Annotated in this window: 102 protein-coding genes and 3 pseudogenes; 46 read left to right on the top strand and 59 right to left on the bottom strand. The window is 59.2% G+C overall.

Annotated features, from left to right (window positions below; genetic code table 11):
• Positions 1-177 precede the first annotated feature (177 nt).
• Positions 178-1,251: pseudogene (locus tag QZ869_RS13560) on the top strand (RHE_PE00001 family protein); the annotation flags it as partial.
• A gap of 33 nt (positions 1,252-1,284) precedes the next feature.
• Here QZ869_RS13560 and QZ869_RS13555 read toward each other — a convergent pair.
• From QZ869_RS13555 to QZ869_RS13520, 8 genes are all read right to left on the bottom strand, one after another.
• Positions 1,285-1,701 carry a hypothetical protein gene (locus QZ869_RS13555; RefSeq protein WP_206914762.1) on the bottom strand — a complete coding sequence of 139 codons (417 nt, stop codon included), beginning with the start codon at positions 1,699-1,701 and terminating at the stop codon, positions 1,285-1,287.
• Positions 1,698-2,255 carry a hypothetical protein gene (locus QZ869_RS13550; protein ID WP_206914761.1) on the bottom strand — a complete coding sequence of 186 codons (558 nt, stop codon included), beginning with the start codon at positions 2,253-2,255 and terminating at the stop codon, positions 1,698-1,700. Before QZ869_RS13550 ends, QZ869_RS13555 begins: the two co-directional genes overlap by 4 nt.
• Positions 2,256-2,258: 3 nt before the next feature.
• Complete coding sequence (locus QZ869_RS13545; protein WP_206914760.1) at positions 2,259-4,193, bottom strand: DUF3732 domain-containing protein; 1,935 nt, start codon at positions 4,191-4,193, stop codon at positions 2,259-2,261.
• Positions 4,190-4,699, bottom strand: a complete 510-nt coding sequence (locus QZ869_RS13540; RefSeq protein ID WP_296035814.1) for a three component ABC system middle component — start codon at positions 4,697-4,699, stop codon at positions 4,190-4,192. The genes QZ869_RS13545 and QZ869_RS13540 overlap by 4 nt, the downstream gene beginning before the upstream one ends.
• Complete coding sequence (locus QZ869_RS13535; protein WP_296035818.1) at positions 4,686-5,876, bottom strand: ABC-three component system protein; 1,191 nt, start codon at positions 5,874-5,876, stop codon at positions 4,686-4,688. Before QZ869_RS13535 ends, QZ869_RS13540 begins: the two co-directional genes overlap by 14 nt.
• Positions 5,877-6,121: 245 nt before the next feature.
• Positions 6,122-9,421: a DEAD/DEAH box helicase gene (locus QZ869_RS13530; protein ID WP_296035820.1), complete on the bottom strand. Its 3,300-nt coding sequence runs from the start codon at positions 9,419-9,421 to the stop codon at positions 6,122-6,124.
• Positions 9,414-10,214 carry a hypothetical protein gene (locus QZ869_RS13525; RefSeq protein ID WP_296035823.1) on the bottom strand — a complete coding sequence of 267 codons (801 nt, stop codon included), beginning with the start codon at positions 10,212-10,214 and terminating at the stop codon, positions 9,414-9,416. Before QZ869_RS13525 ends, QZ869_RS13530 begins: the two co-directional genes overlap by 8 nt.
• Positions 10,215-10,489: 275 nt before the next feature.
• The gene (locus QZ869_RS13520) at positions 10,490-11,362 is read right to left on the bottom strand and encodes a LysR substrate-binding domain-containing protein (protein WP_112454971.1); all 873 of its coding nucleotides are present in this window, start codon (positions 11,360-11,362) and stop codon (positions 10,490-10,492) included.
• A gap of 128 nt (positions 11,363-11,490) precedes the next feature.
• Between QZ869_RS13520 and QZ869_RS13515 the strand changes: the two genes are divergently transcribed.
• The 6 genes from QZ869_RS13515 (at position 11,491) to QZ869_RS13490 (ending at position 17,315) form a co-directional block, all read left to right on the top strand.
• Positions 11,491-12,609, top strand: a complete 1,119-nt coding sequence (locus QZ869_RS13515) for an ABC transporter ATP-binding protein (protein WP_296035830.1) — start codon at positions 11,491-11,493, stop codon at positions 12,607-12,609.
• Positions 12,606-13,487, top strand: coding sequence for a carbohydrate ABC transporter permease (locus QZ869_RS13510; protein ID WP_112454969.1), 882 nt, complete (start codon positions 12,606-12,608; stop codon positions 13,485-13,487). Before QZ869_RS13515 ends, QZ869_RS13510 begins: the two co-directional genes overlap by 4 nt.
• A complete protein-coding gene (locus tag QZ869_RS13505) occupies positions 13,484-14,314 on the top strand; it encodes a carbohydrate ABC transporter permease (RefSeq protein ID WP_296035837.1) in 831 nt (276 codons plus the stop codon). Before QZ869_RS13510 ends, QZ869_RS13505 begins: the two co-directional genes overlap by 4 nt.
• A gap of 37 nt (positions 14,315-14,351) precedes the next feature.
• Positions 14,352-15,602 carry an ABC transporter substrate-binding protein gene (locus tag QZ869_RS13500; protein WP_296035842.1) on the top strand — a complete coding sequence of 417 codons (1,251 nt, stop codon included), beginning with the start codon at positions 14,352-14,354 and terminating at the stop codon, positions 15,600-15,602.
• 69 nt (positions 15,603-15,671) lie between these two features.
• Positions 15,672-16,514, top strand: coding sequence for a phosphodiesterase (locus tag QZ869_RS13495; RefSeq protein WP_296035844.1), 843 nt, complete (start codon positions 15,672-15,674; stop codon positions 16,512-16,514).
• An 84-nt stretch (positions 16,515-16,598) separates the two neighbouring features.
• Positions 16,599-17,315 (top strand): HAD-IIA family hydrolase, encoded by a 717-nt coding sequence (locus QZ869_RS13490; protein WP_296105425.1) that lies wholly within the window; start codon positions 16,599-16,601, stop codon positions 17,313-17,315.
• 221 nt (positions 17,316-17,536) lie between these two features.
• Here the strand turns inward: QZ869_RS13490 and QZ869_RS13485 are convergent, their stop codons facing one another.
• The 4 genes from QZ869_RS13485 to QZ869_RS13470 form a co-directional block, all read right to left on the bottom strand.
• Entirely contained in the window at positions 17,537-17,746 is a 210-nt protein-coding gene (locus QZ869_RS13485) for a DUF2933 domain-containing protein (RefSeq protein WP_296035849.1), read from the bottom strand.
• A complete protein-coding gene (locus tag QZ869_RS13480; RefSeq protein WP_296035851.1) occupies positions 17,743-19,959 on the bottom strand; it encodes a copper-translocating P-type ATPase in 2,217 nt (738 codons plus the stop codon). Before QZ869_RS13480 ends, QZ869_RS13485 begins: the two co-directional genes overlap by 4 nt.
• Positions 19,960-19,972: 13 nt before the next feature.
• Positions 19,973-21,439 (bottom strand): multicopper oxidase family protein, encoded by a 1,467-nt coding sequence (locus tag QZ869_RS13475; RefSeq protein ID WP_296105421.1) that lies wholly within the window; start codon positions 21,437-21,439, stop codon positions 19,973-19,975.
• 551 nt (positions 21,440-21,990) lie between these two features.
• Positions 21,991-22,770: a glutaredoxin family protein gene (locus QZ869_RS13470; protein WP_153312724.1), complete on the bottom strand. Its 780-nt coding sequence runs from the start codon at positions 22,768-22,770 to the stop codon at positions 21,991-21,993.
• 53 nt (positions 22,771-22,823) lie between these two features.
• Here QZ869_RS13470 and QZ869_RS13465 point away from each other — a divergent pair, with 53 nt between their 5' ends.
• Positions 22,824-23,228: a MerR family transcriptional regulator gene (locus QZ869_RS13465; protein WP_174046950.1), complete on the top strand. Its 405-nt coding sequence runs from the start codon at positions 22,824-22,826 to the stop codon at positions 23,226-23,228.
• A 9-nt stretch (positions 23,229-23,237) separates the two neighbouring features.
• Here QZ869_RS13465 and QZ869_RS13460 read toward each other — a convergent pair whose 3' ends face one another.
• Positions 23,238-23,687 carry a DUF411 domain-containing protein gene (locus QZ869_RS13460; protein ID WP_153312726.1) on the bottom strand — a complete coding sequence of 150 codons (450 nt, stop codon included), beginning with the start codon at positions 23,685-23,687 and terminating at the stop codon, positions 23,238-23,240.
• Positions 23,688-23,800: 113 nt separating this feature from the next.
• Between QZ869_RS13460 and QZ869_RS13455 the strand changes: the two genes are divergently transcribed.
• The gene (locus QZ869_RS13455; RefSeq protein ID WP_296105419.1) at positions 23,801-24,166 is read left to right on the top strand and encodes a hypothetical protein; all 366 of its coding nucleotides are present in this window, start codon (positions 23,801-23,803) and stop codon (positions 24,164-24,166) included.
• A 45-nt stretch (positions 24,167-24,211) separates the two neighbouring features.
• On the opposite strand, the gene QZ869_RS13450 is transcribed toward QZ869_RS13455, so the two are convergent.
• The 8 genes from QZ869_RS13450 to QZ869_RS13415 all read right to left on the bottom strand — a co-directional run bounded on the left by QZ869_RS13450 (position 24,212) and on the right by QZ869_RS13415 (position 30,429).
• Positions 24,212-24,496, bottom strand: coding sequence for a copper-binding protein (locus QZ869_RS13450; protein WP_149737031.1), 285 nt, complete (start codon positions 24,494-24,496; stop codon positions 24,212-24,214).
• Between the two features lie 18 nt (positions 24,497-24,514).
• Positions 24,515-24,994 carry a plastocyanin/azurin family copper-binding protein gene (locus QZ869_RS13445; protein WP_153312728.1) on the bottom strand — a complete coding sequence of 160 codons (480 nt, stop codon included), beginning with the start codon at positions 24,992-24,994 and terminating at the stop codon, positions 24,515-24,517.
• Between the two features lie 34 nt (positions 24,995-25,028).
• Entirely contained in the window at positions 25,029-26,387 is a 1,359-nt protein-coding gene (locus QZ869_RS13440; RefSeq protein WP_072492794.1) for a copper oxidase, read from the bottom strand.
• Positions 26,388-26,401: 14 nt separating this feature from the next.
• Positions 26,402-27,862 carry a TolC family protein gene (locus QZ869_RS13435; protein ID WP_062428054.1) on the bottom strand — a complete coding sequence of 487 codons (1,461 nt, stop codon included), beginning with the start codon at positions 27,860-27,862 and terminating at the stop codon, positions 26,402-26,404.
• Between the two features lie 5 nt (positions 27,863-27,867).
• Positions 27,868-28,089, bottom strand: a complete 222-nt coding sequence (locus QZ869_RS13430) for a hypothetical protein (RefSeq protein ID WP_062428055.1) — start codon at positions 28,087-28,089, stop codon at positions 27,868-27,870.
• A gap of 88 nt (positions 28,090-28,177) precedes the next feature.
• Positions 28,178-28,564 carry a hypothetical protein gene (locus QZ869_RS13425; RefSeq protein ID WP_296105406.1) on the bottom strand — a complete coding sequence of 129 codons (387 nt, stop codon included), beginning with the start codon at positions 28,562-28,564 and terminating at the stop codon, positions 28,178-28,180.
• A gap of 132 nt (positions 28,565-28,696) precedes the next feature.
• Positions 28,697-28,966 (bottom strand): hypothetical protein, encoded by a 270-nt coding sequence (locus QZ869_RS13420; RefSeq protein WP_153312729.1) that lies wholly within the window; start codon positions 28,964-28,966, stop codon positions 28,697-28,699.
• A gap of 134 nt (positions 28,967-29,100) precedes the next feature.
• Positions 29,101-30,429: an adenylate/guanylate cyclase domain-containing protein gene (locus tag QZ869_RS13415; protein WP_296105403.1), complete on the bottom strand. Its 1,329-nt coding sequence runs from the start codon at positions 30,427-30,429 to the stop codon at positions 29,101-29,103.
• A 218-nt stretch (positions 30,430-30,647) separates the two neighbouring features.
• On the opposite strand from QZ869_RS13415, the gene QZ869_RS13410 reads away from it, so the two are divergent.
• From QZ869_RS13410 to QZ869_RS13370, 9 genes are all read left to right on the top strand, one after another.
• Positions 30,648-31,325, top strand: coding sequence for a winged helix-turn-helix domain-containing protein (locus QZ869_RS13410; RefSeq protein ID WP_062428059.1), 678 nt, complete (start codon positions 30,648-30,650; stop codon positions 31,323-31,325).
• On the top strand, positions 31,312-32,649 hold the full coding sequence (locus tag QZ869_RS13405) for an ATP-binding protein (RefSeq protein WP_062428060.1): 1,338 nt from the start codon (positions 31,312-31,314) through the stop codon (positions 32,647-32,649). Before QZ869_RS13410 ends, QZ869_RS13405 begins: the two co-directional genes overlap by 14 nt.
• A gap of 481 nt (positions 32,650-33,130) precedes the next feature.
• The gene (locus QZ869_RS13400; protein WP_062428062.1) at positions 33,131-33,559 is read left to right on the top strand and encodes a DUF305 domain-containing protein; all 429 of its coding nucleotides are present in this window, start codon (positions 33,131-33,133) and stop codon (positions 33,557-33,559) included.
• A complete protein-coding gene (locus QZ869_RS13395) occupies positions 33,559-33,891 on the top strand; it encodes a four-helix bundle copper-binding protein (RefSeq protein WP_062428063.1) in 333 nt (110 codons plus the stop codon). Before QZ869_RS13400 ends, QZ869_RS13395 begins: the two co-directional genes overlap by 1 nt.
• A gap of 16 nt (positions 33,892-33,907) precedes the next feature.
• Positions 33,908-34,438, top strand: coding sequence for a hypothetical protein (locus tag QZ869_RS13390; RefSeq protein WP_296105399.1), 531 nt, complete (start codon positions 33,908-33,910; stop codon positions 34,436-34,438).
• A 95-nt stretch (positions 34,439-34,533) separates the two neighbouring features.
• A complete protein-coding gene (locus QZ869_RS13385) occupies positions 34,534-34,938 on the top strand; it encodes a FixH family protein (protein ID WP_153312733.1) in 405 nt (134 codons plus the stop codon).
• The gene (locus tag QZ869_RS13380) at positions 34,935-36,410 is read left to right on the top strand and encodes an efflux RND transporter periplasmic adaptor subunit (protein ID WP_296105397.1); all 1,476 of its coding nucleotides are present in this window, start codon (positions 34,935-34,937) and stop codon (positions 36,408-36,410) included. Before QZ869_RS13385 ends, QZ869_RS13380 begins: the two co-directional genes overlap by 4 nt.
• Positions 36,407-39,568 carry a CusA/CzcA family heavy metal efflux RND transporter gene (locus QZ869_RS13375; RefSeq protein ID WP_296105396.1) on the top strand — a complete coding sequence of 1,054 codons (3,162 nt, stop codon included), beginning with the start codon at positions 36,407-36,409 and terminating at the stop codon, positions 39,566-39,568. The genes QZ869_RS13380 and QZ869_RS13375 overlap by 4 nt, the downstream gene beginning before the upstream one ends.
• Complete coding sequence (locus QZ869_RS13370; protein ID WP_236769785.1) at positions 39,552-40,079, top strand: cytochrome c; 528 nt, start codon at positions 39,552-39,554, stop codon at positions 40,077-40,079. The genes QZ869_RS13375 and QZ869_RS13370 overlap by 17 nt, the downstream gene beginning before the upstream one ends.
• A gap of 238 nt (positions 40,080-40,317) precedes the next feature.
• Here the strand turns inward: QZ869_RS13370 and QZ869_RS13365 are convergent, their stop codons facing one another.
• Positions 40,318-40,521 (bottom strand): heavy-metal-associated domain-containing protein, encoded by a 204-nt coding sequence (locus QZ869_RS13365; RefSeq protein ID WP_153312735.1) that lies wholly within the window; start codon positions 40,519-40,521, stop codon positions 40,318-40,320.
• A gap of 304 nt (positions 40,522-40,825) precedes the next feature.
• The gene (locus QZ869_RS13360) at positions 40,826-41,608 is read right to left on the bottom strand and encodes a DUF808 family protein (protein ID WP_296105392.1); all 783 of its coding nucleotides are present in this window, start codon (positions 41,606-41,608) and stop codon (positions 40,826-40,828) included.
• A gap of 19 nt (positions 41,609-41,627) precedes the next feature.
• Here QZ869_RS13360 and QZ869_RS13355 point away from each other — a divergent pair.
• Positions 41,628-41,891, top strand: a pseudogene (locus QZ869_RS13355) (helix-turn-helix domain-containing protein); the annotation flags it as partial.
• Positions 41,892-42,075: 184 nt separating this feature from the next.
• On the opposite strand, the gene QZ869_RS13350 reads toward QZ869_RS13355, so the two are convergent.
• The 9 genes from QZ869_RS13350 to QZ869_RS13310 form a co-directional block, all read right to left on the bottom strand.
• On the bottom strand, positions 42,076-42,825 hold the full coding sequence (locus QZ869_RS13350; protein ID WP_296105391.1) for a hypothetical protein: 750 nt from the start codon (positions 42,823-42,825) through the stop codon (positions 42,076-42,078).
• Between the two features lie 164 nt (positions 42,826-42,989).
• Complete coding sequence (locus tag QZ869_RS13345) at positions 42,990-44,732, bottom strand: ATP-dependent helicase (RefSeq protein ID WP_296105389.1); 1,743 nt, start codon at positions 44,730-44,732, stop codon at positions 42,990-42,992.
• Positions 44,729-46,813, bottom strand: coding sequence for an AAA family ATPase (locus tag QZ869_RS13340; RefSeq protein WP_296105387.1), 2,085 nt, complete (start codon positions 46,811-46,813; stop codon positions 44,729-44,731). The genes QZ869_RS13345 and QZ869_RS13340 overlap by 4 nt, the downstream gene beginning before the upstream one ends.
• A 254-nt stretch (positions 46,814-47,067) precedes the next feature.
• Complete coding sequence (locus tag QZ869_RS13335; protein WP_296105385.1) at positions 47,068-47,718, bottom strand: DNA-binding protein; 651 nt, start codon at positions 47,716-47,718, stop codon at positions 47,068-47,070.
• Positions 47,693-48,883: an XRE family transcriptional regulator gene (locus QZ869_RS13330; protein ID WP_296105384.1), complete on the bottom strand. Its 1,191-nt coding sequence runs from the start codon at positions 48,881-48,883 to the stop codon at positions 47,693-47,695. The genes QZ869_RS13335 and QZ869_RS13330 overlap by 26 nt, the downstream gene beginning before the upstream one ends.
• Positions 48,867-50,261: a 7-cyano-7-deazaguanine synthase gene (locus QZ869_RS13325; protein WP_296105382.1), complete on the bottom strand. Its 1,395-nt coding sequence runs from the start codon at positions 50,259-50,261 to the stop codon at positions 48,867-48,869. The genes QZ869_RS13330 and QZ869_RS13325 overlap by 17 nt, the downstream gene beginning before the upstream one ends.
• On the bottom strand, positions 50,242-50,886 hold the full coding sequence (locus QZ869_RS13320; RefSeq protein ID WP_296105380.1) for a hypothetical protein: 645 nt from the start codon (positions 50,884-50,886) through the stop codon (positions 50,242-50,244). The genes QZ869_RS13325 and QZ869_RS13320 overlap by 20 nt, the downstream gene beginning before the upstream one ends.
• Positions 50,887-51,029: 143 nt before the next feature.
• On the bottom strand, positions 51,030-52,133 hold the full coding sequence (locus tag QZ869_RS13315) for a nucleotidyl transferase AbiEii/AbiGii toxin family protein (protein WP_296105378.1): 1,104 nt from the start codon (positions 52,131-52,133) through the stop codon (positions 51,030-51,032).
• Positions 52,114-52,836 (bottom strand): DUF6088 family protein, encoded by a 723-nt coding sequence (locus QZ869_RS13310; RefSeq protein ID WP_296105376.1) that lies wholly within the window; start codon positions 52,834-52,836, stop codon positions 52,114-52,116. Before QZ869_RS13310 ends, QZ869_RS13315 begins: the two co-directional genes overlap by 20 nt.
• 371 nt (positions 52,837-53,207) lie before the next feature.
• On the opposite strand from QZ869_RS13310, the gene QZ869_RS13305 reads away from it, so the two are divergent.
• The 4 genes from QZ869_RS13305 to QZ869_RS13290 all read left to right on the top strand — a co-directional run bounded on the left by QZ869_RS13305 (position 53,208) and on the right by QZ869_RS13290 (position 60,489).
• A complete protein-coding gene (locus QZ869_RS13305) occupies positions 53,208-53,384 on the top strand; it encodes a hypothetical protein (protein ID WP_200951794.1) in 177 nt (58 codons plus the stop codon).
• A 204-nt stretch (positions 53,385-53,588) separates the two neighbouring features.
• Positions 53,589-54,626: a DUF3991 and toprim domain-containing protein gene (locus QZ869_RS13300; RefSeq protein ID WP_296105372.1), complete on the top strand. Its 1,038-nt coding sequence runs from the start codon at positions 53,589-53,591 to the stop codon at positions 54,624-54,626.
• A 65-nt stretch (positions 54,627-54,691) separates the two neighbouring features.
• On the top strand, positions 54,692-55,297 hold the full coding sequence (locus tag QZ869_RS13295) for a DUF1419 domain-containing protein (RefSeq protein WP_247262249.1): 606 nt from the start codon (positions 54,692-54,694) through the stop codon (positions 55,295-55,297).
• An 89-nt stretch (positions 55,298-55,386) separates the two neighbouring features.
• Entirely contained in the window at positions 55,387-60,489 is a 5,103-nt protein-coding gene (locus tag QZ869_RS13290) for a DEAD/DEAH box helicase family protein (protein ID WP_296105369.1), read from the top strand.
• 222 nt (positions 60,490-60,711) lie between these two features.
• On the opposite strand, the gene QZ869_RS13285 is transcribed toward QZ869_RS13290, so the two are convergent.
• Positions 60,712-61,305, bottom strand: a complete 594-nt coding sequence (locus QZ869_RS13285) for a hypothetical protein (RefSeq protein ID WP_296105367.1) — start codon at positions 61,303-61,305, stop codon at positions 60,712-60,714.
• Between the two features lie 334 nt (positions 61,306-61,639).
• Between QZ869_RS13285 and QZ869_RS13280 the strand changes: the two genes are divergently transcribed.
• The 12 genes from QZ869_RS13280 (at position 61,640) to QZ869_RS13225 (ending at position 76,194) form a co-directional block, all read left to right on the top strand.
• A complete protein-coding gene (locus tag QZ869_RS13280; RefSeq protein WP_296105365.1) occupies positions 61,640-63,394 on the top strand; it encodes a ParB N-terminal domain-containing protein in 1,755 nt (584 codons plus the stop codon).
• A complete protein-coding gene (locus QZ869_RS13275) occupies positions 63,391-64,281 on the top strand; it encodes a hypothetical protein (RefSeq protein ID WP_296105364.1) in 891 nt (296 codons plus the stop codon). Before QZ869_RS13280 ends, QZ869_RS13275 begins: the two co-directional genes overlap by 4 nt.
• The gene (locus QZ869_RS13270; RefSeq protein ID WP_296105362.1) at positions 64,278-64,577 is read left to right on the top strand and encodes a hypothetical protein; all 300 of its coding nucleotides are present in this window, start codon (positions 64,278-64,280) and stop codon (positions 64,575-64,577) included. The genes QZ869_RS13275 and QZ869_RS13270 overlap by 4 nt, the downstream gene beginning before the upstream one ends.
• Before the next feature lie 405 nt (positions 64,578-64,982).
• Positions 64,983-65,570, top strand: a complete 588-nt coding sequence (locus tag QZ869_RS13265) for a hypothetical protein (protein WP_296105360.1) — start codon at positions 64,983-64,985, stop codon at positions 65,568-65,570.
• Between the two features lie 277 nt (positions 65,571-65,847).
• Positions 65,848-66,771, top strand: a complete 924-nt coding sequence (locus tag QZ869_RS13260; RefSeq protein ID WP_296105358.1) for a zincin-like metallopeptidase domain-containing protein — start codon at positions 65,848-65,850, stop codon at positions 66,769-66,771.
• 636 nt (positions 66,772-67,407) lie between these two features.
• On the top strand, positions 67,408-67,716 hold the full coding sequence (locus tag QZ869_RS13255; protein ID WP_296105356.1) for a DUF736 domain-containing protein: 309 nt from the start codon (positions 67,408-67,410) through the stop codon (positions 67,714-67,716).
• Between the two features lie 555 nt (positions 67,717-68,271).
• The gene (locus QZ869_RS13250) at positions 68,272-69,732 is read left to right on the top strand and encodes a site-specific integrase (RefSeq protein ID WP_296105353.1); all 1,461 of its coding nucleotides are present in this window, start codon (positions 68,272-68,274) and stop codon (positions 69,730-69,732) included.
• 1,172 nt (positions 69,733-70,904) lie between these two features.
• The gene (locus QZ869_RS13245) at positions 70,905-71,468 is read left to right on the top strand and encodes a hypothetical protein (protein ID WP_296105351.1); all 564 of its coding nucleotides are present in this window, start codon (positions 70,905-70,907) and stop codon (positions 71,466-71,468) included.
• Positions 71,465-73,615, top strand: a complete 2,151-nt coding sequence (locus tag QZ869_RS13240; protein WP_296105350.1) for an integrase — start codon at positions 71,465-71,467, stop codon at positions 73,613-73,615. The genes QZ869_RS13245 and QZ869_RS13240 overlap by 4 nt, the downstream gene beginning before the upstream one ends.
• A gap of 247 nt (positions 73,616-73,862) precedes the next feature.
• Positions 73,863-74,036: a hypothetical protein gene (locus QZ869_RS13235; RefSeq protein ID WP_296105348.1), complete on the top strand. Its 174-nt coding sequence runs from the start codon at positions 73,863-73,865 to the stop codon at positions 74,034-74,036.
• 269 nt (positions 74,037-74,305) lie between these two features.
• Positions 74,306-75,520 (top strand): acyltransferase, encoded by a 1,215-nt coding sequence (locus tag QZ869_RS13230; protein ID WP_296105347.1) that lies wholly within the window; start codon positions 74,306-74,308, stop codon positions 75,518-75,520.
• Between the two features lie 500 nt (positions 75,521-76,020).
• Positions 76,021-76,194, top strand: a complete 174-nt coding sequence (locus QZ869_RS13225; RefSeq protein ID WP_296105346.1) for a hypothetical protein — start codon at positions 76,021-76,023, stop codon at positions 76,192-76,194.
• A 40-nt stretch (positions 76,195-76,234) separates the two neighbouring features.
• On the opposite strand, the pseudogene QZ869_RS13220 reads toward QZ869_RS13225, so the two are convergent.
• From QZ869_RS13220 to traC, 9 genes and pseudogenes are all read right to left on the bottom strand, one after another.
• A pseudogene (locus QZ869_RS13220) lies at positions 76,235-76,540 on the bottom strand (thermonuclease family protein); the annotation flags it as partial.
• A complete protein-coding gene (locus tag QZ869_RS13215; RefSeq protein WP_296105433.1) occupies positions 76,465-76,725 on the bottom strand; it encodes a hypothetical protein in 261 nt (86 codons plus the stop codon). The gene QZ869_RS13215 and the pseudogene QZ869_RS13220, both read right to left, overlap by 76 nt.
• A 28-nt stretch (positions 76,726-76,753) precedes the next feature.
• Positions 76,754-77,020: a WGR domain-containing protein gene (locus tag QZ869_RS13210; protein ID WP_296105344.1), complete on the bottom strand. Its 267-nt coding sequence runs from the start codon at positions 77,018-77,020 to the stop codon at positions 76,754-76,756.
• A 198-nt stretch (positions 77,021-77,218) separates the two neighbouring features.
• Complete coding sequence (locus tag QZ869_RS13205) at positions 77,219-77,956, bottom strand: DCL family protein (protein WP_296105342.1); 738 nt, start codon at positions 77,954-77,956, stop codon at positions 77,219-77,221.
• A complete protein-coding gene (locus QZ869_RS13200) occupies positions 77,957-80,563 on the bottom strand; it encodes a DEAD/DEAH box helicase (protein WP_296105340.1) in 2,607 nt (868 codons plus the stop codon).
• The gene (locus tag QZ869_RS13195) at positions 80,563-81,504 is read right to left on the bottom strand and encodes a DUF1837 domain-containing protein (protein ID WP_296105338.1); all 942 of its coding nucleotides are present in this window, start codon (positions 81,502-81,504) and stop codon (positions 80,563-80,565) included. The genes QZ869_RS13200 and QZ869_RS13195 overlap by 1 nt, the downstream gene beginning before the upstream one ends.
• Positions 81,505-81,588: 84 nt before the next feature.
• Positions 81,589-83,541, bottom strand: coding sequence for a Ti-type conjugative transfer system protein TraG (traG, locus tag QZ869_RS13190; protein ID WP_296105336.1), 1,953 nt, complete (start codon positions 83,539-83,541; stop codon positions 81,589-81,591).
• Positions 83,528-83,743 carry a type IV conjugative transfer system coupling protein TraD gene (traD, locus tag QZ869_RS13185; protein WP_296105335.1) on the bottom strand — a complete coding sequence of 72 codons (216 nt, stop codon included), beginning with the start codon at positions 83,741-83,743 and terminating at the stop codon, positions 83,528-83,530. The genes traG and traD overlap by 14 nt, the downstream gene beginning before the upstream one ends.
• 4 nt (positions 83,744-83,747) lie before the next feature.
• Positions 83,748-84,044 (bottom strand): conjugal transfer protein TraC, encoded by a 297-nt coding sequence (gene traC, locus QZ869_RS13180; RefSeq protein ID WP_296105333.1) that lies wholly within the window; start codon positions 84,042-84,044, stop codon positions 83,748-83,750.
• A gap of 254 nt (positions 84,045-84,298) precedes the next feature.
• Between traC and traA the strand changes: the two genes are divergently transcribed.
• From traA to QZ869_RS13160, 4 genes are read left to right on the top strand one after another with little or no spacing between them, the layout of a single operon-like run.
• On the top strand, positions 84,299-87,880 hold the full coding sequence (traA, locus tag QZ869_RS13175) for a Ti-type conjugative transfer relaxase TraA (RefSeq protein WP_296105330.1): 3,582 nt from the start codon (positions 84,299-84,301) through the stop codon (positions 87,878-87,880).
• Positions 87,881-87,912: 32 nt separating this feature from the next.
• A complete protein-coding gene (gene traF, locus QZ869_RS13170) occupies positions 87,913-88,443 on the top strand; it encodes a conjugative transfer signal peptidase TraF (protein WP_296105329.1) in 531 nt (176 codons plus the stop codon).
• Positions 88,433-89,593, top strand: coding sequence for a conjugal transfer protein TraB (locus QZ869_RS13165; protein ID WP_296105327.1), 1,161 nt, complete (start codon positions 88,433-88,435; stop codon positions 89,591-89,593). Before traF ends, QZ869_RS13165 begins: the two co-directional genes overlap by 11 nt.
• Positions 89,594-89,606: 13 nt before the next feature.
• A complete protein-coding gene (locus QZ869_RS13160; protein ID WP_296105325.1) occupies positions 89,607-90,215 on the top strand; it encodes a TraH family protein in 609 nt (202 codons plus the stop codon).
• A 54-nt stretch (positions 90,216-90,269) separates the two neighbouring features.
• Here QZ869_RS13160 and QZ869_RS13155 read toward each other — a convergent pair whose 3' ends face one another.
• The 3 genes from QZ869_RS13155 to QZ869_RS13145 all read right to left on the bottom strand — a co-directional run bounded on the left by QZ869_RS13155 (position 90,270) and on the right by QZ869_RS13145 (position 92,294).
• A complete protein-coding gene (locus tag QZ869_RS13155) occupies positions 90,270-91,106 on the bottom strand; it encodes a hypothetical protein (RefSeq protein ID WP_296105324.1) in 837 nt (278 codons plus the stop codon).
• A 228-nt stretch (positions 91,107-91,334) separates the two neighbouring features.
• On the bottom strand, positions 91,335-91,958 hold the full coding sequence (locus QZ869_RS13150) for a DUF433 domain-containing protein (RefSeq protein WP_296105322.1): 624 nt from the start codon (positions 91,956-91,958) through the stop codon (positions 91,335-91,337).
• 117 nt (positions 91,959-92,075) lie between these two features.
• Positions 92,076-92,294 (bottom strand): helix-turn-helix transcriptional regulator, encoded by a 219-nt coding sequence (locus QZ869_RS13145; protein ID WP_296105320.1) that lies wholly within the window; start codon positions 92,292-92,294, stop codon positions 92,076-92,078.
• A 140-nt stretch (positions 92,295-92,434) separates the two neighbouring features.
• Here QZ869_RS13145 and QZ869_RS13140 point away from each other — a divergent pair, with 140 nt between their 5' ends.
• Complete coding sequence (locus tag QZ869_RS13140; RefSeq protein ID WP_296105318.1) at positions 92,435-92,755, top strand: transcriptional repressor TraM; 321 nt, start codon at positions 92,435-92,437, stop codon at positions 92,753-92,755.
• Between the two features lies 1 nt (position 92,756).
• On the opposite strand, the gene QZ869_RS13135 is transcribed toward QZ869_RS13140, so the two are convergent.
• The 13 genes from QZ869_RS13135 to traI form a co-directional block, all read right to left on the bottom strand.
• Positions 92,757-93,437, bottom strand: coding sequence for an autoinducer binding domain-containing protein (locus QZ869_RS13135; RefSeq protein WP_296105316.1), 681 nt, complete (start codon positions 93,435-93,437; stop codon positions 92,757-92,759).
• Positions 93,438-93,682: 245 nt separating this feature from the next.
• Positions 93,683-94,978: an IncP-type conjugal transfer protein TrbI gene (gene trbI / locus QZ869_RS13130; protein WP_296105314.1), complete on the bottom strand. Its 1,296-nt coding sequence runs from the start codon at positions 94,976-94,978 to the stop codon at positions 93,683-93,685.
• 14 nt (positions 94,979-94,992) lie between these two features.
• Positions 94,993-95,430 (bottom strand): conjugal transfer protein TrbH, encoded by a 438-nt coding sequence (trbH, locus tag QZ869_RS13125; protein ID WP_296105312.1) that lies wholly within the window; start codon positions 95,428-95,430, stop codon positions 94,993-94,995.
• Between the two features lie 3 nt (positions 95,431-95,433).
• Positions 95,434-96,246 carry a P-type conjugative transfer protein TrbG gene (gene trbG / locus QZ869_RS13120; RefSeq protein WP_296105310.1) on the bottom strand — a complete coding sequence of 271 codons (813 nt, stop codon included), beginning with the start codon at positions 96,244-96,246 and terminating at the stop codon, positions 95,434-95,436.
• A 16-nt stretch (positions 96,247-96,262) separates the two neighbouring features.
• The gene (locus QZ869_RS13115; protein ID WP_062428114.1) at positions 96,263-96,925 is read right to left on the bottom strand and encodes a conjugal transfer protein TrbF; all 663 of its coding nucleotides are present in this window, start codon (positions 96,923-96,925) and stop codon (positions 96,263-96,265) included.
• Positions 96,926-96,946: 21 nt separating this feature from the next.
• On the bottom strand, positions 96,947-98,125 hold the full coding sequence (trbL, locus tag QZ869_RS13110; protein ID WP_296105308.1) for a P-type conjugative transfer protein TrbL: 1,179 nt from the start codon (positions 98,123-98,125) through the stop codon (positions 96,947-96,949).
• A gap of 4 nt (positions 98,126-98,129) precedes the next feature.
• Positions 98,130-98,306 (bottom strand): entry exclusion protein TrbK, encoded by a 177-nt coding sequence (gene trbK, locus QZ869_RS13105; RefSeq protein ID WP_296105306.1) that lies wholly within the window; start codon positions 98,304-98,306, stop codon positions 98,130-98,132.
• The gene (trbJ, locus tag QZ869_RS13100; protein WP_296105430.1) at positions 98,300-99,058 is read right to left on the bottom strand and encodes a P-type conjugative transfer protein TrbJ; all 759 of its coding nucleotides are present in this window, start codon (positions 99,056-99,058) and stop codon (positions 98,300-98,302) included. The genes trbK and trbJ overlap by 7 nt, the downstream gene beginning before the upstream one ends.
• A 16-nt stretch (positions 99,059-99,074) precedes the next feature.
• The gene (locus QZ869_RS13095) at positions 99,075-101,531 is read right to left on the bottom strand and encodes a conjugal transfer protein TrbE (protein ID WP_296105304.1); all 2,457 of its coding nucleotides are present in this window, start codon (positions 101,529-101,531) and stop codon (positions 99,075-99,077) included.
• A 10-nt stretch (positions 101,532-101,541) separates the two neighbouring features.
• Positions 101,542-101,826 carry a conjugal transfer protein TrbD gene (locus QZ869_RS13090; protein ID WP_296105302.1) on the bottom strand — a complete coding sequence of 95 codons (285 nt, stop codon included), beginning with the start codon at positions 101,824-101,826 and terminating at the stop codon, positions 101,542-101,544.
• Complete coding sequence (locus tag QZ869_RS13085; protein ID WP_296105300.1) at positions 101,823-102,203, bottom strand: TrbC/VirB2 family protein; 381 nt, start codon at positions 102,201-102,203, stop codon at positions 101,823-101,825. Before QZ869_RS13085 ends, QZ869_RS13090 begins: the two co-directional genes overlap by 4 nt.
• Complete coding sequence (gene trbB / locus QZ869_RS13080) at positions 102,193-103,164, bottom strand: P-type conjugative transfer ATPase TrbB (protein WP_296105298.1); 972 nt, start codon at positions 103,162-103,164, stop codon at positions 102,193-102,195. Before trbB ends, QZ869_RS13085 begins: the two co-directional genes overlap by 11 nt.
• A 2-nt stretch (positions 103,165-103,166) precedes the next feature.
• Positions 103,167-103,793, bottom strand: coding sequence for an acyl-homoserine-lactone synthase TraI (traI, locus tag QZ869_RS13075; protein WP_296105297.1), 627 nt, complete (start codon positions 103,791-103,793; stop codon positions 103,167-103,169).
• Positions 103,794-104,173: 380 nt separating this feature from the next.
• Between traI and repA the strand changes: the two genes are divergently transcribed.
• From repA to QZ869_RS13045, 6 genes are all read left to right on the top strand, one after another.
• Positions 104,174-105,373, top strand: coding sequence for a plasmid partitioning protein RepA (gene repA, locus QZ869_RS13070; RefSeq protein WP_296105429.1), 1,200 nt, complete (start codon positions 104,174-104,176; stop codon positions 105,371-105,373).
• A gap of 94 nt (positions 105,374-105,467) precedes the next feature.
• Positions 105,468-106,475 carry a plasmid partitioning protein RepB gene (gene repB, locus QZ869_RS13065; RefSeq protein WP_296105293.1) on the top strand — a complete coding sequence of 336 codons (1,008 nt, stop codon included), beginning with the start codon at positions 105,468-105,470 and terminating at the stop codon, positions 106,473-106,475.
• 168 nt (positions 106,476-106,643) lie between these two features.
• Positions 106,644-107,855: a plasmid replication protein RepC gene (gene repC, locus QZ869_RS13060; protein ID WP_296105291.1), complete on the top strand. Its 1,212-nt coding sequence runs from the start codon at positions 106,644-106,646 to the stop codon at positions 107,853-107,855.
• Positions 107,856-108,053: 198 nt separating this feature from the next.
• Positions 108,054-108,827, top strand: coding sequence for a hypothetical protein (locus QZ869_RS13055; protein WP_296105289.1), 774 nt, complete (start codon positions 108,054-108,056; stop codon positions 108,825-108,827).
• Positions 108,827-109,789 carry a DUF4238 domain-containing protein gene (locus tag QZ869_RS13050; protein ID WP_296105287.1) on the top strand — a complete coding sequence of 321 codons (963 nt, stop codon included), beginning with the start codon at positions 108,827-108,829 and terminating at the stop codon, positions 109,787-109,789. Before QZ869_RS13055 ends, QZ869_RS13050 begins: the two co-directional genes overlap by 1 nt.
• Before the next feature lies 1 nt (position 109,790).
• Positions 109,791-110,582 carry a hypothetical protein gene (locus tag QZ869_RS13045; protein ID WP_296105286.1) on the top strand — a complete coding sequence of 264 codons (792 nt, stop codon included), beginning with the start codon at positions 109,791-109,793 and terminating at the stop codon, positions 110,580-110,582.
• Positions 110,583-110,666: 84 nt separating this feature from the next.
• Here the strand turns inward: QZ869_RS13045 and QZ869_RS13040 are convergent, their stop codons facing one another.
• Positions 110,667-111,824 carry a site-specific integrase gene (locus tag QZ869_RS13040; protein WP_296105427.1) on the bottom strand — a complete coding sequence of 386 codons (1,158 nt, stop codon included), beginning with the start codon at positions 111,822-111,824 and terminating at the stop codon, positions 110,667-110,669.
• Between the last annotated feature and the right edge of the window lie 226 nt (positions 111,825-112,050).

Here is a 112,050-nt window from a genome sequence, read left to right as displayed (position 1 = left end):
GCAGCCGCCCAATCGGCTTCAGTAGATTCACGGGCAGGTGTCGATCGGCAATATTGAAATGGATTTGGCACATCTGGCCTCATCGAAATCGTTAGCGATAATCGTTCCTACCAATAACGCCTAACTCTAACAGCCTAATGACGATTTCCAGTTTGAAACCTCAAAGTAAAAGCCACAGCCGGTATCGCGCTCACCCGTCTCGACGAGCGCATTGCCCGCTCGCCGGTCGGCGCCGGCTTTCTCGAACGGCAAAATTTCGCGGATGCCTGCGCCTCCCTGTGGATCGACGGCGAGCTCGTCCATCTCGAAGACCTCGTCCTCCACGACGCCCTTCGCGATACCCGCACCCCCACCCACGAACTCACCATCGCCCGCGACGTGCTGCGCACCCGCCGGCGGATTTCTGGTCAGTTGCCGGACTGGGCGCTATCGCCGGAAGGCATTCGCACGCTCCGGCAGACATCGGAGATCGCACCGACCGGCACGGAGGTGATCAAACCGGCCGACGTCTCTCGGACCGCGGTCAGGATCGACGGGGAAGGGGAGGGGGACGATGTCGATGACGCCAAAGATCTGCCGGGCGTCGACTACGCCGCCATCGATGCGGTGCTGGCCCGCTCTGAGGCCGCGATCGAGCAAGCGAGGCGGCCAGGACGCGCCGACACCCGCGAACGAGACCCTCTCGTCTACGATCTCGACTGGGACGAGGATGCCCGGCTCGACGAATGGCGCGGTGTCTTGCGCCACGCCCAGGAGATGCCGGCTGTGCTGCAGGCGATCATTGCCCTCGATGCCTGGAACGAACTGTCGGTGCTGCAGCACGCGCCCTGGCTTGGCAGGCTGTTAGCTGCGTCGATCCTGCGGGAAGCCGGTATCACCACCGGTGGCCACCTCGCCGCCATCAATCTCGGCCTCAAAACCATCCCCGTCGATCGGCGCCGGCATCGCGATCGTGAAACCCGGCTGCTCGCCATCGCTCACGGGCTTTTGGCGGCCCCCGAGATCGGCATGAAAGAACACGACAGGCTTAGATTGGCGAAGACGATGTTTGAGCGAAAGCTTGAGGGGCGGCGGACGTCGTCAAAGCTGCCGGAACTAGTGGAACTGGTGATGGCAAAGCCATTGGTGTCGGCAAAAATGGTGGCGAAAACGCTCGAGGTGACGCCGCAGGCGGCGCGGCGGATCGTTTTGGAACTCGGCCTGCGCGAGATGACGGGGAGGGGGAGGTTTCGGGCATGGGGCTTGATCTGAGGGGCATCTCTGCCATGCCTATGCCGTTAGAGGCTATTTTCTTCGCTGCTTAGGAGTTACCTCACGACGTTTGGCGAACAGCCGAATGACCTGAGTCACCGAAACGATTGTAAGTAGAAGCATGAGTGCGAGAGTGAGAACGAACATCGCCTTAACATCATCGAATGACCATTCGGCGTGGTGGCGCCATATTTCAGCGATGATTGCGATGCCGCGTGGCGCAAGAATGGTCGTTGACGCAATCGTCGCAAAGGCGAGCGGCACGGCTTTGGTAGACAGCGCGTTCATGATTTGGGTTCTTTGAGGTCCACGATCGTCTACGTCGGTAGCGGGCTTGACGTTGAGCGCTGCTGTCACAGCTGGAAGCCAGAGGGTGTAAAAAGCCGCAAGGACAGCTAGCACGAGACTTGCTGCCGAAATCACGTCAGGTAAATGTTCTGACGGGTTCATGGGTAGAGGCTCTGGAGTTCGATAAAAGCCCCATTCGCGACCAGATATGTGTCGAACGTTCCTGGCTTGCGGCGAATTGGGCTACGAGGACTGCTTGCCGCAGACAGTTGCGCGTTGAGCATTTCGATCACGACTACGTTCGGGAATCGAGCATCGCGCTCGGCTCCGTCCTCGCCTTGACATGCGGCAATGAACCGTCGAGCCGCACCTTCCATTACTCCTTTGAGTCGAGCCCGATGTCGAGAGAGCGTGGCGCGCAACAGCGCGCGGCCCTGCGAGATGGTCAGATTGAACAAACGCGCGATCCGCTCGTCGGTCGGAAAATTTGCAGCTGGCAAAGCGAGAAGCATAGCGACAAGGCGGCGTTCGCGCATGTCCGAAACGTTGATCAATGCTTGTCCCGCAAACATATCGACATACTCATTCAGCGCTGCTTTGGCAAAAAGCTGAAGATTCTGGCCGACATCTTCCAGCGCGCAGCCAAACGTGTCCGCCAAAGCAGCAGCTTCGTCGTCAGACAGGTTGATACTATAGTTCAGAGGGATTTCCAGCATTGCTCATCGCTCCGGCCAGTTGTAGGGCACAAGCGCCTCCTCTCCACGCCATTCCCTGATGATAGCCTCCTCGAACCACTCATCAGCGAGGTGGGCATGATCGAGTACGATCAGCTGGAAGTCAGGTTTTATTTCCTGGCATGCATGCGCCATTAGTTTGAACAGCGACTTTACAGCGGCGCGGTCCGCATCCTTCTCGATTTGATCCAATCCACCTTCGGATATGTCCGGTGGATAATAGGCCTGTGTCGGCTGATCGAAAATAAGGAATGCAGGCACCGGACGGTCCCGCTCACGCAGCCACCAGTGAATGGCTAGGTGACTCAGAACGTGATATCCGACCCAGTTTTCACCACTCCCCATTCGATTGAGCGGGATCGGTCCATCGACGGTATTAGCCACCACGGTAAGCTTTTTTACGTCCAGGCGCAGCGAGCTACCGCTGTGTTCTAGGTCGAGTTGGCCAGAATAGTCCGTCATTTTCTGGCTGATGAAGCTCATTATTGTTTGCAGGCGCGATTCTATATCGTCACTGTTAATGCGTGAGCGAACAGCTGAGATCAGGCTCTTCACTTGCTCGATGTCTGAAGCGAGTTCGAGATCGTCTCGATCTGGCGTCATGGCTTCAAGAAATTCTGCAAGTCGTCCCAGAAACCGGCCGCGCGAGACGATCAGGTCCTGACGTGCTTTGGCGGCTTCATCATCGAGAATAGCGCGCTGAAGCTCTCTTTGAACCAGCCGTAAGCTGTCAGTAGCCTCGCCGATCTTTCCTTCGAGATCAGCGATGTGCCGTTGAATATGCGGATTGTCGCGATAGAGGCCTTCGAGCTGTGTGCCGACTCGTCGCAAAGACTCCCTGACTTGCGTAACGCGGGGAATAGGGGACTCCAAATGAGAGTCGCAGAAGGGGCATTGTTCCGGCGTTTCGATGTCGTTCTTAAACAGCTCGATGCTTTTTAAGCGGGATCTTTGTTCGGTCACCTCACGTGAATACTCGGTCTGGTCGGAGAAGAAGGCTCGCGCGGCGCGAATGTCTTGATTGAGATCGCCTAGTCGCTCCTGCAGCGTGCTTTGTTCACCGCGGAGGCGCGCGATAGTCTCGCCAAAATCGGAGGTAAGGTCGGGTTGATCAATAGCGCTTTCGCTCACCCTTGCGAGGAAGGCAAAAACACTGTCGTCCACGGGCTGATAGTCTTGGCGGATCAGTCCAACCTTCTTCCCTTCATTGAGGATTCTTGTCAAACGTGACCGGCTGACGTCTACGGCCTGTATATGCTTGGCTTGTTGCGCTTCGAGGAGCCGCAGCTTCTTCTGCAACTCGTCCAACTCCCCGAAGAGCCGGAAGTGGTCCTCATCAACGGCCCCTAAGAAGTACGGAAGGGTATCCTTCATGGCCTGGGGAAGGAACTGCTCATTCATTCGATGGAAGAGCTGATCTTGGCTGGCGATGGTGTTCTGTTTTTGAAAGCAGAGAAAAAGAGCGTGGCCGATATCAGCTTCCAATGGTGGGCGAGAGCCTGTGGTCGGCCGGTGCTCGTTCTCTTGAATACCTGCGAACCGTGTGACGAACTCCTTGAGACTTTCCTCAGTGGTGTTTTTCGAAATCTCATCGAGTGATGGATAAGTTAGGCTCCGGCCGCGCTGGAAGAAAACCTTAGACCCAGTGCTGGCCCCTGGACCCGGATTGTCGCGAGCGATGAACACTTCATCCTCACCCTTGGCTATGTGCAGGCCGAACCACGAGACTTTCTTCCGGATCGTCCCTTCGGCGACATTGTAGCTACCGCGGCCGAGACAATAATCGACGATGTCAATAATCGCCGATTTACCGGTCTTCGACTTGCCCGTGATAATGTTCAATCCAGATTCACGGAAAGTCACGATCTGCTGATCACCGGAATGGCTGTAAACGACGATTGCCTTAATGATGAAACTCATGGGCGAACTCCCAGCGCCGCGGCGACTGAGGTTTCAGATCCAGATTTTGCAAGCCATCTACCCATGAACTTCGATCTATCTATGATTTCTTTGGTTTCTGCGGTGGTGTCGTCCACGAATGATTTGGGAAATGTTGCTCGACGTTCCCCAGGGCGGAGATTTCCCATGTCATCGACACTGATCGTCTTTGTCGCGATTCCGAAGAGGATCGCTTCCTTGATATATGGCGTTAAGTTATTTGCTCTCGAGGCAAACCCGATGAGCAGATCCTCGTTTTCCTGCACCCAGGCATAAAGTGACGTCACCGTTGAATAGGGCAGCCGCTCCCGGCTGCTACGGTGCAGAGCAGTCGATAACGCAAGGATCAGCAAAAAGAGCGACGCGCCCTCGCGGCCATCTTTGGTCAAGTCGCGCAAAAATTCATGGGACAGCGCGCAGAGGAATGAAGGACCGAAGAGGTTTGCTTCTTCAGGCGGGCGCCTCATCCATGGGTCAAGCCGCGCCATCGTCAGCCCCAACCGTGAGATGGTCGAGGAAGTTGGGATGCCAGCCCACCTTCACCCGATCCGCCAAGCCATGGAACGATCCCGCAGTGATCCAAGTCTCGATCACGTTGCGAAATTCGATCTGCTGCTGGCTTGCCCAGTGGAAGACCTTGCGACCCATCGCGTTCTTAGAAGCATCGTCCGCTGTTTGAGCTTCACCGCACTCTTCTTCGAATTTGCGTTCCCAAGAATCCTGCAGCTTGCTCTCAAAGCGGGCAACATCACCGTCGAGCAGGAGGTTTTCTCGCGCCCACTTCGACCGTTGGGTATTCGACCGGTAGAAATCCTGGATACCGCGCTTTATCGCCCTGTCCGATAGCTGGATCAGACGCATTTGTTTGACGTAGGTCTCGCCCTCATCCTCGATTGAGTAGGGTCGCTCACCGAACTCGGTAGGATCGCTGACTGGCAGGCCGGCTGGCCCATAAAGTGCCGCGAATTCCTGTGCCTTTATTGCGATGTGCTGGACCGGGATATCCGAGGTCTCCACCCCTACGAGACGCTTCGCAACCACCCCCAGCCACCAACCTTCAAGCGATTGCGCGACCTTGTCAGCCGAGGTGGCCGACAGGATACGAAGCTCCCCTTCCACCTCATCGAAAACATTGTGCAGGTCCGGCGCGCCATCCAATACAACGATGGAGGCAAGCAGCACGTCCGCCTCTTCGTCGGTCAAGGACAGGAACTCGTGACGGCCCGGCTCCGATGTCTTGTTGGTCGATGCGCGGGCGGCAGCTGAGAGCCGCTCTCGTGCTACGTTGCGGTCATCAGGTCCGCTGCCATTTCGCAGCATTGCCAGCGCCCCCCCAGCAGGCGCCGTCGCAGTTGTGATCAGAAGCCGCCGAGTATCGGCATTTGAGAAGGAGCCTGCCTTCAGCTGCGAAATCCAGATCCGGAGGGTTTTCCAGATGTCGACGCTATTATCGGTAACATCCTTTGGACCGATATGGTGCTTAGCTTGAACGACACAGTGCGCCAGATCCTCTTCGTGAAACGCTATATCGTCAAACTTTTCGATCGAGACATGGCAATTCGGCTTGACCTTCATTTCGCGTATCGCAAGAAGTAATGCCAATCTGCACTGATAAAGATAACCGGCAAGAGAACCGGATGCATCGTACTGGTTGGCCAATTGCAAGCCTTTCTCCCCCGAATTTGTACTGCCAACCTAGTATTATTTATACAGTAATTTCCAGTGCAGAGAGTCGGATTTCCACGAGGTTAAGTTGAGGCGTTCCTGAGGCATCAAATATCGCAGGCGATTCGCATAAAAATTTCTACGGAATAGAAAAGCACCCGTGAAGGGACACAGGTCAGCTTCGAAGGTTGGAGTTAAACGCTCCGTCAACAAGAGTGAATCAGGTTCGACCCACGGCCGTCAAATCAGTCGCTTTCTTCTAAGAAGTTATACAATGCTTTTCCGCGCCTGACCCGGTCCCGCGTGTCGTCGAAATCTTCGAATGCGCCGCCATCTTCAATATACGGTCTACAGGCATGATAAAGTGCCATTGACCTTACCCGCGAAATGGTACGGCCCTCTTCCAGTCGACTTGCGAGGGAATCGGGACTGTCGCATCCCTCACGTACGATCGCAGCGAGTGTCGACAATACAGTTGGAATGGGAGTGGTCGGTTCTTCTGCGAGTTCACCAGCAACGTTTCGGGCGATCAGGATTCTGGCAGGAAGGCCCGCGATGAATGCCAAATCCTGGACAACCCTTAGCGCGAACTGCCGCGCAAACTTACAATTGCCGACGTCTTGGCTACCCGTGTAGTGCCGCTCGATTTCGCATAGAGGTCTCGCAGACATCCAGAGGGGCAAAATATTTAGAAGCGCAGATAGGCCTTGCTCCCCCCGCTCTTCGTCCGAGGGCAGTTTCTTGTAGGCCTCGCCAAAAAGCCCTTCGAGGTTTTCGGGCCTGACGAAGTCGAGCAGTCGATCCGGGATTTCCGCGATCCATTTGAGTAACTTCGTCATAATCTCGATCGCGCTTCCTTCGAGAATGCCGTTGTCGAGCAGTGTCTGGATCTCGCGCAGATTTTGCACAGAAACGCCGGTCGATCCAGAAACGAGGTCCATCCACCCTCGTACTGACGATTCGCCCATTAGAGCCTTGGCGTCTAGTGCTGCTTCGATACGGCTCTCGATCCATTGTTCGTTGCCGTCCCGGCGTGCCCTGTACGCCGCAAAAGAGCGAGAGAGCAATGTTCTCGCCCCCTCGAACTCGTCTTCACCAGAAGATAGAGGCAGCTTGCTCACTAGATAAGAAGCCATGCCACCTTCCACCGCACTGACATGAATTCGATCCAACAGCTCTGTTAGGGGGTCATTGATCTCGAGGCATTGATCCGACTGCTGGAAGATGTTTCGCAAAGTTTCCCAGTGATCGCCTATTTCGCCGGTCGCCTCGTCGAAGTCGATAACGCGACTAGGAACGACCAATACGAGCCCTTGAGAGCGCTCGCCGGCCCGTCCGGCCCGCCCAGCGGCGTTGAGCACCTCGTGCGCTTCCAAGACTTCCATCCTGTTAGCCGCCGGATCGAAGCGGCTATCGCCCGCGATTATCACGATTTCCGCAGGAAGATTCATACCCTGCGCAAGGGTCGAGGTAGCGAAAAGCACGCCGATGCCGTCTGGCCGTTTGAAGAGTGATTCATGCAGATGGCGTTCCTCCCTGAGAAGGAGGCCGTGATGGCTTGCCGCCCCGCCACTGAAGGTCCCGTCTTCGTCGAGACGCAGATAGCAGTATTCCGATCCGCCCATCTCCTCGACGGCAATAGTTCGCCATTTCCGCTCACTCTCAGTCAGCGTCACAGGCGGAGACTGATGGAGTTTGTGGAAATCGCGGCTTGCGGCATTCGCAAGTACAGTTGTCTGAACGAAAACCAAGGTCTTGATGCCGCTCGCCGAGGACGCCGCAGCGATGGTAGCACTCAGCTTATTGCCGTTGGGTGTGAGTCGCCATTGGCGTTGCCTGCCCACTGCCGTACTGAAATGCGGCGCATTGTCGATCAATTTCAATAAGGTGTAGTCTTCCGTATCCGTACTGGCCCAAGTCTGGTGCAAGGAGAAGAGGCCGACTGGCGGCGCGTTCAGCTGTCGCTCTATTTTTGCCGGCGCGCCGTTTTTTTTCTGCGGATAGTCCTGCCGCGCCTGGATCAAAATCGCCAATAGCTCGGATATGCGGTTCGCGGGATAAACGACGGTCCCTCGGATCTGGCGTGTCGGCTTCCACGTCAAATCCAGAGCAAGGCAATCGCGGCCGGTCAGTTTCTGCACCCACGACGCTATTTCGCCTGCGTTTTTCATCATCGCAGAGAGCAGCAGAACGTCGGCAGATGGTGCTGTCGCCGTTAGATTGAGGACGGTCAGCATCGCGTCTACAGCGCGTCGGCTTCTGTCGTCATCTCTTGGATGGAGCAAATGGCATTCGTCGAAAACAATGAGGCCGAGGTCTTCAAATGCCTCGGGCTGGACCGAATGGAGAAGGAGGCATCTTTCTGGCGTGGTGACTATCACGGAGGGTAGCACCACGACGTCAGCGAAAGTGACCTCGTCCTCAAGTTCGCTGACAACCTCGTAATCCTGGAATGTCTTTGCAAGCGCCGTTGCAGTCTGGTCGACCAGAGCGTTGGTAGGCGCGAGGAAGACCACCTGCTCGCCGCGTAAAAGAGCTGCCGCGATCTTCAATTCGGCCAGCGTGGACTTCCCGCCGCCTGTCGGGAAGCTGATCGCGGCCGAAACCCCCTGTTCGAGATAGCCCTTATCAATCGCATCCCGGTGGTTTCGCCAGAGATATGGGCGCTTCGCCGCCATTCTCTTAACTATTTTCCGCCAAGCCGGCTCTCCGACGCCGCCTGGGGTCGGAGTGCGGGCGATCGCTGTAACCATAAGATCCCGCTCAACGGCAAGGAGGAGGTTTGCAAGGTGAAGAGGGCCGGAGAAAAGACTATAGACCGCGTTGTCCGCAATTTCATCAACGCTTAAGGCTTTTACTTTTGCGAATGTCGCCTGAGCAGTTTCTCCCTCGGTTAAATCTTCATCATCGGTTCTCAAGAGGAGCTGCCTGGCTAGCTTCCTAACTCCAATGAACAGATGGAGAAGGAGTGCCTGTTGTGCCTGGTCATCGAGTGGCGCATCTTCGTCAAACGCTGGGTCGTCCATATCCAGAATATTGTTCAGCTCACCCTTAGCAAGGCAACGGATGGAGAGAAGCAGAGCATCCTCGATTTTGGTAGCTCTTATCTGATCAGGGAGGATCGCTTTGGAAGCCTCGGCCGCGTCCGCGAAAGAGTCAGCGATCATGAAGAGAAGCGTTGCGCAAACTTCGGGCGAAACAGAGGATCTGGTGATGAAGCTCTGCCGAGGTCGACTCTGCCGTAGTGCAATACCTTGGGCATAAACTTGGTGCGCCGTTCCCGAAATGAATGCCGCTGCGGCCCGATTTTCACGGTCCGGAAGTAACGCGACCAGGGCTTCATGTGTTGCTGAGAGACGTCTCATCCGGCGAAGCGTGGTTATTAATGCTGAAGGAAGATTCTCATCCTGATTGCCTCTAAAACGCAATCTCGCCGCGACTATCTCCGCATACGCCTTGGTAAATTCCTTAGGGAGCTCTTCAAGATTGACGCCCGCCAGTTCCGGGCCTGACGCGATTAGAGAGACAGTCGAGGCATCAAACATGGGGAGCGAGCTCGGATATGCGAGTTTCGACCTTGTCTGTGAAAGCCTCCATCCAACCCCTCATATTCGGGATAAAGATTGTTTCTGCACGACGACGGTTTACATTGCCGGTCACAAGATCATTGTAGCCCTTAAAAAGTCCCTTGCGGACGTTGTCATCGAGATGCTTGTCTTTGACGGTTATGCTTATCCGGTAGCGTCTTGCGTCTTTCCAGATTATCTTTTCGATGGCTTCCTCGATCGCGAAATCGGATGCGGATCCATGGAGGGCCTCAAGCATCGACGTCGCTTCATGCGTCAGTTCCGTGATCCGCTGTCCGATTTCGAGCTTTTGAACCTCAGGCCAGACCTTGTTGCGTACCGTGTCTCGAGGTGATGTCGTGGCCTTGTCCTCGAAAATCACGATCGCCGACACCGTGCTACCGTCTGGCGACATCTCCAGCTGCATGCCGTCGAAACCGTGGTCAGCCTTGCGAATATGGGGGGCTCGAATGAACGCGTTGCCGCGGTTAGCATTGGCAGCGATCCAAGAGATTACTTGGAAAATCCAACCATCGCGCTTCGATGACGAGCCATCTGCGTCCAGTGCGAGCTTGTCAAGCGCGTCCGCAACGTGCTCGGCGGTCGTCGTTGGCGGCCTTGGGGCCAGTCGCTGCAGGACCTTGGAGATGTGTCGATACTGTCCGAGCGTGACGCGGGCTACCTGATCGACAAGCTCGTCCTCGTCTTCGATCTCCCAAGACCACCCATGACATAGTTGGTCATGATCCGTCGCCGCCAAACTGAGTGTCATTTTCGATGCGCATCCCCACGAACGCCGATTCGCCGACCCCATGCATATGGTTGCATTTTTCGTTCACGCGCGACACGGCATGTTTAAATGCTGGTGTGAAAAAAGTGACGCGTTTACCTTTGTGGATGCCGTCAAGCCATGACCATTGGTTCTGCTCGGCAAACAGAGATAAGATCAGTTTGGATTTTTGATAATCAATGACTTACGTGGAGTTATTTGACGGTCGATGGTTCACATCCCATCAAGACCTCACTTGTATCTATGACGAGATATTCTCAGCCTACGAGCGCCATAAGCGCGCGAACTTCTCTGCGGCGCATGTTTCGTGCGAGACACGCGACATGTTCTACAAATGTCTCCTCGATCTCAACGATGGGAAGGCGCAAGACGGCGGGGTCGTCGCGAGTCACGGCGAGTTCGAACATGAAACCGATACCCAGGCCTTGCAGTACGGCCTCATAGACAGCCTCGCGTTCACCAAGACGTAACGCCGGCTCCAGATCAAGACCGGCAACCTTCATCGCGCGGTTCACCGCCGTCTGTGTCAGAGAATGTTCCGTGCGGAATATCAGCGACTGATCGGCCAGTTCATGCAACGATATCGGTTTGCCGCGAACCGCGAGCGCATGTCTGGCGGGAACGAGTGCGATGGGGCGCTGCTCCATATAGGCCACCCGGTTAAGCGCCTCATCCTCCGGGACGCCAGTCAGGATGATCGCATCGCAACGCTGTTCGTAAAGCGCCGTCGTCACCTGATGCCAGTTGCCGAAGCTCGCATTGATCCTGACACCGGGATAGTGGCGACGGAATTCCGAGAGAAGAGCCATGGCCGGATTGGGGGCGCCACACATGACATTGAGCTCCCCTGTTTTCAGCGCACTCGACGAACCGAGGATGTCGGCAGCAACCTCCTCGATGACGTTCAGCTCCCGAGTTTCCTGGAACAGCGATTTGGCCAGCGACGTCATTCTCGCGCCGTCGCCTCTGCGCTCGAACAGAAGCACGCCGTAGCTCTGTTCCATCGCCTTCACCTGTGCCGTGACAGCGGGCTGGCTGAGCCCGAGGCGGCGGGCGGCAGACGAAAAACTGCCTTCCTTTGCCACGGCGTTGAACGCACGCAACTGGGCGTAACTGAGCTTGGAGCGCATGGCAGACGGTTGCTTCCGATGAATGGTAATCTGATGGGCGGTATAAATTGAATTTATAATGCGTCATTCGGATGTAAAATTTATGAAATACCTCCCCGGCCATCGAATGAACTTTCAGGACTTCAATCATGGCCGGCGTAAACATCAGATCTGTCGCGAAGACATTCGGGGAAACCCAGGTTCTCAAGGGCGTCGATCTGGATATCCGCGATGGCGAATTCATCTCTCTGGTCGGCCCGTCCGGCTGCGGCAAGTCCACATTGCTGCGTATTATCGCGGGGCTGGAACAACAGAGCGATGGCAATATTCTGCTCGATGGCACCGTTGTCGACCGGATGCGACCACGCGACCGCGATCTCGCCATGGTCTTTCAGTCCTACGCTCTCTATCCGCATCTGACGGTGGCAGAAAACATTGCCGTGCCATTGCTCATGCGGCGCCTCAATACGACCGAGCGTTCGTTGGTCGGAGGACTTCTCCCGTCCGGCAGGGCAAAACGCGAGGAAATTGCCGAAGAGGTGGCGAAGGTATGCGATGCGCTGTCCATCTCCATGCTGAAGGACCGCAAACCGGCGGCACTTTCCGGCGGACAGCGCCAGCGTGTAGCGCTTGCCCGCGCCATGGTTCGCAAGCCGAGCGCCTTCCTGATGGACGAGCCGCTTTCCAATCTCGACGCCAAGATGCGTGTGCAGGCGAGGGGCGAGATCGCTGCGCTTCACCGCCAGTTGGGCTCCACCTTCATCTATGTCACGCACGATCAGGCCGAGGCGATGACGATGTCGGATCGCATTGCGGTGATGATGGGCGGTGAAATCCTTCAGGTCGATACGCCAGACCAGATCTATCAGATGCCGCAGGATCTGCGTGTCGCCGAGTTCATCGGCAGCCCGAAAATCAACGTCCTGCAGGCGGCGATGTCAGAAAATGGCGCTCTGTCGCTCACCTCCGCAGATACCGCCAGCAATCACGTGCATGCAGCTTTTAGGCCGGAAGCGGCGCGGCTTGCAGGTGAGGTTGAGGCTCCGCTTGGCGGCACCATCCACCATATCGAGAATCTCGGCGCCGACCTGTTCGTTCAGGTGACGACAGCGAACGGTGATCTCGTCATCGTGCGTTGCGATCCGGCCGGCATTCGCCCGGCGATTGGTGACAAGGTCGGCATCCGCGTGGACGAGACGCGTCTGCATGTTTTCGGCACCGACAACAGACGCATCGCCGGTGCCTTTCGGCTGGAGGGCGGCCGATGAGCCTTTCCGCCAGCCAGAGCCGCGCCGGCCTCGCCCTCATCGCGCCCGCATCCGTGTTGGCGCTCCTTTTCCTGATCGCGCCGCTCTCCTCGATCTTCGTGCTGGCCTTTACCGACTACCAGCTAGGCGACCGCAGCCTGCGGTTCGTCGGGCTTGGGAATTTCAGGGCGTTGGCAGGCGATTCAACCTTCTGGAAGTCTTTGAGCAACACGCTGATCTATTCAGCCGTCGTGGTGCCGGGCTCGATGTTGCTCGGCCTTGTCAGCGCGCTTCTGATCGATGCCGGCACTTCGCTGCGATCCTTCTATCGCACCGCTTTCTTCCTACCCGTCATGGCGAGCCTTCTTGCCATGGCCGTGGTCTGGGAATTCATGCTGCATCCGAGCTTCGGTATCGTCAACGCTACGATGAAGGCGCTGGGGTTTGCTCCGCATAACTGGCTGAAGGACGGCGGGATCGCGCTCTACGTGCTCGCGATCATCGGCATCTGGCAGAGTTTTGGTTTCAACATGGTCCTGTTTATGGCCGGTCTCTCCGCCATCCCGCGCGATCTCTATGACGCGGCCGAAATGGATGGCACGCCGAATGCTTGGGCGAGGTTCAAGCTGATCACATGGCCGCTGCTGGCACCCGTGACCATCTTCGTCGCCGTCACCTCCGTTATCCGCTCGTTCCAGGTCTTCGACACGGTGCATGCGCTGACCCAAGGCGGTCCCAACAAGGCGACCGAAGTGCTGCTCTACACGATCTACGCAGAAGGCTTCGAGTTCTTCCGCAGCGGTCATGCAGCGGCCATCACCATCGTCTTCATCATGCTCGTTGTCGGTGTCAGCCTACTGCGCTTCGTGTCCCTCAAGAAAAATGGAGCAAGCGCATGACGGCCCGTTCCTTCGCGACCTCGGCCTTTCGCCATGCAGCCCTGCTTTCGATCGCCACTTTTGCGCTTCTGCCTTTTGCGGTGATGGTCTCGACCTCGATCAAGCCGGCCAACGAGATTTTTTCCGATACGGTGCGTTGGTGGCCGCAAAAGCCCGCGATCATCGAGAACTATTCGGAAGCGTTTTCTGCTGCCCCGCTGCTGCTCTATTTGGTCAATGGCGTTGTCGTCACGGCGGCGATCTTTTTCCTGCAGGTGCTGGTCGCTTTGCCGGCCGCCTACGCGCTCGCCAAACTGCGCTTTTTCGGTCGCCATGTCGCCTTCGGTTTCGTGCTCTTCTGCCTGCTGATCCCCTATCAGGCGATCGCCGTTCCGCTGTTCATCCTGCTTTATTATGTCGGTCTGCTCGACAGCTACAGCGCGCTGGTCCTGCCCTTCACCATCTCCGTCTTCGGTATTTTCCTGATGCGGCAGTTCTTCATGGGCGTACCAGATGATCTGGTCGATGCGGCCCGCATGGACGGCATGTCCGAATTGTCGATCGTCTGGCGCGTCATGCTGCCGGCAGCGGTTCCCGCACTCACGGCTTTCGGCGTCTTCTCGGTCGTTGCCCACTGGAACGATTATTTCTGGCCGCTGGTCGCCGTATCGAGCGACAGCTATTTCACGCCGCCGCTCGGCATCGTGGCCTTCCGCAATGCAGAAGCCGGCAACGATTTTGGCCCGCTCATGGCGGCCGCGACCATCATCGTCGCTCCGCTTCTCGCCCTGTTCCTCCTGGCGCAACGGCGCTTCATCGAAGGCATCGCCTTCACCGGTATCAAATAACCGCAACCCAACATCCATCCACGACTGGAGAATATGAATGAGAATGATCCTGACCGCCGCAGCGTTGTCGCTGACGGCTTCCATGGCGCTTGCCCAGACCACGATCACCGTGCAGTATCCCTATCCCGAACTGTTCGACGAGACCCAGAAGCAGCTCGCCGAAGCGTTCAGCAAGAAGCATCCTGACATCAAGGTCGAATTCCGCACGCCCTACAAGGAATACGAGGATGCCGCACAGCGCGTGTTGCGCGAAGGCATCACCGGCAATGTGCCGGACGTCACCTTCCAGGGCCTGAACCGTGTTCGCGTGCTGGCAGACAAGGAAATCGCCGTCTCGCTCGATGACTTCATCGCCAACGAGAAGGATTTTGACGCCGAGGGCTACCATGACGGCATGCGTCAGGCCGGCGCCGTCAACGGCAAGGTCTATGGCCTTCCTTTCGCGATCTCGCTGCCGATCGTCTATTACAACATGGATCTGGTGAAGAAGGCCGGTCTCGACGAAAACAGCCTGCCGAAGAGCTGGGACGAAATCATCGCGCTTGCCAAGAAGATCAATGCTCAGGGCGAAGCCAACGGTGTGATGGCCGAATGGTCGATCACCGGCAACTGGCTGTGGCAGGCCATGGTCTTCGCCAATGGCGGCGCGATGCTGAACGCCGACGAAACCAAGGTTGCCTTTGATGGCGATGCCGGCAAGCAGGCGATCGAAACGCTGGCACGTCTTGCCACTGAAGCCAAGTCGCCAAACATGACGGCCAACGACATGCTGGCCGCATTCTCGGCCGGCAAGATCGGTGTCATGGTCACCACCACCTCGCGCGTCAACGCCGTCACCAGGCAGGTCGGTGAGAAATTCGAACTGAAGACCGGCACCTATCCGGATATCAAGGACGGTGTCACGCGTCTGCCGGCCGGCGGCAATGTCGCCATCATCACGGCGAAGTCCGAGGAGAAGCAGAAGGCGGCGTGGGAATTCTTGAAATTCGCCACCGGCCCGGAAGGCGGCGCGATCATGGTCCGGACCACCGGCTACATGGCGCCCAACACCAAGGCCGCTGACCTGCTGAGGGATTTTTACACCCAGAATCCGAACCAGGCCGTCGCTCTTTCCGAGCTTCCTTACCTGACCGGCTGGTACGCTTTCCCGGGCGATAACGGCCTGAAAATCACCGACGTGATCAAGGATCACATGCAGTCGATCATGGATGGCACCCGCGCCAAGGAAGCCCAGTCCGTACTTGCCGAGATGGCTGCCGACACCCAGGCGCTTCTGCCGCGTCGCTGATTACCGCCAGCCCGCCGCGTGGCCGCCCAAGCCGGCCACGCGGCGATCGTTCAAAAAAGGATATCCGTTATGAAGCTCATTCACCTGACCGACACGCATTTCGTCCCACAACCCGCAACGCTCTTCGGCCTCGATCCGCGCGAGCGTTTCGATGCGGCACTGAAGAGCATCACGATGGAACATTCCGACGCCGACCTGCTCGTCATCACCGGCGATCTCGCCCATTGGGGTGAAATCCCGGCCTATGAAGAGCTTCAGAAGCATCTCGCGACAAGCCCGATCGCAAAGGTGCTGCTTATCGGTAATCACGACGAACGGACGGCATTCCGCAGCGTCTTTCCGCATGCCATGGACGACGGCAACGGCTTCGTGCAGGGCAGCCGCGTCGTGGATGGTCATCGGCTGATATTCCTCGACACCAAGCAGGAGGGAACCCATGCCGGTGCCTATTGCGAGGCCCGGTGCGCCTGGCTCGAAAAGGAGCTCGCCGAAAGCCAGGAACCGGTCCTGCTGTTCATGCATCATCCCGCCTTTCCGGTCGGCATTTCCTCTATGGACATGCTTGCCCAGCAGGATGCCGACGCGCTTTGGCTGGTACTTGAGCCGCACGCCACACGCATCCGCCACATCTTCCTCGGTCACATCCACCGGCCGATCTTCGGCAATTGGCACGGCATTTCCTTCTCGCTCATTCCCGGCCTCAACCATCAGGTTCCGCTCGCGCTTTATCCGCATGGCGACGATATTCCTGGAAGCCATGAGCCGCCGGCCTATGCCGTCGTCTCGGTGAATGAGGATAGTCTCGTCGTGCACCTGAATTACTTTCTCGATGCCACCCGGCGCTTCCCGCTCGATGGTGACGAGATCAAGGGGCGCGAATACGCGTTGGGCTTTCCCATTTCGAACGACTGACGTCGAGATCCTGTTTTTCAAGACGAAACCGCAGGCAGATCACTGCCTGCGGCTTGGCGTCCTGCAACTTTGAAACTAATCGACATGCACGAATTTCACGACGCTGACGGCGTCCTCTTCGATCTCGACGGAACGCTCGTTAGTGGCGGCAAGGTTCTGCCTTGGGCGCACGGGCTGATCGAGCAAAGCCGCGGACGATTTGCCATTGTAACCAATGATGCAGAGCATACTGCGGTCCAGATTGCCGCCCTGTTGCAGTCCCTCGGCATTCCTGTGTCGCAAGACCGCATCGTGGCTGCCGGAATGGAGGCCCTCCGTCAGGTTTCAGTGGACATGCCCGGCGCCCGCCTGCTCATTGCGGCAAGCCGCTCATTGCAGGACTATGCGACAGATCTTGGACTTGAGGTGACGGACGTCGAGCCCGATGTGGTGTTGATTGGTCGTGACCGTGCCTTTTCCTACGACAAGATCAGGACACTATCGAATGCTGTATTGGCTGGTGCACAACTGGTTGTCTGCAATCCAGATAAAACCCATCCAGCAGCCGACGGATCTGTCGTGCCGGAGACCGGCGCCCTCGCCGCTTCAGTTCTTGCATGTACCGGTCCGGTTCCACATCATGTCATTGGCAAGCCCCAGCCGGGATTGTTTCTGTCTGGAATGGCTTTGATTGGCAGCACTCCGACAAGAACACTCATGGTCGGCGATAATCCGGAAACCGATGGGAAAGGAGCAGCGGGTGTTGGTATCCGCTTTGTTCGAGTAGGTTTTGAGCATGGCGAAGAAGATTGGCTTCCGTAGGGTATCTTGATCGAGCCGGGAAACGCTGCAGGCTGCCAAGGTTCGATCGAACCAAAAGCCAAACTCGAAGCGTCGTTGACAGCGGGTCGACGGTTCGTGTCCTTTCAAGAGCTTTACGGAGATTTTGTCGTGCCAGACCATGACTTGGGTGCCACGGGACTATACGACTTGGTCCTTCAGCCGCCGAAATCGTTCGAGGGTGGAAGTGGGAACTGCCGGACTTATTCCCGCTGACTATCTCGTCCGGCAATGGCCCCGCGCCGAACGATGCGCGCGCCATGACCATGAAACAGGTGCATTAGCGTGCAGGCGAGCAGCAGGAGATACGGCGCCAGCCCGAGCGCATACGCCCAGTGTTCGCGCAGAATGAAGAAGGCAACGACGATGACGAGCGAGGCAGCCATCAGAATCCATGTGCGAGACGAGTTCATAGATTCATGCTCCTCAGTCTGAGTGAGTTGGCGATCACGCTGACCGATGAAAGGGCCATTGCCGCGGCGGCGATGATCGGCGACAGAAGAAGCCCGAACGTCGGGTATAAGACACCCGCCGCGACTGGAATTCCGGCGGCGTTGTATATGAACGCGAAGAACAGGTTCTGGCGGATGTTCCGCATCGTCATCCGGCTCAACTGCCGGGCGCGGGCGATGCCCTGCAGGTCGCCCTTCAGAAGGGTCACCCCGGCGCTTTCGATCGCAACGTCGGTGCCTGTCCCCATGGCAATGCCGACATCCGCTGCCGCCAGTGCGGGAGCGTCGTTCACGCCGTCCCCGGCCATGGCGACGATGCGCCCCTCTTTCCGGAGTCGGGCGACGATCTTGCTCTTGTCCTCCGGCAGGACTTCGGCCTCGACTTCGGTAATGTCAAGCTTCCGCGCCACAGCCTCGGCGGTCGTCCGGTTGTCACCAGTCAGCATGACCACCCGAACGTTTTCATTCACCAGCGTCCTGACTGCGTCAGACGTGGTCGCCTTGATCGGATCTGCTATGGCGAACAGGCCTACCACAACGTTGTCAGCCGCCATGAAGATGACAGTCGCGCCTTCGCCGCGCAGCTCTTCGGCCGTCGATGCCATCGCTGACACATCGACACTGGCCTCCCCCATGATCCGGTGGCTGCCCAGAATTAGCTTCCTGTCTTCGACCGTGCCCGTCACACCCTTACCCACCGGGCTGTCGAAGTCCTGTGCGTCGCCGAGCGGGATTTTGCGCTCATTGGCCGCGTTTACGATCGCCAACGCCAGCGGGTGCTCGCTCGACCGCTCCAAGGTGGCAGCGAGCCTGAGAAGGTCCACTTCGGAAATGCCCTCGCGGGGTGCAATCGCGGTAACTTTGGGGTGGCCTTCGGTCAGAGTTCCGGTCTTGTCGACGACCAAGGTGTCGATCTTTTCGAAGCGTTCAAGAGCCTCGGCGTTCTTTATGAGCACGCCGAGCCTTGCGCCTCGGCCCACTCCCACCATGATGGACATCGGAGTTGCTAGACCCAGTGCACAGGGGCAGGCGATGATTAGGACCGCCACCGCCGCTATGAGGCCATGCGCAAACCGCGGCTCCGGCCCGACCAGCATCCAGATAATGAAGGACAAGACGGCGACCGCGATCACCACGGGGACGAACCAGCCGGACACTTCGTCCGCAAGCCGCTGAATGGGAGCGCGGGACCGTTGCGCTTCAGCCACCATCCTGACGATCTGGGACAGCATGGTGTCGCGCCCGACCTTGCCTGCCTCCATGATGAAGCCGCCAGTCTGGTTCATGGTACCCCCGATCAGGTTGGCTCCGACCGCCTTGGTCACAGGCATCGACTCCCCCGTGATCATAGACTCATCGACGGAGCTTCGACCCTCAAGCAGTGTGCCGTCGACGGGCACCTTCTCCCCCGGACGTACCCGCAGCCTGTCTCCCACGGCGACCGCGTCAAGTCCGATGTCCTCGTCGGTTCCGTCTGCTTTCACGCGTCGCGCGACTTTCGGTGCCAGATCAAGCAGCGCCCGGATTGCGCCACCCGTCTGCTCGCGCGCCCGAAGCTCGAGCACCTGGCCGAGCAGCACCAGAACCGTGATGACGGCGGCCGCCTCGAAATAGACCGCGACCGTACCCTCGGCCGAGCGCAGGCTTTCCGGAAACGCTCCTGGCAGGACCGTCCCGACGACGCTGTAGATCCACGCGACACCCGTACCCATCGCGATGAGGGTGAACATATTCAGATGGCGCGTCACCAGGGACTGCCAGCCGCGCTCGAAGAAAGGCCAGCCCGCCCATAGAACGACGGGAGTGGCCAGAACCATCTGAATCCAGTTGGATGTCTGCGGCCCGAGCAGCATGTGCAGGTTCGTCAGGTGCCCGCCCATTTCCAACGCGAGGACGGGAAGCGCCAGCACGAGGCCGATCCAGAACCTGCGTCGCATGTCGAGAAGTTCGGGGCTTGGGCCGGAACCGATCGTCGGTGATTCCGGTTCGAGTGTCATTCCGCAGATCGGGCAATTGCCTGGCCCGGTCTGCCTGACCTGTGGGTGCATCGGGCACGTGAAGATTGTTCCTTGCCCGGTGGGCGGCTGATGCCCCTTGAGAGGAACCACATTGTCCTCGTGGTGCCCATTCTCGCGATCGTGGTGGTGAGGATGTCCATGATGGTCGTGTGCCATGTCGGTCTCCTGATCAGATCGCGCCGTTGTAGGAAACATAGGTCATCATCCCCGTCGCCATGTGATACAGATGGTGGCAGTGCAGTGGCCAGTTGCCGGGATTGCCCGTATCGAACTCCACCGCGACCTCTGCCATCGGGGGCAGGAGGACGGTGTCCCGGACAGCCCCGCTGATATCACGGCCGTTGACGCGCAAGACCTGGAAGTGGTGCCCGTGCAGGTGCATGGGGTGCGCCATCATCGACATGTTCCGCATCGTCAGGCGAACTCGCTTGTCCTTGGAAACTTTCAGCGGTGCACCCGGCGATATGCTCCAAGTGTATGCGGCCATGTCACCTCCCAGTGTCAGTGTGAACTGATGGTCGGGCACGCGCGGGGAAATAGGTCTCCTTGCGCGGAGCTGCTGCTCGAGACCGAGATCGAGAACAGGCCCTGGGCCTGAAGAGGTGGTGCCGATCTTCGCGACAGTCGCGCCGCTGGTTGCGAGGACAATTCCGGTCTGCTCCGTCGCGCCTTCGCGGAGAGCGAGGATCGGATATGAACCGGAACCTGCTGGAAGCTCGAGCCGGATGTCCAGGCGCTGGCCCATTGAGATCGGGAAGCGGCTTCCCGCCACGGGCTCGACATCGATGCCGTCCACGGCGATCAGATTGCCGACGATCGCTCCCGTATCGACCGTGAATGCAGTGGCAGTCGCTCCGTTGATGATGCGAAGCCGAACGCGCCCCCCTTTCTCGGTTCTGATGACCTCGGGATCGTCCAGCGTGCGGTCGTTGGCGAGATATGCGTCGTATTCGATGTCGTTCAGGTCTGGTGACGACATCCTTTTCATCGGCATACTCATCGTCGACATGCCTGTCATCGGCATCTGGTGCCCCTGCATGTTCGTCATAGTCTGCATCATGTTCTGTTGGCCCGACTGCATCCCTCCGTGGCCGGAACTGCCGCCCTTCAAGGTTTCCAACAGCTCCTCGGGTGACTTGAAGGAAAAGTCATGTAGCAGGACCACGACTTCCTGTTCGTCCCGGCTTCTGTCTTCGGCCGTCCGGACGATGAGCGGTGCCGCAAGCAGGCTCTGCTCCTGAAGCGTATGGGCATGCATCCAGTGTGTGCCGCCGGGTCCGACAGGGAAGGCGTATTCCCGACTCTGTCCGGCAGGGAGCGGCGCGGCCGGATTTTCCGGTACGCCGTCCATGTCCCACGGCGGTGTCAAGCCGTGCCAGTGGATGAGCGTGTCCTCCTTGGACTCGTTGATAAGGCGGACATTGAAGTCCGAGCCTGCATCAAGGACCAGACCGGGCCTGCTGTTGCGGTCGGCCAGCCCGTAGACGGTGGCGGCCTTGCCGTTCACCTCCAGGGTTCTGGTTCCGATGATGAGATCCACGGCGGCTGGATTCGCAAACGCACTTCTGGAATTGAGGATGGGAGAGACGGCTGCCGCCCCTGCGGCCAGCGTCTTCAGAAATTGACGGCGATACATGATATGCCTCTTTGTCCTTGTCGGCATGCCGACATTGCTGATGATGGTTTTCCGCTGGAAGGCGGACGGATTCATCAGGCGGGGGACTGCGGGGGCTTAAGGGCAGGCGAGGGGGCTACCCCGGTCAGATGATCCTGCAGATCCGAGGTTCGGGTGAGCAGCATCGACACGGACGACAACTCGGTCGGCGTGGGAAGGATAAGCAGACAAACGGCGCAGATTGTGCTGCAGCAAGCCTGATCGGCAAGCACGGTCTTCGTTTTCGAATCATGGTCGCCGCTATGCTGATATCCGACGGAAACACTGGTCTCGGTAGAGCAGGTGTGATGAGCAGCCGCTTGGGAAGCGGGCGCGCTGAAGAGGACGGCGACGGCAACAAAGACCACGCAAATCCTCAACATCAGCGGTGAAAGCTTCCGCAGGTTCATCTTGTTCTGCCCAGTTTCGCACGGGAACAATCTACCGCGCTAGGATACGCTTGCGTTGATCTTCATCAAGTGGGTCGGAGATGCATCACGGCATCTCCGATTGGCATCAGTTAACAGCACGGGTCACATTGCGTGGCCGCCAATGAAGCCCAGGGTGGCCGCCGCCATCCAGATCGCCATAGCGATCATCATCAAGTTCTCGGTGAGCGAGATGAAACCCAGCGGGACATTGCTGGATCCGCCCACGCATGCGCATTTCAGCTCCCTCTTGTCGATGTAGACGGCCTTGAAGACCGACACTGCGCCAATGGTGCCGATGAAAAGGGCGACGGGGATGGAGATCCAGTTGAGGGCGCCCGCCACCATAAGAATGCCCGCGAGACCTTCCGCATAAGGGTAGACGTAGCCATAGGGAACCCACCGTTTCGCGAGCAGATCATAGTTCAGGAACATGGTGGCGAAGGTCTCGACGTTCTGGAGCTTCAGAAGCGCGAGCACGACCATCGAGAAGGCGATGAACCATTCAGCCGCTCTCAGCGTGAAAGGATCGCCGCTGACCGCATAGCTTGTCGCCATCGCTGTCAGCGCGGTCATGGCAAAGAGCACGATGACTGGGCGGTAGGTCGTCGCCTTGGGATCGGCAACCTTCTTGCCCAGAAACCTGCGCAGGTCATCATGTCCGCCGACGCGCCTGCCGTCGATGAACACTTGCGGCGTGGTTGCGACATCGTGCTCCTTCTTGAACGCGTCGGTCTCCTCGCGCGTCTCTAGGTGATGGTCTTCGACCTCGTAGCCGGAACGCTCGAGCAGATATTTGGCCTTCAAGCCGTAAGGGCACGTATGGCCCGGCATCACCATGCGGTAGATGGCCGCCTTCTTCGTGTTCTGGACCTTGTCCAACATTTCACGTCTCCTTTGTCTTGTGAAACCGTTGGTATGACCATACGTTGCGTACCGTGGTACGGAGTCAACAGCCAATGGACATGACGATTGGAAAACTCGCTGCGGCCGGAAACGTAGGGGTCGAGACGATTCGCTTCTATCAGCGGCGAGGGCTGTTGACGACACCGAAGAAGCACGTGGGTGTCCGGCACTACGGGGAGGATGATCTCCGCCGCCTCAGGTTCGTCAGACAGGCGCAGACCGCGGGGTTCACGCTTGAGGAAATCAAGGAACTCATGGATCTTGATGCCGGAGACGATCGGGAAACCGCGCGCAGGCTTGCGAAAGTTCGGCTCGAGGCCCTCGAAGCCCGCATCGCCGAACTGGATCAGGCGAGGAATGCGCTCAAACGGCTCGTCGGAGAGTGCGCCTCCGAAAAGACCGGGCCATGCCCGATCCTGTCATCGTTCGGAATCTAAGAGGCTCGGTCACTTCGGCCTGATGGCGAGGTAGACATAAGGCGCACCGCCATTCTTCGGTATCGCCATGACTTCGTAGGATGCACCAGGATCAGTGCCCATGCCAAGGGATCCCTTCGGCATGCCTGCGACAGCCAGACCTGCGAGCGCTGGCCTTTCCGCGAGCAGTCGTTGCGCGGCCTCCAGAGGAACGTGTCCTTCGAGGAAGTATCCGTTCACGGTCGCGGTATGGCATCCCTGCATGGATGCGGGGATTTTCAGCCTCGCCCTGATTGCGTCCATGTCGTTCTCATTTCTGAGATCGACTTCGAAGCCCGCATCGGCAAACGCAGAAGCCCACGCCTCGCAACAGCCGCAGTAGGGATCCTTATGGACAACCAGTTTTGGCATGCTTGCCACGGCCGCGCCAGGGAGAAGCACCGCCGACGCTGCCATGCAGATGAATTGCCTACGTTTCATCGTCTCTTCCTTTCCTAGTGCCCGCACCATGCAGACCCACCGTATTCTAACGGATAATCTGTCGCGTACGCATTCGCTGTGTTATACTGGCGTGATAGTACCGGGAGGTGCTCATGTGCCGCATCAGTATTCTTGTCGCAGCATCCGCAGTCCTATTTTCAAGCGCTCAAGCCGAAGAACGCCAGCCCTTCCACATTGCCCGTTTTTCCGACAGCAGAACCATCAGCCTCGCCATAACATCGTCCATGAGGCCAGATGACATGCAGTACGACTACGAAGTCGGAATCGGCCTAACGGAGATGTCGCCGGGCGGGGATACCCTCTTCGTGGACCATAGCGCGCATGCCGTCCGGGTAAGATGCGAAGCACCTGGAGCAGTGAAGGTCGGCCGCTTCACCCATCTCATGCCCCAGCCATCTTTCTCTGGGGACTGGATGCAGGACTTGTGGAAGGTCCTATGCCAGCAGCCCACTTCCTGAGGCTGGCGGCCGCGCCCCCAATCGGCGAGCGCGGCCGCCTCAGCGTCACTTGACCTGGGTGACGGTAAGCTTGCCGTTGACGCGCTCGGCAACGAACTGGACCTTCGCGCCTTCCTTGAGCTTTGTCAGGAGGGCATCGTCCTTGACCTCGAAGACCATGGTCATCGCAGGCATCTCGAGACCCTTGAGCTCTTCATGGATCAGGGTGACCTTCTTTGCCTTTGCGTCGAGCTTCTTCACGGTGCCGTTGGTGAACTCCTGGGCGAACGCGCCGGCTGCAGAGGAGAGGGCGATCGCCGCTGCGAGACCCAGCTTGATGATGTTTTTCATTTTCGAGTTCCTTTCAGGTTACTTGGCGACAGCAACGTCGCCGTGCATGCCAGCGTCGTAGTGGCCGGGAACAAGGCAGGCGATCTTGAACACTCCGTCGTTGGTGAACTTCCAGACGATCTCGCCGGACTTGCCGGACGCGAGCCGGATGGCATTGGGGTCGTCATGTTCCATGTCTGGGAACTTCTCCATGACAGCCTTGTGCTCCATGACCTTGTCTTCCTGGTCGAGAACGAACTCGTGATCGAGCTCGCCTTCGTTCTTGATCGTGAAGCGTACGGTCTGACCCTTGCGGACTTTGAAGTTGTTCGGGGTGAAAACCATCTTGCCGTCCGGTGTCTCCTTCATGCTGACGCGGATGGTCTGCGTGACCTTGGACTTGTCGCCCGGCTCGCCAACGGCCATGGCCTCGCCATGTCCTCCTGCGTGGCTGCCCGATGCGAGAGCAGGAGTAGTGAGGGCGGTTGCCAGAAGCATGCCGATGATTGCATTTCTCATATTTGTTTCCTTTTTGGTTGTTCAGGAGGGGGTGTCAGCCGTGGTTCGAATGCTTCGAAGGTAGCTGCGTCTTCGCGTCTTTTGCCTTAGTCGCGTCGGGCAGGCTGCCCGTCCACTCCCAGGCCTGCGTGCCGGGCGGGTTCTCGTACCAGCCCGGATCGGTGTAATCGCCCGCCGAGATGCCCTCGCGGACCTTCACCACGGAGAACATGCCGCCCATCTCGATGGGGCCATGGGGACCCCAGCCGGTCATCATGGGAACGGTGTTCTCTGGGATTTCCATCGACATCTCGCCCATGTCGGCCATGCCGGCCGTGCCCATCGGCATGTATTCCGGGCGGAACTGTCGGATCTTCTTCGCGACCTCCTTCTTGTCGACCCCGATGAAGGTCGGAATCTCGTGGCCCATCGCGTTCATCGTGTGGTGCGACTTGTGGCAGTGGATCGCCCAGTCGCCGAGATACTTCGCGTCGAACTCGTAGGCTCGCATGGCCCCGACCGGGATGTCGATCGAGACCTCGGGCCAACGGGCCTCCGGCCGTACCCACCCGCCGTCCGTGCAGGTCACCTCGAAATCGTAGCCGTGCATGTGGATCGGATGGTTCGTCATCGTCAGGTTGCCGACGCGCACGCGGACCCTGTCGTTCTTCGACACGACCAGCGGATCGATGCCGGGGAAGACGCGGCTGTTCCAGGTCCAGAGGTTGAAGTCGGTCATCTCCATGACCCTGGGCACGTAGGAACCCGGATCGATGTCGTAGGCGCTCAGCAGGAATACGAAGTCCCGGTCGACGGGCATGAACGTCGGATCCTTGGGATGGACCACGAAGAAGCCCATCATCCCCATCGCCATCTGCACCATCTCGTCGGAGTGCGGGTGGTACATGAACGTCCCGGACTTCACGAGGTCGAACTCGTAAACAAAGGTCTTGCCGACCGGGATGTGCGGCTGCGACAGCCCGCCGACGCCGTCCATGCCCGACGGCAAGATCATTCCATGCCAGTGTACCGTGGTGTGCTCCGGCAGCTTGTTGGTGACGAAGATACGAACCCGGTCGCCTTCGACCGCCTCGATCGTCGGACCCGGCGACTGTCCGTTGTAGCCCCACAGGTATGCGGTCATCCCTTCGGCCATCTCGCGCTCGACGGGCTCGGCCACCAGGTGGAACTCCTTGACCCCGTTGTTCATCCGGAAGGGCAGGGTCCATCCGTTCAGGGTCACCACCGGATTGTAGTCCGGGCCGACCGACGGCTTCACAGGCGTCTGGGTCGCCGCCGATTCCATGACGGCCGCTTCCGGCAGGCCCATGTTCGTCGTCTGGCCCCAGGCCTGGGAGGAGACGAGGGCGGCGGACGCGGCGCCCGCGCCGAGCAATTGTCTTCTGCTGAACATTCTCGTTTCCTTTCTCAATGGCCGCCGGCCGCGGCGGGCTCGGCGGATGCGACCTCGGTCTCGGCTGCGGCAGAACCCGTGCTGCCGCCGTAGATCACGGGGGCGAGGTTCGCTTCGGCCAGCCAGAAGTCACGCTTCGCGTTGACGGCCAGGATGGTGGAGGTGATCTTGTCGCGCGTGTCCGAGATCAGTTCGAACGTGCTGGTGATCATGCCGTTGTAGTTGAGCATCGACTGCTGCTCGATCGCGCTGCGCAGCGGCAGGACGTTGTTGCGGTAGTGGCGGGCGATGTCGTAGTTCGACCTGTAGGCCACATACGCCGACCGCGCCTCCGAGCGCACGTTGACCGCAAGTTGCGCGAGCTGGTTTGCCGACCGCATGTAGGCGAGTTCGCCCTTGCGCAGCCGCGCCTGGCCGGAATCGAAGATCGGGATCGTGAACTCGAGGGCTCCGGTTCTCGAGATGTCGGAGACGATTTTCCCGTCTTCCCGCTCGCGTTCCTTCTCCCATGTCCCGACAAGCTCGATGTCCGTCACGATGCGGGTCGCGTTCGTCAGGTCGTAGGACTTCGCCGCCGCCTGAAGCTCCAGACGCGAGACCTGCAGGTCCATCCGTTTGCGGATGGCTTCGGCCTCGATGTCGTCCCGCTTGATAAGGGTCTTCGGCAGGTTGGGCAGACGGTTCGGTATCTGGAAGTCGACCTCCGTCCCAGACAGCCCCATGAGCCGGACCAGTTCCTCCTTGGCAAGCTTGGCGGTCAACCGGGCCTTGGCCGTGTCGCCCGTCAGCTCGGCATAGAAGACGTGCTCGCGGGCCTGTTCGCCCTTCGGCATCGATCCGGCCTCGCCGATCTTCTTGGCAAGTTCGGAGGAGGCGTCGGCGGCGATCTTCGCCTGGTTCAGATAGGCGACGTTCTCCCATGCCGCGACGGCGTTGATCCACGCCCGCCGCGTGTCGGCGGCAAGCGAGATCGTGGCGATCGCCGCCCTGAGCTGGGCCTGCCGGAAGCGGTTGTCGGCGAGCTTGATGTTCCGGTCGTAGGTGGCAAGTGCAAGGATGTTGGTGGCTATCGCCCCTTCGAGAACCCGGTAAGCTTCCAGACCAGGCGTGCCGATGCCGCTCAGACCAACCGAAAACGTCGGAAACACGGATAGCTGTGTCTGCCATGCGTCGGCGGAACTGTCGCCAAGATCCGCATAGGATGCCTGAAGTCCCTTGTTGTTAAGAAGAGCGACCTGGACGGCTGTCTCAACGTCGATGGTCTTCTTCGCCATTAGCGACTTTACCCGATCACGGGTTGCTTCAGCCTGCTTCTGGTTCTGAATCCAGACGGTCTGTTTACCCGTCGCCTCGCCGCTCTTTAGCGACGCGTTTGCGAACCCTGAGTCAACAGCCGAGTAGTCGGTCGTCACACACCCGGCGGCTACCAATGGCAGAGCGACGGCGGAAATCATCTTGATGTTGCGTAGCATCATTTTCCTCAGCCCTTCTTCTTCGGGGCCTGGGAATCGTTGAGATCCCGCCACGGCTTCGGATCGACGGGAACGCGGTGGGTGTATCCACCAATGGGGCTCTGATAATGGACAGGGCGAGCGTCCGACACAATGTCGGGACTGTCGGCTACGGTTACGACTTCAGGCAGCGTGGACGCGCATCCGCTCACAGCAAGCGGCATGGCAACCACCAGGAACAAACGTTTCATGGTGAGAATCCGAGAATAAGATTGCGTTTGTGCGGCCACGCGGGAGCGCGCGCACGCACAGAAAAACCCGCCCTGCGGGTGGTAGTTCTCAGATGTTGGGCGGTCGGTTCAGGCTTGGGGATTGGCCGGTCGCATCGGTGTCGTCGACAAAGCCATGGAGCGAAACCACGCGCGGTCGGTCGACCAATGATCCAGAACACGTGATCGCCGCGACGCCGCAAAAGTCCTGGCAACAGTTCTTGCTGTTAGCCTTTCCGGCATGCTCCTGCGCGCCGTCGTGATCTCCGCCGTGGACGACCTCGGCCGTTTGTTCCATGTGGTGAGACGAGTGGTCGTCTTGGGGTTGAGCGACGGCGACCGTGGTCGCCGCGGGATGCATCGCGGCATTCACTGCGGAAAAGCTGTACCCTGCCAGTGAAACTATCATCACCAGTCTGAAAAAGAGTCTTGCCGCCGTAGATGTGATTCGATACATCCTACCCATCCAACCACTTCAATTATACTGCAGACGTGCTGTCAATCTCGTTACGTCGCACCACATGAAAATTCCCCTTTTTGCGCGGGACGCGAGACAGTCCCGATCACCATGCAAGAGCGGTCGTGCAGATCAGCGACGACGCGCCCGTAGGGTTTCGGCGACAGGATTCGAGATGCTCACTGTGCCAAATTTGCCATTGGTTCGCTTGACACGGCCGTCCTGCATAACCTCGAAGGTGACCGAGGGGTCGGACCGCGAGGACGCCGTGTCTCCGGGCTGTGCGTGGCCTTGTGTGATCCGGTCGACCGCATTCGCGTTCGCCGAAAGGGTTCCGGTCGCGGACGCTTGCGTCGCGACGATTGATGATATGATCATGGTGAGGGCGATCATCGACTTCATTGGAGTTTCCTCGTTCTTGTCGCTGCCGACTGCAGCAAGGGAATAGTATTACCGTGTTTTGACAGGGTCTTTGCTGCACCCTTACATTTTTGTAAGACTTGGGCGGGTTTAGCCCCAAGGAGTGACCCGCTCGGTCATTCGGGCTCGTAGCCCGTCGCATCCCGCCGACAGGCTACGTCGATAGTCGCCTTTCGCCCGTCAATTTTGACGTCGGGCACAATCTGCCATCCGCTTTTGCTTTCGGCGGGATCCACTCGATCCAGTAGCGCTTTTGACACGACAAGCTCGCACTTGAATACCTTGGCGAGGCTTTGGAGCCGCTGTGCGACGTTGACCGCATCGCCAAGGACCGTGAATTCGTCGTGGTTCCTACTTCCAAGAATTCCGCCAATCACGACTCCATGGTGAACCCCGACGCTTGCTACAAGCGATGGAAGCCCCGCATCTTCGTTGGCTCGCGTCCAAATTCGGAGCTGCTGCACTAACCGGTCGGCGCATGCGAGCGCGCGAGCGGCGTCGTCCGCGTAGGGTCTTGGCTGGCCGAACACCGCCATTACGCCGTCACCCATGAACTTGTCGATCGCACCTCCGTGCTCGAACACGCATGAGGCCACGATCCCGCGATACTCCACCAGCATTTCCGCGAGTTCAGTCGGCGGCGCGTCCTCCGCGTAGCTTGTGAACCCTCTAATGTCGATGAACATGATGGCGGCGTTGCGGCGCTTTAGGCCCAGCGTTGAGGCGGCGTCCTGAAGATCATGGACGACGGCAGGCGAGAAGAAGCGCGACAGATTTCTCCTGCGCATCTCGACCTTGGCCGCGAGCCTACGAGTCCGCTCATACTCGGACGCTGATAGGAAGGCTGCGGCTGCGGTGAACGCAAACCCGGCCAAAAGCAGAAGATCCCTTGTGAAAAACGTTTCGAGGAAGACGCCCGCATGAAACGCGCTGTGCCGAATGGCCGTCGCCGCCAGCATCATTATCCAGGCCGCGACGACGATCGAAGAGAAAACGGCGACAGACCTCGAATCCCGAGAGAGCGCGGCATGGCTGAGCAAGACAAATGCGGTGATCAGACCCGTAGTCGTAAGGCCGTGGTCTTCCGAAATCGGTCCCGACACTATCTGCATGTAGAGAAGCACCGATACCAGCGATGCGTCCAAAACGGACACCAGAAGCCTAGGTGAGTATACCCGGCTTGCCCACGAGAGCGGGATTGCCGAGCAGATTGTCGAAGCCACGAAATACGCGGCGGCGAGAGGCCCAACAAACGGAGCGTGCCTCCCGGACTCAGCGACGATCATGACCAAGAGGACGCCGCCGCCGCTTTTGAAAACCGGGCCGATTATGCGGGTTGCGGCGCGGCGTCCGGCGCCACACCGCTCCAAGTGTGAAGCGTTGGCCTCATCTGATGCCGGAATTGGGAGTTCGTGCGGTCGGAAAGGCGGGCGGATGATAGTCAAACAGGGCTTCCTTCGTAGCGCCAAAGGGACCTGCCAACATAAGGCCCTCGACAGTTGATCCTGCGCTATGACCGTCTCACTTCTCTCTACGGTTTCACGTTTCTTACAAATTTGTAACTTTCAGGCCAAATATGTGCCTCACCAAAGGGGCACGTGGTGCAAACTTCGAAACTCGGTGGCAGAATGGGCCGCTGAAAATACGTTTGGTCCGGGAACCTATGAAGATACTGCTGCTGGAAGACGACGAACAAACCGGAGGATACATCGTTAGGGGGCTTAGCGCGGCCGGCCATGTAGTTGACTGGGTAAGGGACGGAAGAGAGGGGCTAGCAGCTGCGCTCGATTCTACCTATGATGTCCTTATCCTTGACAGGATGGTTCCAGGCCTTGACGGTCTTTCCTTGGTAAAGGCAGCGCGCTCGGCATCCGTCCGGACGCCGGCGCTTTTTCTGACGGCGATGAGCGGTGTGGACGACAGGGTGGAGGGCTTGGAAGCCGGTGGCGACGACTATCTCGTCAAACCCTTCGCGTTTTCCGAGTTGACCGCCAGAATCAACGCTTTGACGCGCAGGCCTCCGATGTCGGAAGAGAAGACCAAGCTACGTGTGGCGGACTTGGAAGTCGATCTTATAAGACGTCTTGCCTTCCGGTCCGGCGAACCGATCGAGCTTTTACCCCGCGAATTTCTTCTCCTCGAGCTCTTCATGAGAAACGAAGGAAGGGTACTCACCAAGACAATGCTGCTCGAGAGAATATGGAACTTCAACTTCGACCCGCAGAGCTCAGTGGTGGAGACGCATATAAGCAGGCTACGCTCAAAGATCGACAAGCCGTTCGACGTCCCGCTTCTACACACCGTTCGCAACATAGGCTATTCGCTTCATGCCCGGAGGTAGCTTCTTCAAGAGCACGGCGGTACGGCTTGCTGTTATCTACAGCTCTCTCTTCATAATCTTCTATCTAGGCGCGAACGTTGTCGCCTACCAGATGGTGCTCGGCTATCTGGACGACCGTCTCGACGCGGCGGTCATGGAGCGTTACCGGGAGATCGAATCCATCTACCGTCTCCGGGGTCTCCCCGGCGCCGTCGAGATGATCAACAGCCACGGCCCCGCCATCCGCGGGCAGGAAACGATCTACACGCTGCGGGACGCTTTGGGGAGAAAGGTCGCAGGCAACGTTGACATCGGCCAAGTGCCGACCGGGTTTTCGAGCGTGGCTTCGGACGACTCGAACAATTATAAGCTCTACCGGAGCAGCCTTTCCGAAAACGACCTCGTTGTGGGCGTGAGCGAGGGGGACACCTATCAGCTAGCGAGAATCGTGCTGTTCAGTTTCGGGTGGACAACTGCCGTCGTTTGCGCAATTAGCCTCGCAGGTGCGGCGGTCCTTCGCTACAGGGCAAGAAAAAGGATATTTGCGCTTTCGCAAACGGCCCATGCGGTCGGCCACGGCGAACTTTCGAAGCGCCTGGAGGTATCGCCCAAGATGGACGAGATCGACGTGCTTTGTAGCGAGCTGAATGTCGCACTCGGCAGACTAGAGGCGAGCGTGGGTGCTCTCCGGCAGGTCACGACCGATATAGCCCATGATCTCAAGACGCCAGTAGCCCGTGCGTTCCTAGCCCTCGACGAGGCGCTGGCCCGCGAGAACTCCGACGAAGTAAGGGCGGCCGCAGAGGCCGCGCTCACGCAACTTTCGACGCTCGCTGAAACGTTTGACGCGCTCCTGCGAATCGCGCAGATCGAGTCCAAGAGCCGTACTGCTAACTTCATGGGCGTTGATATTGGCGAGCTTGCACGGGAGATGCTCGAAACGTTTGAGGTTATCGCTGCTGAGGAGAACCATGTTATCAAAAGCCAAGTAACTTTGGACCGATGTGTGGTGCGGGGCGATGCCGGCCTTTTGAGGCAAATGCTAGCGAACCTGCTCGTCAACGCGATCCGTCACACGCCCGAGGGAAGCACCATAGTTACCCAGGTGTCGCGTCACGATAACGCTGTGACTATCGTCATCGCCGACGACGGTCCGGGGATACCTCCCAATGAGAGGACAAAAGTTTTTGAGCGATTTTATCGTCTCGACAAAAGCAGGACTACAGAGGGATCCGGTCTGGGCCTTAGCATGGTCAAAGCTATCTGCGAACTGCATGATGCTCAACTATTGCTTTCAGATGCTTCGCCCGGAGCTAGGTTCTCGATCAGTCTCCCCATGGCGTGAAACCTGCGAGTTCATCTTGGACGAAAGACAATCTTCAAGGTCTGTCCAACATGGACAACAATTGCGGGATATTGGGAGGTGCGGAACTTTTGGTTCCTCACCTAGTTTGCATCGAGAATAGGGAGAAGCCCATGATGTTTGCTAGCAGACTGCCGTTTATCGTAGGCATGCTCGGCTTACTTGTGAGCATCTGGATGCCGGTCACTGCCCATGGCGGAGCTACCAAATTCGGTTGCATGACAGAATCCATAACCGAGATCTCGCACAGCGACACCTCAAACATTGCGTTGGATTGCTGCGTATCGATGCATTGCTGCCTCATGACATCACCATGTCAAGTATATCCTCTCCGCGGCAAGGCATCGTTCCATCCTCATCCTGCGCACGCCGCGGGCCTCGAACTTCTTCTTATAAGGACAATTGACCCCCCTCCAAGATACTCCGAACCGCCTGATTTCAACACAAGCGACAGGAGTTCGAGATGAACCACATCCTCAAGATGAAAATTGCAAACGCCCTCTTTATAGGAGCTTTTTTCTCCACTATGCCCATGGCAAACGCACAAACGGCGTTTCCCGACATGTGCAAATCTGAAATGGCTTCAACTAGTAACATGTCCATGCAGAATCACAACGTGCAGATGGCTGACATGACCGACTATCAAAAGGAGTCGATGGACGGCATGAAGGCCATGAGCATGAACATGATGCAGGGCATGATGAAAAAGGACCCGGACGTGGCCTTCGCCTGCGGCATGATCGCCCACCACATGGGCGCGATCAGCATGGCTCAGGTCGAGCTTAAATATGGCGACAACGCTGACAATAAGGCCAGAGCCCAGAAGATCATCGACGACCAGACCAAGGAGATCAAGGAACTGACCGCCTGGGTTGAGAAGGAGGCAAAGTGATGCACCACATGTCTTCGCAGATGAAGGAATGCATTGACAACTGCCTCGCCTGCTACAGCGAGTGCCTGTCGATGGCGATGGGACACTGCCTGGATATGGGCGGCAAGCACACTGAGCCGTCCCACTTCAAGCTGATGATGGCCTGCGCCGAGATGTGCCGGACGTCGGCCCATTTCATGCTGATCGGCACCGAGCACCATAGGCACACGTGCAGGGAATGCGCCGAGATCTGCCGCCAGTGCGCCGACGACTGCGAGCGCGTCGGCGACATGCAGGCTTGCGTCGACGCGTGCCGGAAGTGCGCGGATAGCTGCGAGCAGATGGCGGCCTGACAACAGCCGGGAGGGTGTGCCTCATCCTCCCGGCATCATTCCAAGCCTCGTCGCGACCGTCGCGGAAGGGCGAGTACCGAGGTCGCTGTCGCGACCGGATGGCGCACGGCGCTCCGGCGTCTTCACAACGGCCTGCCTGTCGTGCAAGAATGAAATCATGAAGCCGGTCATGGTCATCCAACGCATTCTCTGCGCGTTCGCCATGCTTGCCGTCCTGATGGGGCCGGCGAGCGTGACCGCGGCCGCGGCCGCCATGGCTTCATGGGGCTCGATGACCGGCATGACGATGGACATGGCGGACCAGTCTCCGGACGAGGAAGCTATGGCGGACATGCCCTGCTGTCCGGAAGAGAAGAAGCCTGCGGTCCCCGACTGCATGAAGTCCTGCCCCCTTGCGCTGGTATGCTCCACGGTGATCGTCGGCAACCTGTCCGCTGCTGCGAGCCTGCCCGTCGTCCTCCCGCTGCCGATGTGTTTTCCGCGCCTTGCGGGAGTTGAATTCGCTTCGGCGCTGGTCGAGCCACCTCCAAGACCTCCGCGCGCCTAATTCACACTCGTTCGCTGCGTCTGGCCGTCCCGCTTTCAGGAACGGTCCGGCGCGTCCGTATCCTGCGCACATCTGCGCATTCTGAGATGTGAATCATGAAGAACAGAAACATACCCGTGCGGGCGGCTGCCGCCGCGCTCGCATTCCTTGCCGTATCCGCGAGCGCCGCCGTGGCAGGGGCCGGCGACTACGAATTCCAGCCGGTCGCCTCCGAGGTGAAGCACGGTCCGCAGGCCGAAGTGGCCGTCAGGCTGGTCGACAAGCGGTCCGGAAAACCAGTGCCTGGCGCGGTCATCTTCACCACCCGGATGGACATGGCGCCCGATGGCATGGAGATGATGACCACCTCAGTAGAGAACCTCCCCGCCACCGAGCCGGGCGTCTACCGTTTCCGCACCAACCTGTCGATGGCGGGCGGCTGGCGCTTCAAGGTGGCTGCGAAGGTGCAGGGCGAACCCGAGACCGTGCAGGGCGAAGTCGTTCTGAAGGCCCTCCCGTGAAGACCGCCGCTTTGCTCCTGTCCGCATGCTCCCTCGCCATCGGTGGCGGGGGAGGATACCTGGTCGGCGCCGGCCGGGTCGCCGTCCCCGACGTCGCCGCCCTCAGGCTTCTGACGGCGGAAGAGCCGGCAGTCGCAGAAGATGCCCGGCCACCAGGAACCGGCTCCGTCATCTACTATCGGCATCCCGATGGCGACCCCGCATGGTCTGCGGGGTCTGCGAAGACGCCGGACGGAAGGGATTATCTTCCGGTGCGGGCCAGCGAGGACGTCAACCTCGCCGACAAGCCCGAAGGCGCGAAGCCGGGCGAAAAGGCGGAAGGCGAGCAGCCGGATGTGAACGTCGCCGAGACCGGATCGGCAGGCGCATCCGCGTCTGGGCGGAAGATCCTGTACTACCGTAACCCCATGGGTCTTCCAGACACCTCGAAGGTGCCGAAGAAGGATTCGATGGGAATGGACTACGTTCCGGTCTACGAGGGCGAGGCCGAAGGCGGGTCCACCGTCCGGGTTCCACTCGGAAAGCTGCAGCGGACCGGCGTCAGGACCGCGGACGTCACGATGGAGAGCCTGCCGACGACGCTGCGCGTCCCTGGCGTCGTCATACTCGACGATCGACGGATCCACACCGTCAGCATGCGCTCGGACTCGTTCGTCGAGGACGTCGCCCCGGTTACGGCGGGCAGCCGCGTGAAGGCCGGCGAAACCCTCTTCAGGTTCTACTCGAAGGACGTCGCGACGGCCGCTTCCGAGTACGCCAACGTCGTGTCCGGAGGCGGCGACACCGCCGGAAGCGCCCTGAGGCTTCGCAACCTCGGAATGTCCGACCGCATGGTCGAGGCCATCCGCAGGGACCGGAAGGTTCCGTCCAGCATCTCGTTCGACGCCCCAGTGGACGGGATCGTCGTCGAGCGTTCGACCACGCCGGGCAGCATGGCCGAGCCCGGCGACGTCCTGTTCAGGATCGCCGACATCCGCGAAGTCTGGATGGTGGCGGACGTTCCGGAAAGTCAGCTCGCCGCCGTCGCGGTCGGAGCCGAAGCTACGGTGGCGGTCGGCGCCCGGCCCGGCGCGACGGTCCGCGGCGTGGTCGAGCTGGTGGAGCCCGAGATCCGCGAGCAGACGAGGACCGCCAGGGTGCGGATCCGGCTGCCCAATCCGGACGGCGGGCTTCTTCCCAACATGTTCGGCAACGTCGAGATAGCGACCGGCCGGCCGGATCCGGTCATCTCCGTGCCGAACGACGCGATCGTCGACACGGGAAGCAGGCGCGTCGTCTTCATCGACAAGGGCGAGGGGAGGTTCGAACCGCGCGACGTCGAGGTGGGCGTCCGTGCGGCCCAAAGGACGGAGGTGACTTCCGGACTGGCGGCAGGAGAACGCGTGGTCGTCGCCGCCAACTTCCTCCTCGACGCCGAAAGCAATCTGAACTCCGCGCTGAACGCGCTCGCCGCGGAGGATGCGCAGCCATGATCTCACGACTGATATCTTGGTCGGCGCGCAACCTGCTTCTTGTCTTCGTCGGCGCGTTTCTCGCGGCGGCCGGCGGCGTCCACGCGCTGCGGACGCTCCCGCTCGACGCCATCCCCGACCTCTCCGACGTGCAGGTCATCGTCTATACCGACTATCCCGGTCAGGCGCCCCAGGTCGTCGAGGACCAGGTCACCTATCCGCTGACGAGCTCGATGCTGACGGTCCCGAAATCCAGGGTCGTCCGGGGCTTCTCATTCTTCGGCGTGTCGTTCGTCTACGTGATCTTCGAGGACGGCACCGATCCGTACTGGGCGAGAAGCCGCGTGCTCGAATTCCTGAACGCCGCCGCAAGCCGCCTGCCCGAAGGCGTCGTCCCGACGCTCGGCCCCGACGCCACGGGCGTGGGATGGGTCTACCAGTACGCGGTGATCGCCAAGGAGATGTCCCTTGCAGAACTCCGTTCGCTGCAGGACTGGGTCGTCAAGTTCGCGCTGTCGCGGTCCGAAGGCGTGGCGGAGGTCGCGAGCGTCGGCGGGTTCGTGAAGCAGTATTCCGTCGTGGTGGACCCCGTCAGGCTGAAGGCGCAGGGCGTCGGGCTGGGCGAAGTAGCGTCGGCGGTGAAGGCCAGCAACCGCGACGTCGGAGGCCGCACGGTCGAGCTCTCCGAGTTCGAATACATGGTGCGCGGACGCGGCTACCTCCATGGCGTGGCGGACATCGAAAACGTCGTGCTGAGGTCCGAAAAGGGCGTGCCGCTGCGGCTGGCGGACGTGGCCAGGGTCGAACTCGTGCCCGACGAGCGCCGCGGCATCACCGAGCTGAATGGAGAAGGCGAGGTCGCCGGGGGCATCGTGCTGCAGCGCTACGGATCGAACGCGCTCACGGTCATCGAAAACACGAAGCGCAACATCGACGCCCTGAAGGCCAGCCTTCCGGCAGGCGCCGAGATCGTCCCCGTCTACGACCGCTCGCGGCTGATTGAGGCGGCCATCGAGACGCTCAAGGGGACGCTTCTCGAAGAGTCGGTCGTCGTCGCGATCGTGACCGTCGTCTTCCTCATGCATGTCAGGAGCGCCCTCGTGGCGATCGTCATGCTTCCGGTCGGCATCCTGATGGCCTTCGCGGCGATGCGCATGCTCGGTATCGGAGCAAACATCATGAGCCTGGGCGGGATCGCCATCGCCATCGGCGCGATGATCGACGCCGCCATCGTGATGATCGAGAACGCCCACAAGCATCTCGAACGGTCGCCTCCCGACAAGCCGCGCCTCGACGTCCTTGTCGAGGCAGCGTCCGAAGTCGGCCCGGCGCTGTTTTTCAGCCTCCTGATCATCACCGTGTCCTTCCTGCCGATCTTCACGCTCGAGTCCCAGGAAGGTCGTCTGTTCGGCCCCCTGGCGTTCACCAAGACGTTCGCGATGGCGGCCGCGGCGATCCTCTCGGTCAGCCTCGTGCCGGCGCTCATGGTCGTCTTCGTGCGGGGAAGGATCATCCCCGAGCACAGGAACCCCGTGAACCGGATGCTGATCTGGGTCTACCGCCCGGTGATTGCAGGCGTCCTCAGGGCGAGGGCGCTGACGATCGTCGTCGCGCTCGCCGCCCTGGCGGTCACCGTATGGCCGGCCCGGCAGCTCGGCAGCGAGTTCATGCCCGCGCTCGACGAGGGCACGCTGATGTACATGCCAACAACGTTGCCCGGCCTTTCGGTCACCAAGGCCGCCGAGCTCATGCAGACGCAGGACCGCATCATCAAGTCGTTCCCTGAGGTCGAAACCGTGTTCGGGAAGGCGGGACGGGCGCTGACGGCGACCGATCCCGCGCCGACCGAGATGTTCGAGACCATCATCACCCTGAAGCCGAAGGACCAGTGGCGGCCGGGCGTGACGGTCGAAACGCTCAGGCAGGAGATGGACGCCGCGCTCCAGTTTCCCGGCGTCTCCAATGCCTGGACGATGCCGATCCGGGCGCGCATAGACATGCTGTCGACCGGGATTCGCACCCCGGTCGGGGTCAAGGTGTTCGGAACGGATCTTGGCGAGATGGAGAAAGTCGCCCGCCGCGTCGAGACCGTCCTAAGGACGGTGCCGGGAACGTCCTCGGCCTACGCGGAGCGCGTCATCGGCGGCTACTACCTCGACATCGTCCCCGACCGGGCGGCGCTCGCGCGCTACGGACTGACCGTCGACAGCGTCCAGGACGTCGTCGGCATGGCGCTCGGCTCCGAAACCCTGACGACCACGGTCGAAGGCCGCGAGCGGTACTCGGTCGCCGTCCGATATCCGCGCGACTACCGCAGCGACCCGCAGGCCATCGGCCGCGACGTTCTCGTCGGCCTGCCGGGCGGAGGCACGGTCCCGCTAGGAGACGTCGCCACGATCGAGCTCACAAGAGGGGCGACCTCGATCAGGACCGAGAACGGGCAACTCGCCATCTACGTCTTCGTCGACATCGCAGGCCGCGACCTGGGCGGCTACGTGGCGGAGGCGAAGGCTGCGGTCGAAGGCGAGGTCCGTCTGCCTCCGGGCTACTCGCTGGGCTGGAGCGGCCAATTCGAGTACCTGGAGCGGGCGAAGGCGAGGCTGGCCCTCGTCGTGCCGCTGACACTGGCCCTCATCTTTCTGCTGCTCTACCTCAACTTCCGGCGGCTGACGGAGACCCTGATCGTGATGCTCTCGCTGCCGTTCGCCCTGGTCGGCGGCATCTGGCTGATGTGGTGGCTGGGCTTCAACATGTCCGTCGCAGTTGCGGTGGGCTTCATAGCGCTCGCGGGCGTCGCGGCCGAAACGGGGGTGATAATGCTCATCTATCTGGATCACGCGCTGGCGGAGGAGCGCGAGCGATGCGCCGCCCAAGGGCGGAACCTAACGCGGGCCGATCTGCACCGGGCGATCGTCGTCGGGGCCGTCGAGCGCGTGCGCCCGAAGATGATGACGGTCGTCGCCATCATGGCCGGCCTGATTCCCATCCTCTGGAGCACGGGGACGGGATCGGAGATCATGCAGAGGATCGCCGTTCCGATGATCGGAGGCATGATGTCGTCCACGGTGCTGACGCTCGTCGTCATCCCGGCCGTCTACGCTCTCGCGAAGGGATGGCGACTCGTCCCCGCGACCGAAAGCCCGACCACCAGGGAGGCGTCTCTTGAAACGGCTGGCTGACGACTGCCTGACCGCCGGCCTCGTCCTCGCGCTCGCCGGCGCGGTCACAGCCGCCCCCGCCTGGGAGCGGCAGGCCGACATGAAGTCGATGGCCGGCTCCGCGAGGATCGTCGGCGAGCTGTTCGAGGGAAGGAGGCCGTACTCGCAGGCGGAGTTCAAGGAGGCGGCCGAAAACATCCGGACCCATGCGGGGCGCCGCCTGGTCGAAGATTTCGGCGGCGGGCAGCAGTCGGATTCGAAAGCCGATGCGGACATGATTTCGTCGTCAGCCGAGGAATTCGGCAGGCTCGCCGACGACCTTGAAGCCTATGCGGCGGCGCTTTCCGCCGCGGCGGACCGGAATCCCGACCGGCTTGGTCCGGACACGAGGATGCGCGGAACGCTGCTCGGAAGCCCCTTCGCTCCGAAGGCAGAAGCGTCGCGCGATGCTGCCGGCGTGCCCGCCGAGCATGCCTACCACCTCATGCTCCAGACGTGCACGAGCTGCCACGCGAAGTTTCGGCGGCCGTAGGCCCGCCCCACGCCATGTCGGCTACGAACATTGTGGCCGCCAGCGCGCAGCCTGCGGCGAGCCATGCGGTGACGCGCGTCCGGCACGGCGGCGCAACGCCCGAGGCAGCCGGCGGCCGGGAGGGCGGCGCAGCGGAGCGCCGACCATCGGTTTGAGACGGAATCGCTTCTTTCGTCCCGACATCCACGTGCTCCGTTGAGAGGAGGCAGGCTGCATGCCGCCTCCGGTTCGGGTCTTCCTACAGCGCCCTGTAGGTCGTCGGATAGCCGGCCTCGACGATCGCGGCGGCTATCGCCTCGGGCGGTGCGGAGCTCTCGACCTTCGCCTTCTTGGTGCCGACGTTGATGTTCGAGCTTGCGGTCGGATCGGCCTGTTCGATGGCCTTCTTCACCGTGCCGGCGCAGTGCCCGCAGGTCATGTTGGGAATGTCGAACTCGTACATTTTGTTCTCCTCGCACATGGGGGAAAAATGGAGGTTACCCCTGTTGGAAGGTCAAGGGGATAATCGTGCTATCGCTCTAATCGGCGGCATACACGGAATAGCCGCGCGAGACGGACCGCAGATCTCAAAGCGTCACTGGAAGCGTACCTTTCGGTCATTGATCAATTGTGAGCCGCACTCTGTTGATCGTGGGCCTGGAGGGCCGGCGGCAAGCATATCGACTGATCCTGACGATCGCCTCGCTCGTCCAGACCTAATTGTCAGCATGTCGAGAAGCGGAATAACTGCTCCGGCGCTTGCGACCTCAGTGAGAAAAAAGCCTTTTCCAACCCCGGTACAAGATGATCGCGGCGGCGCCGATGACAATGCCAAGGATCGCCTGCATAAACGAGGTTGCGAACCAGTTGGTAATCTGTGGCAAAACAACGAATGCCTGTTCCACAACGTGGGCAAAGCCTTCGATCATATGCTCCGGCAGATGAAGTCCCATCTCGGCAAGGCTGTGAACGATGATGCTGCCACCGACCCACAACATGGCGGCAGTGCCGACCGTCGCGAGGATCTTCAGGAGCACAGGAACACCTGTGACGAGGCCCGTGCCGATGACCCTCCCGAATGAACTTCCACCTCGCGTCAGATATAAGCCAATATCGTCCGCTTTGACGATCAAGGCGACGACACCATAGACAGCGGCAGTGATCAGAACCCCGACGGCCGCCAAAACCGCGGCTTGCGAATAGATGTCCAATCCAGAGACGCCGGCGAGCGTCAGCGCCATGATCTCGGCCGAGAGGATGAAGTCGGTGCGGATCGCTCCCGCGACCTTCTCGTTCTCCAGCCTGGCCCTTTCCAGCGATACAGTTGGATCTGAAGCATGACCGGAGGCATGCGGAAACATCGCCTTGTAAAGCTTCTCCGCTCCTTCAAAGCAGAGGTAGATACCGCCGATCATCAGCAGCGGCGTGATCAGCCAAGGCGCAAAGTATCCCAGGATAAGGCAGATCGGCAAGCCGTTGATGCCTTTCAACGCGGCGATAGAGATGCCGCTCAGGCCACGCTGTTTGGCGCCGAGCACGAAAGGCTGCAACGGGATCTTCTAGCGACCGTTGGCGGCCGCCGAGATCGGACTGAAGGAGCATGATCGGCTGGCGCTGGCTCGGCAGATGATGGAACGGAAGCTGGAGGGGCGGCGGACGTCGTCAAAATTGCCTGAGCTGGTGGAGCTTGTCATGGCAAAGCCTTTGGTGTCGGCCGGAACGGTGGCCAAAACGCTCGAGGTCACGCCGCAGGCGGCGCGGCGGATCGTTTTGGAACTCGGCCTCAGAGAGATGACGGGGAGGGGGACGTTTCGGGCATGGGGCATTTTGTAGCCACATGACGCGGCTGGACGTTTGCGCGGACTTGATGAACGCGGGCGCAATCGCATGCTCCCTTCTCCCAAAGACATTTTGACACCGATCGGTTCGCCGCCGACTCCTGCCTTGGAACCGCACGCTGGACATATGTGAGGCTTTAGGTCTGTTCCGTTTGTTTGAACTGCATAGCCGAAGGCGGTTAAGCCGACCAAAGCGGATCGTGCACCGTGTCAGGGTGGTAATGGCCTACTATGCAATCCGGAGACAGATCGCTCGATAGGCTGAAGCCGCTTCCCGCCCCGGGGCTGAGTGCGTACGGCTGCAATTCGTCCACCAGTTCGCAGAACAGAACCTCTAGAATCAAACCTGCAAACTCTTGGAGCGTATAATCTCGGACCTGAGACATTGGGATGTCGCAAATGAACATTGTCGGACGCCCGATCTCTTTCAGAATTCGCTTTACTTCCGAGGTGTTGCCTAGACCTATGCCGAGGCAGTAAAGATATTCACTCCCATAGACGAGATAGTGGCCCGAGCTGCCAGAGCGGGTAGTTAGATTGCGCTCGTCAGCGCAAAAATATAGCCGGCCCTCCCGGCCACCCGTCACCTTTCGGGCATCGATCTCCTTGATGGCGAGCTGCAGTCGTTCCTCAGTAGCGAATCTGAGTCTGCCGTTCAGGAAAAGGGTTCTCGCGCGATCTTCAACTTCGTCAGAGCGGAGAAAGCGCAGGCCGCTTTTGTAGAACTGAGCCAAATCGTTCGTTCGGGTACCGTGAGCCGCTCGGAAAAAGCGGAATCTCTGCCGGAGGCGCTGAGCGGTAAGCCCTTTTATGTCCCCGTGCTCTCCTGTCACTCCAAAAATCAGGTCGTCCAGCCAGCTTAGGTCATCCGATACGACGAACTCTGGGGGCGCTTCCTTAAACGCGAGTTTGACGTCTTGGGTGATCACATCGCCAAGGAGTGACCAGATTGTCTTCCGCCAGGAATTTACACGCGGATAACAGAAAACGTCTCTTGGGACGTTGCCACGGAGTAAGGGATCTTCGGCTATCTCTCGATCCTCGTTCCCAGGCAACATCAACCCCGTACGCTCGCATGTAGACCATCGGTAGTTCATCCATCCCTCGCCAGTTCTGTCACTTCGACATTACAGCCGTGCTTCTCGAGCAAAGCTTTCAAACGCAATACACGGCTATGCGGAGCGGCGATCACGAGAAGTCGTTCAGCACGAGAGGCCGCAACGTAAATTTTTCGAGCATCTTCTCCCCATTTCGCGGCCGAATTTCCTTCAATAAAGTCAAGGATTCCACCACTTGTCTGGGTGGTCATAACCACGCATACCGCAGGAAACTCCATACCCTTCACCGAATGGATTGTTCTCGCTGGAGACGATTGGAGAGGCGGCTGGGAAAGGACTGTCTCGAGGTTGTTATGCTTCCTCAATCTCTGGCCAATTTTCCGCGTGCCGACGAGGCCGGGGCTGAGGATGGATCGAGCGCGCGCGAGCCAACCCTCCGCTGTCTCGCCTTCGCGCACAACCAGATCGTTTGCTATCGCGATAAGTGCGGGACGCCACCGACCATCATCAAGGTTCGTATCGGCGACGTGGGCGTGATAGCTGCCGAGCGATGGGATCTTCTCTTGGACGTACAGTACAGTTCGATGCAGATTGACGAGCGCCTCCTTGCGGTTTCCTGACGCAAAGGCAAAATGATATTGCATCGCCGCCTCTGCTAGAAGCAACGTCATTTCCTTGGTTCGGCCAACGATCGGTTGCCCGATAGCATTACTTCCGGTTGGTCGCGTCGAGGCGATCAACGGCGCGACGTCTAATGGGATTTCGTACTCCGCGACTATCTTCTGATATGCTGCGCCTATCGCCGGCGTGACTTTCGTACCCGGGTAGGACAGGATGTGCACCGGCGTGCTGTCATGTTTGCGCGGGCCAAGCGGCTTGTCGATTGTTGCCACGCCCCCAGGTGGCTTGAGGGCCACGACTGCTGCGCAGATCGCGGGCGATGATCTAAAATTGCCGGTCATCGATAGCTGCTGATCATCAGGAAACGTCTTCGCAAATTTTATCAGCTCATCTGCGACGCCGCCCCGAAACTGGTAGATCGATTGGTGCGGATCGCAGATGACTTTGATCGCGATTCCGGCCGTCCTCAACCAAGCGACTATGTCAAGATCCGAGGGATTACAGTCCTGAGCCTCGTCGACAATAACCTCGAAAAAGCGGGCGGCCAGCGCCTTTCCTACGCGCTCTCGAAAACTGCTATCTCCTAAGCGCTGTGACACGATCCAACGCACATCGTCAAAGTCGATCATCCCCTTGCTCAGAGCACTTTTCTGGGTGCGGATCGCAGCGGTTTCCCATGCGGTTATGTTGCGTTTCTCAACATCAAAACCCGCTTCTTTCAACGAGTCTTCATCGGCGTCTCCGGTCTGTCTATCGAAGAGGCGAAAAGCGAGAGGTTGAGCATTTGGGAACGGCACTATTTCCCAGTCGGATTTGTCAGGAACGAGACGGGGTAAAACGGCGATGTCCGGAATACCAAACGGTTGAATGAAGAACTGCCAGAGAAAGCGATCGAATGTTCCGAGGAAGCTCGGGAAGAGCGGCACAGGCAGGACGCGTAAGCCTCTGAGGCGGGCTTCGAGCTCCTCGACCGCCGCGTTTGTAAATGAGAGAAATGCAACACCGCGGCGATGTTTCCCGTCTTGCAGTGCTGTCCTCGCGCGCTCGACGAGCGTGCGTGTTTTTCCCGCCCCAGGGCAGGCGGTGATAAACGCCGACCCGGTATGGTTGATAATGATCCTCTGTTCTTCAGTCGGTGTGAAAGATTTCTGGTTCACGAGACCACGGCCTCAATCGCTTCGCCGATGTAAGCCGGAACCTTGAACGCCTCGCCATCCTCAATTCGCTTGGCCAGCATCTGGGCGAAATCGCCTTTCCGGGTCGTCTTGAAAATTTTGTGGATCGCCTTTGCACGCGCGTCGCCCGACAATGCAGCAGCGTTATCCCACTTTCGCCGGGACCTTGGATGAAGTTCGAGGTACACGTTTCGGAGAATGTCGACGTTTCCAGCCTCGATCAGTTCGGTTTCCAGGGAGTAGGTGCTGGCTATCGCCCTGAATTGAGCAATCCCTCCAAGTGACGTCGCCAGATCATCGAACTCTCTCTTCCGCCGCTCTCCAGGTATAACGGGATCGACGGTTTTCGCCTGGGTGGCGGCTTCATCCTTCTCGCTATCGAGCGCTTGCGCGACCTCTTCTTGGACTGAAGCGCTCTCAGCGTTGTCTTCCGCTACAAGTGAGGGAACGTTACCAGCGCTTTCGTTTGTCTCGTCCTGCGCATCGCCGTCGTCGTCTTCATCCTCGTCGGCCGCTCTGTCGCCGTCGGTCATAACAACAAGTCGATCGGCTATTCGTGCGTCGTTTACCGATGTCAGCAGCAACTTTATGTACGGAGCAAAATCCACACCGTCGATGGGCACGAAGACAGTCGACATGAACAGCCGCAGCTTTTCAGGGTGACTTTTCAACGTGTGGTGTTTCGCGACAATGGGAAGCAACAAAGCCTCCGCGATACCTTCTACTAGAAGCACGCGACCACCGAACAGGAGTGCGGCCTTGGTGACGTCGAGATAACGATCGATTTTCCGGCGTTCACCGTCGTCAAGGGGAAGTTTGCAAAGCGGAATGACGCGCGTCGATCTACGCATCGCTGCGGCCGTCATTGTCGCGACGACGACTCCATCCGTCGACTCGTCCGAGGAGGACGTCTCGGATGCTGCACTGCTCTCGATTACAGCCGTGTCGGCCAGCTGTGGCTCGGGCTCCGTCTTTTCACTCTCCGAGGATGGTGCTGGCACTGCGACCGACTTGAACAAAACCAGCCTCTCGTTGGCCACCCACGCCGAGAGGTTTGGTGAGTGTGTCGCGACGACAACTTGAAGCTCTCCGGCCAAGGATCCATCGTTAGGAGATGTCGACCTAGATTGGGCAGCCTGATCGCGAAGAAACGATAGGACGGCGGCCTGTAGTTGAGGGTGCAGGTGTGCTTCCGGCTCCTCCACCAGAAAAAGTGTTAGATCGGCCGTCCGAACCTTTTCGAGTTCCACTGCAATGGTCGCCATGAACAACAAGTTGGCGTAACCATGTCCTGAGTACCGCAGATCTTCTGGATCCACGCCGTGATCAGCGAGTTTAAAGCGAAGGTCGCGAGCGATGTCGACCAGTGCTTCATCCGATGCAAACCCAAGAGAAGCGGTTTGCCGCCGCACGCCGGAAGTTAGGGCTTGTAGTCCCTTGTCGACCGCACCATCAACCTTTTGAAGCACATCGTGTGAGTGAGTGCGTGCCAGATCCTTTGCCAGTTCCGCTGGCGATGATCCATCGAGGAAATGTGTGAGGAGAGCCATGATCCGGGTCGGGTTTCCGGACGCGAGCGAACGCTTCGCATCTCTCAGGGTAGGAAGATAGACGTGGCGTATCATCTCATGACAACCCGGCTCGGGCGTGTTGCCTTCTTTTCCTGCCCATAACGTTGGCCTTGCGCCAACGCGGTTCGCGGTGAAGTTCAATCCGAACGCGGCGCGGGTAAGGGAAACGTCTGTAGCCGCTGAGATTAGTCGGCCTTGCTGGCCAGTGGACAGTTCCTCGAACTCGCCGACCATCTCGAAGTCCGGCCGCGTACTTTGAAAGCGAATATCGGTTCCTTCGCAGTAAATCTCGCGGCGGCCACTAAGCGGTACAGTCAAAAGCCGCATCGCATCGATTGCATTACTCTTGCCGCCGTTATTTTCGCCAACGAAAACCGTAAGGTCTTTTTGAAGCTCAATCTCAGTCTCATGAAACGAACGGAAATTTGCGAGCTTAATTTTTCTTAAGTACATCGAATCCCCCAAATGCCAGGACTGTAGCCGATCAAACACAAATCCTCGACATCACACGTTCGCAATCCACGAACGAATTTTGTCTTTCTCCCTTGTTCTATGGTTGCACTCGCTTTTGCGCGCGGATTGGCCGCGTTTCGTTCAGGCCATGGACCATGTCTGAGACATCGCGACGCTTAGGGCCTGCCGATCGGCAACGCGCGATTGCCAACTGCGAGCGACGCCTTGTGACCCACCGAGAGCGGCGAAGGCAAATACGAAGTCACTTCTGGAGTTTGGCAACCTCGAAATTTCTATGGTTGAGAGCCGAGCTTCATCTGCTGCTCTGACGCGGAAAGAACGTCGAAAAGGCTTTTGTATCCGGGCAGGCAAGTACAGCATCTAGCCTGGTCTATCCCGATTGAATTCACTACGTGCTGGGTACTCTCAGGTGGGATCCTCATTCGTCCGTCCCGAAGAGCCAGAAACAGCACCTCCCTCGATACGTCGGCTCCGAGGAAATCTATGGCGTCAGGATGCGTCAGAATGTCGAGCGACCAACAGGCCTCAGCGCTCATGAGCTGCTCTACCCTTCTGCGTCCCCTCTTTTCATCGATAACCGGCAAAAGGCCACGTGAACGTGCGATAGCGATTGTTGCTGCCTCACCATCGTCTAGCGACGGTGAAGTAGACGTGAGTTCGAAAAAGAACTCGAACTCCTGATCCGATAGGTCGACGAGTGAGACCTTCCCTGCAGTCTCCAACGTGCGCAGAAATGCCTTTTCGCCGTTTCGTCTGCTCGTCTCGTGGTCAAGCTCGCCAGCCACGATGTTTGAAATGACGATAGGGTTTGGGACGGCTGAAAGGATCTCTGCACCACGCCGGCATGCATGGAGGTTGATGAGAACGCTCGTATCGAGGATCAGAGCACCGGTTTGATCACTCAGGGAACTTGAGTAGGTCATCCGTTTCTTTTTCCTCGAGCTCGATTTCGTCGATGATCTCGCGAAGCTGCAACCTGCTGATTTTCAGAAGTTCTGCAAGCTGACCCTCCGACATCAATTCGCGTTTCCATGCTGCATGCGCCATAAGGCTCAGTCGATGTGAGACCAGGCGGTCTGCATCAGCTTTACCACTGTCACGGCGGTCGATTGGTCCGCCGAAGACTTCCCGCACATGCTCGTCGGTAATGCCACCGTTGTTCTCAAACCAGGCCCACGTTCCCTTCTTCACTAACCCGAGTTCTTCGAGGCGCAGAACACAGGCCTGGCGCGAAATGCCGAACTGGTCGGCGAGCAAGATGACGAGGCGGCGCGTGGTCTTTCCGGTGATCTCCTTCAGCTGAAGAAAACTTTCGGCAAAGCTCTCTGGTGGCGCAAGCAGCGCCCGGCCAAACGCATTTGCATAGCGTTCATCGCGTGAGAGAAATTTCTCATCCTCTTCCAACACCTCAGGCATCTGCCGCGTGCCAAAGAAATGTCCGCACTCGTGAGAGGCAGTCTGCACTCTACGAGGAAGGGGGTGGTTAGCATTGAGCAAAATACATGCGCCAACGGCATCGTCGTAGGTGAACAAGCCTGCGATACGTGACCGTGAGGACAAGCGGCGTTGGTATAGCCGTATGCCTAGACCGTGCTCGATTACCGAAAAAATATCGGGAATCGGCCCCCCGCCAAGTCCCAACCACTCTCGCAGCTCCTTCGCGTGCGCTTCTCCCAAAGCGACCACGTCGCCCTCGTTTATGCCGCGTTCAGGCGGGTAGTTGCGTCGGCGCTGGATACCGAGGATGTTCTCTAGTTCGATATCGGCTTTGATCAGGTCGTTGAGCAGACGAACGGCCTCTAAAGTGTGCTCGTCCTCAGTATCGCGGAGTTTACGAAAACGGGGCAACAGGTCGGTATGCACAGCTTCGCGACGCAATAGTGCATTGACTGAGACACCATAGTGACGAGCGAGAGCCTGGATTTCTTGCATCCGAACCCGACGAACACCTTTTTCGATCGAAACAAGAGTTGGGCGCGATACGCCGATAAATTGGGCGGCATCGTCCTGGCGAACATCAGCATTTTCACGTGCGATTCGAAGTCTCCGCCCGATCTCTTGTGCGCTCAGCTCATTTAAAGCGGTCATGGCGCCCTCCGTCCATCCAACCCTTTAAAAAGCTCTTGTCACCTTGGGCGGACATAAATGCCTGCCACTCACTCGCATGCGTCATTAACATCATTCTCAAGTTTCGAAGCGTCACGTCATACGTCTCGCCTATTGCGGCTGCAATCTGCGAGGCGAACGGACGTAACGCTGCGTCGGGTAGATCTGCTAGGTCGGCGAGGTGCTGGAAATGGCGCGCGCCGACGCTTCCATATTCAATCATTATCTCCTGGTCAGCCTGGGCTGCTATGCCCTTGAAAGCGTGACTGACTTCACTGGCAGATAGGTCTGATACAACATACGTATCGTCTGCCTCTAGCACGCCTGCCGCATGCAGGCTCATTCTGCGAAGCAAACATGCTGCACATAATCCGCACTGCCGGCGTCGATCGGCATTCACCACCCGTCTCGTCTGCCAACACGATCGCGTAGTCGTTAGGTGTTTATCCGCCTTGCCTGGTAGTGCAAGGAAAGCGGACATGGTCTGTCCCTTTGTTGACCACAGGCGAGGTTGTTCAAACTTAATGCTACAGCCGAGCAGCGCTCGCGCGAACCGTTCCATCTTCCTGAAGAACGTCGGATAATTGCGGTAGTCGGTATAGATGTTATAAAGCGGGACCAGGACCGGGCCGAGTGCACCTTGCCCACTTTCCGGGACGACAATCCTGGAGACTTTGGACAGCTGAGCCACAATCGACGCTATCGTAGCAAACTGGAATCCGCGCGATCTAAAGCTGCTTTCTCTTCCCTCAAACCCCTTCACCTTGAACGGAATTTTCGTGAAGTAGCTTTCACCCTCCACCCTGCGTTGCTTGGTCGCCGCTACGCGAACACAAAGAGCCTCCTCTCGGCTTCCACTGAGTGCCGACACTGCGCGAGAGTCCAAGCCGTTGCTGTAGGCAATCGCAAACTTTTTTTCTTGTTCGAAGAAAAGCGGCATCTGCTTGGAGCCGATAGGTGAGCGCCCACTAGCCTTGATAAACGAGAAACGCCAGTTGTCGCCGGTGAGAAAATTCATCGTGCTGCGAAGCGTGGCTTGAACGTCGGGTTTCGACCAGCACTCGAAGTCTATGACCGGTATCTCAACACTGATATTACGCAACCAGCCAGCAGGTCGTCTCCAGCGTCGATCAGCGAATTCTATAGCCGCGGCCAAGATCATAAGGTCATAGTGTATCGGTGCAAAACCCTTCACGTCGAAGGTATCAAGCACATCAGGGTCGAACTGGATGTGCTTTCCAATTTCTGCGACCACGATGTTATTCGCCGAGCGAACACGCGCGGGATTGCCCTTCTCGACCACGAGAAGATGCTTCTCTGAATGGGTTTCAGTATGCGCGTCAGTCATCGTCAGGACCATCGTTTACATCCGTTCGCGCCGTGCGGCGGAACGCACCCTTCTCACCGTTCTCAAGAGCTGCGCATACGCGCGCGACATCCACCGCAGCAAAGGTCTCCTTGTTTCGGTGAAGGCCTTTCACAAAATCCGCGTTGCTCATATCGCGGACTTCCTTTGCACGAATGCATTCCTCATCAATGCGGTTCTTGGCGTTGCCCAGTACCTCCGACACCGCGCTTTCAAGCGCAAGATCCAGCGACCGGCGTTCGGGCAAAGCATCTCTCAGGTTGCATAATAGGTGCCGTTCCAAAGCGTCGTGCAGCGGAGAACGCTCGTTTCTGTCAAAGATTATCTCGGTGGCGGAAACTGCGTCGAGATCCATTTGATCATTCGATGCACGGGCGTCCAGTTCTCGGTAAAGGCGCCCGAATGACTGCATATCGATGCCGCCCAGTACACTGTGGCAGGCCTGTTTTACGCGCTCATCCTGGGAGACAGCGTCACTGACGAGGTCCTGTCCATAAACTTTCCATCTATTGCTCAATGCGGAATTTCGGAAAGGTCCATCAGTCATCGCTGCCTCCAATGTCTGCAAGATGATCGCATAATCTGACAAAGTCAACATATGGATAGAAAAAGCTGACAATTTGGCGATGCAACCTTTTATCGCAGGTGTGCAGACTTTCTAAAATCAACGGACCAGCGTCTACTCAGGAGATATGATTGAGGGCATTCGACTGGCTTAGCGGCCATAACAGCAGCCACAGCCAATGACGTTACAAAACCCTATTATCCCAACTTGCGAAGGCCGTTCAGGAACGCCTCGAGTTCGTCAATGCTTTTCATCACCTCGTCAAACCGCGGGACCTCGCCAAAGATCATGGCTGACATACGATCATAATCCCTGGAGAGTTTTTCACGCATCGGCGCCGATGGTGTGAGTCTGTAACTCCCGGGAACTGCGCGGTCATATCGATGGTCCGGTGCTCGAAACATGAGCTCCTTATGGGCTCTGCACGCTTCGGCAAGCTCGTTCATTGAAGCTGTTTCCTCGCCATACGCGCCGTTTGTCCAAATCTGATGGACGTCATAGTAATGACGCGAATAGCGATTGAGGTCTGGGACTGGCTTTTCAGGATTTTGCTCGTCGGCCCGCTTCTCGGTCATTTCGGTCATCGCGTGGAGGATGAGCACCTTTTCCCAGAAGGTTCTTTCCGGCTTCACCGTTGTCACTCCGTGGACAGCCAGATCGTTCGCTGAGTTTAACTCAGATGCGATGTATGGGGTGATCGTGCGAGTTTCGACAGGGACCGGATCGGGGCGAGCCCCGCCTTCTATCCTTACTGCCGGCTGAACGTAGTCAATGTCGCCCGTAAACACGCTCTTATAGCCGACGACAAGGATATCCAGAGCATCGCGTTTCCGATAGGCATCGTAGCCGTATTCAACGGCAAAGTGTCCTGCCTCGCCGATGGCGGCCTCGGTCTCTTCGATCTTTCGCAGAAGCTGGTCACGCAAGGGGCCGGAAATGTAAGTGCGCGCGGCCTCATCAACCTTGTCCGCGAGCATTCTTTGCTGCTTGGTCACAGAGCCCTGTTCGGCTATCTCTTTCTCTAGGGGAGCGTCGATATCGGCCTTATAGACGCCGATGTCGATGTCTTCCGAGAACCGCTTGATGACGTCATAGGCCTTGCTCAGGCTGGTGCCACCCTTGAAATAGAGATTGACCGGGTCGCCTTCTCGCTGATTGAATAAAAAATCCAGGATCCAGCAGACATAGAGATCCTTTTCGACATTCTCTGCCCGGGTCTGGAGCCCGGCCGCTACTGCCGCATATAGCGCGCGGCGTTCGTCAGGGCTCGATCGAAGAACTTCAATGAACGTCGTCTGCATCTTCGGTCTTCTCTCGCTCGTTCTGGTCAGGCGCCAAAGAGTCTGCGATTTCTTGCGCGGCCGGATACATCCATGCCGGCATAGCTGCAAGGTTCGACCGAAGATCGTTCGAGATCGCTTGTCGACTTTGGCTATTCTTTAGTTTCTGGATAATTCCATTTATCGCAGGTTCAATGCTGCTGGGTTCATCGCGCAACCAGGCCAACGCCTGAACGATGCGCATTGCTGGTCGTCCGGCCCAGAATGCGGCCTTTGCCGAAGCTCTCTTGAAGTCGAGCCTGTAGACAACCGGTGCGCTTGCCTGGATATCACCTGCAGCAGCATTGATCTCAATCGTTCTAGGGTATGTGTCTGCGTGGATGGTCGATCGTGCGGGAGCAGCTGTCGTGAGGCCGAGGTCGTTGGCCGCGGTCATCCCATCGACAAGTATTCGAAGTTTGTCCCGACGGGCAATCGCATCGACGAAGGACGCGCGTGGTGGGAAAACCAGCTTTCCTGTGAGCTTGCTGACGGACGGTTTGTCATAAAGGCCGCGGTAGGGCCGACGGATATCGCCTCGATTGGTCAGGCGTTGCAGCGCCTTCTCGACAGCGTTCGGGCTGGCCAAATCCAGGAAGTCACCGCGAGACCATACACCCGAAGGCGCACCGGCGGCGATCCGCGTATAAATCCGCTCAAGCGTGTCAGAAGTCGGATCGGGCATAAAAAAAGCTTCCTAGTGTCCAAAGATTATATTCAAATTCTGGTCAGTGACAAGCTGTCCAAAGTTTGAGTACAAATTCTGGTCAGTAAGTCTGGGATGCCTGAATCTGGTTGATGCCGGATGAGCGCTTTCGGTAGAGGCCAAACGATAAGAGCAAACGACGGTGTCGCCGCACCGACGGGAAACAGCCCAATCCCGCTCTCATGCGATGGCGTCCTGGCCCGGGGCCGGATCTTCCACGATCAACCCGCAAGGGGTCCGCTAGCAAGCTGCGGCCGCTTGGCTACGCCGCCGCGGTGATCGCGCCCGCCCCCGTGCCTTTTGGAGCCATCGAGCGGGAATTGGCCCGCTCCCCAAATGGAGCCACTTCAATGTCGCACGATCTTACTCTCGCACAGTCCCATGCCTTCCAGCTTTCCCGCGACCTGATGGTCCCGGTCACCGTCTTCGAAGTCGACGGTGAATATGGCGTGCTCCCCTCTGACGAGATCGACGCCGATGATGACCTCTCGGTCATTCATGAATTTTTCCCATGGGGAGCTCACTGAGCCCCGCTTCGCGGTACCGGCTGCCGCTCGCGAGCTGGCGGCCGCAAGGGAGGCTTCGCCGCGCCTGTGGGTCGATACTTGTCGAATCCTACAATTGCCAGGCGCGCCCTTGCAGCCTTTGCTCTTCGCGCCGGTGAGAAGCTGCCTGCAGAAAAGCAGGAAGGAAGAACATGAGAGGTCGGTCGCGATGCGACCGAAGGGAAGATGAAAAGAGAAGAGTTGGAGGCGCTACGCGCCAAGGTCAGTTGCGAAGCTGTGCTGGAGCAGGCCGGATATGAACTCGATGCGAAGGAAAGTACCCGTCGAGCCGTCAAATACCGGCGTGGCAGCAGCATCATTATTGTGACCCATGACGGACGCGGCTGGTTCGATCCACTGAGCGATGCGAAAGGCGATGTTTTCGCGCTCGCCATGTTTCTTGATAAGGTCACTTTTCCGGTGGCGGCGGAAGCAGTCGCGGAGCTGGTTGGGTTTCGACTTTCTCGTCCGGAATGGAAGTCTCCGCGCTCTTCAGGCTCGGCGGGAGAAATTCCCGGGCGCTGGCGAAGCCGGCGTACGCCGTCGCCCGACTCCGACACGTGGCGCTATCTTTGTTGGGAGCGCGGGGTGCCCCCTGCCATCGTCCGGCACGCTATCCGGGAGGACATCCTGCGGGAAGGACCTTATGGCAGCATGTGGGCTGCGCATGTCGATTGCCATGGCGCGGTGGTCGGCTGGGAAGAGCGCGGGCCCGAATGGCGGGGTTTTTCCGCTGGTGGCTCCAAAGTATTGTTCCGGCTCGGCCCAAGGAACTTCAACCGCCTTTGCGTGACCGAGGCCGCGATTGACGCGATGAGTCTTTCGGCGCTCGAGGGCTCGCGCGAGGGGACGCTCTACATCAGCACCGGTGGCGGATGGTCTCCTACCACAGACACCGCCCTCGCCGCGCTGGCGGCCCACCCAGGATCCAGTCTTGTCGCCGCCACCGACGCCAATTCCCAAGGTGATGCCTATGCGGAACGGCTGCGCGCGATTGCGGAAAAGTCCGGCTGCGATTGGCAGCGCCTCCGTCCGCCGGCTGACGATTGGAACGCGGTTCTCCAGAACCGGGAAAGGGAAAGACGAGAAAGGAGCGAGGGGAAGAGGAATGAGGCCTGCCGCATGCGTGCCGGCCGCATCAAGGGAAGCTTCGCCCGGCAAGAGCCGGCCCTTGACCCGTCCGGACACGAGGCCGGCCGATCGGGAGGGGTCATGAAGGACTGAAGAGGATAGTGAGGTCGAAACGACAGTGCTGCCTTCGGTCCCCAAACCCCGAAAGGATTAAGCCGATGACCTCGATATCCCTCCCCCGCAAAGTGTTTCAGGGTGTGGCCAAGCGCGCCGACATGTTCCGCATGTTTGACAGGCACGCGCAGCGGCCCAACCGCTTCGCCGGTGATCAGTCCGACGTTTATGCCGGCGAATGGTTTGAGATCGACGAGACGTCCTATTCCTACATGCTCGACATCCTGCCGCCGCTCTGGATGCGTGGACCGATCTTTGCCATGCGCGAGTTCATGAGCGGTTCCGTGACCTCGGTATTTTACGCGATGCGGATCGATGACACCGTCCGATACTTTCATACGTATTGCGACCTCTCCGATCCCAACTCGGTCGAGACGATGCGCTCGGTAATCGCCGATCGCGAAACCCGGCCGGTTCGAGCCATGAGCCGCGAAGAACGGCTCGAACATATCTGGAGCACCACTGCGGACGACTATCGTGGCTATGCCGGCACCCGCTGGCCGACGCCGATGCAGGGCCATCGCACGATCATGCTCTATGGCGGCACGGAAGGAACCTTTCTGAAGCTGCTCGACACCCTGAGCGACAACGAGATCGCGGCTAAGCTGCCGGTCCACCTGCGTTACCTTCCTTCCTCCCTGGCCGCCTGAGCGGTCGCATCCCAGCAAGACGACGTTGCGGCCGGTCGAACCTCCGACCGGACAATGGCGCTCGTCCCTATTCCAAAGGAGCCTTTCCCATGAGCAATGATCCCTTCACTTTCGATATGTTCGGCTCGAGCGCCCTTTCATCTGGCCTAGGGCTCGGGGTCACCGCCTTTGGCGGTTTCTCGCCTGCTGCCGCCAACGACGACGATCCGGATCCAGTGCCACCGGCGCCGGCACCCGCCCTCCCGGTCGCTGCCGCCCCCGTACGGCGGCCAGGACTTCGGGCAAACTTCTATCTCAATGGCGACCGCGAACTGGGCGCCTCATGGAAGGACCGCGCCCGCGACAATGTCGCGGCGATCCTGGTCGCCGACGGCATCGCAAAGCAGGACCGACCGGCGACCCCTAAGGAACAGGCGCAGCTGATCCGCTTCACCGGCTTCGGCGCTGGCGACTTGGCCAATGGCATGTTCCGCCGTCCGGGCGAGGTCGATTTCCGACAAGGTTGGGACGATCTCGGCTCCTCGCTCGAAACTGCGGTATCTGAAGCCGACTACGCCTCGCTCGCCCGCTGCACCCAATACGCCCATTTCACGCCGGAGTTCATCATCCGGGCGATCTGGGCCGGGATTGGAAAACTCGGCTGGCGGGGCGGCCGTGTGCTGGAGCCTGGTATCGGCACAGGCCTGTTCCCGGCTCTGATGCCGGAGCAATATCGCGACGCGGCCTATATCACCGGGATCGAGCTCGATCCGGTCACGGCCCGTATCGTCCGCCTGCTGCAGCCCAAGGCCCGGATCATTAATGGAGACTTCGCCCGCACCGATCTGGCGCCGATCTACGATCTCGCCATCGGCAATCCGCCCTTCTCCGATCGCACTGTCCGCTCCGACCGCGCCTATCGGTCGCTCGGCGTCCGGCTGCACGATTACTTCATCGCCAAGTCAATCGATCTCCTGAAGCCCGGCGCGCTCGCAGCTTTCGCCACCTCGCATGGGACGCTGGACAAGGCAGATACGGCGGCGCGGGAGCATATCGCCAAGTCGGCCGACCTGATCGCAGCGATCCGCCTGCCCGAAGGCAGCTTCCGCCGTGACGCCGGCACGGATGTCGTCGTCGACATCCTGTTCTTCCGCAAGCGCAAACTTGGTGAGCCGGAAGGCGATCAGCTGTGGCTGGATGTAGACGAGGTCCGGCCCGCCACAGATGACGAAGGGGCCATCCGCGTCAACAGGTGGTTCGCCCGTCACCCCAACTTCGTACTCGGCACTCATGCCCTGACCTCGGGACCGTTCGGCGAGACCTACACATGCCGGCCGCACGACGGCAAGGGTCTTGAAACGGCACTTGCCGCTGCCATCGATCTCCTGCCCGCCGATCTCTACGACGGAGAGCCGACGCCGATCGACATCGATCTCGAAGATGAGCTTGGCGAGATCGTCGATCTGCAGCCTAAGGGCGGGCCTGTCCGCGAGGGCAGCTTCTTCCTCGACCGCTCCAAGGGCTTGATGCAGATGCTCGACGGCGCGGCCGCGCCGGTCACGGTCCGCAAGGGCCGCACCGGAGACGGCATCTCGGAAAAGCACGTCCGGATCATCAGCAAACTCATCCCGATCCGCGATGCCGTCCGTGAGGTGCTGAAAGCGCAGGAAACCGATCGTCCCTGGCGGGATCATCAGGTTCGGCTGCGCATCGCCTGGTCGAGCTTTGTGCGTGACTTCGGGCCGATCAACCACACCACCGTTTCGATCCAGGAAGATGCCGAGACCGCGGAGGTCAAGGAAACCCATCGCCAGCCAAACCTTACACCCTTCCGGGACGACCCGGACTGCTGGCTGGTCGCGTCGATCGAGGACTACGATCTGGAGACCGACACGGCGAAGCCCGGTCCGATCTTTTCCGAACGCGTGATTGCGCCGCCGGTGGCACCAACCATCACGTCGCCGGCAGATGCACTCGCCGTCGTGCTGAACGAACGTGGGCACGTTGATATCGACCATATCGCCGAGCTGCTGCACAGCGATCCGGCTGATGTGGTCGAGGAGCTGGGTGACGCCATCTTCCGGGACCCGGCCGATGGATCGTGGCAGACAGCCGACGGGTATCTCTCCGGCGCCGTCCGCACCAAGCTCGCAGCCGCACAGTCGGCAGCCGAGCTAGATCCAAATTATGAGCGCAACGTCCGCGCCCTGACTGACGTCCAGCCGGCCGACCTTCGACCCTCCGACATCACAGCACGCCTCGGCGCCCCATGGATCCCGGCCGCCGATGTCGTGGCCTTCGTCAAAGAGAAGATGGAGGCCGATATCCGCATCCATCATATGCCGGAGCTCGGGTCCTGGACGGTGGAGGCCCGCCAGCTTGGCTACAGCGCCGCCGGCACATCTGAATGGGGCACCAGCCGTCGCCATGCCGGCGATCTGCTCGCCGACGCTCTCAACAGCCGGGTGCCGCAGATCTTCGATGTGTTCAAGGACGCCGATAGCGAGCGTCGGGTGCTCAACGTCGTCGATACCGAAGCAGCCCGTGACAAGCTTCAAAGGATCAAGCAGGCGTTTCAGGACTGGGTCTGGACCGACCCCGATCGCACCGATCGGCTGGCCCGCGACTACAATGACCGATTCAACAATATCGCGCCTCGCAAATTCGATGGCTCCCATCTGAAGCTTCCCGGCGCCTCAGGCGCCTTCGTTCTTTACGGGCACCAGAAACGCGGCATCTGGCGGATCATCGCCGATGGCTCGACCTATCTCGCCCATGCCGTCGGCGCCGGAAAGACAATGACCATGGCCGCCGCCATAATGGAACAGCGCCGGCTCGGTCTGATCGCCAAGGCGATGCTTGTCGTGCCCGGCCATTGCCTGGCACAGGCTGCTCGTGAATTCCTCGCGCTCTATCCGAATGCCCGCATTCTCGTCGCCGACGAGACCAACTTCACCAAGGACAAGCGCGCCCGGTTCCTGTCGCGTGCGGCGACCGCGACTTGGGATGCGATCATCATCACCCATTCGGCGTTCCGTTTCATCGCGGTGCCCTCGGCCTTCGAGCAGGCGATGATCCACGACGAGTTGCAGCTCTATGAGGATCTGCTGACCAAGGTCGACAGCGAAGACCGTGTATCGCGCAAGCGCCTCGAGCGGCTGAAGGAAGGATTGCAGGAGCGGCTCGAAGGCCTCGCCACTCGCAAGGACGATCTTCTGACGATCTCAGAGATTGGCGTCGACCAGATCGGCGTCGACGAGGCGCAGGAATTCCGCAAGCTGTCGTTTGCCACCAACATGTCGACCCTGAAGGGTATCGACCCCAACGGCTCGCAGCGTGCCTGGGATCTCTATGTCAAATCCCGCTATATCGAGACGAAGAACCCCGGCCGGGCGCTCGTGCTCGCCTCCGGCACGCCGATCACCAACACACTCGGAGAAATGTTCTCCATTCAGCGCCTACTTGGCCATGAGGCACTTACTGAGCGCGGACTGCACGAGTTCGATGCTTGGGCCTCCTGCTTCGGCGACACGACGACCGAGCTCGAAATCCAGCCATCCGGCAAATACAAGCCGGTCAGCCGCTTCGCCTCCTTCGTCAACGTCCCGGAACTGATCGCCATGTTCCGGTCCTTCGCCGATGTCGTCATGCCCGAGGATCTCCGGCAGTACGTTAAGGTGCCCAACATCTCGACCGGGCGGCGGCAGATCCTGACAGCCAAGCCGACGGCGCTGTTCAAGACCTATCAGCAGATGCTCGATGGCCGGATCAAGGCGATCGAGAAGCGCGAAGGTCCGGCCCAACCCGGTGACGACATTCTGCTCTCGGTCATTACCGATGGCCGCCATGCGGCAATCGACCTGCGCTTCGTCATGCCGGCGGCCGACAATGAGGCGGATCACAAGCTCAACCTACTCGTGCGAAACGCCCACCGGATCTGGGCGGAAACCAGCCAAGCGATCTATCGCCGCCCGGATGGCAAGGATTTTGATCTGCCGGGCGCCGCGCAGATGATCTTTTCCGATCTCGGCACGATCAATGTCGAAAAAACCCGTGGCTTCTCTGCCTACCGGTTCATCCGCGACGAGTTGATCCGGCTCGGCGTACCGGCATCGCAGATCGCCTTTATGCAGGATTTCAAGAAAACCGAGGCGAAGCAACGCCTGTTCGGCGATGTCCGCTCTGGCAAGGTTCGCTTCCTGATTGGCAGTTCAGAAACCATGGGTACCGGCGTCAACGCGCAGCTTCGGCTGAAAGCTCTGCACCACCTCGATGTCCCGTGGCTGCCATCACAGATAGAGCAGCGCGAAGGCAGGATCGTCCGACAAGGCAACCAGCACGATGAGGTGGATATCTTCGCCTACGCTACCGAGGGTTCGCTCGATGCCAGCATGTGGCAAAACAACGAGCGCAAGGCTCGCTTCATCGCTGCGGCCCTCTCGGGCGATACGTCAATCCGCAGGCTCGAAGATGTCGGCGAGGGTGCTGCCAACCAGTTCGCCATGGCCAAGGCAATCGCTTCCGGCGACGAACGGCTGATGCAAAAGGCCGGGCTTGAGGCCGACATCGCCCGGCTGGAACGGCTACGCGCCGCCCATGAGGACGACCAATATGCCGTCCGCCGGCAGATGCGCGACGCCGAACGCGAGATCGAGGTCTCGACCCGTCGGATCGGTGAAATTGGCGAGGACATCAAGCGGCTGCGGCCAACCACGGGCGATGCCTTCACGATGAAGGTGCTCGGTCAGGACCATACCGAACGTAAGGAGGCCGGTCGCGCACTGATGAAGGAGATCCTCACACTTTTGCAGTTACAGCAGGAGGGCGAGGTGCATCTGGCGACGATCGGCGGTTTCGATCTGGTCTACGAGGGCGATCGTTTCGGCAAGGGTGATGGCTATCGCTTCGAAACCTACCTCCAGCGCACCGGGGCCGAATACGAGGTCGATCTATCCATCACGGTGACGCCGCTCGGCGCGATCTCACGCCTGGAGCACGCACTTGATGGCTTCGACAACGAGCAGCGCCAGTATCGCCGGCGGTTTCAGGAAGCCGAGCGCCGGTTGGCGTCTTATCAGACACGTACCGGCGGCCTGTTCCAGTTTGCCACAGAGCTGGATGCCAAGCGCAAACAGCTGCGTGAGGTCGAGGATGATCTGGCCGCGGAAGTTATCGCAGAGGCAGATGAGGCGAGGACCGCGCCAGCCGCATAGCTGCGCTGCACAATAAATGGATGCTGTGTGATCAAAAAAGGATCATAACGCACCCAGCTGATGCACATGACGGTCACCTCCCAGTTCCGTCGCAGCAGCTGTTCCCCTCTGGAGGTTCAAAATCTCCACACTTTACGGGCCGCGGTTTTCACCGGCGGCCCTTTCTTTTTGCCCCCATGACCGGCAATTGTGTCAGTGCCTCAATGCCAACGACGAGCTTGCTTATTGCGCTGCCTTTGCTTTTGAGGCCGGAATGATCAGGTTCACTTTGTAGCTCACGCTATTTTTCGCCGAAAGATCCGGTCCGATCTCGATCTTCCATGCGGGAAGTTTGGCGGAGGCCGAACCCGTATATGTTGCCGTGAAAATCCGTTCGCAGGTCGCTTTGACGTCGTCGAATTCGGCCAAACGCCTCAGTGCGTCCTTCAAACACTCGAGATTGCCAGTCGTGAATTGGTTGTTCTTGCGGCAGTTCACGGAGTTTTCGCCGCTGATGTTGAATGTCGCTTCATAGTCGTTCTTCATCGTGTTGCCGGTTGCATTTCCGCTGGAACCGCCGATCTCCAACCAGGGAAACTTCAATACGAGCTTGCTTTCGACATTGTTCGATTTCTCAACATTGACCGTCACGCGCGCTTTCACCAGGTTAGGCAGAATCTTGTAGCGTCCGGAACGAGCCGCGGAAGCTAGGTCGCACTTTATGCTGTTGTCGATGGCTGTCCCGTTGAACAGCCATATCTTCTGTGCTGGCTCAGCAGCGTAGACCATGGCGGACGGCATGAGCAGCGCCAGCGCTGCCAAGCAATGTCTCAGCATATTTTCCCCTCAACGTTTATTCCCCGACTGATTACAACCACGTGGTTTAAATAAAGGGAAGTGCCGGCAGAGGAGAAAGAAGAAGAGAAAGCAAAACCCGATCGCCGATCGGGCCTCCTGCCGCCGCTTGCGCTCAACCGCCGCCTGCGCGATCCCGGCTGCTGGTCCTTCGCAGGGCTTCAAAACCCCGCTCGTCCTGCGCAGCAGGGATGCTCGGCCGCAGTTGCGTCCGTCCGGCCGATTTGCGGTTCGGGAGATGTCTTCGAGAAAAAAATGAAGACAGGAAAGGGCTGGCAAGGCGCCGGTCCGGAACTCTCCTGAAAGGAACCGTCCCATGCAGATCATGAAGGTTGACCCGCGCGCGCTAAAGGAAAACCCAGACCGGATGCGACAGTCAAAGTCGTCGCCGCAGGCCGACGCGTTGATGCTCGCCACGATCAAGGCCGTCGGCATCGTCCAGCCGCCGGTGGTCGCGCCGGAAGCCGACGGCGGTAACGGCTATATCATTGACGCCGGCCATCGCCGCGTCCGGCTCGCGATCGCTGCCGGTCTCGAGGAAATCGAAATCCTCGTCGCGGACGCTGCCAACGATAATGGTGCGATGCGTTCCATGGTCGAAAACTCCGTCCGTGAACCTCTCAATCCCGTCGATCAGTGGCGCGGCATCGAACGGCTTGTTGCTCTCGGTTGGACGGAGGAAGCGATCGCCGTCGCTCTCGCCCTCCCCGTCCGCCAGATCCGCAAGCTGCGCCTTCTCGCCAATGTGCTTCCGGCCATGTTGGAACAGATGTCGCTGGGTGACATGCCGTCCGAGCAGCAGTTGCGGGTCATCGCGGCCTCCGGCCAGGTCGACCAGAAGGAGGTATGGAAAGCCCACAAGCCTAAGAAGGGTGACACCGCGTCCTGGTGGCAGGTTGCCAATGCGCTGACCAGGAAGCGCATGTATGCCAAGGATGCGAGCTTTGGCGATGATCTCGCTCAGGCCTACGGCATCGAATGGGTCGAGGATCTCTTCGCGCCGGCCGACCAGGATGGCCGCTATACCACGAATGTCGAAGGCTTCCTCGGTGCGCAGCATGAGTGGATGACGAGCAACCTGCCGAAGAAGGGCGGGATCGTCGACGTCAACAGCTGGGGCCAGCCGGAACTACCGAAGAAGGCTTCTCAGGTCTACGGCAAGCCGTCCAAAGCTGACCACGTTGCGATGTATCTCGACCGCGATGGCAAGGTGCAGACCGTCCATTACCGAATGCCGGAGACAGCGAAGCCGAAGGGCGCGGGCGTCGATGGAGTGGTCGCTGGTGGCGCTGATGCCGACGCGACCGCGTCGCCCAAGGCACGGCCCGATGTGACGCAGAAGGGTCACGAGATGATCGGCGACTATCGCACGGATGCGCTCCACGATGCGCTCGGTCGCGCGCCGATCGAAGACGACATGCTGATGGCGCTCATGGTGCTGGCATTCGCTGGCCAGAATGTTCGTGTCGACTCCGGCGCGGACGGGACGTTCTACGGCGGGAGGCGCTTCTCGCGCCACGTTGTGGGCTTGTTTGACGAGCATGGCAAGCTCGCCTTCGATCAGAATACGCTTCGGGTTGCGGTGCGCTCTGTGCTGATCGACGTTCTCTCTTGCCGCCGCGGCATGTCGAACAGCGGCATGGTCTCGCGCATCGCCGGCGACGCGATCGGCGCCGACGAATTCCTGCCGAACATGGGCTCGGAGGACTTTCTCTTGTGCCTGTCGCGCCAGGCGCTGGAGGCGTCTTGCGCCGAGGCGTCGGTCCAGCCGCGGCAGAAGGTGCGCGAAACCCGTGCAGCGCTCGTCGAGCATTTCGCACACGAACACTTCGTTCATCCGTTTGGCCGTTTCGCGCCACCGGCCGATGAGCTGCTCGAATGGATCAGGGGGGGTGCCGCCACCGATGTCATCGGCGCTGGCTCACGCAACGATGAGGATGAGGCCGACGAGGACGGTGAAGAGCAGGCAGGGCAGGTCGAAGAGGGCGCTGACCAAGACGATCCGCAGGACGCTGGCGTCGCACCCGAGGAAGAATACGACCAGGACTTCGACCAGAGGGCAGCAGCATGACCGCCGCTGTCCAGTCGAACATGCCTGCACCAACTCCCGATGTTTCGGGGGTGGAGTTTGCCACCAGTGCGGACGGCTTGCCCGTCGCCCGCATCGATGATCTGGTCCTCGCCATGGTCACATCACCCAGCGGCTTCGCATTCCTTGCGAGCGCCGTCGCCGTTCGTCGGCCGCTCGCAGATTTGACGCGCGCTGACTTCATTGGGCATGACGGCCGGGTGGCTGACGAAGCCGAATTCCGGGCGCGTGTCGCCGAGACCGCGGCGCATAAACGCGATCTGGCCAAGCTAAACCGCGTGCAGACCCGGATGTCGGCGAGTACGCCTTGGGGCGGCTCGCAGATGGGGGTCATCTATGCCGAGGGCGTCGTCGCCCATAGCACGGCCGGGCATGGCGGTTTTCATCTTTCGGCGGATCGCAATGCCAAGGTTCATCTCCTGCTGCGAAAGGAGACGCCCTGGTATGAGGAAGATTGTGAATGGGCAATCGTAGCGATCAGCTTTCCGGAGCTGTTTACCCGGTACGAGCGCTCCTTGGCCGAAAAGACCGTCCGCAATACCTGGCCGGATGCCTGGGAGGCGATCCATCGCTGCGTGCTGGCTGAAGGTGAAAGCTGGGCGAAGGATCGCCGGGCGTTCGATGAGCGCCATGCGGCCGACTTCGTCGTCACTTCCGCGATCTTCTCCAATCATCATGCAGGTATGACCGAGGTCGTGGCGGTCGTCGGCGGCGACCGACGATCTGGCGGTGAGCGCCGCTTTCTGGTCCCATGCGACGAGTATGCCAGCCGCGGCCGGTTTGGCTTGGTCATCGATCCGTCCCGTCACGTTGAGTATCACGGGCCATCCTCCTTCATTGGCTGGCGAAGCCGAGGGAGCGGGTCATGATCAACACCCTGGCTTTGGGGCCCCTGGCTAAGGCAGTCAGTGCACGGCGCGAGACCCAGCGGCATCTCGATTGTCTGAGCCGGCAGATTACGGCGCGCGCTGGACGGCAGGCGATAACAGTGAAGGTGCGGAGCCGGGCGCGTCGCCGAAGCGGTCCACGGCACTACCATCGGGAACATGTCGAGCGGCTTGTCTTCGAAAGGTGGAGCGAACTCGACGGCCTCATCAGCAGGCTGGCGGCACAAGAGCAAGTCATCGACGAACTCGAGCATTGCGATCATCCGCTCGCGCAATAATCAGCAAGACGGTCGGTCCGGACCCAGTATGGAGGCTGGCGGGTGTCAAACGACCCTGCGGCAATGATGTCAGCCAGTGTGGCGAACTTGGCGATGTCGTCCCTTAAGGCTTGCTCCTGACATCGGACCCGTTCCGGACTGCCCTTCTTTTCGCTGCGGTCTGAACCGGCGGCCGGTCGTTTCAAGGCCGCTGTCGCGCCGCGGAGCGGCCGATCCAGCCTCTCTGCGCGAGGGCAGGCCCGCGGTCTGCTCAGGTCAAGACCTGCTGGCCCGCAAACCTGTCCTGCTGGTTCAGCCGGATCGGACCTGTGAAGCCGCCCGTCCCTTGCCGGTTCTGGTCGTCCGCATCGAAGGGCAGACCGGCACGGGGCCGGAACCGCTTCGGAAGCCACGGAAGGAACAGACATGGCCAAGCCCTCAACCCCCAACCGCTCCAATGCTAAGGTGTCGCAATCCCGCCGCGGCACCACCCTCGAAATGGTCCGCCTCTCCTGCCCCGACGCCACGCAGGCACTCAAGATCGCTGAGAGCTTCGGCACGGCAGTCGTCGACAGCGATGGCATCCGCAGCCTCCACGAGCGGCTGATCGTCGAGACCGCCGAAAGCCTTTCGGAAGGCCTTGGCGAGAAAGCGATGCAGATCCACCTCCAGCGCATCGTCGGAGCCTTCGTCGGATCCGCGCATGGTGCCGGACAGTTTTACTCCCGCGCCGTCACGGAGGCGCGTGACGCTACCGCCAAGGCATCGAATGATCTCCGCGACGAGGATCTCGACGGTCCGGTCGGCTACGACAGCGCCGCCCAGCGCAAGCGGGAGTTCGCTGCCGACATGGGCGTCCAGTCCCACGCATTGCGCATGGCGGCCGAAGGGGCAGTGGCGGCCTACGAGCAGGTTGTCGGCGAGACTTGGAAGCCCTTCGACCGCCCGGTCGAGAACCCCGGCGCATCGCTCGACCGAAAGGCGGCCGAAGCACAGATGGCCGCTCTCGGATGACACCATTGGCGGGGGCAACGCCCCGCCCACTCTCTTCCCTCAAGGCCGGGCCTGCAGGCTCCGGCCTCTTCTTGTGTCGAAAATGAAGGCTGAAGACGTGCCTGTCGCGGCCCGTCTCGTTCGGCGGTCCTGCAGGAGCCGGGCGCCCATGCAACGGCTTTGCCGTCCTCCACGCTGTTGCGGCCGTTGCGGTGCATGGCCACACCATCGGCCCCTGACTTCGGACCTCCGTGACGGACCGCGACAGGCGCGGTCTCTGAAGAAGGAGAAAGAAGTCATGGCCAGGAAAGCGGGATCTGAGCGTATCGACATCTACACGCGGATCACAGATCGGATCGTCGAGGATCTGAAAACGGGCGTGCGTCCCTGGATGAAGCCGTGGAGCGCCGTCAATACCAATGGGCGGATCACCCGGCCGGTGCGACACAACGGCCTCCCCTATTCGGGGATGAACGTGCTGCTCCTGTGGTCGGAGCAGATATCACGGGGTTTTTCCTCATCGATGTGGATGACCTTCAAGCAGGCCCTGGAACTGGGCGGCTCCGTGCGCAAGGGCGAAACGGGCTCGACGGTCGTCTTCGCCAGTCGGTTCACAAAGTCGGTGGCCGACGGAAACGGCATCGATGTCGACCGGGAAATCCCGTTCCTGAAGGCATACTCGGTGTTCAATATCGAGCAGATCGATGGTTTGCCCGACACCTATCACGCCCCGCCAGCCAACGTGCGGGATCCTGTCGAGCGCATCGAGAGCGCCGATCGCTTCTTCAAAGCGACGGGCGCAGTCATCCGGCATGGCGGCAACCAGGCCTACTATTCGCCGGTCATGGACTATATCCAGATGCCGCCCTTCGAGGCATTTCGCGATGCTGCCGGATACGCGGCCGTCCTCAGCCATGAGGCGACGCACTGGACAGCCGCTGAACATCGGGTCGGACGTGATCTTTCTCGATATGCCAAGGACCGGACGGAACGCGCGCGCGAAGAGCTCATCGCCGAGTTGGGCAGTTGCTTCCTCTGCGCCGACCTCGGCATCGTGCCGGAGCTCGAGCCACGGCCGGATCACGCATCCTATCTGCAATCGTGGCTATCGGTCCTTGCCAACGACAAGCGGGCGATCTTCCAGGCGGCGGCCCATGCGCAGCGCGCGGTGAGCTTCCTGCATTCCTTGCAGCCGGAAGCGGATTTGAAGGCTGCGGCCTGACGCTCAGGCGCGGTCGGCACCACCGGTGGCGGCCGCGTGATCCATGTCGCGCTGGTCTTGAAGACCTTGTGCAATATCAGCATCCAACCTTCCCCAGATCGACGGTTTTGCAGCGTCGGGTTTTGGTTTGCGGATTGGTTTGCGCTCAATGATGAACGGCTTGGTCTACTGACGCATTGTTCCTCCAGGCGGCGATTCGCGTGTGCACGATATCGCACGGGTCATAGCGGGCAAGCCGGCCAATGGTTACGGGGGAGCGTTTCCCCAACTCCAGCATGCGGCGACGGCGGTGCGAATGCGGCGATGGAACGGATGCCATTCGTGCCCAGGGCAAATGCGGCGGAATGCCAGTGCCATATCCCTTCACGTCAGAGTTTCTGGCAACCCACCTGCGGGCTCGATGAGGCATGTCTGACCGGAGACCGGCTGCGCCTCGATCGTCTTCCCGCAACGACAAGCCACAGATTTCTTACCCCGGAAGGCTGCGCCCTCCTCCTCTCCCACTAACAAATCTGCGACTTGTCGCCCTCCATTGCATTGCGGCCCTATTGGGTGCGGTCCGATCGTCACCGGTCTTTGCGACTGCCATCGAGGCCGCGATGGGCGCGGCCCGAACACGAAAAAAGGAATACGACAATGGCAACCATCGGCACCTTCACTTCCGAAAAGAACGGCTTCACCGGTTCCATTCGCACGCTCGCCCTCAACGTCAAGGCACGCATCGCCCGGGTCGAGAACCCCTCCGACAAGGGCCCGCAGTTCCGCGTCTACGCTGGTAGCGTTGAACTCGGCGCGGCCTGGCAGAAGACCTCCGAGCAGGGCCGCGACTACCTCTCGGTCAAGCTTGACGATCCGAGCTTCCCTGCCCCGATCTACGCAACGCTCGCCGAGGTGGAAGGTGAGGAAGGCCTCCAGCTCATCTGGTCCCGCCAGAACCGTGACTGATCAGGATCACGAGGCTCCGCCACCGGCGGAGCCCTCTCCTCTCCGGAGAACCAAAGCCGGACCCGGCATCGAGCCAGGTCCGGCTTTTTTCGGTGGCATACGGTGAGTGGGGAAGCTGCTCAGAACGAGCGATCGTACCAAGCGGGCATACCGGTCTCAAGGATGAGCGGTTCCCCCAATTTACTCCACCTGCCCAGGGGCAGCCTCCGTAAATCGGCTCCCCCACTCCCCGGCTCGGCCGGTCGCTGGCGCGATCCCTGACCCCGCCATCCCCTTCTTGGGGCCAGAGGTCATCTTTCACAAACGTCAAGGAGACGAAGATGACCTACGAACTCGAAATCCAGATCGAAGAACTGCGGGCCTTATCTTGACAGTCTGCACCGACTTTACCGACCTTGGCTACGTCCATGCGCATGCTGAGGGAAGGCGCTTTCCAGGCCGGACGCAGCGCTCCCAAATAGCTGGCGGAGGCCGGCCTGGAGAGTGCCGGCGGCTATAGCACCTTCCGTAGACGCGGGCTCCCGGGTGGGGGTCTGGGGGAGGGTTGAACAAGCTATGGATATTTTTGACACTTCATCAAAGGTCACGCTCGAAGAGCGGCGAGCCGCCGAAGGCCTCGATGCCTACGTGCCGCGGATTTTACGCGGCGGTGAACTGTACGACGCCGACGTTGATCGCTTCTTTCTCGACCTACCGCTAAACGGGGTTCGCTCCCGTCATTCTCTTCGCGCCTACGGCTACGACATCATGGTGTGGTTGCGCTTCCTCATCGAAGTCTGTGACAAGACCGCCTGGGAAGCCGCCCGCTCCGATGTCGAAGCCTTTCACCGCATTCGTAGACGGAGCGAGCCTGGAAGCCGGATCTCGGCGGCGTCGTGGAACAGATCGATTGCTGCAATCGACAAGCTGTATGAGTGGGGAGTGCGCGAGGGACTTCTGCGATCGACCCCTTTCTCGCATCGGGAGATCTGGCGCCGTAATCGGACGCGGGGTCAAGGCAGGATAGTGGCGCGCAACGATGCATTCGAACGGCGTGCCAATCAAACAACCATCCGTTTCGTCACGCTTGAGGATTTTCGCCAGTTCCGGGATGTAGGGGTACGCGGTCTCACTGCGGGCGGAAGTGAGCGGCCGGGAGCGCGCGACAGGAATGGACTTCGCAACGCGCTGTTTGCGGAGATGCTGGTGGTGACCGGCTTGAGGCTCGAGGAGGCGTCGTTTCTCTTGGCGTTCGAGCTTGACGCTTTGCCTGCGGCGAATGCGTCTTGTCGTCAGGCATGGCTCAATTTACCTGCAGGTCTCACCAAAGGAGAGCGCGGACGGGCAATCCTTATTCCCGATGGTCTGCTTCAGCGGCTCCGCACCTACATTCGCGTTGAACGCGCCCACGCAGTCACAAAGTTCAAAGCCCGCCAAGGCTGGAGCGTTGTAGAACGTCCAATCCGTGTGCGTCGACCGACTGCCGGGTCAAGGAATCTCTTACTCCTCGACGGGCGAGTTGTTCCGCTGGAAGTCTTCTCGCCGGAAGAACGAGAGCGTTTGGTCATCTGTGAGGCGGATAACACGCCAATCGAACCAGCGGTATTGTGGTTGACGGAGGTGGGCCAGCCGGTGCGCCCAAATTCCTGGGAGGTCGCATTCGCCCGGGCCTGCCATCGTTGCCAGGCAAGTGGCTTTCCGATCGACATCAGTCCACATCAGCTCCGGCATACCTTCGCAGTTCATATACTGGCGATGCTAATTCAGCGCCAGCTCGAGGGCGCATCCTTGACGAGTTCGGCTGGTCCGGCGGAAGGCTACCGCAGAATCCTCGGAGATCCCCTGCAACAGGTGCAGCGGCTCCTTGGCCATGCCAGCCTTGAGACCACGTCCGTGTACCTGGATCATATCGCTACGCGCGCAGACACAGTTGATACCGCCGTCGCGGAACTGCTGGCGCTACTGCCAAGCGGTGATCGATTATTAACACCCGACCTCGCAGGGGCCAGCCTGTCGCGTTTAACCGAGAACTCATAGCGCCGCCCCAGTTGCCGGCTGACGTGGTATCAGGTCTCCGATTTAGCATCCAGACGCAGGATGGTGGCGAGGTTCCGCTTGACTACACTCATCTGAAGCCGCGCTGGCTGGCCCTTGCATTCGCGCGTGCGCTACGGCGACTTGCTGGTCTCGGTGGGCCCCTATCTGTCAGATCGACTGTAGTCGTCTACGCCCGCATCCTGCCGCTGTTTTTCGCGTATATGACAGAGGCAGAGGATGTACCTGCTGCGCCAAGACGGCTTCTGGTGCGTCATATTGATGGATTTGAAGCCTGGTTAGCGGCCAATGGCAAGTCGAACACCCATCTGCTGTTTATTTTGAACAAGATCATCGTGACGTTGCGAGAGGTAGCGTCTGAGGGGATTGTCGCATTTTCTGAACCGCTCCGCGATCGGCTCAGCTATACGACGCTGAGGCCGATACCCCCGGCCACTCCCCGCGATGCATACAGTCCCTACGTTGCACGGCAGCTTCGGGACGCTGCTCGGGCGGATATCATGAGGCTTCTTCAACGCTTTCGTGATCCTGAGCCAGTGAGCGCGCGCAGTGATCTGCAGGCCATGGAGAAAGAGATGCATGCGCAGATCGAGGCCAAGGGAATTTTGCCCCATAACGATCGCAGATATCGGGCTCTCCAGCACGCGCGAAGGGTTCGAGGTCTCTCGTCGGAGAACCTGTCTCGTCAGCTTCACGAGCAACATTATTTGACGTCTCACGACGTCATCCCATTGATGATATTCCTGGCCCTTGAGACCGGTCTGGAGCCCGAGTGCTGCAAGACCTTGACCGTTGATTGCCTTAGGAACCCTGCAAACGGGACGGTCGAGATTGCTTACATCAAACGACGGGCTCGTGGCGCTGAGTATAAGACACTTCGCGTCGGCGACGGAGGTCCGCGAACGCCAGGAGGACTTATCCGTCACGTGATTGCCTGGACTGCGGCCGCTCGCAAACATCGGCGGACCGACTGCCTTTGGGTGTACTATGGGTTCGGCGGGCTAACATCCGGGATAAACTATCCCCAGCATCGCATCGATGCTTGGACGGCACAGCACAATATTCGCGATGATAACGGCCAGCCCCTCCATCTTACGTTTTCTAGACTTCGCAAGACGCACAAGGCACTCTGGTATTTAAAGACAGAGGGACACATGACGCGTTTTGCGGTCGGTCACTCCAAGGAGGTGGCTGCTCGGCACTATGCCGATGTTCCCGCACTCCGACCTCTTCATGAATCTGCGATCGCTGATGCTTTCACCGAGGCAGTCAGATCGGCTACGTCGTCGACCGTCTTGACGCCAGAGGACGAAGAGATTTGGCGGAATGATCCGGTGACCGCTCCAGCGGGATGCGATCCGATCTCACTTCTCGACGGAAAGCAGGATATCTGGCTGGCAAGTTGTGGCGGGTTCTTTTCCAGCCCCTATGCCGATCCCGGCTCCCCCTGTTCGCAACCCTTCTGGGGTTGTCTTGAATGTCCGAACGCTGTCATCACCGCTCGCAAGCTCCCCGCCATCCTGTCGTTTCTCGCTTTCATTGAAGACCAGCGCCTCTCGCTTTCCGCCAGCCATTGGGCGGCGAAGTTCGCAACCGCGCACGCCCGCATCACCATGCAGATCCTGCCTGCGTTCGGTGCGGCGACCATCGAGGAGGCACGTTGTATGCTCGCCAGCGAACCGGTGTCCAACTACATGCCGCCGGAGGCGTTACAGTGAAGGCTATCGCCAACCTTCCCGTCGTCACTACGGATTTCGACAGCCGCCCCGTGCTGGCCACCGCAGCTTTGCGCCCCGGTTTCGAGCGGTCGAGCCTGTCGCGCTATGGCGACGACAGATGGGACTTGAACCCTGCGGTTTTTCGAGAGAACGTGCGAAGCTCAGACGCCACCGTGGATTTTAGCGTTGTCGATGACCCGCAGATTGGCCAGGCTCTTCGAGATTACCTTTATGTTCGCCTGAACATTGATCTGCCGGGATACAGGATGCGAGCGACACCGGTGAATGTCCGCCGCCTTTTTCGCTCCGCGCGCAGCTTCTTCGATTTCGTCAAGGCGGCCCATGGTGTCTTCGACCTCTGCCGCGTCGATCAGACCTTGCTTGACGATTTCTCCAGGTTTCTTCGTCGGGGACGGCGGCCGATCATCGTCATGCAATTATTAGGCATTGTGTTCGACCTGTACTTATTCCGCAATCATCTCACCGTGGCGAAGCTCACCTTCGAGCCCTGGCATGGGCGCAAGCCCGCCCAAGTCGCCGGGTATCGATTTAGGACGGAGGAGAACCGTACGCTGCGGATCCCGGAAGCGATCATCAAACCGTTGCTCGCATGGTCGCTCAAATATGTGACTGTATTTGCGCCCGACATTCTCGCCGCACGCAGGGAAGTGCTGGCACTCGAACAGCACCACAAGGCGCTCTGTGCTGGAGATGCTCTCGCCCCTCGCAACGAACGACGGGCGCGCCGTCAGGCTCGGTTGCATGCATATCTCGATGAACGCCGTCGGCAGGGCCGCGGCATTCCAGCCTGGCCTGACAGGATCGGCAGGGCAGCACCAGTCTCGGGATTCGAACCGCCTCTGAACTGGCAACTGATCTATCTCAATGTCGGCGCAGACGCCAATCTTCAACGATCTGCCGGCGGTCAACCCAACGACAAGATGAGGCGCACCGTCGAAGCAGCCGCCAGCGAACTGGGCACCGAGATCGGTGGAATGGATACCCAGATTTCGGTCGATCCTGATACCGGTCGTCCCTGGCGTGTCCGCTTTGACGCACGGGCGTTGGCAATAGAAGAACGTATGCTGCAAGCCGCCTGCTATGTCGTCTGCGCCTATCTGACCGGCATGCGCGATAGTGAAGTCCAGGCGATGCGTCCCGGTTGTCTCTCGATCACTCGTAGCGAGGACGGGCTGATTGACAGGCACAGGGTGAAGTCCGTCGCCTACAAAAGCAAGGAAGCACGTGGCGAAGAGGCGGAGTGGATCACCATCACACCCGTAGCGACGGCAATTTCAGTCCTCGAACAACTCAACGTCCGCTCTGTGCAACAGCGAGGTACCGAGACGCTTTGGCCAGTACTGTCTCTCTCACACGCTCGCAAGCGGGTACTTGCGACGGACGTCGTCACCAAACTGAATCAGTTTCGCGATTATCTGAACGAGCGGTTTGGAACTGAGGCCGAGCCGATCATACCACCAAGACCCGATGGCCGACCCTGGCAACTGACGACGCGTCAGTTCCGTCGAACGATCGCCTGGCATATCGCCAACAGACCCTTCGGAACCATCGCAGGAATGATCCAGTACAAACACGTCTCGGTCGCGACGTTTGAAGGCTATGCGGGCTCCAGTCGATCAGGGTTTCTTGCAGAGGTCGAGAACGAAAGGCGCCTCGGGCAGATGGATGACATTCTCACCTATTTCGACGAGAGACAGCTGGGCAACGGACTTTCCGGCCCAGCTGCGGTTCGGATAGCCAAGTCGCTCGATGGCGCTGCGTCCGCGTTGCAACCGCTTCCCGGCATGATCGCTGATCGCGGTCGCCTACGTGTCATGCTGGCCGACACGGCACGCACCCTCCATGTCGGCGTGTTGGCCGACTGTTTTTTTGATCCTGCTACCGCCGTCTGTCTTCGCCATGCCGCTGGCGAACAGTCCGCTCCGATGATCTCTCTGTGCGAGCCGTCGAGATGCCCTAACGCCTGTATAACAGCACGCCACCGTCCTGCGTGGGAAGGGGCGGCGGAGAATGCCAGGGGCGTGCTGAAGGAGAAGAGATTGTCCGAACTTCAGCGCCTCAGCATCGAACAGGATCTCCGAAGGATAGAGACCGTCCTATCCGATATCGATGCGGCAAGAGGATAGCCTGCTTCCATACAGTCGCGCCCCCTGTCGGGGACGCGGGGTCTCTTCTTTCTGCCGTCCCAGTTTACGGCTGCTCAGCCCGGGTAAAGGACGAGTGTGGTCCCCCGATTTTGCCTCCGCTCCGGTTCCCTGCGCTCCGACAAAACCGGCACCTCACTCGCCGCCGCTGGCGGTCGCTTCGCGCTCCTTGACCCGGGCTTCGTGCGCACGTCGCCCCGTTGACGTCATCAAAAAGGAGACGATCAACATGACTACTCTCGATCAAATCAACGAACTGCGCGCGGAGCTTCGGAGCTGCTATTTCACGAAGACCGAGCGCGCTATGGTGGAGGCCGAGCTTGCCGCCCTCGTCGCTAAGGCACAGGCCGAGAACGAGCAGTTCGCAAGCGACATCGCACTGTATCTCGCTGACCTCGAATGAGGTTGCGAGTGATCCGGGAGGGGTGCGCCCTCCCAGTTGTGGAACGCCTCAGGCCACAGCTGAGCCACGGTTGCCGACGCCTTGGCCACGCCGCCCAAATAGGGGGGCAAAATCAATGGTATTGGTCTGCGCCTGAGGGATAGATAGTCTACAATTTTACAAAAAATTTAGGTTAATTGACAGTTTCCATACTGGCCCATTCCATCGCAACCGTAGATCGGTAAGTTGACTGGCACCAGCTTTTGCCATTAACGTCCGGAGCGTTGCGCATGACTATACTTGCCACCACGAACAACTCACATGCAGGCAATTTTTCTTCCCTCCCGCATACGAGCGTCGTGGCAGCGGGCAGTCGTATGGTGGGCCCTGACATCCTGCGGTCCCTGGCGATCCTGCTGGTGATGCTCGTCCATCTGCCATTGAACGCCACGCCCGGAATATTGGTGACCGTCCGCGAATATGGCTGGCTGGGTGTCGATATCTTCTTTGTGCTCAGCGGCTACCTGATCGGCACGCAACTGTTCAAGGAATTGACGCGCACAGGAACCGTCGATTTCAAATCGTTCTATCTCCGCCGCGCCTTCCGCATCTTTCCGGCCTTCTTCGTGGTTCTAGGCCTGTACGCCTTCATTCCGATACTTCGCGACAACCCTTCCATGCAGCCGCTCTGGAAGTTCGCGACCTTCACGGTCAATCTCGGATTCGATCCGAGGGAAGGAAACGCTTTTTCCCAGGCATGGACGCTTGCCGTCGAAGAGCAGTTCTATCTCGTCCTGCCTTTGCTAGTTCTCCTCCTGTATAAGCGCATCGGCACAGGATGGGTGCTCGCCCTCGCAGGACTGTTGACCCTCGCCGGGGTCGTGCTGCGTTACGCGATCTGGGATATGCAGGTTGGCACCCTAGTCGCAGAAGGCCAGTTCCGCCCTGCCTTTGCGACTTACCTTCGCGATGTCTACTATCCCACATACACGCGTCTCGACGGCCTGTTGTTCGGCGTGGTGCTTGCGGCCGCCCGCTTCTTTAAGCCAGAGCTTTGCAGGCAGTATCTGCCGCCCAAGCTCACCATTCCCTTAGGTCTGATCTTTGTAATTGCAGCGCTCATCTGTTTCGTTGATCGGGGACCGCTTGCAGGACAAGGCATATTTCCGGTGTTTCAGGCGCAGCTCGGCGCGGTTGCGGGCTTTCCGCTGATCTCGATCGGCCTCGCACTGCTATTCTGCGCCATGCTCGATCTTGAGCACGTTCTAAGCCGCTGGCCCATCCCAGGTGCAGCTGTCGTCGCGACGCTGTCCTACAGCCTTTACCTCACGCACAAATCCGTCTTTCACGTAATGCGCCTGGTCTTTGGAGAAGAGAACCTACAAGGCAGCGTCGGCTTTGTGGCTTACCTGATCGCAAGTTTTGCCGTCGCGGCTGTTCTCTGGTTTTGTGTAGAGCGGACATTCCTGCATCTTCGGGATAGAGTGCTGTCGCCATCAAAGTAGGTTTGCGACAGAATTTCCCATGGTTTTCGGCGCCGTCATCTTAGTCGCGGTACTTAGGTTTTTCAGCTCGGAAACCCATTCGTAGTTGACTGTCAGGATAACGTGCCGAGCTGCGCAATGCTGTCGATGGTGCCGAGCGCCGCCAGATCGAGGCTGAACTCGAAATCGCCCAGGCGGAGTTGATCGTCTCAGCTGCCGAGCTGGACGGCCTTGCTGAAGCTGAGCCACCTTTCTGAGGTGGTTCCCATCGCCTGTCGTCTTCGGATCAGAGCCGCTGCAATTTTCCTGTCGATCCCATTTCATCGACATTGGGAATGATGCGGATCGTGCGTCCTGCCGCAACCTGATGCCAGCAGAATTTTCCCCGCCTGCGGCTCCTCGCGGCGCAAAATTCAGCTGTCCTCAGGTCCTCCGCTGCGCTCCGGCCGTGCCCGGTGCGGCACTCCTTCCCGATCCGCATTTCATCCCCGCGACGAAACGCAATCGACAGGAGAAACCAAATGCAACAGCTCGCCAAATTCCTCAAAGCAACCGGCCGCCGCCTGCGTAACCTCGCCAAGGTGATGTGTCACTTATTCCGCAAGGGCAAACTCGGCCTGAAGATCGCGATCACGATCCCGTTCTTCGTCGAGATCGAGGTCAATTTCGAGACCGATTGGAACCGGCGGTCTTAGCCGCCGTATCTGCCCGGTTCGCCGGGCCGATCTCTTAGCCTCAGCACCATGGCTCTCGTCGGCCGCTCCAGGTTCTGGCGAGACCTTCTGAGACCAGAATATCGCCCAGGCTCCGACCGTCGCGGATCAGCACACGAAGCTTGCGACCATATCGGTCGGCATCGAGGCCGGGCCAAGCTTTCAGTTCAAACGGACCCTCGTTGATGAGCTCGAGCATTCTGGCCGTGGCGCGGTTGCCGAGAGCGAGTTCCGACGAGCACTTCGGTTCACTCACCTCCGGAATGTCGATATCGGCGATACGGATCTTCTGGCCACGAAGCCAGATTGTGTCCCCGTCAACGACGCATGCCGCACGCGAGCGGTGGCACACATTTGGAATGGCAGGCTTACTTTAAATCCGGCTTCGCTTGCGTAGGCTTTGTTGCCGATCAAGGCGTGGGCAGCTGGAGAAATGACGAAGATCGCCACCTGGATCATTCTGATGAAGCGCCACATCTGCCGACGAGCGACACCTTCTGATCTGCTGTCCATGCGTAATCCTTGAATTGGGCGCCTTTTATTAGCTGTCGTTGCGCGAATGTCGAATGACCGCTGCGTATCCGCGCCGCTTCTTCTGTCGGAGAAGATCGAGAAAGAGGGCCACTGCCTCTTGCTCCGTTTCGAAATGTTGGCTCATTGTCTGGCCGGTGGTTCCGATACGCCCCCAACGCCGCGTGAGGCAAGCCTCTCCGAACAGGTTAGGCTGGATGGACATCGCATAGAAGCGGGCCATGTTTTTCGTACGGTCCGATCTTTCGATGTAGAGATGGTAGGGCTGGGTGATCATGCCGGGATGATCGTCTTTTTGGCAATCTCCGTCCAACGAGAGTTTTGAATCGCTCGGGAATGATCGATTCATTTTCGTGATCTGGCGACACAGTCGTGCTTGGGCGGTCCGCCTTCGGCGTACGACTCTATTCGCTGATGCGAACGAAGCCCGCCTGCGGTCTTCGCCCATCCGGGTCACGATCCTCCCTCAACATCTCTACCTGAAGCGGAGCGGCCGTTTCACAATGGGGACCGAGGACATGCTGATCGGTGGACGCTCCTTGCCTATGATCCTCAGAACAGCCCGGTCATGGTGGAAGTCCAGAAACTCTCGTGCCATTGCAGCATCGGCGAAATGGGTGGAGATCTGAGCATCGGCGGAAGCCGTGAGTATACCCGGTGGAACTACCTCGCCCCATCCTTTCGCCTTGCGAAATTCCTTCACAATCATACCAAAAGGCGGATATGCGTGACTGAGTTGCGCCTCGGGATATCCAACGAGACTCCCTGTAATGTCGCACGCGATTAAGCCGTCCGGCCCCGCGAAATGGTCAAATTGCTTTTGCTTCATTGCCAGCAAGTCACGGGACACCGCATTGTGGCATGCCACCGAGAATTCCTCAGCGTCGCTCTTGGGGCGGCCTGCGACTGCCTGCACGTAACTGAAATCTGTGGGAGTATCGTCGACGCGAATGACCCAGAACCCAGGGCTCGACCATCCGTCACCCCTATTCATCCGCCGCTCGAACCGCCTTATACCGGCCCCTATTTTCGAAGGGCCATCGGAAACGAGCAAATCAAATCGCTCAAGCAGCGCCGAGAGATCGCTGTGGTCCTGATAGTCCGATATGTGATCTCCGTCGTTATAGCGTGCCAGCATATCCCGAAAATGCTGTTCGGCAGCCTTCTTTGTCTTGAATACCTGACCGTTCGTAAGCTCGACGGGTTTTGCCATCTATTCCTCCTCCAATACCGCCCTGATCAGCACTTTTTCGCGTATTTCGCGGACCACGATCGAGGGAAGACCAAGGGCATCCAGCCGGTCGCGTCGGTCAACGACCCATTGAATGCATGCTGCCTCATCCAGCTGATCCAACGCGACAATCTCGTATAAAGCCACCGCGCCTATGCGCGACATGCCCAACTCCATCAAGGAACGCAGGGTGACAGTGCTGACGCCGAACTCCAATGCAACACCGATATCGAGGTCCTGATCGATAAGGTCCTCCCGACCTATGTCCTTCAAGTGCTGATTCAGCACATCGACATAGGCCGAGAAGTAGCGCGGTGCCAGAAAGCGGGCCGTGCCTTCGATCATCTCAAGCGTGCTTCGTATGACACTGGCCGTATCGACCTCACCGTCACGCCGTTGGAGGTACTCCAGCCGCTTACGGATGATCGTCGGCAGGGAAAAGCCTTTCAGCCATTGCAGCACCGTCAGCGCGTGAAGCGGGATCAAAGTCTTTGGCACAAAGACAGTCAGGACATTGTCATTGATCCGTTCCATCATGTTGGAGAAACGATGATATGCATCGTCGCTTTCCGACGGCGCAGCCAGCAAATCTTCCGTTGATCCTTCATATGCCCGAAAATATGCCAGCAGGCTTTGGAGCCCGATCAAGCTTACCCCGGGATTTCTAGCGCCGATATCGGCAGCGAGGTCGAGGCCATCGGTCGCTTTCGCGAGCGCCTGCTCAAGCCGTTGCAGGTTTGCAGAAGACTGGCGCTTTGCCCATGGCGCTGCCGTCAAAGATCGATCGCGAACATAGGCAGTTGTAAGATAGGCGCTCACCTGCTCAAAGGCTCGGACCTGATCTGGGTCGATGTCAACGCCCAAAGGGCGCCTTTCTATATAGGCGGTCAGTTCGTCAAGTTTCGACAGCGCAGTATCCGTCTCTCTGCGAATAGGATACCGGGTACGTTGGGGAACGCCTGACGGCCAGGCTTTTTCGTCCGACGCGTCGATGCAGATGATATTGCCCTGAAATTCATCACCCCATCTGCCCGCTCGACCCGCAAGATTCCAGAAATCTTGCGGCTCCATCGGCGTCTTCTTTCCCTTGCGGGGTCCGCGAACCACGATCGTCCTACAGGAGAGATTAACGCCCTCAATGAGCGTGGACGTGCAAACCAGGAATTTCAGCTTTCCTGTCTTGAACAGGCGCTCGACTTCCAGACGGATCAACGACGGCATGTTTCCGTAATGGAACGCAACACCGGCCTCTACCAATGGTCCGAGGCTATAGCTTCTATGCACACATTTCCGGGCCAAGTCGGAAAGGTCGGCCAATTCTTGATCTATCTCCTTAGATCTCGGCAGCAGCTGACTGATGAGCTCGGCGACATGTTCGGCCTCCGCCGCACCATTGGTGTAGACCAACGTTCCGCCTCGCTCACCAATCGCGGCTGCAATGAAGGCAAGTCTTTTCGACAGTGAACCCGGCTTGCTCGCGAGTGTCAGCGTCCCGAGAGGTAGATAGTCTTCATTGTGCCGGAACTTCAGCGCCCATTTGAGAGGCTTTGCCGGAACCTGGTGAGCGACAACGATGTTTTGCAAAACGGTGGCCACATCACTGTCGATCGGTATGGTAGGCGTGGCTTCGGGCGCATCGTCGAGAAGCACTTCAGGATTTTGCGTTGCCGGGCTTACAAACGTGACACGCATATTGGGGCTCGATCGAAGAAGACGCTCGATAGCATCTTGAAGGATGACCCCGCGCTGCGGATCACCAATCTTGTGTGCCTCATCCACGACAACGAGATCGAGGTCGACACGCTCGTGCAAAAGGTTGGCCAGAAGATGCAATCGCTCTTGCGTGAAGACGAACACACATCGCTTACCGGATTTCTCTGCAGCCGCATATTTCTGCGCGGATGGCAGCGAGGAAATCTCAATATCGAGCCCGGACTGCGCGGCAACCTCGGCCAGCGACGCCTCGATCTCCGAGACGAGTGCGCGTGTCGGTGCGAGATAGACTGCCCGCTGGATCTTCTCGGTCGCGATGCAATCGACAAGCCATTTCAATACGAGGAAGGTCTTGCCGGATGCCGTGGGAGCAGAGGCGGACAGCCAGGCCCGCTCCTGGGCAGCCGCGCGCCAAAATTCGAGCTGAAACTCGTTGACCGGCAGGCGCTCACCTGTCGCTTCCAGCAGGATGGAATTCTCAAGTTGCTTGCGCTGGTCCTCGATCCGAAGCGCGACGCCCAGCCGTGCTTCCAGGTCGGGCTTTAACCGCCCGCGCTTTTCGGCGAGTGCCACCGAGCGGCGATTTGAGAGTTTGTCGAATAGGACCGCGGCTGCATCGCGAACTGGGTCTGACGTTGGTAGCAGCATCGCACCGGTGGCGATCCGCAAACTAGCCTCGCGATGCAACCGCTTTCTCGAACGCGCAAGGATACTCGCACCAAAGAGAAGGCGCGGCCAATCGAACTTGACCTCAACCAACGCGGGTTCTTGCGTCACGTTGTCTAGTTCTAAAAGCGTGGTGACCAAGCCGAGCTGTTGCAACTCGCCCCGCAATGATGTGTCGTAAAGCCAATCCTGGAGTTCTGCCTCAGACATCAACGCCCCATCGCTTCGAGGAACGCTTCTCTGAATTTGTCGACAGATGGAAGTGGCAGGCAAAGGAAGTGGATATCAAAATGCTGAAGCTTCTCCTCGATCAGCCTGCGACCAACTGATGCGGACCATCCCTCAAGTCCCACCTTCGCGGCAGCTACCATATCATCCAACACACCCTGTCCATCATCGGCAGGATAGAACTCGGCGTCGAAGCCGACCAGCGCTACGCCGCAATACTCCACCCTGTTCGACATGGGAGAGGTTGTGTCGAAGAAACGACGGAAAGCTGCGGACAATTGCGGATCGCCAAGATCGGCCTTGTCGCTTAAAAGGACCAAATCTCGCTCCCGTGATGAATCGAGATGATCCTCTTCGATTAAGAATGGTGCCAGCGAGCTAAGGCAGTCCCGGATCGCATCTGTCGGATCCTTGTAGACTTTGGATTCGCCCCAGAAAAGTTTCAGCTTACCGTCGTCGGATACCGATGCGTAGACGCCGTCGGCACCGTGATAGTGCATACGACTGTCCGTCTTGAGGTCCATCTTGCAGAGAACATGCGGGATGCCGAGGAAGCGCTCCGCCAGAAGGAATAGAAGCATTTCACCTCCCTCGCCGGTCTTGGCGAGGTCGGTGAACACGGCTCTTGCTTTTTCATGGAGTGCTGCGACGGCAGATGTGGATCGAAACTTTGCATCCCGCTGCCTCGCTTCTTCGATGCGAGTACGGGGAATGGCATAGTCTGCTGCGGCGTGGCGCATGAATTCCGCCAGCCGTTTGATTTTGACCTTGCCGTTTCCGTCGGTCGTGAGGCAATGGCAATAAACCGTGACCTTGTGTCCATCGATTACGATGTCGCGTTCGACCAAGTGTAAGTGCACACCCAATTCGTCCGGATCGCCCGACAAAATCGCGTCGAGCTCTGCACTGGTGATTTCTGCCATGTCCCCGCAGTCCTAGAGAATCAATTGCAATTATATTGCGAATCAAACTGTAGAGCTGCAAGCGATGAGCGTTGAAATTCCAAGTTATTGTAGCGATTGTTCCCCCTCTAAACTTTGCGTCCTCTTTGGTTCGTTGAAGCGGCTTTGCTGAACACAAGCTTTCATGTCCTGGCGCCGAAACCAGATGGCGCGGCCGCATCGAAGTGGCGGATTGCCTGCGGTGAAAACTATCTGCTCGTCCGCCCTCATTCGTAGGACTTCGTGTGGCTGGATGAGTGGTCGAGCGGCCAGCTGCTTTGAGCGCGTTCTGGACGAACCGCGCGTCTGGGAGCTACGGCTGACCTGATCTATCTCGACTGTCGTCGTACCGCAGCGGCGAGAGATATAGTCAGCGGTCTCGGGATCGTTGATGGCTGCGAAGCTGATCCAGCTCGCACTCTCGAACCACTTGCTGGACGCATCCCGCCCTCCATAGGTTTCACGCAACTGGCCGATCGACTGATAGATCATGGTCAGCGTGATTCCGTATTTTCGGCCGGCGTCCCGCGCAGTTTCCAGAATGCGCATATAGCCGAGACGGGCGACCTCATCGAGCAGGAAGAGCGCTCTCCCCTCCATTGCGCCATCGCGATTGTAGATCGCGTTCAGAAACGAGCCGATCACCACACGCGCCAATCCGCTATGGGTCTCCAGAGTCTTGAGATCGATGTTGATGAACACATCCGTTTTGCCCGAGGCAATGTCCTCGGTACGGAATGCAGATCCCGAAACCAGCGCCGCATAGTTCTGGTACGAGAGCCAGTGCGTCTCCTTGATGGCATTTGCATAAACACCGGAGAAAGTTTCCGGCGTCATGTTGACGAAGGCGGCGACGTTTTCCTTGACGAAGTCAGATTCCGAGTTGTCGTAGATATCCTGCAGGCGCTGTCTGAGCTTCGGCTCGGGTTCCGACAGATTGCTGCGCACCTGGCGCAGCGTCTGCTGCTCCTTCGGCGTATGACCGGAGAGGCAGACATCGGCGATGATCGCGGTCAGGAGTTGCAGGCCTGAGGCACGGAAGAAGTCGTCACGGACACCGCTTGCGCGACCGCTATCGCTCATGATCCATGATGCGACTGAGGCAATGTCCTCCTCCTTGGTGCCGCCATACTCGCCGACCCAGTCGAGTGCGTTGAAGCCGGTCGCGGGTTTGCGCGGATCGAGGATCCGCACACGCCGGCCCGCCTCTTCCCGATGTTTCGAGACCATGGGCGCGACCTCGTTGGAGGGGTCGAGCACAATGAGCGAGCCGCCCCATTTCAGGGCCGTCGGGATCGTGACGGAGGTCGTCTTGTAGCCACCCGATCCGGCAAAGATGATGCCGTGGGAGGAGCCGAACGAGCCATCGAAGCAGAGCAGTGGCGACTTGCCGCCAGCACCCCACGTCTCAGTGGTGTCGGCACGGAAGGAAACACCGGCGACACTGTCGCGGTCGACGCGATACCGCTCGCCCACCACGACGCCGCCAGACGCCGGAAACAGTCTGTCGGCTTCGGGAAGCGTCATCCAGTCGGCCTCGCCATGCAGGGCACGTTTGCCAGTGATGCGTTTGGGTGCTGCCCGCGCGAAGGCTGCGTTGCCGATTAGCGCCACGCGCATTGCGAAGCAGCCCGACATCAGTGCTGCAGCGGCACCGATCATGGTCGATGGATCGAGATAGGACAGCGCAGATTTCTCCGCCGGCACTTGGGGGGAAAGCGCAGTAAGTCGCGCGCCTTCCCGCACACAAGCTGTCAGGATGACTGCAGCGTTTCCGATTGCGGCACCAAGGCCCGCGGCACGAATGCTGGCTGAACCGGCTGTTGCGAACAGGAAAATCAGGCCGAGGGCGGCAGCCGCCACGTATGGCGCCGCGACCCCTACCCGTCCCAAGGCAAGCTTTGCCGCCTCGGTCTTTCCGAACCCGGAAAGCCACGTCTCCATCCCTGTCATCGCGAACACGGTGGCACCCATCATGACCGCGGGCAGAATGACGAGAATGATCCTATTCACCTTCATTGCCAAACGCCCCCGCCCCGATCGCTGTCAGTCGGGATCGCTCGCTATCGTCGGACTTCAGCCGCTTTCGCAGGTCAATCAAAGCGCCGAGCAGAAGCGCTCGCTTCTCGAAGCGAAGGCCGGCTTTAACGATCAGGCCGCCAAGCTCTATCTTGTCACGCGTGTCTTTCTTCCTGGCATCGGACGATATGGTCTTGCTCATGCGCTCAAGCCTCAGGAGTGCCGCCCGAAGCCGCGCCAGACGCGAGCGCTTCGGACTGCCCGCTGCCCGTGCTGCTTTCCCCTGCCTCTTTCCGTCCGCTCGTGCCGGGCTTGCCTCCGCGAAAGCGCTTCGCCAGTTCCTCGAACGCCACCTGCAACTCCGTCTCGTCGATCTCGATCTCGCCGAGGCCTGCCCGCAGTGCGACGCGACCGATACGCTCGGCCTCTCTCGTTTCTGCGTGCTTGAGCTGTTCCTGGAGCTTGGCGATTTCTTCGCGGATCTTGGAGGATGGTTTCTTCATCTCTGGATTGTCCCTGTTGCTGCATGGTGTGGTTCACGCAGCCAGAGTCGTTCAGATCGGCGTGCCGATCTACTAACAGAAATGCGAGTAGGCGGAGCCTACGCTTTTGAGCATCATCCCGTCCGTTCGCAAGGACGGATCCGAAGGGCGCAATTATACGTCGCTGATGCGACGCTTTGCTTCTCGGCCCTGGCGGGGCCATCCGCTCCTCACGAACACGTTGATTTCGTTGGGTCGAAGGAGCTTGTCTGGTCATGGCCGTCCCGCATTTCTCAGTCAGCATCGTTGCACGCGGCTCCGGCCGCAGCGCCGTGCTGTCGGCGGCGTATCGGCACTGCGCCAAAATGGACTACGAGCGGGAAGCCCGGACGATCGATTACACGCGCAAGCAGGGTCTGCTACACGAGGAGTTTGTCATCCCGGCCGACGCGCCGGAATGGTTGCAATCGATGATTGCTGATCGGTCTATCTCGGGAGCCTCGGAAGCCTTCTGGAACAAGGTCGAGGAATTCGAGAAGCGATCGGATGCGCAGCTTGCCAAGGATGTCACCATCGCGCTGCCGATAGAGCTTTCAGCCGGGCAGAACATCGAGCTCGTCCAGGATTTCGTTGCCCGCCACATCACCGCTCAGGGCATGGTGGCTGACTGGGTTTTCCACGACGCCCCGGGCAATCCGCATATCCATCTGATGACAACGTTGCGGCCGCTGACCGAAGATGGTTTCGGTTCGAAGAAGGTGGCTGTTGTGGGACGTGACGGCCAACCGCTGCGCAATGACAGCGGCAAGATCGTCTACGAGCTTTGGGCGGGAGGCCTCGAAAATTTCAATGCGTTTCGCGACGGATGGTTCGCCTGCCAGAACCGGCATCTGGCGTTGGCCGGCCTCGACCTCCGGGTCGACGGTCGCTCCTTCGAGAAACAGGGCATCGAGCTAACGCCGACCATCCATCTCGGCGTCGGTACGAAGGCGATCGAGAGGAAGGCGGAGAGTGCCGAGGATAGGGCAGCGCTTGAGCGGCTGGAACTGCAGGAGGGGCGGCGTGCTGAAAATGCCCGCCGGATCCAGCGTAATCCGGAGATCGTGCTCGATCTGATCACGCGGGAAAAGAGCGTGTTCGACGAGCGCGACGTCGCAAAGATCCTCCATCGCTATATCGATGATGCGGGCCTTTTCCAAAGCCTGATGGCGCGCATCCACCAGAGCCCGGAGACACTTCGTCTGGATCGCGAGCGGGTGGACTTCGGGACAGGTGCCCGGACATCGGCGAAGTACACGACGCGCGAGCTGATCCGGCTTGAAGCCGAGATGGCCAATCGATCAATCTGGCTCTCGCACCGGTCTTCACACGGCGTCCGCAAGGCGGTCCTCGAGGCGACGTTTGCCCGGCACGATCGCCTGTCCGACGAGCAGAAGACGGCGATCGAACATGTCGCTGGCGACGCTGGTATCGCCGCTGTCATCGGCCGTGCTGGCGCTGGCAAGACCACGATGATGAAGGCCGCCCGGGAGGTCTGGGAAGCGGCCGGCTATCGGGTCGTCGGTGGTGCGTTGGCCGGCAAGGCCGCGGAGGGTCTGGAGAAGGAAGCCGGCATCGTCTCGCGCACGTTGTCGTCCTGGGAGCTCCGCTGGGAGAAGGAGCGTGACCACCTCGACGACAAGACAGTGTTCGTTCTGGACGAGGCGGGCATGGTGTCGTCTCGCCAACTTGCCTTGTTCGTCGAAGCGGTGACGAAGGCCGGCGCCAAGCTCGTGCTGATCGGCGATCCCGATCAACTCCAGCCGATCGAGGCAGGTGCTGCGTTCCGGGCCATCACGGATCGCGTCGGCTATGCGGAGCTGGAGACGATCTACCGCCAGAAAGATCAGTGGATGCGGGATGCTTCGCTCGATCTGGCGCGTGGAAACGTGGCGAGCGCATTGAATGCCTATGAGCAGGCCGGGTTGGTACAGACCGGTTGGACGAGGCAGAACGCGATCGAAGGGCTGATCGAAAGCTGGAACCGGGGTTTCGATCCCGACAAGACTACGCTCATCCTCGCACACCGTCGTCGTGACGTGCGCGAACTGAACGAGCTGGCGCGTGGCAGGCTCGTCGAGCGCCGCATTGTCGGCGAAGGTTTTGCGTTCAACACCGAGGACGGCCCCCGTCGTTTTGCGGCCGGCGACCAGATCGTCTTCCTGAAGAACGAGGGCAGCCTCGGCGTCAAGAACGGCATGCTGGCCAAGGTCATGGATGCTGCACCCGGTCGCATCGTGGCCGAGATCGGCGACGGGGAGAACCGCACACAGGTCATCGTCGAGCAGCAGTTCTACGCCAATCTCGACCACGGCTATGCGACCACGATCCACAAGTCTCAGGGCGCAACCGTCGATCGTGTCAAAGTCCTTGCATCCAGCACGCTCGACCGTCACCTGACCTATGTCGCGATGACACGCCATCGCGAGGCCGCCGAGCTCCATGTCGGCATGGAAGAGTTCACCAGCCGCCGCGGCGGTATACTCGTCGAACATGGTGTCGCGCCCTACGAACACAAGCCCGGAAACCGCGACAGCTATTTCGTGACGCTCGAGCATGGTGACGGACAGCAACGCACGATCTGGGGTGTCGATCTCAAGCGGGCCATCGAGGAAGCTCGGCCTGATATCGGTGATCGCATCGGTCTCAAGCACGATGGATCTGAGACGGTCACATTGCCGGATGGCACGACGGCCGAGCGGAATACCTGGAAAGTCATCGACGTCGCGGAACTGGCGATAGAGCGGCTCAAGGAGCGGCTGGCTCGCGATGGATCGAAGGAAACGACCCTCGATTATGGGGGCGCATCGTCCTATCGCGCCGCGCTGCTATTTGCGGAGGCCCGTGGCCTGCATCTGATGAATGTCGCCCGCACGATCTCGAAGGACCGGCTCGCCTGGACCGTCCGACAGAAGCAGCGGCTCATCAATCTCGCTGCAAAGCTCGCGGCCATCGGCGCGAGGCTCGGCCTGGCCCGTGGCAGCAGCAACATCTCCATCCCGAACACAGCCAAGAAGGAAAAGCCGATGGTATCAGGCATCACGACGTTCCCCAAAACAATCGACCAGGCCGTCGAAGACAGGATCGCCGCCGACCCTGCCTTGAAGAAGCAGTGGGAGGAAGTGTCCATGCGCTTCCACCATGTGTTCGCCAACCCGGAAGCGGCATTCAAGGCTGTCGACGTCGATGCGATGTTGCGCGATCAGGCGGCCGCGGCGAAGACCATTTCCAGGATCACTGCAGAGCCGGAATCCTTCGGCGACCTGAAGGGCAAGACGGGCCTACTTGCCAGCCGCAACGACAAGGTGGACCGGGAGCGGTCACTCAAGAATGTCACGCCGCTCGCTGACAGTATCGGTGACTACCTGCGCCAGCGTGGCGAAGCCGAACGCCGCAACCACGCACAGGAACTCGCTGTCCGACGACAAGTTGCCCTGGAGATCCCTGCCCTCTCTGCCAACGCGAAGACCGTGCTCGAACGGGTACGTGACGCCATCGACAGGAATGATCTGCCCTCGGGTCTGGAATATGCCCTTGCCGACAAAATGGTGAAGGCTGAACTCGAGGGTTTTGCCAAGGCGGTCACGGAGCGTTTCGGGGAAAGAACCCTCCTTCCGCTTGCAGCGAAGGACAGCGGTGGCGAGGCATTCCAGCGCGTGACTGTAGGGATGAATGCAGCCCAGAAGAGCGAGGTGCAACAAGCCTGGAACACGATGCGGACGGTGCAACAATTGTTCGCCCATGAGCGCAGCGTTACGGCACTCAAGCAGGCTGAGACGCTGCGCCAGACGAAGTCCCAGGGCCTGACCCTCAAATGAAGATGCGCCATCGACATAGAGTGCTGCGGCGCATGAAACGGCTCGTCTGGTTCTATCGGATCTCAAGCGTCAGTCTGTTCGCACTTGGCTTTATCGTGCTAATCGGAGGTCAGGGTTTCAGAGCCAATCTGACACCAAGCGAACCGCTGGGTGTCTGGCGGATCGTCAAGCCCGATCGCCCGATCCTGGTTGGCGATCTGGTCTTCATCTGCCCGCCTGAGACCGACGCAATGCGTGAGGCTCGCGCGCGAGGATATCTGCGCTTCGGCCTCTGCAGGGGCAGGGTCGCGCCACTGATCAAGATGGTTGCGGCGACATCCGGGCAGACGATCGAGATCCATGACGATGTCCGCGTCGATGGTCGTCCGCTGCCCCGCTCGCGGGTCTCACAATTGGACGGCCACGGGCGTGAGATGACGCCCTATGATGGAGGTGTCGTTCCGCCAGGGATGGTCTTCCTGCATTCCGCGTTTCCCGGATCGTTCGATAGCCGGTACTTCGGTCCTCTTCCGATGGATGGCATCCTTGGACTGGCGCAGGAGGTCTGGACTTATGCGCCATGACCTCTTCCGGACGGCTGTCGTCGTCGCGCTATCTACGATCACCGGATGGATCGGTTGGAGTGGTGAAGTGCTCCTCCTTCCGCTCGCAGCGAGCTTCCCCATGCTCTGGTCTCTGGCGCGGACGCGCCTGCAGGCAATGGCAGCCTCCGCGGCCTACTTCCTCGCCGCATCGCGGGGATTGCCGCAGGGTGTATCGAACTTCTATTCATCGGATATCTGGCCCGGTCTTCTGCTATGGCTGGTCGCTTCCTCCGCTTTCGTAGGAGTGCATTCCCTGCTCTGGACGGATCGCAAGGGATGGCAAAAACCACTCCGCTATCTGGCTGCTTGCGTCGCAATGGTGGTCCCACCCTTCGGCATTCTTGGATGGGCGCATCCAATCGCCGCCGCAGGCGTTCTGTTTCCGGGCTGGGGATGGCTGGGTCTGGGTGCGATGGCAGCCGGCCTGATCGTCATGACGACGCAATATCGGCCGGCTGCAGCCTTGGCCATGACAGGCCTCTGGCTCTGGTCCGCCGCTGAGTGGACACCGCCGATTCTACCTGCGTCGTGGATAGGTGTCGACCTAGAAATGGGCGCATCTCTTGGTCGCGAAGCTGGCCTCAAGCGGCAACAAAAGCTGATCGACCTCGTGCGCCTTCACCCGCCAGGCACAACGGTCTTGCTGCCGGAAAGCACTCTCAACTTCTGGACGCCGACGGTTGGTCGCGTCTGGCAGCGATCTCTCGCTGGAACGGAAATCACTGTTATCGCGGGAGCGGCCGTCATCGACAGCCAAGGCTATGACAATGTGCTCGTGAAAGTGTCGGCTGATGGGAGCGACATTCTCTATCGGGAGAGGATGCCTGTGCCCGGATCGATGTGGCAGCCATGGCGAGCCTGGGTTGGCGAACAAGGCGGCGCCCGGGCACATTTCTTCGCCAATTCCGTCGTCGATGTCGGCGACCAGACCGTGGCGCCGCTGATCTGCTACGAGCAGCTTCTTGTCTGGCCGGTCATGCAATCGGCTTTCCACCGCCCCGACGCCATCGTCGCAGTGGGGAATGGCTGGTGGACCGCGGGGACGTCGATCATCGACATTCAGCGGGCAAGCAGTGAGGCCTGGGCTCGCCTGTTCGACCTGCCTCTCGTCATCTCGTTCAACAGTTAAGGATTGATTTCGCATGCTGGATGCTGCCTTGATCAAGGAATGTGCCGACCCATCGCTGAAGCCGGCAATCGTCGAACAGTTTGTGCAGGCCGTTGGCTCGGAGGATCCGCTGGCCATCACGGTGAGGGCCGGCGGCCGCATCATCCTCGTTCCCAAACCGAAAACACCCGAGGAAGCTATCGAGATCGTTCGCGATAACATCGGCGGCTCTGTCGTACGGGTCGGCCTCACCCAGATCCCGGCGGGCATTGGCCTGAAGGATGTTTCCGAACTGAAGGTCAATCTGGTCGAGCCCTGCGCCAATCTGCGGATGGGCACGACGATGTTTGCCAAGATCCTCCGCATCGTCGCCAAATGGTATGGCAACCCGACGAGTGAAGAGGTCTTCCCGCAGCTCTTCGACGATGCTGTGTATGCGTGGCAGACTGGAAAGTTCGAGGGCGAGAGCGTGTTCCAGGCGGAGGATCCAGGTGGCGCGGTCGTTCAACGGTCGACGGTGAAGATCGATGATGCTGCCCAAGTCGAGGAGAACACGATCGCTGAGATACCCGATGACGCTCCGATCAACCCCGACGACGCGTGTATCCGGATTGATCTGACGAGGATCGGCGGCCAGAAATGAAGAGCATCTGCCTTATCGGGCGGGTTTCATGCGAGATGAACAGTCCGATTTGAATTATCGCGCCGGGATCACGTGCCGAGCTTGGCGTAAAACGGTCGATGGCACACGCACGTAATTGGCAGCGCCGAGGTCAGTATCGTAGTCGCCGAGGTGGAACTGCAAGCCGTTCAGGATCCGCTCGCACGCCTCGACGATCTTCTTGCGGTCTTTGATGGGATTGCTGTGAAACAACTCGTTGCGTGTCTCCTTGATCACCCGCATCGTGTCTATGAACATGGTTTTAGTGAACGTGAAGCCTAGAACAGCGTCGGGGGCAAACATGTCGCGGATCAGAGGCCAGTCGGCCTCCATGATCCTCCAAAGTTCCCCAAGCGTCAGGCAATAGTAGAACTCATCGGACTTGTTGTTGCCGGTCACATCCTTGACGTGCTGGGGGTTGACCATGTTGTCGAACACTCGCCAAACAGCTTTCACGAAGGCAGGATTAACCGGTGTACCTAGGATGTTTGGGAAGGCGGTGTAGGCCTGTCCATTCTGCCGGGCATTGCGGATCAATACCCACCAATCCATCCGGCCAAAGCGCTCTTCCAGATAGTCAGCCAGCACCGAGCGTAAGCCATTCTCGACGGCGAATACGAACGGATAGATTGAGGAGAACTCCTTGACCTTGCGGGTATAGATCCGATGGATGACCAGGCGCTGCTCATGCACGGGTATCTGCTGCAGGGCCTGCACCTTCACGCCTTCACGTATGCTGTCACGTAGCAGGGTTGGGTTCAAAGTACGCATGTCGACCTTGAAGTGGTCGACCTGTTGCGGAGTGGGTACGAAGGTGAGATACTCGCCGAGCAACTGGGACGTCGGCACATGCCGTTTGGTGATGCTAGACACTTGTCCCCCTTGCAATTTCCGAGTCGTAGCTCTATAACATACTCACTCGCTGAGTGGTGGCACAATGGTGCTGCGAGCCCGTGGCCTTACTACGGCACTTGGAGAGTCTAAACGGAATTATGGCTAGGCGTGGTCTTATTGACCGCGCCTTTAGTCTTTATGGCTGTGCGTTCGCACTGCTTGTTTACTGGGTCGTCTACGTCATGGCACGTTGAGAAGCTCGCGGTATCAGTTGCCGGATGGCTCGTTGGCAGCCTTTGAAAGTAAGAGCCGCTTTGACGACTTCACCGTCACGCCAAGGTCGGAAAGCTTGCGAGGTCGGCCTCGTGCCGGGTGTGCAGCAGTCCAGATTTCCGCAAGTTCAACCATGCGCGTGGTGAGACCCGGATACCCTTCGACGATCTCTTCGGTGGTCGCACCCTGAGCCTTCATGGCTGCGATCGTCCTGACTGGAACGCGGGTCTTGCTGAACACCGGTTCGCCGCCAAGAACACCCTTCACGCTTTCGATAACCCGCTCGGCTTCCCGGAGTGCCTCCGCACGTGCCGCAAGCTGTTGGCGTGCGCGGGCAACATCAACGATCAGATAGTCATCTGCTCGAACAGTGTCGGCATCCGGATTCTGGTCAATCGTGTCAAAGAGCCGCTGGCGGCGCTCGGCCGACAGGATCGAGCCGACCCCATACCAAAGCTTGAGCCGCAGCAGGTCATCGTCAGATAGGGCTCGTCCCTCATCTTCAGCAAGGCGCCGTGCGATGATCCGTTTGTCGATTGCGTTGTGTACCGATTTCACGGCGATCTCGCTGACGGCAGCTGCTTCCGCAGGCGTATAGGCGCGTGCCAACTCAGTCATAATCATTCTCCTTGTGGAGAATATATAATAGCTTTGGTATCGGAAGTGAAGAGGCCTTTCCAAGATCTGCGAACTAGCGGACTGAGGCCATCCAACTCCAACGAGAACCGTTGTTGTTCAAGTCTCTCTGTCGGGCGTGACCAGTTCGACGTGGCTCACACCAAGCGCCTGCGCAATCTCATAGATGGTGATGACAGAGGGGTTGCGCTTCCCTCGTTCAAGGCCACTAAGATATTGCTGGCTGTAGCCGGAGCGCGCTTCCACATCCTCCTGTGTCAGGCCTTTTTCCCGACGGAGGCGGGCAAAATTCCGGCCGACCAGCTTGCGCATATCCATGCGCCGAAAGATCAACGTTTACATACTTTAAGTTTATCAACTATAGTATGTATTTGAGATTTAAACCGATTTGCCTTCGCGGATACCTCGTTCCAAAGAAGGTTTACACCAGCAGCATATGGGCGGTAATTGGACCGATAATGTTCAAAGCAAGTGCAGACGGGCCTGTGTCTGATACCAAACTCATATTGCGCCCACTCATCGGATTGATGAGTGACCAGCCGCCCGAAGAGATAGAACGCCACGTCGTGCGCGAGATCGAGAAACATCGTCGTTTACGCGATGACGCCGTTATGCTCGAAGCGAAGGTCGATGCCGCAGCTGACCCGGAGACGGCTCGCGAGGCAAGTCAGGCCTATATCGCGGCGATGATTGCCGTCCACGCGCAGCAGACGGTCGTCTCGACGCTTCTTGATATTTTGGGCTACATACCGGACATGCCGAAATCAAAGGGCCACTGAGCTAGATCAGACCAAACTCCTTGGCCATAGCTGTTGCCTGCGGCAAGCTCGTCGCTCCCAACGCTGACTTGGCGTTACGGAGGAAGAACGCGACATTGGCGTATGTGGTGTTCTCGATGATAGCAATGGCCTTCATCGATTTGCCCTCTGCAGACCAGCGCAGGCAGGTCAGTTCGTCGGACTTCATCCGAATGGGAGTGTGATGGGTCGGCTTCGCTCCCAGACCTTCAAGCCTCGAGTGCAGTTGCGCGACTGCAGAAGCGGCAAGTACCGGGTTCAGCGATTGCCCCAGGGCAAAGTCAGCTTCTTCAGAAGCCAGGGTGAGCATTGCCATCCGGCCAAAGCCGGTCTTGATCGGAATCGTAATGCCTGAGCGGATCCCGAACTCTCCCGCCTCTCCATAAAAGTTTCTGCGTTCCTTGCTCATCCGAAGCGACGTTTCGTTGGACCACGCGAATGCCTCAAGCTGGTCGCGCGCGTTTCGCACGACGGGATCGATCAGAGCGTAGGATTTCTCAAAGTACCGCTGCTGCCATTCGACGTCATAGTTTGAGATCGCCGTTTGCGTCTCTGCCTGAAGATTGAGATAGGCATAGGCGCCAAATCCCGCTTCACGGCTTAACTTCTCCAAGGTCGCTTTTACCGTGGCTTCCTCATGCGCCAGGGCGACCTGTTCGGTCAAACGCTCAAACCATTGGTTCAATTCATGGCCTCCTTTGAGTGAGGGTATGAACGCAACAAGGTTGCAGTCATAAATGGCAGTACCCCTTGGCGGGGGTCCGGTAGCTCCGAGACGGAGGCGAAGCACACCATTGCGCTCGCCTAAAGTTGAGTATTAGGAGAAAGAATTTACCCACGCAAGATTGTATTATGTCATCGCGATTCAATTACATAAGAGATGACCGATTTGCGCCAAGGTCTATTCTATTACCGATACGAATTCGGAAAAATAATGTCTTGATCGACCAACACATTGAATTTGTAGCCCGGCCTGATCCTGATGGTCGGCTGGACATTCAGATTTTTTGAGATCGTCTGTTCCGCCACTCGGCCGAACGATTCGGCAAAATTTCGGCGAGCGGCATCAGATGCTGTATCCTGCGTGGCCAAGGTCGAACTCTCCGGCATCGACATATCGATCCCCGCGCCGATGATGGCAACAAGCGCGGCAGAGCCGAACGTGCGCCAGAGATGGCGATCAACCTTATCCTTGAAGCCGCCATACCCCTCGGCATCCGTGCCGGGCATGCCGCCGATTTGAAGCGTCGAGCCGTTGGGAAAGATTATGTCGGTCCAGACGACCAGCACGCGCTCCTGCCCGAACGACACCTTGGAATCGTAGCGACCGAACAGCTTCGCTCCCTGCGGGATGAGCAGCCGGTCGCCGGTGGCACTGTCGTAAACATTTTGACTAATCTGTGCCGAAATCCGCCCAGGGAGGTCCGAGTTCAGACCCGTGATCATGGTCGCAGGTATCACCGATCCACGCTTCAACTCGTAGGGCGAAAACTGCGGGACCACTTGGTTTGGCAAATAGCCAAGATCCTTTATGTCCTGGTTGAAGAAGTCCTCCTTCGACGTTTGGCCATTTTGATCGACGTTCTGTCCGAGCAAACCGGACTTCATCGCAGCGCTGTAGAGATCGGATGCACTGTTCGTCGTGGCATTCAGCGGTTGGCGCGCGTCGGTTCTGGTTTCGGAGGCGCTTTTCTGGACCTCGGAAACGTCAACCTTGAGCGGTGAATCGAGAGCTGTTGCCCGTGCCTGGAGGCTTGCCATCCTCTGACGTTGCGCTTCGCGGAGAATCTGCTCGTCCTGTTCCCGCTTCAGCCGGGCCTTCCACTCGGCTTCTGGCTCGAGTTGCGATCGCCGTTCCGTCCGAACGTCATTCTGCCGCTCCACGACGCCCTCTCTCACCGGCTCGCGCTCGACAACGACTGGTGTCGGCTGAAACACTTCGCGTTGCTCCGGTTCGCCTATGATCCCGTCCGTCACGCCTCTTTTCAGCTGATCCCCAAATGTGGTCGCCGGCGATGCGGAGGTGGTGTCGAGCTCGTTCCCACGGTTGAAGGAGAGACCGCGCCACGACAGGCCGACAATCACGACGCCGAAGAACAGAACGATGATGACGATCGCGACGATGATCGGCAGGCGATTGAGGCGCCGCATACTCTGTTGATCGTCAGCATTGCCCGTCGTGCCGAGCTGGAGCGATTGAACCATGGTCTCCCCTCCCCTCAGTTTCGCTGCATGATCGAAAGCGGACTAGCCGGCGTGGCACCGGCTGATGTCGCCGTGTAAGCCCGGCCGAGCGCAATGCTCGGCGTGCTGATCCGTGCAAGGACCTGCCTGTCGAAGCTGTCGATCGACCACGCAACCTCGAGGGGCTTCTGATCCTTGCCGACTTTCCCATCGGCGATGACCGTGTATCCCCATCCCTTCAGCGCTGCCTCAAGGGCGGCGGCGTATTCGGAGGTGTCCTTGTCCATTTTGAGGGTCGTAGTGCCGGCCGGGCCGACCTGTTCGGCAAGCCGGCTTGCCATGTCGCCGGCGATGGCGCTCGCGGTGGCGCCAGTGACGGCAACCGGCGTGGAATTCGTGGTCAGTGTTTCATCCGCAGTCTGGCAGCCGGAAAGGAAGGTGGTCATGATGATGGCGGCAAGGGTTTTTCTCATCGGTCAACCTCCTCGCCGGATCGTGATTTTCTGCTGGCGCCAGCCGACTCCAGAGACGAGCACAGCCTTGTCGACGGCGTAGTCGACGATCATCATGTCGTTCTTCATGCGATAGTTGACGATGCGGTTCTGGCCACCGCTGACGACGAACAGCACCGGCGCGTCCTGGCCGGAGATGGACCGAGGAAACTGGATGTAGGTCTTGGCGCCGTCGGAATAGACGCGCTTCGGCCGCCATGAGGCGCTACCACTGATCGAGTAGGAGAAATTCAGCTTGTCGGGGGCGGTCCCCGGAATGCCTCCGGTCTCAAGCCGGGCATTGATGTCGGCCAGTTTGGTCGACACATCCTCCGGATATTCAAACCCGATGCGGGCCATGTACTTGCTAGGATGGGATTTGAGTTGGATATGATAGGTTCGCCGCGAGGTCGTCACGACCATCGACGTGACGAGGCCTGCCTCCGACGGCTTGACGATCAGGTGGATCGCCTGCCCGCCAGTCGCACCCGACGTTGCCGGCTCGACTTTCCAACGGACGGTGTCACCGACAAGCACGTCGCGGACGATCTCGCCGCCTTGCAGTTCGATATCGCAGACCTGAAGCGGTGAGCACACAACGGAGGGCTGGGTCTCGCCGAACAGAAAGATAACCTTTCCGTCTGGCCCGGTCGTCACCAGGCCCGGCGTCCCCCGCCATTTGCGCGAGATGTTGGTCCCCTTCACCTCGTTCGAATTCATGCTTTGCGCCATCGCATAATCCGCAAGGACGAGTCCGGCCATGCAGCCGGCGGCCGCGATCAATCCTGTTCTGTGCATATGATTTCCCCTGCCCTTAAAGCTGTGCGGTCCAGTCGAAGTCCTGGACATAAAGACCGATCGGGTTAAGGCGGATGATCGCCTCGTCCTGTGGCGCAGTCAGCGCGACCGTAGCGATGCCGCGAAACCGGCGCGTGCCGGTTTCCTTGCCCTTGCGGTCGCGCTCGTATTCGGTCCAGTCGATCTGGTAGGTCTGGTTAGACAGCGCCACGATGTTGTTGACCTCGATGGCAACGGTCGACGTCTTCGCCTTTTCGAAGGGCGAATTACCGCGAAACCAGGCGTTGATTTTCTGGGTCGAGGGATCGGACGTCCGAAGAAGCGCATAGGTCCTGTCGATATATTGCTTCTGCACGACCGCGTCCGGAGTGATAGACTTCAAACTGGTGATGAAGTTGCCGAGTGTCGCGCGGACGACGCGGGCATCGGCATACTCGATCTGTTGAGGGAAGCCCGCCGTCACCGACGTGCCGAGCTTGTCGACCTCGACGATGTACGGCACGAGCTTGACCTGCGTGCTGAGATACATGGCGTAGGTGAAGCCGATCACGGCCATCGACAATCCGAGGATGCCGACGATCCGCCATGCGCGCGCGGCCTGGACATAGGATCCATATCTTTCCGTCCACTCCTGCCGCGCGGCAAGGTAAGGGCTATCGGGCGGCCGATTTGCTGCCATCGCTTTTTGCCTTCCTGTTGATTACTTGTCGTTTCGTTCCGGTGGCGTCTTCGGCCCGCTTTGTCCGGTTCGGCTCTGATCGAGCTTGGCGTTGGCGAGCCCCATGATCGAGCCGGCGTAAGCGCCGGGCGAACCGATCGCCTTTTCCTTGGCGGCTGAGCCAGCTGCTTTTCCGGCTGATCCGATCCCCGCGCCCATGCCTCGTAGCGCAGCCCCCGCGACCGAGGATCCTGCGGCGCGGGCGGATTGGGCTGCCGCGGCTCCGGCTCCGACGGCGCCGGCGGCTAGAGAGGCTGCTCCAAGTGCAAATGATGCGGCCTGTCCACCGTGGCGGATGGTTTCCATCCCGCCTGTGACCGATGCTCCTTGAACGACGCCTTGGATGATGTTCGGGACATACATGGCGATAATGAAGACCACGACCGCGATCCCGGCGATCGCCAATGCGGTCTGAAACTGGTCCCCGACGTCCGGCCGGTTCGCCAAGCCGATTAAGACCTCGGAACCGATCCGGGAAATCATGACCAGAGCCATGAGCTTCATGCCAACCGAGAATGCATAGATGAGGTAGCGGATGGCAAAGTCCTTGGTGAAGGACGAGCCTCCCAATCCGAGCATGATCATTCCCGCGAGCAGACCGAGATACATCTCGACCATCACAGATACAAAGATCGCAGCAACGAGCGAGAATGCGATCACCGTTACGACCATCGCGAAGGCCGCCGAGATGGCGAGCGCGTTGTCCTCGAACAGCCCGAATTGCACCTTCTCTGACATCTTGGTCGCAACGGCCAAGCCCGCATTGAAGACGTCCGCTGGCGAAGCCGTGCCTCCACCAGCGCCGATCTGAAACAGGCTATCGACGACCGCCTTCGCGAACGTCGGACCCTGCGCGAGAACGAATGCGAAGAAGCCCACGAACATGATGCGCCGGACGAGTTCAGCGAACCAGCTCTCGAGCGACGCGGCCTGAAGCGCCAGCCAGACGGCAGCAATACCGATTTCGATCCCTGCGAGGATCCAGAACAGGGATCTCGCCGCATCCATGACGGTGGTCTCCCAACCCTTGGCTGCAGTGGTGATCTCGTTCTGGAGGGCTGTTAGGACCGACCCCTCCTGCGCTATCGCGGGCTGGAACGACACGACGATCAATGCGACCAGCACCGCAATGCCCCTGATCGTTTTGAGCTCAGAGGTCATGCGCCTACCACTCGATCTTCATCTTCTCGCCGCCCGACGTCGGGTATTCCTTCGTTGACCCGAAGAATTTTTCGCGCCGCTCCAGCGCTTCCTGCCGCTCCGAGAGCACGAACCAGAGGCCTGTTGCTCCTAGAGAGATGATTGCGACGACCATGGCCAGGATCAGTTTCGTTCTCACCATTCCACCTTCATCCTTTCGCCACCGGATGTTGAAGGCGCGGTCGACTTGAAGAATTCCTCACGGCGCGCCTGCGCAAGGTCCTTGTCCGTCTGCTCCGTCTGGAGCCAGGTCCCCATCATCGTCATCTGCTGGGAGACAAGCCCGCGCAGCTTCTGCATCTGGGAAACCTGCTGGGCGGCAATCTGATGCCCGACCTGAAGCGCCTTCATCTGGCCATCGGCCGACTCCGACATCGATCGCAGAGAACTCATCGTGTCCTCCTCCGTGTCAAACTGATCCGCTGTCAGGCTTGCCGCCTTCAGCGTGCTGCCGATTGTGTCCCTGTTCGTGTCCGACCACTTTTGATACGTGTTCGAGAACGTCTCGGCGTTCGGCAGGTTGGTTTTCAGATCCGCATAACTCTTGAACCGCTGCTGTAGAACGTCATCGGCATTGCCCATCGAAAAAGAGATGCTCTGCCCTTGATCGACGATGCTGCGCAGACGGTTGAGATCGCTCTCGACCTGGCCCCAGATATGATCAGGGAGCTGCGCTGTGTTTTGGAGCATATTTTCGTAGATCTTCAGCTGGTTCTGAATCTGTTCCGCGAGTTGCCCGATCTGCGTCAGCTGGTTATCGACCTGCAGGCCGGAGCTCTTGAGAAGGTCTATAAGCTGAGCATTGTTGGCGAGCTGCGTCCATTCGGTGGCAGCGCCCGTTGCAGACCCCGCATTGGCGGGGGCAATCGGTGACAGCGCGATCGCCGCAGTCATCGTTGCGACGATCCAGTTACTGGACGTTGAGGTGCGACGTGGCATCGCGAACTCCTCTCGATTCAAGCCAATGGGTAGGCCAGTCCTGGCCATGTTCCGCCTTCAGCGCGCGTATCCTCTTCAGGTCTTCCTTTCCGGATGCGCCCACAAAGCTCAGCGCCACCGGCCCGAGCGACATATCGAACAGCCGCCGTCCGTCTGGCGTGGCGACGTAATATTCGCGCTTGGGGATGGCACCCGATACGATCTCGATCTGGCGCTCGTTAAAGCCAATCCGCTCGTAGAATTCCCGCGTCCCTGGCTCGCGTGCGGCGCCATTCGGCAAGCAGATCTTGGTTGGGCACGATTCTTTCAGCACGTCGATAATACCGGAACGCTCGGCGTCGGAGATGGATTGCGTTGCCAGAACAACGGCGCAATTGGCCTTGCGCAGCACCTTTAGCCATTCCCGGATTTTGTCGCGGAATACCGGATGGCCAAGCATCAGCCACGCCTCGTCGAGGAGGATGAGGCTCGGGGAACCATCCAGCCGCTTTTCGATCCTATGGAAGAGGTAGGTGAGGACCGGCACCAGATTGCGCTCGCCCATATTCATCAGCTGCTCGATCTCGAAGCACTGGAATGCTCGAAGCGTCAGACCGTCCTCTTCCGCATCGAGAAGCTGACCCATCGGGCCATCGACCGTATAGTGATGGAGTGCATCCTTGATCTCGCGCATCTGCACGCCGCTGACGAAGTCCGACAGCGACTTTCCGGGCGCCTTCGCCATCAGGCCGATTTGGCGTGAGATTGCATTGCGATGGTCGGGCGTGATGGTGACGCCCTGCAGGGCGACGAGCGTTTCGATCCATTCGGTCGCCCAGGCCCGATCGCCATCTGTCGAAAGGTCGAACAGTGGGCAGAATGCAAGCGCCCTCCCCTCCCCGTTCTGGTCGTTGCCGATCTCGTAGTGATTGCCGCCGGCAGCAAGCGTCAGCGGGAGGAGCGAGTTGCCCTTGTCGAAGGCAAAGATCTGGGCAAACTCGTAGCGACGGAACTGCGCGGCGATCAGCGCGAGAAGGGTCGATTTTCCGGAACCAGTCGGTCCGAAAATCAGGGTGTGGCCGACATCATCGACATGCAGGTTCAGCCGAAACGGCGTTGAGCCGGAGGCCACCTGCATCAGCGGCGGGGAATTCGGCGGATAGAACGGGCAGGGCGCCACCGGATTGCCGGACCATACCGAGTTCAACGGAACGAGGTCCGCCAGATTGCTCGTATTGATCAACGGCTCACGGATATTGGCGTACCAGTTCCCCGGCAGGCTCCCGAGAAACGCATCCGTCGCGTTCAGGGTCTCGACGCGCGCGCCAAAACCTTCTGCCTGTACCAACCGACGGATGGCTTCTGCCTTCTCCTGCAGGGCGTCGCGCTTTTCATCGAACAGGATCACGACCGGAGTGTAATAGCCGTAGGCGACCAGCTGGGACGACGCCTGAGCGATGGCGTCCTCGGTCTCCGCGACCATCGTCATCGCATCCTGATCGACCGATCTGCTTTGCGTCTGGAACAGCTGATCGAAGAATGGTCGAACCTTCTGTTGCCACTTTTTTCGCGTGCGTTCGAGCTTCTGGCGCGCCTCTTCCGCATCGAGGAAGATGAAGCGCGACGACCATCGATAGGTCAGCGGCATCAGGTCGAGATTGTTGAGGATGCCGGGCCAACTCTCGGCCGGCAGACCATCTATGGCAACGACAGCGAGGAACCGGTTCTCGACCTTCGGCGTCAGGCCATGCTCCAGCTCCGCCGTTGCCAGCCAGTCGAGATACATCGGAACTTCAGGCAAGCGGAGTGGATGGCTCTCACCGGTGATGCAAAACCGAACGAACTGTAGAAGGTCGTCGTAGCGTGCGAGACGCTCCCCTCCCCTCTCGCGGACCTTGCGGGTTTGCATGCGAGCGATCGACAGGGTGTTGGCCAGATATTGTTCGATTTCCCGGATCGCATTGCGGAACACGAATAGAACCGTGTCCGCATAGGATTTCTTCCGGCTTTCCTCGTCCGAATAGATGTATTTGCTGAGCGCCGTCTTCTTCGACTCGAGTGGCCGGTAGGTCAGAATGATCGCATGCTTGCTCTCGAAATGCCCCTGCTCCCGCCCGAAATGGGCGCGACGCTCGGCATCGATCGCGCGGGTGACAGGATCCGGGAAATGGCACTGGTCCGGCGTGGGATAGTCGACCGTCGGCACGCGGATGGCTTCGACCTGGATCATCCATCCGGTCCCCAGTCGTGACAGGATCGCATTGATCTGCCGGGACAGTTCGTTGCGCTCAAGATCGGTGGCGCTTTCGGAGTCCGGACCCGCGAAATACCAGCCAGCCATCAGGCTCCCGTCCTTCAGAAGCAGAACGCCGTTGTCGACCAGGCCGGCATAGGGAACGAGATCAGCGAACGAGGGGCCGGTCGCGCGGAAACGTTTGAGGGCAGCCATCGAGACACCTCTAGTATCTTCGCCACGGTGCGGCCGTCGGCCGGTAGTGGGGCTTGTAGGAAATGTGACGGGTATAGACTTGCCGCATCAGCGGGTCGGACTTGGCCATCAGGCGAAGCAGACCGACGATGACGATCCAGACGGCCACGCCAAAGAGCGCCGAGTAGACGGTCAACACGACGAAGATCAGGATCACGGCAGCGAGCCCGGTGATCAGCACCAGCTCTCGGTCGGCGCCCATGAGAAGGTTCGGACGAGAAAGCGCGCGATGAATGCGATTGCGGTAGAGGCTCACGACGCTCCCTCCTCCCCCGCTCCATCTGAAACGACCTGCGTGACCTGCTCTATTGGCAGGCCGATAGACGCACCGGTGGCGCCGAAGAGGCCCACAATGGTCGTGGCACCGAGCAGAATGCCGGCGACCAGGACGACGTACATCAGTCTGCGGGCGAAATCGTTGAGCTCGCCACCGAAGATCAGCATCCCGCCGGCGATGGCGACGGCTGCCAGTGCGATATAACCTGCGACCGGACCGGTGATGGATTCCTGGATCTGTTCGAGCGGTCCTTCCCACGGCAGACTTCCACCGGAACTGGCGAAAGCAGGCGACGTCACGGCGATGGCAGCGATAGCTAACACGCTGAGTGTCAGGAGGGATCTGTTACGCTGCATCTCGGTTCTCCTCTGCATAGGGTTCTGTCTGGTACTGGCCGCCGGCAAAGCGGGTGACGTGAAGGATTTCGCTAATGCGCCGGCCCTTGGCCGTTCGTTCGATCGAAATGATCAGGTCGACTGCGTCGCCGATGACAGCCTGCATCGGCTGATGGCTGGCTTCTGCGGTCAGCTGCTCGAGGCGCTGAAGCGCGGAGCGTGCGCTGTTGGAGTGGATCGTCGCGACCCCGCCGGGATGCCCGGTGTTCCAGGCCTTGAGCATGGTCAGTGCTGCGCCGTCACGGACCTCGCCGACGATGATCCGATCCGGCCGGAGGCGCATTGTGCTCTTCAGGAGACGTGACATGTCGACCGCGTCGCTGGTGTGAAGGCTCACGGCGTTGTCCGCGGCGCACTGGATCTCGGCTGTGTCTTCCAAAATGACGAGGCGATCATCGGGCGAGCTCGATACAATCTCGGCAAGGATCGCGTTGGTGAGGGTCGTCTTGCCTGAGCCAGTTCCACCGGCGACCAGAATGTTGAGTTTCGAAGCAATGGCGCTGCGAATGACCTCGGCATGCTTTGCGGTCATCACCTTGCTCGACACATAGTCATCGAGAGGGATCAAGCGCGACGCGCGACGGCGGATCGTGAAAGACGGTCCGGAGACCACCGGTGGCAGCAATCCCTCGAAACGATGCCCACCGATTGGAAGTTCGCCCGACACGATCGGGCGATCGTCGTCGACCTCGGAGTTCAGAACATGAGCGACGCTGCCGATGACAGTTTCGGCGGCCGAGCGGGTCATCTCGCCAGCTGCAGCCATTCCGTGACCGAGCCGTTCGATGAACAGGCGCCCATCAGGATTGAGCATGATCTCGACGACACTCGGGTCTTCGAGCGCCACGCACAAATGATCTCCCAGAGCATTTTGCAGCTTGCTGACGAGGCGAGGGAGTGAGCGGTTTTGGGTGCTAAGCATGATCAGGCCGCTTCCTTTTGATGGAGTGAGAAACTCGACGAATAGATGCTGGGGCGAAGTCGGTCGAAGCTCACCCAGTCTGCGGGGAGCAGTCCGGCGACGCTTCTGGTCTCGTTGATCTGGGCTGGTGAGCCAAGGCGGGCGAGAGGCCATCCCGCGCGACGGAGGATACGCTCAAGCCTGACATCCGTGGCGGTTACGATTTCTCGGTAGCCATTGAGGACACTCCACTCGACGATACCGGCGAACATTGCGAGGGTCGCCGAATGCAGGCCCGCGTGCTCCCGCTCGGCAGCCGCATTTGTGTCCACGCAAAATCGGGAGCTCTCGACCATCCGATGGTGCGTAGGGAGTTGTCCCGTCTCTAGGAGTTGCGGAAATACCTTCTCCAGCATCGTGCCGCCGGTTGCCGGTAAGAGGCGCGCGCATCCAATCACCGCCTCGGAACGGTCAATGCATAGGACGTATGTCGGGCCTAGCTTGTCGAAACCGTCGATCTCGAGACCGGAGGTGCAACGAACTGTCCATGCCAGGCGACCGCGGAAAATGCGGGCGCGGAGCCGGTGCATTTCGTTTATGAGGCGGCGCTCAGTTTCGCTCTTTGGGTTCTTGATGGCGACGACGCGCATCGAGCAAATCTCCCTTGCGTTGGTGACGTAAGGAGGTTTGACGGGGCTAAGGAGTTCGATCTACTGCCAAAAGTGTTAGCGAGTGATTCTAGCTGAGCCTCGACTTTCTTGTGCGCCAGATGCCGCTCACGCCACGGCATTAACTAGCAAAAGTGTTAGTTGGCCAATTGGACCGATAGAGCGAGATGAGACGCAAGAATCTGATATTGTTCGATAAAATGTTGGATGCGAGCGGGGGCAGTATCTTCCGCCTGTGCATGTTAAGGTCTTGTTAACCCTATTTCTCTTGCGGCATGGTTAGAATCGTGGCTTAGCTTGAGACGGTAATAGCGCGTCTGACGCCAATAAACCGTCTGAGAACAGAGGCTAATGTGAACGTGATCGACCGGCACATCCTAAAGGCATCGACTTCTGCCCATATCACACAGCGGGCCGAAGCGCTGTCTGCCCGCTTGCGTGCAGTTGGAGAACGCGCATTCCCGCCGACCGCGCAGAAAACACTTCGGTCGTTCTCGTCAGGCGAAGTCGCGGAGATCGTCGGCGTTTCGGACGGCTACCTGCGCCAACTATCAATCGACGGTCTAGGTCCGACGCCGGAACTTGGAAATGGCGGACGGCGATCCTATTCGCTCGAGCAAATCAACGAGCTGCGGCAGTATCTAGCGAGCGCTCGCCCTAAGGAAGCGACAAGGTTTTTTCCACGTCGGCGTGATGGTGAAAAGCTGCAGGTCATTACGGTTGCCAATTTCAAAGGCGGATCTGCAAAAACCACCACCTCGCTTTATCTAGCTCAAGGGCTTGCGCTGCAGGGTTATCGCGTTTTGGCGATCGATCTCGATCCGCAGGCTTCGCTCTCAGCCATGTTCGGCTATCAGCCCGAGTTCGATGTCGCCGAGAACACCACCCTATATGGCGCCATTCGTTATGACGATCAGCGCGTCACAATGAAGGACGTGATCCGCCCGACATATTTTACAGGGATCAGCATCGTTCCCGGTAATCTCGAGCTCATGGAGTTTGAGCATCAAACCCCACGCTTCATGCTGCAAAATCGTGGTCGGCCGGAGGATCTGTTCTTCAGAAGGGTCGCCGGCGCAATCGCCCAGGTCGAAGACGACTTCGACGTTGTCGTCGTAGATTGCCCCCCCCAGTTGGGCTTTCTAACCATGGGCGCTCTGAACGCCGCGACGGGCATGATCGTCACCGTCCACCCACAAATGGTCGACGTTGCATCAATGAGCCAGTTCCTTCTGATGACCTCGGATCTCGTATCCGTCATCGAGGAGGCTGGTGGGCGACTTGATTACGACTTCCTGCGTTTTCTCGTGACCCGGCACGATCCTCGCGATGTTCCGGAGCAAGAGATCGTCGGATTGATGCGCGATGTGTTCGGATCGGATGTCATGGCTGCGACCGCTTGGAAATCGACTGCAATCGCCAATGCAGGACTGACCAAGCAATCTCTTTACGAGCTGACGAGAGGTGCCGTTGGCCGGTCCACGTACGATCGCGCGATGGAATCGATCAATGCCGTCAACCAGGAAGTTGTCGCGCTTCTAAACGAGGTCTGGCAGCGATGATCTCAACCTCTATCGATAAAATTCAGACACTTAACATGTGGTCAGCTGACTACATCTCGGTTCATGAGACCGGCCGTGATGGGGAGGTCCCTGCGTGAGCAAGCGAACACAATCAATCCGCTCTCTTTTTGCTGGCGGTACCGAAGACGCGCCGGCCGATGAAGCGCGGCAACCCATACAGCGTGTTGCTTCAGGTGCGGTCCGGTCGCTCAAGGACACCTTTTCCGAAGTTGAACGTGATTACGAGGAACTGAAGCAGCAAGTCGCAAGTGGCGCCCTGCCCGTTGAACTCGATCCCTGCTTACTCGACCCCTCCCCCTTTGCTGACCGCTTCGTCGATCAGGATCTGGCGGCAGTCGAAGCGCTGAAGACTTCGCTGAGCGAACATGGACAGGAAATCCCTATCCTTGTACGGGTTCATCCCTCTGCGCCTGGCCGCTATCAGATTGCCTATGGTCACCGGCGGGTGCGTGCAGCGTCCGAACTCGGCATCGCGGTCAAAGCCTACGTCCGCGAGCTGGATGACGATCGTCTCGTCGTTGCCCAGGGTGTGGAGAATTCGGCGCGCGAAGACCTGACGTTCATCGAGCGGGCAATGTTTGCGTTGAAGCTCGAGGACGGCGGTATCCAGCGATCGCTGATCCAGACCGCTCTGTCTGTTGACCGCCAAGAAGCCCAGAAGCTCCTGAGTGTCGCTCGCGGTGTGCCTCGTTCGCTGATTGATGCAATCGGGCGTGCGCCAAAGATCGGACGGCCGAGGTGGCTCGATCTTGTCGAGAGCCTCAAGATCGCCGGCGCTGCAAAAAAGGCGCATAAGGCAACGGAAGACAATTCCTTCGCTCACAAGGATTCCGACGATCGCTTTTCGGTCGTTTTGAGAGCCGCGAAGACAGGCGAACTCGGGAGCTCGGCAAAGCCGGACGCCCCGGCTGTTGCGCGATCATCCGATGGCAAGGAAATAGCGACCCTGGCACTTACGGGCAAGCTTTGCAAAATTCAGATCAATCGAGAACAGGACGAGGCTTTTGCATCCTATCTGATGGAGAAGCTTCCTGAACTCTATGCCAATTTCAGGAGCAATGCTCCGTCAACAGAGGACTAAATCGGAAGGCAGTAGCAAAAGAAAAAGGCCCCCAAACGTTGCCGTCATGGAAGCCTCTCTCAAAGGTGTAAGCAGCCTGAGAATCGCATTTCCATGAATCGCAGTCAAGAGTCTTTGGCACCGTTTTTGGTGAGCGGGTTTCTTTTGCCTTTTGAAAGGTGAAGGAAAATGCAGGTTGGAAATGTCACGACGCCCTTTGGGCGGCGGCCGATGACGCTTGCCTTGGTCAGATCGCAAATGCGAGCTTCGCAGATCGAACCGGGGAAGCAGATAGACAAGTGGAAAATCTTCAGGGACGCTTGCGATGCACGTTCGCTGCTGGGCCTACGTGATCGAGCGCTCGCTGTTCTCAATGCGCTTTTGACTTTTTACCCAGAGGCGTCGTTGAGTGACGAGAGCAATCTGATTGTCTTCCCCTCGAATGCCCAGCTAACGGCTCGGGCAAACGGGATCGCTGGTTCAACCTTGCGAGAAAACCTCGCGCATCTCGTTGAGGCAGGCCTAATCCAGCGCTGTGATAGCCCCAATGGGAAGCGCTATGCCCGGAAAGGAACTGACGGCGCCATTGAGACAGCATACGGCTTTAGTCTTTCGCCGCTTCTCGCACGCTCTGAGGAGCTGGCACAACTGGCCCAGCAAGTCGCGGCGACCCAGCGGCATCTGAAGTTTGTGAAAGAGCGCATAACGATCGCGAGACGAGACGTCCGTAAGCTGCTTTCGGCGGCGATCGAGGACGGTGTGCCGGGCAACTGGGAGATGGTCGAATCGCTTTACGTCGCCCTCATGGCTCGTCTGCGGGCGGCAAAGACCACAGAAGCCTTCGAAGGATTGCTGGAGGAACTCGAGCTATTACGAGAAGAAGTCATCAACCAGTTGGAAACTCTGATGATTACAGAAAAAACCGACACCAATGATGCTGATATCCGGCAGCACATACAGAATTCAAATACCGAATCTATCATTGAACTTGAACCTAGCTCTGAAAACGAGCTGGGCGAGAAGCCGAGCCCGGATATTGGACGTAAGATCGAGCCGATAAAGGCTTTCCCATTGGGCATGGTTCTTCGTGCGTGCCCGGAGATCGCGATGTATGGCCCCGGAGGCAATATCGAGAGCTGGCGCGATCTGATGTTCGCCGCGGTAGTGGTGCGATCTATGCTCGGGGTGAGCCCGTCAGCCTACCAGGACGCTTGCGAGGTCATGGGGCCTGAGAATGCCGCCGCCACGATGGCAGCGATCCTTGAGAGGGTGGGCCATATTTCATCGCCTGGGGGCTATCTGAGGGATTTGACGGGGAAGGCGCGCCGCGGCGAATTCTCGCTAGGTCCCGTTTTGATGGCGTTGCTGCGCGCAAGCGGGCAGGAGGCGAGGCGGGCGTGAGTTCATAATGTCGTCGCTGGACTTGCCACAGGAAAATACTGTTGTAGTCAGCTGACTACACCTTAACATATTGAATCTAAAGATAGCGCCCTTCGCATATGGTCGAGCAACCTCATCTAAGCTGCGAATAGTGGGCAATAGCGGTCCGGCGACTTTGCAAGTGGCGGTCGAGATGTTTTGGGGTATCGGAGGAATATCATGGTCGTGAAGGCGCTGATCGACCATCCGGTTAGTGACTGGGTGTATCGGAGAGCAAACGAAAGGCTATCAGGGCGAGCGCTGTCGTGCGCCGTGAACGCGAGGAATCATTTGGTCCGGGCACAGCGGATTGCTGATGAGCGGATTTCGAACACGGTCGCGTATTTCTGCGCGACCCACGCGACTGAGGAGGCAGTTGCGGCATTCATCGCCTCGGCAAAGGAGCACGGCTACAGGAAGCTCGCTGGGAAGGTGAATATCCGCGACCACGCACAGAAAGCGGTAGTCGCGGCCTATGTCCAAATTATTGCTGGACATGCGGAAGGAATGAAGCTGGCGGTCGCACATAACCCGGCGGACGACAGCGTCATGACCCAGGTCAAGGTGAACGCGAAAGATACCTACTATCCGCTTGGGCTTCGCTTATTCTCGTTCAACGAGAACAGTGAGGACCCGTCTTCGGAGGCTGCATTCGAGGCGTTTTCAAGCTTGTTTCCCAGCAAAGATGCAATGGTGGATAGAGTTCACGAGAGGGCGATCTTTCGTGATAAAGCACTCTATGCGGGGGATTCTGGTGGTCCGGCACTTACGCGGGAGCAGTTAGATGAGGGGCTTCGGGAGCACACTTTCCTGACCCTTGGCCTAATCTGGGCCGCGATGGATGTCACGTATCACACCGAAAAGGAGCCGTTCGTCGCGCAGGTTCTCGGCGCGATATCGGCGACTATAGAAGAGGTCAGGCCACCGAAGGTCTGCAAGAACTGTGGGAAATAATGTCAGACACCGTAAATCACCATTTCATTCCACAGTTCTACCTCAGAGGATTCAGCGATGCTGCCGAAAAGCGGAAGGCGCAGCTCTTTGTGTTCGACCAGTCGACGAAGAAGACGTTCCGCACCCTAGTCCGAAACATCGGGGCTCGCCGAAATTTCTTCCGAATCGAGGCTGAGGGCTTCGATCCGAATCATGTCGAAGACGGTATGGCAGAGATCGAAGGCGAGATCGCGCCGCGACTTGCGGAAGTGATCGAGACAAGAAGCTTCCCGTCTGACGATCATTTCACATCTGTCATGCTATTGATGGGGAACGTGGCAGTCCGAAATCCTCGCTTCCGGTCGATGATCGAAGATCTCCATATAAAAATGGCCAGCGGAATGATGAGAGCCGCGCTCAAGGACAAGGACCAATACGAAGAATCGATCCGGCAGGCTCGGAAGGGCGGCGCCCCGATCCGGAACGATATCAGCTACGAAGACATGAAGTCGTTCATTGAGCGCGGGGAATATAACATCGCGATCGATCAGACATATCTCATCGGCTTGGAGCTAGATGCGGTTCCAACTGTCGTCGAACATCTGGCCCGACGAAGCTGGGCGTTTGCCTCAGCGCCCGCTGGCTCTACATTTGCAACCTGCGATGATCCTGTCGTCCTAGCATGGGCCGACGGAAAGGACCGCGGGCCATACTCACCTGGGTTTGGGTTGGCAGGCACGATTGTCATGTTCCCCATCTCACCGGAGCTTGCTTTGGTCGGGCTATTCGTCAAGCAGACGCCGAACCGCGCTTTCCGCCGGGACCAAGTCGCTGACATGAACACGAGCATGGCGAAGAACGCCTCAAAGCAGCTCTATGCCAGAGACGGCGAGTTTGAGCTACATACTCGAATGGAGCCCTACACCCGCGGCAAGGATCTAGCGGCAGCCTTGGGACGGCAGGCGAAGGCAAAGGGGCAATAGGATGGAAAAGAAGCGAGAGCTGAAATTCGGAGACGATATCGTTGGAGCCCTCGATAACTGGGGAGAGAAAGCGTTAATCCCGGTCTCCATCATCGCCGGCAAACACATTGAAGTCAGTCATTCGAACAGGGAAAAGTTCAAAGAAAACGACATTCGGCTCACCGAGGCACACGCATTTGCCTGGAGCGCATTGGGAAACCTTATATCGAGAAGTGCCGGCGCCAAGATCAAGGAAGATGCGGATGTCAGTCAGAAGCTCAACCTGATCTCTCACTTTCTGCAAAGCATCAATCTCTGCGAGGTGGCTGTGGTCGAAGGCTTATACGTCCAGGCTGCTACCCTGCTGCGGCAGGAACATGAGATCATTTCCGCCGTCCAAGAGCTTGGAGTAGGAAAACGGAAAGATGGTAAGACGCCGCACGCCACAATCGGTGTCCTGAAAAATATGGGGAGGGCTTATGGTGAGCTGAGCGGTGCGGCTCACGTTTCTCAGTCCGTCCTTCTGCACAGCATCATTGAGATGGAGAAGGGCGAGCTACGAGGACCGTCGGCATTTCCTATCTATCATCGGGAACTGGCGAGGAACCTCTATGCGCTGCACGTCTGCTACATAGCACTGATGGCAAGGCTTGCCGGGGAGGTCAACTACGAGATTGGGCTCGGCGGACTTTCTTCAGACGAGGAAGAGATGGTGGTGTTGTCGATGGCGACGCTTCACAAAGAGGGCCTCATCGAGATCGAAGTGGCCCCGCTGGATAAGCCAATTGCGGAGCCGGCAAAGCCGGCTGATTAGCGCGCGTCGTCAATCACTTCAGTCTGACAATAGTTGCCGAGGGGCGCGCCGTAGTTTCCAGACAGCCTCGACCGACGCCGGCCATTAGAGAATACGAGCCGCTCGACCGCTCCGTCGGCTTGCGCTGTTATAATAGCTAGATGCCTGTTGGACCGAACGATGCCGTGACTGCTCCATTGCTTCGGGCAGGGGGATGCCACGATTGGCGGCTTCCGTCAGATAGCCCGATCGCAAACCATGGGCGGAAAACTCACCAGCTTCCAACCCCGCCATCTCCGCCCGCTGCTTGACGATCGCATTGATCGACTGCGGATCGAGCTGACGCTTGGACACGGTGCCCCAACGCCCAATCCCCCGAAACACACTGCCGCTCTCGATCTTGGCCGCCGCGATCCAGTCGTTCAGCGCATCCACCGGCCGACCTGTAAGATAGACGACATCATCCTGCTCGCCATTGGTCGTCTTGGTACGGCCGAGATGGATAGCGAGAGAGGGGAGGGGAGGGCCGTCGGCCACTTCGATCGGCGCCTCGACGCTCAGCTGTTCAATCCGAAGCCCGGCAATCTCGCTGCGCCGGCGGCCGCCGGAAGCAAAGGCCACCATCAGGATCGCCCGGTCCCGCACATCGCGCAGGCTTTCGGTCGAGCACGTCGCCAGCAGTTTGGCCAGCACAACGCCGGTGACCGCCTTGGCGCTCTTCCGGTTTCTCTTGCGTGGCACGGCGCGCACGGCGAGACGAATTGCGGATTTGAGGGGAGGGGAGGTGAAGGCGGCATCGAGGCCGCGCCACTTCGTCAGCGTTGACCAGTTGGCCAGCCGACGGCGCACCGTCGCCGGTGCATGCGGGCCGGTCGATTTCAGAAAATTTTGGCCGCGCAAGTTGTCGGCGACGTCGGCCGGCATGCCGTGATCGGGATCGGTGGCCCGCTTTTGCGGATCCCACAGATGCTGCGCAACGAACTTTAAGAGCAGGGCCTCGGGCGCCGGCCAGGGCAGCGATCGTTTTGTTGCCGCCAGTGCCCAGGCTTCGATATAGGCGAGATCGGAGGTGATGGCACGAAGCGTGTTGGCGCCCATTCCCTCGTTGACGAGATGACGCAGCGTTTCGATATCGGCGTCGGTCAGCAGCTCGGCCAGCTCATCGCGCCGGTCGATCGGCAGGACCGAGGCGATCGTGTCGAGCTCGACGGCACGACGTTCGACGCCGGCCAGACTCGCGCCTGGCTTTTTCGCAGTCACCATCACGCCGGGATGTTTTCCGGGCGCCAGCGGGCGATGATCTGTTCGATCTCGCCGCGGTATTCGGTCGGATAGAAAAGTTCCTCCTCACGCGCCAGCCATTGTGGCTTTTAGCTCCCGATTTCAATTGAAGCGCTAAGCGAGGAATTCGGCACTGAAATCTCCGCTTACGATTTCACGCGGAGGAGGGGAGGGGGCAGCTAAAGCCCTGATGCCTTGGTCAAATTCA

Origin of the sequence: uncultured Agrobacterium sp., from assembly GCF_913777885.1 — a bacterium.
Lineage (GTDB): Bacteria > Pseudomonadota > Alphaproteobacteria > Rhizobiales > Rhizobiaceae > Agrobacterium.
This window is presented reverse-complemented; position numbering and strand designations above follow the sequence as displayed.

Coding starts and splice junctions, on each gene's coding strand:
- QZ869_RS13555 (WP_206914762.1), bottom strand. CDS start 1,701: ATGAACCCGTCAGAACATTTACCTGACGTGATTTCGGCAGCAAGTCTC.
- QZ869_RS13550 (WP_206914761.1), bottom strand. CDS start 2,255: ATGCTGGAAATCCCTCTGAACTATAGTATCAACCTGTCTGACGACGAA.
- QZ869_RS13545 (WP_206914760.1), bottom strand. CDS start 4,193: ATGAGTTTCATCATTAAGGCAATCGTCGTTTACAGCCATTCCGGTGAT.
- QZ869_RS13540 (WP_296035814.1), bottom strand. CDS start 4,699: ATGGCGCGGCTTGACCCATGGATGAGGCGCCCGCCTGAAGAAGCAAAC.
- QZ869_RS13530 (WP_296035820.1), bottom strand. CDS start 9,421: ATGTTTGATGCCTCGACTGTCTCTCTAATCGCGTCAGGCCCGGAACTG.
- QZ869_RS13525 (WP_296035823.1), bottom strand. CDS start 10,214: ATGACACTCAGTTTGGCGGCGACGGATCATGACCAACTATGTCATGGG.
- QZ869_RS13520 (WP_112454971.1), bottom strand. CDS start 11,362: ATGCGCTCCAAGCTCAGTTACGCCCAGTTGCGTGCGTTCAACGCCGTG.
- QZ869_RS13515 (WP_296035830.1), top strand. CDS start 11,491: ATGGCCGGCGTAAACATCAGATCTGTCGCGAAGACATTCGGGGAAACC.
- QZ869_RS13510 (WP_112454969.1), top strand. CDS start 12,606: ATGAGCCTTTCCGCCAGCCAGAGCCGCGCCGGCCTCGCCCTCATCGCG.
- QZ869_RS13505 (WP_296035837.1), top strand. CDS start 13,484: ATGACGGCCCGTTCCTTCGCGACCTCGGCCTTTCGCCATGCAGCCCTG.
- QZ869_RS13500 (WP_296035842.1), top strand. CDS start 14,352: ATGAGAATGATCCTGACCGCCGCAGCGTTGTCGCTGACGGCTTCCATG.
- QZ869_RS13495 (WP_296035844.1), top strand. CDS start 15,672: ATGAAGCTCATTCACCTGACCGACACGCATTTCGTCCCACAACCCGCA.
- QZ869_RS13490 (WP_296105425.1), top strand. CDS start 16,599: ATGCACGAATTTCACGACGCTGACGGCGTCCTCTTCGATCTCGACGGA.
- QZ869_RS13485 (WP_296035849.1), bottom strand. CDS start 17,746: ATGAACTCGTCTCGCACATGGATTCTGATGGCTGCCTCGCTCGTCATC.
- QZ869_RS13480 (WP_296035851.1), bottom strand. CDS start 19,959: ATGGCACACGACCATCATGGACATCCTCACCACCACGATCGCGAGAAT.
- QZ869_RS13475 (WP_296105421.1), bottom strand. CDS start 21,439: ATGTATCGCCGTCAATTTCTGAAGACGCTGGCCGCAGGGGCGGCAGCC.
- QZ869_RS13470 (WP_153312724.1), bottom strand. CDS start 22,770: ATGTTGGACAAGGTCCAGAACACGAAGAAGGCGGCCATCTACCGCATG.
- QZ869_RS13460 (WP_153312726.1), bottom strand. CDS start 23,687: ATGAAACGTAGGCAATTCATCTGCATGGCAGCGTCGGCGGTGCTTCTC.
- QZ869_RS13455 (WP_296105419.1), top strand. CDS start 23,801: ATGTGCCGCATCAGTATTCTTGTCGCAGCATCCGCAGTCCTATTTTCA.
- QZ869_RS13450 (WP_149737031.1), bottom strand. CDS start 24,496: ATGAAAAACATCATCAAGCTGGGTCTCGCAGCGGCGATCGCCCTCTCC.
- QZ869_RS13445 (WP_153312728.1), bottom strand. CDS start 24,994: ATGAGAAATGCAATCATCGGCATGCTTCTGGCAACCGCCCTCACTACT.
- QZ869_RS13440 (WP_072492794.1), bottom strand. CDS start 26,387: ATGTTCAGCAGAAGACAATTGCTCGGCGCGGGCGCCGCGTCCGCCGCC.
- QZ869_RS13435 (WP_062428054.1), bottom strand. CDS start 27,862: ATGATGCTACGCAACATCAAGATGATTTCCGCCGTCGCTCTGCCATTG.
- QZ869_RS13430 (WP_062428055.1), bottom strand. CDS start 28,089: ATGAAACGTTTGTTCCTGGTGGTTGCCATGCCGCTTGCTGTGAGCGGA.
- QZ869_RS13425 (WP_296105406.1), bottom strand. CDS start 28,564: ATGTATCGAATCACATCTACGGCGGCAAGACTCTTTTTCAGACTGGTG.
- QZ869_RS13420 (WP_153312729.1), bottom strand. CDS start 28,966: ATGAAGTCGATGATCGCCCTCACCATGATCATATCATCAATCGTCGCG.
- QZ869_RS13410 (WP_062428059.1), top strand. CDS start 30,648: ATGAAGATACTGCTGCTGGAAGACGACGAACAAACCGGAGGATACATC.
- QZ869_RS13405 (WP_062428060.1), top strand. CDS start 31,312: ATGCCCGGAGGTAGCTTCTTCAAGAGCACGGCGGTACGGCTTGCTGTT.
- QZ869_RS13400 (WP_062428062.1), top strand. CDS start 33,131: ATGAACCACATCCTCAAGATGAAAATTGCAAACGCCCTCTTTATAGGA.
- QZ869_RS13395 (WP_062428063.1), top strand. CDS start 33,559: ATGCACCACATGTCTTCGCAGATGAAGGAATGCATTGACAACTGCCTC.
- QZ869_RS13385 (WP_153312733.1), top strand. CDS start 34,534: ATGAAGAACAGAAACATACCCGTGCGGGCGGCTGCCGCCGCGCTCGCA.
- QZ869_RS13375 (WP_296105396.1), top strand. CDS start 36,407: ATGATCTCACGACTGATATCTTGGTCGGCGCGCAACCTGCTTCTTGTC.
- QZ869_RS13365 (WP_153312735.1), bottom strand. CDS start 40,521: ATGTACGAGTTCGACATTCCCAACATGACCTGCGGGCACTGCGCCGGC.
- QZ869_RS13335 (WP_296105385.1), bottom strand. CDS start 47,718: ATGACCTACTCAAGTTCCCTGAGTGATCAAACCGGTGCTCTGATCCTC.
- QZ869_RS13330 (WP_296105384.1), bottom strand. CDS start 48,883: ATGACCGCTTTAAATGAGCTGAGCGCACAAGAGATCGGGCGGAGACTT.
- QZ869_RS13325 (WP_296105382.1), bottom strand. CDS start 50,261: ATGGTCCTGACGATGACTGACGCGCATACTGAAACCCATTCAGAGAAG.
- QZ869_RS13315 (WP_296105378.1), bottom strand. CDS start 52,133: ATGCAGACGACGTTCATTGAAGTTCTTCGATCGAGCCCTGACGAACGC.
- QZ869_RS13310 (WP_296105376.1), bottom strand. CDS start 52,836: ATGCCCGATCCGACTTCTGACACGCTTGAGCGGATTTATACGCGGATC.
- QZ869_RS13305 (WP_200951794.1), top strand. CDS start 53,208: ATGTCGCACGATCTTACTCTCGCACAGTCCCATGCCTTCCAGCTTTCC.
- QZ869_RS13300 (WP_296105372.1), top strand. CDS start 53,589: ATGAAAAGAGAAGAGTTGGAGGCGCTACGCGCCAAGGTCAGTTGCGAA.
- QZ869_RS13295 (WP_247262249.1), top strand. CDS start 54,692: ATGACCTCGATATCCCTCCCCCGCAAAGTGTTTCAGGGTGTGGCCAAG.
- QZ869_RS13290 (WP_296105369.1), top strand. CDS start 55,387: ATGAGCAATGATCCCTTCACTTTCGATATGTTCGGCTCGAGCGCCCTT.
- QZ869_RS13285 (WP_296105367.1), bottom strand. CDS start 61,305: ATGCTGAGACATTGCTTGGCAGCGCTGGCGCTGCTCATGCCGTCCGCC.
- QZ869_RS13280 (WP_296105365.1), top strand. CDS start 61,640: ATGCAGATCATGAAGGTTGACCCGCGCGCGCTAAAGGAAAACCCAGAC.
- QZ869_RS13275 (WP_296105364.1), top strand. CDS start 63,391: ATGACCGCCGCTGTCCAGTCGAACATGCCTGCACCAACTCCCGATGTT.
- QZ869_RS13270 (WP_296105362.1), top strand. CDS start 64,278: ATGATCAACACCCTGGCTTTGGGGCCCCTGGCTAAGGCAGTCAGTGCA.
- QZ869_RS13265 (WP_296105360.1), top strand. CDS start 64,983: ATGGCCAAGCCCTCAACCCCCAACCGCTCCAATGCTAAGGTGTCGCAA.
- QZ869_RS13260 (WP_296105358.1), top strand. CDS start 65,848: ATGGCCAGGAAAGCGGGATCTGAGCGTATCGACATCTACACGCGGATC.
- QZ869_RS13255 (WP_296105356.1), top strand. CDS start 67,408: ATGGCAACCATCGGCACCTTCACTTCCGAAAAGAACGGCTTCACCGGT.
- QZ869_RS13250 (WP_296105353.1), top strand. CDS start 68,272: ATGGATATTTTTGACACTTCATCAAAGGTCACGCTCGAAGAGCGGCGA.
- QZ869_RS13245 (WP_296105351.1), top strand. CDS start 70,905: ATGACGCGTTTTGCGGTCGGTCACTCCAAGGAGGTGGCTGCTCGGCAC.
- QZ869_RS13235 (WP_296105348.1), top strand. CDS start 73,863: ATGACTACTCTCGATCAAATCAACGAACTGCGCGCGGAGCTTCGGAGC.
- QZ869_RS13230 (WP_296105347.1), top strand. CDS start 74,306: ATGACTATACTTGCCACCACGAACAACTCACATGCAGGCAATTTTTCT.
- QZ869_RS13225 (WP_296105346.1), top strand. CDS start 76,021: ATGCAACAGCTCGCCAAATTCCTCAAAGCAACCGGCCGCCGCCTGCGT.
- QZ869_RS13215 (WP_296105433.1), bottom strand. CDS start 76,725: ATGGACAGCAGATCAGAAGGTGTCGCTCGTCGGCAGATGTGGCGCTTC.
- QZ869_RS13210 (WP_296105344.1), bottom strand. CDS start 77,020: ATGATCACCCAGCCCTACCATCTCTACATCGAAAGATCGGACCGTACG.
- QZ869_RS13205 (WP_296105342.1), bottom strand. CDS start 77,956: ATGGCAAAACCCGTCGAGCTTACGAACGGTCAGGTATTCAAGACAAAG.
- QZ869_RS13200 (WP_296105340.1), bottom strand. CDS start 80,563: ATGTCTGAGGCAGAACTCCAGGATTGGCTTTACGACACATCATTGCGG.
- QZ869_RS13195 (WP_296105338.1), bottom strand. CDS start 81,504: ATGGCAGAAATCACCAGTGCAGAGCTCGACGCGATTTTGTCGGGCGAT.
- traG (WP_296105336.1), bottom strand. CDS start 83,541: ATGAAGGTGAATAGGATCATTCTCGTCATTCTGCCCGCGGTCATGATG.
- traD (WP_296105335.1), bottom strand. CDS start 83,743: ATGAGCAAGACCATATCGTCCGATGCCAGGAAGAAAGACACGCGTGAC.
- traC (WP_296105333.1), bottom strand. CDS start 84,044: ATGAAGAAACCATCCTCCAAGATCCGCGAAGAAATCGCCAAGCTCCAG.
- traA (WP_296105330.1), top strand. CDS start 84,299: ATGGCCGTCCCGCATTTCTCAGTCAGCATCGTTGCACGCGGCTCCGGC.
- traF (WP_296105329.1), top strand. CDS start 87,913: ATGAAACGGCTCGTCTGGTTCTATCGGATCTCAAGCGTCAGTCTGTTC.
- QZ869_RS13165 (WP_296105327.1), top strand. CDS start 88,433: ATGCGCCATGACCTCTTCCGGACGGCTGTCGTCGTCGCGCTATCTACG.
- QZ869_RS13160 (WP_296105325.1), top strand. CDS start 89,607: ATGCTGGATGCTGCCTTGATCAAGGAATGTGCCGACCCATCGCTGAAG.
- QZ869_RS13150 (WP_296105322.1), bottom strand. CDS start 91,958: ATGACTGAGTTGGCACGCGCCTATACGCCTGCGGAAGCAGCTGCCGTC.
- QZ869_RS13145 (WP_296105320.1), bottom strand. CDS start 92,294: ATGGATATGCGCAAGCTGGTCGGCCGGAATTTTGCCCGCCTCCGTCGG.
- QZ869_RS13140 (WP_296105318.1), top strand. CDS start 92,435: ATGTTCAAAGCAAGTGCAGACGGGCCTGTGTCTGATACCAAACTCATA.
- trbI (WP_296105314.1), bottom strand. CDS start 94,978: ATGGTTCAATCGCTCCAGCTCGGCACGACGGGCAATGCTGACGATCAA.
- trbH (WP_296105312.1), bottom strand. CDS start 95,430: ATGAGAAAAACCCTTGCCGCCATCATCATGACCACCTTCCTTTCCGGC.
- trbG (WP_296105310.1), bottom strand. CDS start 96,246: ATGCACAGAACAGGATTGATCGCGGCCGCCGGCTGCATGGCCGGACTC.
- QZ869_RS13115 (WP_062428114.1), bottom strand. CDS start 96,925: ATGGCAGCAAATCGGCCGCCCGATAGCCCTTACCTTGCCGCGCGGCAG.
- trbL (WP_296105308.1), bottom strand. CDS start 98,125: ATGACCTCTGAGCTCAAAACGATCAGGGGCATTGCGGTGCTGGTCGCA.
- trbK (WP_296105306.1), bottom strand. CDS start 98,306: ATGGTGAGAACGAAACTGATCCTGGCCATGGTCGTCGCAATCATCTCT.
- trbJ (WP_296105430.1), bottom strand. CDS start 99,058: ATGACTGCGGCGATCGCGCTGTCACCGATTGCCCCCGCCAATGCGGGG.
- QZ869_RS13095 (WP_296105304.1), bottom strand. CDS start 101,531: ATGGCTGCCCTCAAACGTTTCCGCGCGACCGGCCCCTCGTTCGCTGAT.
- QZ869_RS13085 (WP_296105300.1), bottom strand. CDS start 102,203: ATGCAGCGTAACAGATCCCTCCTGACACTCAGCGTGTTAGCTATCGCT.
- trbB (WP_296105298.1), bottom strand. CDS start 103,164: ATGCTTAGCACCCAAAACCGCTCACTCCCTCGCCTCGTCAGCAAGCTG.
- traI (WP_296105297.1), bottom strand. CDS start 103,793: ATGCGCGTCGTCGCCATCAAGAACCCAAAGAGCGAAACTGAGCGCCGC.
- repC (WP_296105291.1), top strand. CDS start 106,644: ATGCAGGTTGGAAATGTCACGACGCCCTTTGGGCGGCGGCCGATGACG.
- QZ869_RS13055 (WP_296105289.1), top strand. CDS start 108,054: ATGGTCGTGAAGGCGCTGATCGACCATCCGGTTAGTGACTGGGTGTAT.
- QZ869_RS13050 (WP_296105287.1), top strand. CDS start 108,827: ATGTCAGACACCGTAAATCACCATTTCATTCCACAGTTCTACCTCAGA.
- QZ869_RS13045 (WP_296105286.1), top strand. CDS start 109,791: ATGGAAAAGAAGCGAGAGCTGAAATTCGGAGACGATATCGTTGGAGCC.
- QZ869_RS13040 (WP_296105427.1), bottom strand. CDS start 111,824: ATGGTGACTGCGAAAAAGCCAGGCGCGAGTCTGGCCGGCGTCGAACGT.